The following is a 115,343-nucleotide window of genomic DNA, read 5'->3' on the forward strand; positions in this document are numbered from 1 at the left end:
ATTATTTTTTAAGAGTAACTCCTGCGTTGGTTTTTGCAGGGATCTTTTGGTTTGTTATCAAACCGGAACCTAAACTTAGGATTTTGATCTATATTCTTCTGTTTGTTTTGTTCAGAGATGCTATGACCGGAGCAGGGCTTTGGTCTATAGGCTCAGAAGGAGGATTTTGGATCAGATTGTCCAAATCTTCTTTGATCCTTGTAACTTTGGGTGCTACTTCCATAGTTTTAGTTTTTATATTATGGAAATTTGATATAGAAAACCGAAGATGGGTTCTTTGGTTTCGAGGAAATCAAGTTTTCGGGGTCTTATTAGGTTTATTGAGCTCAGTTGCCATTGCTCTGCCGGTCTGGATCTTGAATCGGAGTCTTTCTGGTGGTGGCATCCCAGGCGGAGAAGTGGATGTGAGCCTTCTTCTTCCTATGCTTTGGTTTTCCTTGGCCGGGAATTTGTATGAGGAATTCTTATTTAGAGGATATATAAGAGGGATTGCAGAAGAGAAATTCGGTTGGTTGAGAGCCTCTTTTATATCGGGGATCAGTTTTGCATTCTTCCATATATTTTTAGCGAGCACAGTCACCTCTATCGGATTTCCTTTGCTCGTATTCACTCTTTGGGAAGGTTGCATCTGCGGATTTTTGGCTTCTCGTTATGGACTTTTATCTTCTGCCATAGCTCACGGATTCGGGATCTGGATCTTGGCCTCCGGAGTTATATAATAAAATAATAATAATATTATATTTTGAGAATGATCGATCTTCCTAAAATTTTATCCGTTTTTAAATTTGCATCCAAATCCGCCGGAACAGAGATCTTAAAACTATTCGGTAAAGAATCCACATTTGATCTGAAAGATCCTATGCAGATTTTAACCCAAGCCGATTTGGATTCGCATCGTGTTTTGGAGGAGATTTTAAAAAAAGAATTTCCTGGTATCCCTCTTATAATGGAAGAGCAGAATAATCGTGAACCACTTCCCGACACTTTTATCGTATGTGATGAATTAGATGGGACCACTTTGTTTTCAAGGGGTATCAAAGAATTCAGCGTAATTTTAGCTTATATAGAGGACGGATCCCCTAAGGTAGGATGTATTTATTTTCCAGCTATGGATACTTATCTCGTTTCTCAAAGAGGAGAAGGAACTTTTATCAATGATAGAAAAATCTTTCTGAAAAGGGGAGGTAGCCTGGATCGTTCCGTTCTTTCTCTTGAGATCAATAACACTTTCCAAGAGGAAGACTATCGTTGGATCGCGAGTGCTAGCAAAAATACTCTGGCGACTCGCGCATTGGCTGCAACCGGAGCAGGATTTTTAGAATTATTAGAAGGGAAGACGGATCTGTTCATGAACTTAAGCGGAGCCAAGATTTGGGATTTTGCCGCTGGGGTTCTTGCATTGGAAGAAGCGGGCGGGACTGCATTGGATAAAACAGGCAATCCTTTGAAATGGGATAAGATTCGTATGTCGGCATTGTTAAGTAGAGATTCAGATTTTTTAAAAGAAGTTTACCGACTTAAACCTTAGATCATTCCTTGGATTATGCAGGAATTTCTAAGCATTTTGGATTCTAAGACGATCGATACCTTCACCGTAAGTATTCGGGTGGCTTTGATCATTCTTTTTGCCGGCGCGGTAGGCTGGAACAGAGAAGGCAAAAATCATGGAGCAGGTTTCAGGACTCATATATTGATCGGCCTTGCTTCTACCGTTTTGATGTTATTATCAATTTTTATTCCTGAATTTTATTCTGTAGTGGGAGGAGATCCTTCCAGGATTGCGGCTCAAGTGGTTTCGGGAGTCGGATTTTTATGCGCCGGTGCGATCATGAAGTTCGGATTGACCGTGAAAGGATTAAATACCGCAGCTTCTATCTGGATTGTTTCTGCGATCGGTTTGCTTGTGGGTGCAGGTTTATATTATGCAGGATTTTTAACCACGGTTGCTACTCTGATCATTCTAGTCTTATTCGATCTGGTGGAAGAAAGGTATTTTGGAAAATATGAATATAAGGTTTTGGTCCTAGACCTGAAGCAGAAAAAATTCCACCGAAAAGGGTTTAAAGAATTATTATTAAGAAATAAGTTAAGATTGGTTTCTGAATCCTTTATGCAGGATTACCAGAGTAAAAGTGCTCAGATCAAGCTTACTATTGCCATGCCTAGGGATTTCGATATTCTTAAGATTGTGGATGAATTCAGAAATCTGGCGGATGTAATAAAGATCAGTATCGAATCGACTTAAGTATTATTTGTTACAATTCCGAAATCTATTAATAGTATAACTCGGATTTTAAAAGCCTGGCCCGTTGGGGACAAACTCTTATGTCCGATTACTTCCCTCCGGAATCTATTCAAATTTCGGAATTTGCTATGCTTTTTTATGACCTTATAAAATGATTCTGACCTGGGAATATGGCCGAAAAAAGAACATCGATCCCTTCGGATCTCGCACAGGAACTCGTAAAAATTATCCGACTTCTTGCCATGTCCGGCAAAAAGAATTTTAAAAAATATCTATACGATCCGTTTATCTATGCGGGTTGGGAAAAGGAAAAATCACATTCTGCACTTGCTGCGAGCAAGATGATCGATAAGATCCAAGAGGATTCTAATAATCCTTCTTATCTACATACACTTCCTCATCAATGCAAACGATTGATCTCTCGGGCAATTATAGAAAGTCTTTCCGCATTAGGAGACTCTTGTATTTTCTTTTTAGAGAAGATCCAAGAATCCGGAAGTATTGCAGCTTCGCCGGAAGCTTTGGAGTTCATAGCCGTATTAGAAAAACCTTTAAAAGAATTCGAGAAAGTAACCAGTAGTAATAACGAAAAATTATTCGAAGATTCCATTAAGAATTTTTCTAAGGAAGAATTAAAATCCGCATTTGAACCTGTAAAACTGGATGGAACCAGGCAAAAGGTATATCTGGATACTGAAGTTCATACTTTGTACCAACAAATCCTTTCTGCGGCAAAGGTCAATAATCTGGTTCGTTGCAAAAAACTACTTTCCAGATATATAATTAACTACAGTGATTCTGAAACTTATAGCGAGCAAGAGGTCGATAATCTTTTGGACGCATTAGGAAAACGTGAAGTTGGATTTAAGGAAACCTTGAGAGATTCTCTTGCGATCGAACTTTACTTTTCTATAACAAAAGGTATATTAGAGGGGAATGCTAAGAAAGCGATCCAAGGTATTCGGAAATACGCTCATATTTTTGAAGGAGATCCGAATACAAAATATTATTATGAAATAGACTCCTTAGAAAGAAAATTATACGGAATCATCCAAGCGAAGGATTTAATGAAAGAATTAAGGAAGGGTGTGTAAATGGCAAACCTCACATTCAACGAGAAAGTAGACGGAAGCAAATTGATCCTCACAGTTGCAGGAGAGATTGATGCTAAGACTGCTCCGGATCTGAAAATCAAATTAGAAGCTGCAGTAGGGAACGGGATCAAAACGATTATCTGCGATTGTTCTGCTCTTACTTATATCGCTTCTGCAGGGATCGGCGTTTTGAACTCCATCCAAAAATTCCTGAAAGAAAAATCTGGAGAGATCGTTTTCTGCAGCCTTAAAAAGGAAGTAAAGGATACGATGGAGCTAATGTATTTCACCAAAAAGGTGAGAGTATTCCCTTCTTTAAATGACGCGTTAGGCGGAGTTTAAATCCTCTCATGGATTTCTCTCCGGAAAAAATCCTATATTACTCCGTCGACCTAGACGAGCTTTCCAGAATTCGAGGAGAGGTCCGCGAATTTTTAGGAGAAGATTGTTCGGATATTGTCAAGGGAAGGATCGTATTCTGCCTAGACGAAGCTATGACTAACGTAATAGAGCATGGATTTACGGAGCCTGACTCTTCTAAAATTGAATTAAGAATGAAAAAGAATAAAGGAAGCTGGAAGTTCTCCATCCTGGACCAAGGCGTTCCTTTTGATCCTACGAAAGAAAAAAGCGAAACCTGGAAGGAATTATACGAAAGCGGGGCCGATGGAGGTTTCGGGTTACGTTCCATTAAAAAAATAATGGTCGTACGTTACCAACGTCTCAAAAATCCCCCGCGCAATAAACTTACTCTGATCCATACGAGATAATAAGATGATTAAAAACAAATTCCTAAGAGCGGTTCTGCCGGGCATTCGGGCAAAACTTTCCTTTTTTACGGCCGCATTGGTCATCTCAATATTAGGTTTTACTTCTATAATCCATTATTCCCAACAGACAAAAGCTTTAGAAGAGAAGCTTGAGTCCGAGTTAAAGGCTCCTTTGGAATATGTGAACTCCGTAGTTTTGGATCTGGAGAACCTAAGTCGTAGTATGATCTTGATCGAGGAATTTAAGGTCAGGGTAAAAGAGAAGAAGAAACAACTCAGCAAGTTCAAAAGAACAGTCGTCCAGAAAGAAGGCGGACTTTTTGGAGCATTAAAAGCATTCGGTCAATCCATCGGTTTAAATGTTAAAAGAGGGAATGTTTATAAATCTGTAGATACTTATTTTACAAGATACCTTTCCGAAAAAGAGATCCAGGAATTCGAATCTAAAGTCCGTAATGAGTTAAGAAAAGAGAATGGCGCTCCGATTGACGCTCCTGTTTACGAAAAGATCAGATCTATCGCAGAAAAAACTGCCTTAGCGAGGATCAATGCTGAAACTTCTAAGACCAGAATAGAGGAAATTGCAGAAGAGCTTAAGTTTATAGATACGGAGTTAGCTAAGGCAGATCTGGATCCAAAGAAGAAAAAAACTTATCTGACAGATAAGGACAAATTGGAGAAAGAGAGAAAGGTTGCTGAAAAAGCGATCCCGGATGGAGAAAAGAAGGCCGCATCAGGTGAGACTGCATTAACAAAAGCTCTTCAGAATTTTTTCAGAGGATCTTATAAAGATCGAATTTCTTCCTTAGGGCTTCTTCCGGATAAGATTAGAATTTTAGCATATGATAGAGTTGGAAAAGAGACCTTGGATACCGGCTTGCTTTTTTCCCAAAGCTCCGAGACGGCAAAAAAATTGCTCACACAAGCCGACTTTACTGAAAGCCGCAAAGGCCTTTTTGGGGACACCGACGTTTTAGAAGTTATTCAAAACAAATCCGAGGCTGAAAGTTATGAAGTTGGTGGAAGACAGTACGAAGTAGTATATCGTCCTGTTTTTAGGAATCCAAGCACAGCAGAAAGATCTAGATCCATGGCCGAAGAAATTGCGGAGAATCCGAAAGACTGGGCAAAATATCTGGAAGAAGATCAAAAAATTTCCGCAGAGATCGCGGAGATTTCCCAAAGATTAAAAACCAGAATGTCGGAGCTTCGCAAGGACGGAAAGGCTAAACCTTCTTCTGATAAAGAATTCAAAAATCTTGCTCTTGCTTATAGGCAAATGCTTAAAAAGAGAGACACTAAGTTAGAACAGTTGCAACCTTATCAGTCGGTATTCGAAAAGAATGAAAAAAAATGGAATGATGATCATAAATCTCTAAAAGACAAGATTGCAAGTGCTTCCAAAGAAATTTTAGAATGGGAGAAGATGCTGAAATTCCCTCCAAAGGAAGGAGAGAATAAAACTTCTCCGGAAGAGATCCAAGATAAGATCCGGATATTAGAATCTCAAGAAGAAGAATATAAAGATTCTTTAATTCGATTGGAATCTACTAAGGGCGACTGGGGGAATTCATACGAACGTAAGGCAGAAGATGCATTTCTGGGTCTAAGAGAAGCAGCCTTAGAAGACTTCACTTTTATTCCTTTCAAAACCGGACCGGCAGGCATCAGAAGATATTATAAGGATGAAAATGAAAGAAAGTCTGTTCGGATCAAATGGAAACTTTTGAGAGAATGGATACTTTCCGGAAATTCTGAGACTGAACTTCCTAAAACTCCTAGAGGGATTGCTTGGGATTCGGGAATCCTTGTCCGAAGCAGAAGTGAGGCCGAGGAAGTAATGTGGGCACTGGATTCTACTCCTCTTGTTGCTCCAGGAGAAGAGGAAGGCAAAGGTCTGGTTTATGACCTTCTTCGCAAAGATTTATTAGGATATAATATTATTCTAATAGATAGAACTGAAGGTGTTCGCCAGATGAAGTCAAACCGAGAGGAGATGATCCGATATACTGGGATTATCGGTACTATCGCAATTCTTTTAGCATACGGCTTAGCTTGGTTTGTGGTTCGTAGGATCAGAGTTATTAGTAAAAATGCTGAATCTATTGGAGAAGGTAATCTGAATGTGGAATTCCCTCCTGCAGGTTACGACGAAATCGGTATTTTAAGTGAGTCATTAAACGATATGGTTCACGGGCTTAAGGAAAGAGAAGAAATGAAAGGAGAACTTCTTGCAGCAGAAGAGATCCAAAAACGTCTTCTTCCTGAAAAACTTCCTTCTAGCTTGAATGATTATGTAGAATTCGGCGCGTTTTATAAGGCGATGACAGGAGTTGGCGGAGACTATTACGATTTTATTGAATTAGGTGGAGGAAAGATCGCAATCTGCATCGGTGATGTTTCTAACCACGGTGTGGGTCCTGCAATCGTGATGGCTCTTTTTAGGGCGCAAATCCAAGCAATTCTCCGAAAAGGGGAAAGAGATCTGAAAAAGATCTTACTCGAAGCGAATGCGTATCAGTATGAAGATACTCCCGATCATATTTTTATCACATTCTTCCTGGCGATCTTCGATTCGAATACTTCCAGACTAGAATATATTTCCGCGGGTCATGTTAAGCCGTTGTTCTTTGACGCTTCTGATGGAAAGATCAAAGAACTTCCTGCGGGTGGTTTGCCGATAGGTATGGATGACAATTCCTTCTTCGAAACTACGATAGAGAGAAGGGTATTAACCTTGGATTCGGGAGATATTTTCTTCGAATATACGGATGGTTTGGACGAAGCGAGAAGTCCTAACTCTGAAATGTATACTAGGGAAAGACTTGCTAAACTGTTACATGCAAACGGGGAAAAACGTCCGGAAGAATTGATTAAGACAATCGTTGCGGATGTGGAATCCCATACTCAGCAAGATCTAAGTGCAACAGGATTTTCTAATCTTTCCGATGATATCGCGATGATCGCGATCCGGAAAAGATAGAATGTCCTGAATTTCCGTTGTAGAAATATGCTCGGAAGTGCGGTGCGATGTTAAGACAACTCGCTGCTGGAACTTCCGCATCGTCTTATCTACAACGGAAAGATCTATGGAAGGATCAAATCCTTCCAGTCTTCCTCTGGATTTTGAGGGCAGATATAAACTTCGCCTTCGGAGTATTTGTTTTTATTTTTTCTCCAAAAAGAAAGTTTGAGATCTGCTTCTTCCAAACCTGTTTTTAGGACTTCTCGTAATTCGGAAACAGATCCGAAGGTTCCGTCTAATACTCCAGTATTCTTTGCATCAAAGTCGGCTCTGGATTTTTTAGTGAAAGATTCGAAAAATTCTTTTTGAATAGATTCAATTTCTTGAATATTTCCATCTTTTCTGAGTGCGGAAACTTTTGCTCCTTGGAACAGATCGAATGCGGAATTTCCTCCCATTACTGCAAGAGTTGCTTCTGCTAAAGAATAGTATGCGATCCCTGGTCTTAAAAATCCGCTGAATGCATGGATTTGTCTTCCTCCGTAATTTTGCCTTAATACGATAGAAACGACTGGAATTTCAGAGAGAACGTTTACATCCAGAGATTCTCCACCGATTTGTTGTATCCTTGCCCTTTCTTGTTTTGTTCCAGGGACGAAACCAGGAGCATCAGAAATCATGAATAAAGGTAAGGAATGTTTGTTTGCAAACTCTGTGAATACTCTGAATTTTTCGGTACCCGGTGCGTCAGGAGAGCCTCCTCCTTTTGGTTGGTCTGCAATGATCGCGACTGTTCTTCCCTGTATCCTTCCAAGTCCTGTGATCAAACTGGAACCTGGGTCCCATTCCCCGAATTCTAAGAAAGTATTCTCGTCCAAAATTTTCTGAACGATCTCTTCTTTCATATCATAAGAAACCGTAATTTCTTTTGGAAGTTTGATCTCACTTTTGCTTGGAGAAAAATTTTCGATCTTTCTATGATTTAATAAATAGAAGAATTTCTTAATGATCTCGTAGGCTTCCGATTCGTTTTTAGAAGTGAATGTGGCCCACCTTTTTTTATTAGAAAATTCTTTATGAGCAGATGTTTTACTTTTTTCATTTGGTTCTAAGAGCAGCCAAACATCCGCACTAGAAGTAAGTTCAGAAACCCTAAGTCCTTCTGGATTTTTTACAAAATGTAAACAGGCTCCCTTAAAGTTTTGTAATGATTTTTGAAAATCTCTTCTTGGTCTAAGAGAATCATAATCATCCAAATGAGAACTTCTGAACCATTTATTTCCGTAGACTAAAAGTAAACTTGCTCCAGTTTTTTCCGCTATCCGAATGGATTCTTTTGCTTTTATAATACATGGAAGAGAATGAAATCCATCGCTGGTTCTCGGTCCCATAGAAAGCACGGAAGCCTCTCCCAATCGTATGAATCCGGAAACTAAGGACCCTGAACCCGAATAGTTTTCTTTAACAGGCAGGAAAAACCCACTCTCAGAATGATGGATGAGTTCGTTCTCATCTAAAACATTCCAATTTTCTGATATGACTCTTTGATTTTTTTCCTTTGGAAGAAGTTTACATCCTAACAAAGAGTCTTGGATCCTTCTGATGATCCAAATGAGTTGGATCTTATCATTGGCAACAAAGTCGACGGTACCTGTGGCCTGCCCCATAATTTTAGCGCCGCCGATCTCGTAATTGGTAAACTTTTCTCCCGTTACTGATTCAATTACGGAAGATCCTGTTAAGACTCGATAAGACTCATCTTCATTTAAGAGAACTTGTAAAGATGCTTGAGAAGAACCATAAACATCCAATCCAGTAGATGAGCCAGTTCCGACTGCTACAGTAAAACAAAAATTAGGTTTGTCTCCGGAGTTGTATTTTCTAAATTCTGATCCGTATCTTTTTTCGGTTTCGGAACATACTTCTTTTAAGATAGGATCTGAATGTGATTCGATTGCTGCTCTAAAATCGGAAGCTTTGGTTCCTGCACTTATAAGCGAATTCATAAAGAATCCTTCCGCAGCTCTGTTCAAAGAAACCATTCCTTCTTTGATATTTGCTCCTGCTCCGTCATTCCAAATGTATAAAGGAAGATCTTTGCGATAAGCGTAGTACGCGGCTGCTATATATTTTCTTCCTTCTAAATCTCCTGTGGCTCCACCTGCTACTCTGGAATCTTTAAAAAAACATAATGCAGGTTTTCCGCCGATCTTTCCTTCGAATATTTTTGCTCCAGGATTATAGATCTCTTCCTTTCCTGTTTTAGGATTTTTCCTGTAAAGTCCATCTGTTCCAGGAATCGTGATTTCTTTTGCGGAATCGATATCGAATACTTCGGAAACCCAACATTCTAAAGGCCATTTTCCTTTTTGGAAAACTGTTAGATCTTTTGGATCTGTTCCTGTGCAATATGGGAATCTTGGATCGTTAGGATGAGCGATATCCATTCTTAGCTTTCCATCTTTAAAGAAGAAGGAAAGTGTTACGGTTTTCTCCGTATTTTCCGGAAGAAAATCCATCGTGAATTGGCTATACAATCCATGTAAGAAAAATCGAAGAACGGAACCGGCAGATTCCATTATATTATTATAATTGAATACATCTTCTTCGTTGGATCCGGGATCGAATTTGACTTTAAATCCGGACACAAGCACTTCTAATCTGAAAATATCTAGTTTTTTGAATATTTGGGATCCCTGTAAAATACATGCTCCAATTTTAGCAGTAGTTTCCAAATCGAATCTGGAAGTTTTCGCTTCTGGATTAGCGTTTAAAGTGGAGAAGAGTATATATTGTTTTTCTTTTGGGGTCTCCAGGAAATATAGAAAATGTCCAGGAGTAGGGGAGAATAATCTTTTAATACTTCCTTGGGTTTGCCAATATTCCAATTTTTTTCTTATTTGAGATGTTAAGGATTCATCAAAATTTTCAGGTACTAAAGGTAGGTTTTCCGAAAAAGATTTTTTGAATTTTTCTTCTAAAACTTCGGGCTTTTCTTCAGAGACAGAAGACCAAGGTGATTTTAGAAAACGTACATAATCGAATACATGTTTTCTGGAAATGGTTGCATCTCCCCCTTTGAATTTTTGGGGACGATTTCCTCTCGAGTTTAATATTCTTCTGACTGTTTTTTCGAGCGAACTTTCCTTCTCTCTTTCTTCTAAGTATAAGATACCATTTAATGCAAGGTCAATGGAAGGAGTAGGAGGAGCGTAAATAGAAAGTATTTCCAATAGTTTTGCGATGAGCTCTTTTCCTTCTCTCAGATTCGCATATGCTTTTACTAAAAATATAAATGCATCTTTTTGGCTCTTCGTTCTTCTAAGAGGGTTCCAAGGTTTTATTCCATAATAATGAAATGCATTCGATAAAAGTTTTTTCGTGGTCTTAGGAGGATTGTATCCTTCCGTATCCCATTCGGAAAGTGCTCTTTGTATTTCTCCGTAATGAGAAAATTTTGTGCCTGGATCGGAGGAAAATATTCTACGCACTAATACATGGAATTTCAAAAGTTCTATGTAGAAGTTCCCCCAAAGACGGTTTTCGGGATCGGAAAGTTTTGCGAATTCAAAATTTGAAATTATTAAATCTATTTTTTCCGCCGCATCTTGTTCTCTGAAGGTTCCTAATATCCAAGACTTCAATAAGATTCTGAGATCTGAACCTGAAGTTTTTAGGATATGTGGGAGTTCCAATTTTGTATCTGTTTCTATAGAAGGCCAAATTTCCCAGACAGATTCTCCAAGAGCATTATGATTTTCTAATTCTTTTTTGGTTTCGGATTTTTGTACGGTTTCTATTTTTGCAAGTATTTCTCCCTCACTAAGACCTTTTCCGAGAACCATTCCGGAAGCTGTCATTCCTCGGACTAATTTGTTTCTATCTCCATGTTCCAATAGATAATCCAATTTTCCGCCGACAGATGCAGTTAGCACTGTTTCCATCTTCATTGCGGAAATGACTAGGATTGGATCTCCTTCTTGGACGATTTCTCCTTCTTTCCATGTCTCATTCGTTTGAGGGTTATTGCAGATCTTTACGAATGTTCCTTGAAAAGGAGAACGTAATATTCCTTCGTTGGATATGTTGTTTTTTTTGTCTTTGGATAGAATGGAGAATCGTAAATATCTGAGTTTTCCTTGTTTGTCTGGAAATCTTACTAAATGAAAGGAAGGTCTACGATCTACTCTGACGGGAATCGTCCTGCCTTCAAATTCTACTAAAAATTCTTCTCCTAATTCGCCACTTAAAGAAACTCCTATGTTTCCGAAGTCTTTTCCATTTAGTAAAATTCTATAGCTCGAAATAGAAGTTCGGAATAAACGTGTCTTGTATATTTTCGTTTCAGATCTCAATTCGAATTCATAAAGAGAATATTCGGATTCTTGGGAATGAAGTAATTTTGGGAGATCTCTGTCTCTAAAAGATCTTTTTAGATCGGTTTCTGAAATAAAAACGGATTCGGCAAGGGAGCAGATAATTGCACCTTCTTCTTCCGATTCCTTCTCCGCTTTTGTAAGTTCTTCATTATTAGATAAAATTAAATTATCATATTCTCCTGAACGAAAAAGATCATGTCTTACTAATTTGATCAATTGTTCAATGTTTGTGGTGATGCCGCGGATATATAGGTCCGAAAGCGCTCTTTCCATTCTCAGAAGTGCTTCTTCTCTTGTAGTTCCTGTGGTGATCAATTTTCCGATCATAGGATCGTAATCACCTAATACTCTATCGCCCTTTCTGAACCCGAAATCGCAGCGCACTCCGTTGAATGTAGGTAACTCCAGATCTTTTATTTTTCCAGGAGAAGGTGAGTAGTTTTGGAAAGGATCTTCTGCATAGATCCTACATTGGATAGAATGGTTTCTGTCAGAGAATCTTCTTCTGATGACTGAGTCGTAAGGGATCTCTTGTTCTCTTCCGTCGAAAAATAAAATTTGCCATTTAGCTAGATCGATACCGAGAGATTGATCGGTCACAGGGTATTCTACCTGCAATCTCGTATTCATTTCTAAAAATCCGAAATTGCCTGTTTCGCAATCTAGTAGGAATTCCACGGTTCCTGCGGCGCATCCTTCCGAGTAGCCTGAGATATGAGCGATCTTTTCAGCAGAAGATAATAATTGTAATAAGGTTCTATCGTCTAAAAAAGTTTCTCCACTTTCTTCTACTACTTTTTGGTTTCTTCTCTGCACTGCACATTTTCGTATTCCCACTGCAGTGGAGTTGAAAATTTGCACTTCAAAGTGAGCAGGTCTCTCTACATATTTTTCAAAGAAGAAGGTTCCATTTCCGTAAGATTGGAGACCTATCCTAACTGCACTTTCTATTGCGGGAGCTAACTCTTTTGGATTTCGGACGATGACCATTCCTTTTCCACCGCCACCGCTATCCAATTTGATCATGAGTGGATAACCGATCCTTTCTGCTTCCTGGATTGCTATCTCTTCTCCACCCGTGATCGGTCCACTTCCTAATAAAAGTGGGATCCCGTTCTCTAACGCTAATTTCCTTGCATCCAATTTGTTCCCTACTTTCCTCATTACGGAAGCTTTCGGGCCCATGAATATTATATTCTTTTTATATATTAGAGAAGCTTCTTCCAAAGATTCTACAAATTTGAAGTCTTCAGATAAAAATCCGTATCCGGGATAAACTGCATTTGCGTCGGTTAGTAATGCGGCAGCTATGATTGTCTGTGAATTTGTATATTTATCGGAACTTCCTATATAGATAATCTCATCGGCAGACTCATACCAGGATTGTTCTCTATCAGGATCGGTTACTACTGCAACAGAGCGGATCCCTTCTTCTCTCAATGCTAAAAAGAATCTTTTGGCGATTTCGCCCCTATTCGCGATCAGAACTTTTTTAAGAATTCCTTTTCTTTCCGGTAAAATTTCTTTTTTTTCGGAACGCCCAGGGTTTAAAATTTTCAATTCTCTTATAACTGAATCTATTTCAGGAATACTTAATATTCCTTGGGTAAATGAGTCTGGTTCTTGTTTTCTTGTGGGTATCATTCGCTTTCTCCTAAAATATCAGGAGGACTTCGGAAAATGCATAATCCCCTGTATGGCTGATGCTCAACCGGATCGAATTCGGTTTTAAATTGTTGAGATAGATTTCAAAATTCCCGTAAAAACGAAAATAGGGACGACCATAATCGTCATTACGTATCTCTATCTCTGAATAGTTTACGTTTAGATCGGGTTTTTGGAATAAACGATATCCATCCAATGCCTTGATCAACGCTTCTTTCGCAGCGTATCTTCCCGCAAAAAAACTTGCTCTTTGATTTTCAGGTTTTGTTTGTCCCTTCTTTCTTTCCCAATCTGTAAAAGTAATTTTAAAGAAGAAGGTAGCCTTATCCTGTAAACTTTCCTTGAACTCAGGAATATAAGTGAGATCTACTCCTACGGATGCATAAGGATTGGTAACGGATGCAAAATTAGGAAGAGTTTGTGATTCTAGTTTCATCTTTTCTCTTCCTGTTTGGATCTATAGTTTGCATCCAGAAGAATACCGATTTCTTCTTCCTGGAAGTAGGACTTTGTATGTCTCTCATACAAAGGTTTTCCTAAACCCATTCTGATCTCATGGTATCTGTTTCGATTTCTGATCTCTCTTTTTCTTCTCAACTTCAGATAAGTTTCTCTTTGTTCAGGAGTAAGTGCTGCTAAGAAATAATCGGAATGAACGAAAAGGCAAAGCGCTCCCACATGTCCGAATCCCAAGGTAGTTAACATTCCGGCTTTAATATTATGTTTACCGAATGGAATACTTTCGTCCGTAAAGGTAATGAACTGATAATCGTTCATATCCGGATCCACTTCTTCCAGGTTTCGATTTCCAGTTACGATACCTTCTTCTAAAGTTTGTAAGATCCCAATGGTCTGCCAAGCCGCAGCTCCACCTTTGGAATGTCCAGTAAGCGATTTTTGAGAAACTACAGGTAATAGATTTCCAGGAGTTCTTCCTAACTTAGATAATAAATTATACAAAAGTTTATTTTCATTCTTATCGTTTGCTTTTGTAGAAGTATCATGTTTGTAAGCTACACCTATATCGTCTGCAGTAAGTCCGAATGCGGATAACGCGTTTCTTAAAGGGGATTTTTCTTTTTCCGATTCAGCTCCTAAGGATAAAAGTCCTAGTCCAGGTGCTGGAATAGAAGCTTGGATCCCGTCGGTTTTAGAACCTGCATAAGCCAAAATTCCATAAACAGGAAGTCCTGCCTCGAGAGCCAAGTCTGCTCTTGCAAGTAAGACGACTCCTCCTCCTTGTGCTTCAACGAATCCACCTCTTCGGATATCGTTTGGACGGCACATTCCTTTAGGATCGATACCTTGTTCCAACATTTCTACACTGCTTGCGGTTGCTTGCATGTCTCCGAATCCAACCAAACTTTCCATTGCAAAATCATCGAAGGCGCCTGCTAACATAAAGCCTGCTTTACCTTCTTTCATTAAACTCGCCGCCATTTCCAAAGATATTCCCGCAGTGGCGCAAGCTGCGACTGGGGTTTGAACAGGACCATATCCTCCTACATAAGAAGTGAGAGCCCAAGCTGTCGTAACGTTGATCAGAGACTCTTGTAACGCGTCATGTTGCCTTTCCTTTCCGAGTAAGAAATCGTGGAACATTCTTTTAAGTTTGCCCATACCTCCCATACCGGAGCCGACTGTGGAACCTACGAGTCCAGGATGTAGGAACCTATACAATTCCATTGGCTCCATTCCGGAGCGTAAGAATGCTTCGCATGTGCAATAAAGATTATATACTGTGATAGGATCTACTTGAGCGGTGAGATCTTTGGTCAGTCCGTACTTTGCCGGATCCCATCCTTTCGGGATTTGTCCTGCAACTTTTCTATTGAAGTCGGAAGCTTTTCGAGCTTTGATGGTGCTTCCTTTTTTCCTTCTCACGAACCATTTATCTTTTTCGGAATCATGATAGATTTCCGTAGCTTCAGGTTCTGCCTTCTTAAATTCTTCTGCTTCTTTTGAGTTAGAAACTGGAATGAAAAAATCTTCTTCCAATACTACATCAACAAAAGAGAATAACGTGGATGGGTCGAAGCCTACACACTCTTTATCGATGATCCGGATCCCAGTATGAGCCAAGATCTTTTCTTCATATTTGGATTTGATTTCCCATTCGGCGACAGCCTCTCCTGTTTCAGAGTCAGTCCAACTTCTTCCTTTATCCGCAGCTTGGTACTTGATAAATCCCATCATCCAAGCAAGCTCAAGAGCTGCTTCCAGAGAAAGTGTTCCTGATTTTTCCAACTCCCATCTGGTCATGGAACTACCTGCCGGCCCGAGTTCCGCAAAACCTACAACACAAATAGTTTGAGATAGATCTAATTCCTTTAAATGTCCTATCTCATTTAGTTTCGCTTGAGAAGGAACGGAAGGATATTTATACACTTCCTTGGGCAAGTATTCTCTTGTTATAGTTTCATGTTTTTCTAATAGAATTTTACCTTTAAGGGAAAAAGTTTCCTTTTTGATCTTTGCTTCCGAGAGAATATCTGCACGTATCTTTCCTAAAGTTTTTCCTAGATCGGTTTGAGAATCTAAACCTCCTGTGAAATTTGCCTTAGTGATCTGTTCCGAAGAATGGAATACGCAAGTATGGATCAAATTTCCTAAAAGAAATCCCATTTCTCTTCTGGAGAATGTAAGCACTCCTGATTTTTCTTCCAATGCTTGGGCAACAAGATCGTTGGCTTCCATGAGGCCAGTTCCTCTTACCCAACCGATCACACAACCGTGGATCCTTGTATGTTTTCCCCAATCGTCTTCTTCCGAGAATTTTTTGCGGAACAAAGTTTCGAGACCTAATTTGGTCTCCGCATACATTCCATCTCTTCCGAAGATCCCATGATTCGGGGAAAGAGGCAAAATTACATGAAGCGGAGAAGTTTCTGTAGGATTGTTTTTTACTCTTCCTAAAGTTCCGATCAACTTCTCTACGCCGAGTAACATGACTCTCAAGGATGTTAAAGAAGAATCATCTAATTGTGATCCTGTATTTTCTTCTCCGACTGCTCCGAATGGAATTAGAACGTCCGGTTCCCAATCTTTTTGTACCAACCACTCTGATAAAGAACGTATGTCTTCGAATGATCCTTGAGAAAAAGGAACCAAGGAGAGAGAAGCTTCTTTGGCTCCGTATTTTTGGAATATTCTTTTATAGAACTTAACCTTTTCAGAAGAATATGAAGTAGTGGTTAGGATAATATCGGCGCCACCTGCGAGTAACACGAATACTGTCTCTAATGCGATTGAGTTTGGGCCTCCGCCTGTGACTAAAACTTTCAAACCTGAGAAAGAAATCCCTTCGTCAGAAGAACGTAAAATGGAGTTTAGAATAAACTCTGTTTCTTGCCCATTTTCTGCCCAACTTCCTCCCTGGTCTTTACTTGTTCCGATCGAGATTTTTCCTTGGAAGAAATCCTTTAAGCTAGTAGAATATTCAATTTCTTTAAAGTTTAAATTGCCTTCTTCGGAGATCTCTATTTTAGGACGTAATACTGAGTTCTCTACTTGGAAGATTGGCTTTCTATTTTGATCCCACTTTAAAGAAAGTGATGTTAGATACTTTCTTTTAGATTCTATATTCTTCTTTTCTTCCGGGAATTGGATCTCGTCCTTCTCCAGGATTTGATCCCAATATTTCAAAACTTGGGATAATAGAGGGCTTGCTTGATTCGCAAAATATTTTTCTTCTTCCTGGCTAAAACCGCTCGAAGTTCCTATTCTGAGTTTAGTTAGACTTTGTAGTAGTTTTTTCTTTGCCCATTGTTCCGAATTAGAAAAGCGAACAATTTTCTTTTCTTCAAACAGAGAAGAAGGTGCAGATTCAGCCTGGATCTTTTGCCTAGCTTCTTGCAGGGAATTTAGGTCCTTTATTAAAAATTCTGCAAATGGATCTTCTCCTAAAAGTCTGGATTGGAAGTTCTTAATTGCTTTTCCAAAAATTCCTTCTACACCGAAATACTTTCTTTCTAATTCCTCTAAGGCGGCAGCGTCAACTTTCGCTCCTCCACTTGATCCTGAATTATTTGCGGAAAGTTTTCCGATCCTAATTCCCTTGGATTGAGCAAACAGGTCTACCGCTTTATCCAACCATTTAGACGCATCTTTAGGATTTCCGATACGAGAGTTTAATGCAATGGGACTCAATGCACCTCTTCGTAATGAGTCCCCCTCTCTAACATATAAAGGAAGAAAGATACTGACTGCAAAAATTCCAGAGGTGCTTAAGCCTCTTTCTTCTTTTAAGTATTTAAAGATTTCTGTTCTACCAAAATCTGGCGGGAAAAATTTCTTCAAAGTTTCTTCGAAAGAAGTTCTAAGATAAGGTCCTGGTTGTGTGTATCCAGATTGTTCTTCTAAAGATTTTACCAAATCTTTTAAGGATTTTTCATGAGCTCCATCCAAACTTGTTGTTTTGAATTCTGCTCCCAAATCCGCCATGACTTGATTTCTTTTGGAAGAATTTCCTCCGAAAAGAGTATCTATATTCTCATCATCCGAAATTTCTTCAGGTCGAATCCCCGCTTTCAAAGAAAGTAATACGAATAATGCGTCTTTTTTAGTAAGATTTACGGATGCTTCTTCTCCACCGAATTGTTGCGACTCTTGAGCGGTTTCTTGGATTTGTGTTGGCGCGTTCTTAATTTCTACCTTTAGGATCGGAGCTTCTATTACAATTGATTCCGGGGTTTCTCTTAGTTTGGAAAATTCTGCAGATTCGCAATCTTCTAATTCAGAAAAGACTAGATTCCGATTTTCTTCTATATGTAAAATTTCAAAAGAAGAAGGATCCGAAACTTCTCTTAGTGTTTGCCTTGCCATACCTGCAAGATCTCCTCTTGCTCCAAGGTCGATCAACCTTCTGACTTTCAGATCTTGGAAGAATTGATCCTGGGTCTTGATCCATTGCACAGGCATTGCAAATTGGTAGGCGAGTAATTCGATTAGCAGGATCCTTCTGAGTTCTTTGCCGGAAAGTTTCTGATTTTCTTTTAAGATTTTTTCTAAGATTGGACTTCCTGAAACTTCTCCAACATACTTAACAAATTCCTTATCAATGGAGAATGGTTTCGCTACTAAATTCGGTAGATATTTTCCATCTAATTCTTCGAAACTGGACATTAGGGGAATATTCGCTTCTAAAGTTTTTCTGAATTCTGCAACTCCGTTGACTAAGACCCTAGAATGAAAAGGTACATCTATTCCTTCTAATCGAATGGTAGTTTTTTTGCCTCTTACGATCTCTTTAAAACGATTTTCCATTTCTGTAAGAGCTTTAAGATCGCCTGTCACAGAATATTGTTTATCTCGGATATTTAAGTTAACCACTTCCAAAGGAAGGCCGGTCTCTTCTTTGATCTGTGCTACAACTTTTAGAATAGTTTCTTCGTCCAAACCTACATGACGATTTCCTAATACTACGCTCATGCCGAAGGGACTTCTTCCTTCTTTATCCCTTGGAACCAGACTTTGCATTGTAAGTCCTCTTCCATACACAATGCGGATCACGTTCTCTAATCCCAAAAATCCTCTCGCGGATAAAGCTGAGAATTCTCCGAGAGAATGTCCTGCAAATGGCGCTTCCTGATCTAAGAACCCTCTTTCTTTTAAGATCTCCCAATCCGCCATGGACTTAGTGACTAACGCGACTTGAGTAAATTGAGTAAGATGAAGAACTCCCTTTGGGTGATTCCAAACTTTTTTCCCAACTTTCAATGACGTGGGATTGTCCTGTACAATTTTTAAAAGTGAGAAACCTAACTCGTCTCTTGTAGTATTTTCCGCTCTTTGCCAAACATTTCTTGCTTCCGGAAATTCATCTCTGAGTTTCATTCCCATTCCTTGGGACTGAGAACCTTGGCCTGTGAATACATAACCTGTTTTTTTAGGAGAAATAGTTGCCTTCGCGCTTAACTTCCTTTCTCCATTTCTATTTTCCAAGCTAACGGATAAAATTTGAGATCCTTTCTTCTGAGAAACATGGACTGCCTCTAAAAGTAACTCTTCTCCTAAATAAACGGGAGCCTCGAATATCTCTTCGAAGGAAGATAATCTGGACGGGTCTCCCTGACATACATCCATTACGATTTGTTTAATTACTCTGGAAGAAGTCCAGAGCCCGTGAACAATTCTGTCTTTCCAGCCCGCGTATTTTGCAAAATCAATATCCGTATGAATTGGATTCGTATCCCCCGAAGCCGCAGAATATTCGCTCATATCGGAAGGAGCATAAAAAGTTTCGGAGATAATTTTATAAGATTTTGCGAGCGAAATTTCTGAATCTGCTTCTGTAAGGTTTAAGAAGAATCTATCAAAAGTTGTTGGAGTTCCAACAGTGGTTTTTTCTTCTAATTTGAATTTTCCCCACGCTTCATAATGAGAGCCTGAAACTTTTTCAATCCTACCTTCGATTGCATGAAGTTCTTGGTTTGCGCCCAAAGAAAGAATAAGACGGTTAGTAGAACTGAATTTTAATTTAAATCCAACTGAGCTTGTTTCTTGACCTTCTTTTTTATAAATCCAAGGGATAGAATTTATAAGATTGGATTCGGCATCCGATTTGATCAGAATACTTTTTTCGAAAGGTAAAGAATCAAATTCTTCGAATTTAGAATAGGCATCTCGGATCAAAAACCCCGTTTGGAAAGAACAGATCTTCTTTCCTTCTTTTGAGATTTCTCCTAGGATCTGGATCTCTTGGCTCGAGCCTAGTTTACGAACTTTTGCAAGTCTTGCTTTGGATCTTAGTTTATCGCCCGGAACCAAATCATTTGTTTCTTTTTCCCACTGGAAATTTTGAGAGAAGTGTAAAAGTCTAAATAGATTCTTATTTTCTAATGTAAATAAAGGAGAGAGTAATACTTTCCATGCGAAAGCGGTGCTCATTCCGAGAGGAGGGTTAGGATCCGATTTTAGATCCGTTCTTCTTAATTCTCCGATTGCTTTTCTGAAGTTTAATATGGATTCCTTATCTATTACGATCTCGGATTCCAATTCTTGTGAAATATTCTTGGAAGAATTCAGAACTATTTTTTGCTCTAACCCCCATGTTTTCAAATAGAGGTCAAGACCGGATTTTTCTCTAAAGGCAAGATCTTCTTCTATAAATGATCCTAAAGTTTTTCCTGCACTAAACTTCCTTTGGAAAGGGATGGCGGTTCCATCTTTAGGATGGTAAAAAAACAGCTTTAACTCTGCGGAATCTTTTTCTGAAAGTTTTAATTCTACTTTTAGTTTGTTTTCTTCCCATACTTGGATCAGTAGTAATTCTCCTGAGCCGCTTGTTTCCCAAATGAATTTTCTGCCAATTCTTGGTTCAAAGAATAATTTTAGATCGGATGCGTTTTGATCAATTTTAGGGGATTTTAATACAGCAGTAAGGAAACCTTTCCCTAATTCTGCTAAACAGAAGATCCAATCATTTGGATTTATATCAAGGTTTTCGATTATAGTTATCGAGTTATTGCGAATTTGCTCCTCTGGAAACAAATTTAATATATTCTTTCCTTGGGAATCCGAATCGAACAGATCTTCCCAACTAATCTTTTTAGGTTTAGAATTTTCTAAACTTATTTGTAGAAAGTTTATAAAGATAGAAGAGATCGATTCGTTTGCTTTGTGAATCCCTTTGATAGCCTTTGGTCCAGGAATCCAAGCGCAAGTATCAGGTTCTATATCGACACAATGGGAATACCATAGAGAATCGGAGCGGATCCACTTTACTAAGTCTTCATCAATAACTGGGATAAAGTTTACCGGCTTGCCGGGTCTTTTACAAACATCAAAGAAGAAGATTATATCTTCTGGTAAGATTAGAATTGTATCTGCGTTATTATATCTATTCTTCCATTCGTTTAGAAAAACATTCGGATCAAAGTCGGATCCTATTATTTCTAGTATAGAATTTTGATCTGTAGGTTCGGATATCCGAGCTTCAAATCTTTGCACTAATTCTATAAATCTATTTCTAAAACTTTTATCTATAAAAGGATGATCCGGCCAGTCTCCATCCGGGGAAATTAATCTTTGTCCGGGGCAGGTTAGCTCTAAGTATCTAGAAAGAATTTGAGTATAACTCATTTCTCCTAAATCACCGAAATAAGGTTTAGCAGTAGAATTAATCAGAGAAACTAACTCTTTCTTTTTGGATAGAACTGCTTTTTTAGCCTCTTCTGTTTCTTTTCCTTTTGTTAATTCTTCTGCAAGAGAGGAAAGTTTGGTCCAAGTATTTTCAGCATAATAAATATCGGCGCCGAGCCCTGATCTTCCGGAGATCACTCCGCCTGCGTTTTTTCCTTCCTGAGTAGTCTTCCAATTTTCAGATCCTGAGATATCTACCAATGCTTGTTTAATTTTTTCTGATGTAGCACATTCTTTGGCGGCCATAAGTCTGGTTCCTAAGAATACTGCATCCACTGGCATCGGATTTTTTCCTGCCCAGTTTCCAAATAACCAAGACTTGGAATCTTGAGGTTCTGCGATCCCTCCACCGACTGCTAAGATGATATTTTTGCAATCTCTGATCTCGCCGTAAGTAGAGCGAACTAGTTCCTCGAGGTCTTCCCAGCTATGATGTCCTCCTGCGGCGCCACCTTCTATCTGCATTAGGATTTTCGAATCCGGAATTTGTTTTGCGATAGATATAACTTGTCGGATCTGTTTTTGAGTTCCCGGTTTGAAAGAATTCAGCCAGATCCCATGAGCTTCAAAATCATTTAATATTCGAATCGCTTCTTCTGTTTCAGGAATGCCGGCTGAGATTGTAACTCCTTCGATGGGAGCTCCTTCGTTTTTGAGTTTTTTAACTAATGGAACTTGGAGATTCCATAAATATGCATCTAAGTATAGAAGATTGACGACTATACCAACTCCTGGAGGTAATTCTTTTCTAAACACCTCCATTCGTTTTCTGAATAATTCTTCTGTGACTTGTCCGCCGCCTGCCCATTCCACCAAGTATCCTTCTTTTGCGGCAGCGATCACGATTCCAGGTTCGACGGTAGAAGGAGTCATACCTCCTCCAAAGATTGGAGCTCTTCCTGTCCAAACTGAATAATTATTTTTTAAGAAAACTTTTCCGTTCGGGAGTTCCACAGTTTCCGGTTGGAATTCCTTCCATGATTTAGGAAATTCTAAACTAGTTTCTTTGGTGAAAGATCTGTATGATTCCAATTTACTTAAGTTGCGAACTAAATAGGATTTACCTTTTAAAATAGGAGAGCATAATTTTTCCGCATCTACTCCAGGTCCAAAAGATATCAGTAAAATTTTAGTTTCTTCTTTTTCTAAACTTCCTAAACAAATTTCCCAATCTAATATTTCTGCAACTGCCATTCTGGATAATGCGAGCGCAAGATCGGATTCAGTTCTGAGATCTCTTCCGTCTCTTGTATCATATAAAGGGATTTTTAGATCGGATTGTTTCGGATTGAACCCAATTCTTTTGACATCTTCTTCTAAGAGTATGGGAACTCTCCTTAATAGAGGACTATGAAATGGGGCGGAAATTTTGAGAAATGTCCAGGATTCCAGATTAGGAAAGCTAGTATTAACAAGGAAACTTCTGAACTCTAACAGAGACTCTGGAGAGCCACATACTACTCGGGCCTTTGGGCCATTCTTTAAACCTAAATAAACTGTGTCTTCGGAACTCCTATTTACATTAAATTTTTCTAATTCCTCATTTAATAAGGAATCATTTTCCGATTTTAAGGCTGCCATTGGAGAGGCGATCTCATCCTGTTTCAAAAGTCTTTTAACGGAAACATCCAGTTCTAAAATCGGAAATTCCTCTTGGACACGAATTCCTAAGCTGATCAAGTTTCTGAGTATCAGAGACAGATTTTTTAAGAATGTGGGTTTATCAGGAGAAGAAGATAGCAAGAATCCTGCATATACTCCTTGGGAATGCCCGAATATGCCGGAGGTTTCGTTAAACAATGCCTCCCAATTGGATTCGTCTTGGAGAACGCGATACAAAGCGGATGCTTGAGCTAAGAAGATAAGCGGAATACTATAAGAACAATTTTTTAAAATAGAATGATCCGGGGTTAGTTCAGGTTGGTCCAACCATTCCTTTAAATGAAAACCTAAAGGTAATGATCCTATAAGTCTATCTTTATGAATTGTTTTACATTCTTCTTCTATAGAAGAGAAGACAGTCTGCCAAAATTCAGAATTAGAATGACCTTCTTCATAGAAGGAACGTAACTCGGGAATAGGATCTATTCCTTGTCCACCGAAGGTTACAAATGTTTTAGCAGATTGAGCGGAAAGATTTTTAAAGATTGGTGATACTTGTTCAGAAGACAAAGCTCCGCTTGAATAATTCGTTTTCATTTACTGACCCTTCCATTTTTATTTTTTTCATTTATAAAGATTTCATTTGAAATGGAAGAGTTTACGTTTTGATTTCAAGAAAAAAATTTTTTACGCTTAATAAAATCAAAATCGTAATATGTGAACGCTGTTCTATAAGATGTAACAAATGCTATACATATCTATTTTTCTATTTTATAATATGAATGTATAATTATTATGCTGATGAACATTTGTTAGTTAAACAAGTTAGTTAACGATCGTTCGTTAATTATGTTTGATTATTATTCGAGATTGCCTATCTTCGTAATTGGGATATTTAAATAAATGAACGTTTGTTTATTATATATTAGTAAAATATAAAGTAATTGTAGGATATGAGAAGGAGTTATATGAATAGATATTTGTTTTACGGTATTCTGTCGGTAGTTTGTGTCTATTTGATCTGGGCTCATTCTTTTTTGGGAATTTCACCTGAAGAGAAGGGTTTTGAGACAAGTTCTTACTCTTACGGAAAGGATTTGGGTAAAGGAAATCTGATCGGGGTGGAACCTTTTATGGTTCCGGGTGATTATTCGAATCACAAAAAGTTTTTAGATAAGACTGAATCTTACTTTCTACATGCAAAACGATCCGGATGGATCACTGATAAGACCATTTTTGTTTTTCCTGAATATTACGGCACTTGGCTGGTTGTTTCAGGAGAAAAATCATCTTTATATATTTCCCCAGACCTACCTACGGGGATGATGTACTTCATTCTTAGAAATCCTTTTTCCTTTTTATACCATTTCCTTACCTCTAAAGAAAATGATAAGATCCAAGCGGCGATATTTAGGATCAAAGCAGAAGAGATGAAGGAAATCTATGAGAGCAGCTTCTCATCTCTTGCACAAAAATACAAAGTGACGATCTTAGCCGGTTCTATCGTTTTACCTTCACCTTCTGTTCAGAATGGAAGGATTGTTTTAGGTCCTTCTTCTTTATTCAATACGAGTTTTGTGTTCGGAAAAGATGGCTCTGTTTTAGGAGAATCTATTCGCAAAAAGTTTTTAACGGAGGAAGAAAAACCGTTCTTAGATTCGAATCTGAAACCGGGAACAGTCATAGATACTCCTGCAGGTAAAATGGGAGTTTTGGTTTGTGCCGACTCTTGGTATCCTGAGTCTTATTCAAATTTAAAAGAATCGGGCGCAGATTTTATTGCAGTACCTTCTTATATCAATCGAGGAGAGACTTCTGTTTGGGACCAGTCTTGGGCAGGTTATAATGGAGAGAAAAATCCGTCCGATGTAGATCCAAAAGATATTGGGAAGATCACGGAAGGGGAGGCCTGGAAAAAATACGCATTGGAAACGAGAGCCGCCAGATCCGGGTTTAAAAACGGAATCAATGTTTTCCTACAAGGAAAACTTTGGGATCTGGAATCAGATGGCCACGCGTTTATCTTGAGGAATGGAAAGCCGGAAGCCATTACGGCTTCTGAACATAATAAAAATAGAATATATAATCTTTGGTTTTAAGCTTTCAGTTTGCTCAAGAAATCTGGAGAGACCCCACTCGTAGGCAAAAGTATTACTTCTCCTCTTTTTAATGGGACCTTAGGCACCATATATTCCACTCCTGCAAACCAAGGCAGGAAATATTTACTTATCGCCATTACTCCGGAAACATCGAATCCAGTAGTGGCAATTACCTTTATCCCTTCGAATCCATCTTGGTAGATCCTGCGGATCATCCAAAGTCCGGAAGTTTGGGTTTCCATTGTTATATCGGTGATGATGGCTTTAAGCTTATGTTTATTCGCAAGATAAAGATCCCAGCCTTGAGATGCATCTATGGCACGAAGTACTTCGCATCCGTTCTCTTGGAGATAAGTTTTGAGATTATTCGCGTAACGATCATTGTCGTCTACTACAAGAACTAATGGTTTCAAGGCAGCATCCCCGCTCCGGCGTATTGGTTGTCTGTAAGTTTTCGATAAAGACCGTTTTGTTCCATTAGAGAAGTATGATTTCCTTCTTCTACAATCCTTCCGTTATCCATAACGAGGATGCGAGGAATGTCTTTGATAGTGGAAAGTCTATGTGCGATCACAAATGTAGTTCTGTTTGCGAATAATCTTCGGAATGCATCGCTTACTAATCTTTCCGACTCAGCATCTAATGCAGAAGTCGCTTCGTCTAAGATCATAATTTCAGGATCTCTTAATAAAGCCCTTGCGATCACTAGTCTTTGCCTTTGCCCGCCTGAAAGATTTAAACCTCTCACTCCTAGGATACTATCATACCCATTGTCCATTTGTTTAATGAAGTCATGAGCGTGAGCAAGTCTTGCGGCTCTGATCACATCTTTTCTGCTCGCTCCTGGTTTTCCGTAAGCGATATTATCGGCAACTTTTCCGTGGAATAAAAAAATGTCCTGAGTTACGATCCCAATTTTATTACGTAGATCTGCAAGAGAAAGGTCTTTGATATTTTCTCCATCGAACTCTATAGACCCAACACTTGGGTCAAAGAATCTAGGAATTAAATCCATTAGAGTTGACTTTCCACAGCCGCTCGCTCCAACGATTGCGATTGTTTCTCCTACTTTCACATTCAAGTTTATATCTTTTAGGACTTCCGCATTTGTTCCAGGATACGCGAAGTTAATTCCTTTGAATTGGATGGAGTTTGTGACTCTTTCTACTTTTACTTTTTCATCTTCGCTATGATCTTCCGTTTCCAGATCTATGATCTCGAAGATCCTTCTGCCGGCGATAATGGACTGCGAAATTTTTCCCACCATCTGAGATAATTGTGTTAATGGGCGTAGAAGGAAAAGAAGTGTGAGTAGGAACACCATGAATTGCCCTACTGTGAATGGAGATCCAACATTTCCTGCGAGAATGTATCTTGCGCCTAATGCAAAAAATCCAAGAGCCACCAAAGAAGAAGTTAATTCAACTAAGCTCGGTGCGATTTGCAGATAATATTGCCCTTTAAAATTCCTTCGATAAACGTTCTGATTGATCTTTTGGAATTTTTCCTTCTCGTATTTCTCCGTGTTAAAAACGCGGATCACTTTAATTCCTGAGATCATCTCTTGGAGATTCGCGTTTAGATCCGCTAATTTTTCTTGGAATCTTTCCGTAGACCTTGTGATCTTTTTTGTGAATAAAGTCACAGGCAGAATGATCAAAGGTACAGTTCCGCAAGCGATAAGAAGAAGTTCCGTATTCAAATAAAGTAATACTAAAAGGTGAGTGATCACATAGAAAAAATTGATCGTAGCATCTCTGAAATTAGAAGAGATCACTGCCGCAACAACTTCTACATCGTTAATGATCCTACTCATCAAAAGCCCCGTTTTTTCTTTAAAGAAAAAAGTAAGAGGGAGCATTTGGTTTTTCTCGAATAATTCCTGTCGGATATCCCTCACAGCCCAATATCCTGCTGTCGCAAGGCAATACACCGAAGCAAGATAGGTTATCAGCTTAAGTCCATATAAAGGAAGGATCAAAAGACAAACAGCCCAAACCACTTCCTTGGGTTCCATGTATTTAGTGCGTCCGTTAGACCATCTTTTAACGTCGATGAGTACTTTTTTAGCTCTCTCTACAGGATTTAATCGGATCTCTAAATTGGATTCTTCTTTAGCTATTATCTCTTGTTCTGCTTCTGTGAATTCGAATTGGAAGCGAGTGTTTGGATCCGCAGCCATAGTATCGAAAAGAGGAATGATAGAAGTTAAGGAGACTGCGTTCAAAACAGCAGTTAGAAGAGCAAAAGCAATACCTAATGAAAATCTGTACTTATAACGTACGGAATAACTCATTAGGCGGAAGAATATTTTCATTTGGTTTACGCTTCTGAAACGATTCGAGAAAAGTTTCTCACCAATTCCAATCCGTTTTGAGTCATGATAGATTCAGGATGGAATTGAACTCCATATAAATGAGGTTTTGTTTTGTGACGCACTCCCATGATAATTCCATCTTCGGTCTTAGAAGAAACCTCTAAAACATCAGGAAGACTTTCTGGCTGGATCACAAGAGAATGATATCTAGTTGCTAAAAAAGGAGAAGGCAAGGACTTATAAATATCCTTACCATCATGTTCTATCAAGCTAACTTTTCCGTGCATAATATTCGGGGCGTTTACGATCTTTCCGCCATGGACAAGACCAATGGCTTGGTGACCTAAACATACACCTAAGATCGGTAGTTGTCCCGCCAGTTCTTTTAAAATATCAATACAAACTCCTGAATCTTCAGGACGTCCAGGGCCTGGACTTAAGATAATCCCTTTCGGATTTAATCTTTTGATCTCGTTCAGATCGATTTTATCGTTTCGATAAACTTCTACCTTATTACCGATTTGAGAAAAATACTGATACAGATTGTATGTAAAAGAATCGTAATTGTCTACGAGAAGGATCATCTATTCCATTCTCCTTTCAATCCGTTTCTTGCAAAGTCAACTGCTCGAAGTAATGCAGCCATTTTGTTTTTGGTCTCTTCTAATTCGCCTTCTGGGGAAGAATCATAAACCACTCCACCACCTGCTTGGACGAATGCCTTCTCTCCATAAAAAGAGATAGTGCGGATCACGATTGCCATGTCTGTATCTCCTTGGTAGGAAATATAACCTAAGGCTCCAGAATAAATTCCTCTTCTGGTTCTTTCCAGCTCGTCTATGATTTCCATAGCTCTGATCTTAGGTGCGCCCGAAACTGTTCCTGCAGGTAGAGTGGCGCGGAGAAGATCGTAAACCGATTTTCCTTCTTCCAAAATTCCGGAACATTGGCTCACGATATGCATGACGTGGGAATACTTTTCTATAATTTTAAAATCTTCTACTCGAACGCTTCCTGCTTCACAAACTCTGCCTAAGTCATTTCTTCCCAGATCAACGAGCATGATATGTTCTGCGATCTCTTTCGGATCCGCTAAAAGATTCTCTTCTAAAAGTCTGTCCGCTTCCGGATTAGCTCCTCTTGGTCTTGTACCTGCGATCGGTCTTAAGTAAGTTTTTCTATCCTTACATTTTACCATAATCTCAGGAGAAGATCCTACCAAGGAAATATCATCCAACTTGAGGAAATACATATAAGGGCTTGGATTTACCGTTCTTAATCCACGATATACTTGGAAAGGAGGAACACCTGGTCGGAATTCCAACTTTCTAGAAGGAACTACTTGGAAGATATCTCCCGCGTAAATATATTCCTTCGCTTTCTGGACCGCTTTTTTATAATCTTCGTCCGGAATATTAGGAGTGTATTCTAATTTTTCTTTAGACTCAAGCGGATGTTTAACCCAACCAGGAAGTTCTCCTTCTCTGATCTCCTTTTCGATCGCATCAATTCTTTCTAATGTAGCTTCGTAACAAGCTTTAGGATCTTCGTATTCCGAAAGACGTGCATTTACAACAATCCTTAAAAGACGATCCACATGATCTACTACAAGAACCTCGTCGTATAATGCAAAGTATGCATCAGGAGCCGGTTCATCTTCCGGTTTTGTATCCGGAATATTTTCATAATAACGTACTGCACCGAAGGAAAGAAAACCTACAGCTCCTCCTTGGAAAGAAGGAAGTCTATGATCCGGAACGTATTTGTCGTCCCCCATGGAGTATTCCAATAGGAATAAAGGATCATACGTAATGATCTCTGTTTCAGGTTCTTTTCTCTTGGAAACATAGAATAGACCGTTCTTACCATAGAGAAGTCTATAAGGATCTTTTCCTAAGAAGGAATTCCTACCAACATTCTCTCCACCTTCTACTGATTCTAAAAGAAAAGAATGTTTGGCCTCGGTACCTCCCCATTTTGCAAAAAGGGACACCGGGGTTTCCAAATCCAAGAAGACTTGTTTGAAAACCGGGATCAGATTCCCGGATTTTGTTTTCTCCAGGAATTCTTCGTATGTTAAGGAAAATTCCTTCAGAGGTTCGGTCCTTCTATCCCTTTACCTTCTGTCAGGTAACGGGAGATGATCAATCTTTGGATTTGAGAAGTACCTTCGTAAATTTGGAAAATTTTAGCGTCTCTCATCAGTTTTTCAACTGGGTATTCAGAGTTAAAACCGTAACCACCTAATACTTGTACTGCGTCAGTCGTAATTCTCATACAAGCATCTGCGCAGAATACTTTAGCGATAGAAGCTTGGTAAGTATTTCTGAAACCATTATCGATCAACCAAGCAGCTTGGTGGCAAAGAAGTCTTCCTGCTTCTATATCTCTCGCCATCTCTGCGATCATAAAGGAAATAGCTTGGTTCTCCATGATAGGTTTACCGAATGCAGTTCTAGTTTTAGCATATTCTAATGCATGTTCCATGGCTGCTCTTGCAACACCAACTGCTCCGATTGCGACACCAGGACGAGTATGATCAAACGCTCCCATTGCGATCTTAAATCCATCGCCTTCTTTACCGATCATTTGGCTTTTGTGAACTTTCACTTCTTCGAAAGTGATTCCTCTGGTGTCGGAACATTTTTGTCCCATGTTCAATTCTTTTTTGCCAACGACTACACCTGGGGTTTTGGAACTAACTATAAATCCTGTAATACCTTTATGACCCGCAGCAGGATCGGTTTTAGTAAGAACGAAGAACCAGTCCGCATAACCTGCGTTAGTAATCCACATCTTGGAACCGTTGATAATATATTCATCTCCAACTTTTCTTGCAGTAGTGCGGATACCCGCGACGTCGGAACCTGCACCAGGTTCAGTAACTGCATAAGCGCAGAGTTGGAATTGTTCTGTCATAGGCTGAATCCATTTTTTAAGGACTTCGTCGCTTGCTCCGATAAGAACCGGTGCTAATGCAAGGTTGTTTGCAAGGATCGCAGTCGCCATTGCGGAACAACCCCAGAATAATTCCTCTCCGATGATAGTATCATCTAACTCGGTCATTCCGGCTCCGTTATATTTTTCCGGAATATGGATATTCATTAAGCCTATTTCCCAGGCCTTTTTCAAGATCTGAAGAGGGTATTCTCCAGTTTTATCGTGATGCTCCGCTTTTGGGCGGATCTCATTTTTTGCAAAATCTCTGGCAAGACCTCTAAGCGCTTTTTGATCGTCTGAAAGAGCGAAATCCATTATAACTAAACCTTGATTGGAATGAGGTAGACCGGTACGGATAAAAATTCCCGGTGAAAAACCCTAAGGAACAGGTTCTAAGCGGAAGGGTACCGAGTCAAGAACGTACGATTGGATTAGAAGAGATGGGAAGAATCCGGAAATCGTTTAAATGCCGAATATGCGGCATCGGGTTTGGGTCTCATGATTGGAAATAAATTTCCAATCATGAGACAAAGAGCGAAAAACTCTCTTCCTCTAAGACCCGAATGTGTTTTGAATTAGTTCCATGTTGGAGGTTTCAAGATCTTCTTTTAAATATGTTTTATAAAAAAAGAAGAAGGCTAGATTAGCGAAATTTTATATAAACTTTTGAATTTTGATTGTGAGCGGTCTGTACTTTTTCGGATTATCTTTGACCTCGGCCCCGGGATTTTACCGAGGTCAAAATAATTAAAAGGATAAGTTCAATGAAAAAACTAGTATTAGCGCTTACGACTCTTTCTCTTGTTGCTGCTTTCGCACTAAGCGCAGAAGAGAAAAAAGAAGCTCCTAAAAAAGAGGAAGCAAAGAAAGAAGCACCAAAGGCCGACGCTAAGAAAGAAGCAAAAAAATAATCCCGAAAGGGTTTATTGACGTCGGCACTGGATATAAGAGTGCAGCGACAAAGGGCCTCCCGCAAAGGAGGCCCTTTTTATTTTCAATACAGCTATGAAGAACTATGTGTTAGTCGGTCTCCAAAAAAGAATCCGGTTGGTTAGACCGCACCGGATATAAGAGTGAAGCGACGATAGGAGTCCAAAGACTCCCGTTTCTTATTCATAAGATCCAGCCCTCATTGTCAGCTATTTTTTCCCCATTAGGCCTTTCTGCCCTTTCTAATGAAATATGCGTAATTGCAGAAGTTTTATCCGTTATAGCCCTCTATTTTACATTTAGGTTCCTAATATTTGAGATTTCATAAAATGAGCGGACCTTCTTCCTAACTCTAAAGCTAATCTTCCGTTTTCCATTTTGTTCGGATGAAGATAGGGAGTATTCGTCACTACTCTGATAATTTTTTTACCATATTTCTTAGCTAATAGTTCTTTAAGATCTCTGGTCTCACTTGCGATTACATTCACGCAAGAATCGAAAGCTCGCATTAATACTTTATCCGAAACAGGTTTGCGGTTCTCAATATCGTGAATAACGATCCTCTTGATGCTTGGATCCAATATAAATTCTTTGATCGGTTCCGCATCCGCAACACCACCATCTAAAAATTCCTCTCCATTCAAGTTTGGAACTTCGAATAGAATGGGGAATGTCATGGATGCCATGATCATATCTACGATATTCCCTTCGGTCTTTAATTCTCTGATACCCTTGGTAAGATTGGAAACTGCGATCCCCATCTTGATAGGCATCTCAGAAATATCCTTACCTCCCAAATAAGGTTCTAATAAGGTCCTGATCTTTTTTCCGGAAAGGATACCTGAATAATTTTTGAGTCCTTTTTTAAACGGTTTCAGGAACTGGCTGAAGAAGTTTCCGTCCCAGAAATCGCTTTTTTGCAAAGTAAGAATGAATCTTGTGATCTCTTCGGGCGGAATTCCTGCTGAAACTAAAGAACCTATCAAAGCTCCAGAACTAGAACCTGCGATTGCCGCCGGTTTGAAACCGATTTCTTTTAGTCCGAGAGAGAAACCGGAGTGTGCGTAAAAGCCGAAAAATGCTGAGTTCAAAGCCAATGCGTCATACGATTTTTTAAAGATAAGATTCGGCGATTTTTTGGAAGCCATTGCGAATTTCTTAATCCAGAGGGGGACTTTGTCCAGAATTTTACCTTAACTTTTAGGACTTTCGTTTTGTGAATTTGGAGAATCATTCTTGAAACAATTCAATTCCGGGAGTATCACTATGGGATGAGCTATCGAACTTTTTACGTCACCACTAAGAATGAGACAGAGGCTTTAAAAATCGCTGAAACTTTAGTGAACGAAAGACTGGTTGCCTGCGCCAATTTGATCCCTGGTATGAAATCTATTTATAGATGGCATGGGAGATTGGAGCATAATCAGGAAACGATTCTTTTATTAAAAACCAAAGATTCCGAGGCGGAGAAAGTCGTAGCAAGAATTTCGGAGCTACATAGTTACACGGTCCCTTGTATTGTTTCCTGGGAAATCAAAGAGGCGAACCAAAAGTATTTGCGTTGGATAGATTCGGAAATCGGAAAATAATTCTTTCCCTTTAAACATTCTTTTCATACATTCGGATATTTTTATCGAGTCTCTTGGTTGGAAATTCCGATAGATTCGTGACTGAGGCGGATGAATGGAAGAAAAAGCGGAAAAGTTTTGGACCTGGTTTTCCCAGAACAGCCGGTATTATACTAAACTAGATGACCTGGATGATAAAGAAAGAGATCGCCTTTTGGACGATCTGATGGATCGACTCCAGGAAGTGAATTCCGAGTTTTTTTTCGAGATCGGTGGTGGGGATGAGAGTCCTCACGAATTCACAGTTGTCACAGCAGGAGACGAAGATCTGTACGCAGAGGCGGAAAGATTTGTAGACCTCGCACCTGAAATTTCAGGCTGGGACGTGTTTTCCGTAGACCAATACCAAGAAAAAGGCACAGTCATATTTCACGAAGGTCTGGAATTGGATTCGGAAGAGATCTGGTTCCTTCCTTTAGAGAACACAAGTCTTCCTAAAAGTTTCGGAGTTCGGATCTGTTTCCCTGATTTTCCGAATGTAGAATCCAATCCTAATCTCAAAAAAGCAGTGGGGCTATTATTAGAAGCTCTTCTCGGCGAAGATACATACACCAAAGAGATCGGGTATTACGACATCGGAATGCTTCCGGACGATCCTGAAGAAGAAGGGTTTATAGAATTAGTAGAATTGCCCGACTATATCCAGTGGAGAAAGGAAAGAGAGGCATAAAAAAAGGCGGGCAAGCCCGCCGTTAAGAAGGGGAATGGAAATCCGAAATTAATTCTCCGATTGGATCACTAAAGTGGATTGTGGGCTCTTGGAATGTTTCACATCCAGACCATAAATCAGCACAGTAGGCACCGCATATTGAGAATCGAAAGTATCGATTGCAATCGCGATCTTATTTCCAGCAGGAACATCATACGCTACCGCATTTAGATCGATAGACATATCTTTTGTTTCATACCATCCCGCGTCGAAAATAGTTCCGGTACCATGAGTGATCAAAGTAGCGGTGCCATATTTGTCTACATCGTAGAAGTAAACGTTCACGTTAGCCTTTCCTAGGCTGGAAGAGATCCTTCCGTTCCAGAACATTTTACCTCTAATCTTCAGTGTAGAACTTAAGTTAGAAGATTGGTAAACGATACCATTCACTCTGCTTACTAAACCTAAATTGGTTGTTACTGGAATTTCAGCATGAGCAGCAAGAATATCCGCAAGCAAAGGAAATCCGGTGCTTGCAGCAGTATCCGCTCCGGAAAGAATTCCAGTATTAGTAACAGTAGTGTTTTGACTAGTACCAATTTCTCCATTAGAGAATAGACCTCTTGGTTTCAGATAAAAAGTTTTATCGGAAACAGTAGGAGAAGGCCAAGAAGGGAGAGTTACTCTAGGTCCCGCAAAACGTTTTTGGAAAGTAACCTGAGGTTTGTCCATGATCCCGTTATTGATACCTTTCAACCAATAATCGAACCAATCGTATGCGTTATCCCAAACTGTACCGGAAAAACCGAGGATGCCACCGATTTCCGCGGAAGCATGGATCCCTTCGTTCATTAAAAGTTTTTTAGGAACAGTGATCTTAGCATAATAATCTAAAACCGCATTCGGGTTAAATAAGAAGTCCTCGAAGTTATTCGAGATCATTACCGACTTACCTGCAGAAGCATTTAATTGTCCTACAAAAGTTTCAGGAGAACGATCTGCGGCCCATGTGGTCACAGAGTCGATATCCGTATGTTGTAGAAGTTTTCCGAAATTCTGTGCGATGATCGGATCAGGTCTTCCTGTGATATAGCTGGAAGCAACCAGCAATAATCCCCAGATCAATCTAGGAGTATCATTGCCATAAAGAGAACGTTTTAGATTTCCCCAACCGCTCATTGCAACAGCAGTTTTAATTCTAGGCTCAGTGCTTACACCCGCTAAAGAAATTCCGGCACCATAAGAGATACCAGAAATACCGATATTTGCTGAATCGGTTTGAGTGTTGGCAAGTAACCAATCGATAATTTTGCTTAAGTCGGCTCTATCTTTTGGACCAGCAGTATCGATTAATCCTCCGGAAGCTCCGAAACCTCTTGTGCTATAAGAGAGAACTATATACCCCTTTTTAGCGAGTTTCGCAGCGGGAACCAGATACTCGTATTTGTTTAATGCCCAGCTATTAACGAAAATTACTGTTGGGTATTTTCCGGTAGGGGAAGGGGTAGAAGGTGTAAAAAGGCTAGCCTCTAATACAACTCCATCATTCGCAGTTACCTTAATAGTATTGTCGAAAGTGAAACTTCCGTCGCTCTCTTGTGCAAATGCATTTTGGATCTGGCCGCTTGAATCTTCTAACTCGGAAACACCTTTGTTTCCTGAAGCTTGAGCCAAGCTTGGATCTAAGGAAGCTAAGAGGGCTGCAGCTTCCGCATTTTGAGAAGAATCACTTTTACATGAGTAAAATGATCCTCCTACGATCATCATTAGTATGCAAAATCGCATAACTAACGTTCGGTATATTTTTCTCATCACTATTCTCCATACGCTTTTTCAGTCTTTGACTTTTTAGCTAATTTATGGAGAGGGAGTATAAGACAGTTATCAGTGAGGGTCGTCTTGGATTCGAATCTTGGACAAATTAAAAGGTCTTAATTTTTTATTTAAACAAATTTAGAAGAAAACGTTCGTTCAATTAAGAGACTTTAGACTTTCGAAGATACTCTCTAGGAGAAACACCTTGTATAGATTTGAATGCAAGATTGAAAGTTGCCTTTGAATTGAAGCCGGATCTGTAAGCAACTGAGAGAATATTGGCTCCTTCTTCTTTTTGTAATATACGAACCGCTTCTGCTACTCTGAAACCGTTTACAAACTTTGAAAAGTTAGTGCCTTTTCTCTGATTTAGAAATTCCGAAAGTTGATATGGTTTGATATCTAACTGATTGGATAGTATGGAAAGAGAAAGATCTTCTTGTAGATAGATCTTTCCTTTTGACATCAAACTTTCTAAACGATTTTCCAGATCTGTCGTGTCCACACCTTCCAATCTGGAATTACGATATGCATCTCTCATAGAAGGTCCCATCTCACTAAAAACTTCCGGAGCGTAAATTTGTGCTAAATAACCTGCTACTGCGTAGATCACAGTGCTTAAAACAGAAATGAATAATAAATTAATATCTCTGATTAAATAAGAAATAACAAGGATAGAAGTTACACTTCCACTTCCGATCACGACGAACAGAAGTATCCTTGCGCCTGCATCTTTTTGTAGCCTCTCCAATCGGAAAGCCGCCCTTGTCTGCCAAACTATAGAAGAATAAAATACCAAATTTGCAGAATAAGCACCTAACAATAGGATATCCGACCAACTTGTGGAATTTTTTTCGAAATAATCTACAGGTCGGCTTCCAAAGATTTGAGGTAAAACTAAATACAAGATTGGGAATAATATAAGAAGAAGTATTCCTGGAAGATAAAAACTCCTTTCGAAGGCTGTGAACTTCTCCTCTCGAACCGTAACGGAATACAAACTATACATTCCAGGTCCTAAAAACCAGGCGAATGGAATATGAAGATGATTTAAAAACGAAGGTTCGAAATAAATCCCCTTCAAAAGAAAATAAACGTATAAGAATTGGATAGAAACACAAAAAGATAATAAAGATAAGATCTTTAAACCGGCGCTTCTTTCCGGACGGAGTAAGCATGCCACAGAAAGAAGCATACAAAACAACACTCCGAAGAATACAATCTCATGGAAATGAGGAACCACGAACTAATTGGATGAATTTTTATCGCATACTTGTCAAGTTCTTACGTTTAGATTAGAAGCCGATAAATCCCTTTTCAGAGCAGAAACTTGGGTCGTTTTAGTCTAAAATATCCTAGAAAGAGCCCCGTTTTTCGAGATTCCTTTCTAAGTTTTTTGGGAAATTTTTCGAAACTATTAGTATGGCATTTAGAGGGTTCCTCATATTATTCTTCTTAATTCCCTCTTATATATTTTCCGAAACCCAGGTATTGTTCAGATGGAAAATGAAATCCGGAGACGATCTGGAATTGAATGAATACCACCGAGTAAGGGCAAGACAAGGCCATAGAGTTATCAATAGGGAAGATAAAAATCGAATTTTGTTAAAGGCAACCAGCTGTAAAAAGGAAGGCTGTGATTTTTCAGCAATATTCGATACATATATTAAATTTCCTGAATTAGATCCTGCATTTTATAAGGACAAAACTTTCAAGAGTAAATTTAATATTTCAGAAACGGGACAGTATACCGTTCCTCCCGAATACAGTATGCCTAATCTAAGATCTTTGCCTAGCTTCTCCGCAAAAGAGGTGGGTGTGGGCGAAGAATGGACCAAACCTGCTTCTGAAAGTTTTCAGTTTCCTAGTGCCAGAATAGAGATCCCAGTACAAGCAAAGTATGTTTACCAAGGTAAGGGAGACTGGGAATATGCTGGCAAAAAAGGAAATGCGGACCTGATAGAATATAATTATAATTTAATGAAAGAATCAGATCCGATCGCTCAGAATATTCCTTACAAAATTTACGGTTTTGCAAAAGGAAAAGTATTTTTTGATTCTGAACAAGGTGTCCCTCAATACAAGTATGTCCAACTTGCTTATACCTTCGTATTTCCAAATGGGATCGCGCAAGAAATGTCTTTTGAGATCCACGGAGTGTATTCTAAACAAAACTCAGTTACAGAAAACGATAAGGACAAAATTGCAGAAGAAGTCAAAAGGATCTTAGGCCCTTTCCCGGAAGGAAGTACTTACCCTAAAAAGAAACCTACTGGTAAAAAAGGAAACGGATTAGAATGGCCTGAATGGGAAGGAAATCCGGAAGAGGAAGTTCCGGACCGTGCACCTGTAGAGATCAGAAAATCGAATGAAGGTGTTGTACTTTCTTTAGATAATCTTCTTTTTGATTATAATAAATCTGAACTAAAACCGGAAGCAAAAAAGGTTTTGGAAAGAATTGCGGACGTTCTTAAAAAATACCCGGACAGAGAAATTCGGATCGGCGGGCATACGGACGATAAAGGAAGCCAAGAGTATAATCTCAAACTTTCCCAAGACAGAGCATTATCAGTTCTGCAAGAATTAAGAGATTCTCATGGAGTTGAAGAAACAAGAATGTCTTATAGAGGTTACGGAAAGTCTCAACCGGTATCTGAAAATTCAACAGAAGCAGGTAGAGCGAAAAACCGAAGAGTGGATATCACTATCGTTTTGGAATAATCTTCGGCTTTTTGCCCTTAGTGAGAAGTTTCTAATTAGAAATAACCTTCACTTTCGCATTCGTTAAAATGATTATTTTCCACTAAGCAGGCAAGAAGGATGTTATTATAAGATTCTGTTCCAGGGTCGTGAGCGGCCACTGCTTGGCAAACTGCATCTCTCATTATTTTTCTTCTGTCTTGGCAACGTTCAACCGGGTTACTTCCGCAGGAAATAAAACCGAATATTAGAATAAGACAAAATACTATAGTTCTAACTTTCATTCTTTTCACCTATTTCTGTTTGGATTGGCAGCGGATAACATAACGAAAGATATAAAAAAAGCAAGGAGTTTTGGCAAAAAGGAGAAGAGAAACTTTTATAGTCCGTTCCAAAAATTTGTTTGTCGATGCCGGTTGATCGCGGGCTTCAAGAGCCGAAGGCTCTTATATAAAACGGATTCTATTCGTGGATGTACCCCCAACTTTCTAATACTTTTCGAACTTCTTTTCCTAAAGCAGCCTGCTCCGAAGATTCTGAATTTCCAGAAAGCCCCGCATCATTATAGAAATAAGGTATTTTTGAAGTTTTGAATTCGTACGGAAGTTTTGCGGAAGCCACTGATTCAGGAGAATCTCTGTATATTTTAGAACTTGCATCCGATAAAATTCCCCATTTTCCGGATTTATAATCTTCCGGTTTTCCATCCTTAGAAATGGACAAACGAAATCCAAAAACCGGCTCTACTGTGTAGAAGGATAGGATACTTTCTTTACCTGCTTCTTGTTTTACAGTGATAGATGCGGACTTTGTTTCTAATCTATTTTCAGTAAACGAAGTGTCCGATTGTATTTTATAAATTCCAGCTTGTATACCGATCTCGATCTTGCGTGTACATTCTTTTTCGCAAGCAGGCAATCTGAGTTTGAAAACATTCTTCTTCAAACTATGGGAATCCAATTCCTGTCTTGCTTTTGTTAAAAGTGATGAATTACTCGTAAAAAGGTTTTGTAATTCCCCGGGATCAGAAACCAAAGAGTAGAATTCCTCAGTCATTTTATGAGGTTCTCCTTCTTTGGTCCTTCTTACAAAATCGTAACCAGGATATCTACGAATAAGTTTGTATTCTTTAGTTCGAATGGATTCCGAAAATCTTCCTTCGGTATATACAAAATTCTCGGATTCTGGACCTTCTTCTCCGTAGATAACTTTTGAGTAATCATTTCCATCACAAGAATTCGGATCGCAAGGGAATCCTAAGGCCCCCGCTAAAGTAGGAAAAAGAGAAAGTAGGGAAACCTGTTCGGAGAAAATTCTTTGTTTGATATTCGATTTTGTTGATATAGGAGGATGAATGATCCAAGGAACTTTGATCTCTTCATCATAATGTGTTTCCCCGTGAGCATGCAAATTTTCTGCCACGAAATGATGATGATAATAATGTTCCATGGATTGTAATTCTCCATGATCTGCAACCACTGCGATCCAGGATTTATCGAAGGCGCCTGTCTTTTTTGCTTCTTCTAAAATTTTGCCTATAACCTCGTCCGTATATAAAATCTCAGCCATATACTTTCTTACATAAGGATCGTAGCTATTCCAGATCTTTGGATCCGTCTTCTTTGCCAGAATATCCATATACTTTCTTTCAGGTAGATAAGGATAATGAGGAGTATTGATATTTATATGGAGAAAAAATCTTCTGTTTTTGTTTTCTTTTAGGAACTTTATAGATTCTGCAAGTATGAGTTCCGTATCGTCTTTGTCTTTTCCAGGCTGAAATAGTTTGTGAAATCCTAGATCAACTCCCACTCCCGTATAATCCAGAAGAAATACATTATTCATAAGACTTGCAGTTAAGTAGCCTTTGGATCTAAGATGATTCGGAAGTGTTTCCGGTTTTTTAGAATAGAATATTTTTCTATGAAGATTGCTCGAATAGAACCAAGCGTTCCCAAGACCTAATTCGGATGTGATCTTAGAAGTAAAAAAAGAAATCATACTCGGTTTAGTCCAATTCCCGTTAGAAAAAGCATTTTCAAAAACAATAGAATCAGAAGCTAACTCATCCAAATAAGGACTGGTAGGGACAGGGGAGCCACCGAACCCCAAACGATCCGGCCTAAGCGCATCTACTACGATCAATATTACGTTTTCTTTAGGTCCCCAAAGTTTTGGGTCAGCCACAGAAGCATATAATGTTGGTTGTCCTACAAATAAAAGATCGTTTTGATTTTTAGGGATCCATTCAAAATTCCAAGTAATAGTAGGGTCTTCTTCTAAAGATTTGGAGATGGATTCTGGGACCTTGACCTTATGATCGACCCATTCTCTTCCTTGGCTTTGTATGTCTTCGGAGAATACGATAGAATCTCCTAATTTCACGATCAATTTTCCCGAACTTGGAACATTCTCTCCTAAGGAAGAAAGTGCTGTAGTAGAGAAATCCAAAACAACGTTTTGTAGATCGTAAAGTTTTGCCTGAGGAATAATAAACTCCGAGGAAATATTACAGCCACCATCTTGGAATAGAAGTAAACTATCTCTGGATTCGTTTAGAAGAGTTTGTTTATCTTTTAAGATAGTAAGTTGGGTATTTCTCCATTTTTCGCTAAGAGGAAGTTCCGAATAACGGGATGGATTCTTTTTATAATGATAAGAGATCTTTTTAATGGCTTCTTCTGAATTTCCTTTGCATACACTTCCTGTTTTTTTTAAGGAACGAAGTCCATCCCAAACAGGGATTATGGTCTCTTCTTCTTTTGAAAACGATCCGGGAAAAATTTGCCTGCACTCCTGTAAGAGTATGCAGAGCAGGATCGGGATCAATATCTTAGAAAGTTTGGAACCAAAAGAAATCATAAGAACAAGGACAGAATTTTACTTGAGGGGTCCGTTTACAACACTTATAGTCCGCCATGCGGGCTTCAAGAGCCTGGAACTTTTGGGACAGGCTCTTATCATCCGGATGAACACCATTCAGTGAACGGTTGTTTGAGCGAACAGAACGTTCGTTACTAAAAATTCAATGGACCTGTGGGATCGGTGTCTAAAAAATAGGGCCATAGAAACTACCTTCGATCCTTCGAAGGTTTTAAACCAATCCAAAGGAAAAGGATTATGGCAGAAAAAGGCATTTCAAAAGACCTGATCGGCACAAAACTCGACTCCTACGAATTCGACGTAGAAAGAGGAAAGATAAAAGAGTTTTGTCTAGCGATCGGCGAAAGCAATCCGATATACTTCGATTTAGAAGCGGCAAAAAAAGCGGGATACGAGGACATTCCAGCTCCTCCTACATTTCCTACTGTAATCCAATTTTGGGGATATCCTAAAATTTGGAAAGATATGGAAAATATGGGAGTTGATACTTCCAGGATCCTACATCTTAAAGAAAAATATAATTATGTGAAAACTCTTTATCCTGGTAAGGTTTCTTCTCAGGGTGAATGTGTTAACGTAACTGTCGGTAAAATGGACACTATGACTTTCCGCACCACCATTCGTAATGCGAAAGGTGAAACTGTGATTGAAGCAGAGATGTCTATTTTCATCCGTAAACCGGAACAGTGATAGGAGGATTAAGATGAGTAAAATTGAATTCGACAAGTACGAAGTAGGACAAGAGCTCCCTCCTTTAAAAGTGGATACTATTACACATGCGCATTTAGTGCGTTATGCGGGAGCGAGTGGTGACTTTAACCCGATCCATAATGATCCGGATTTCGCTCGTAAGACCGGATTGGATGGAACTATTGCTCATGGTATGTTCGTAATGGCTCAGATCGGAAGACTTTGCACTTCTTGGGCGGACCAAAAGCAAATTAAAGAATTCGGAGTCACTTTCAAAGCGATGACCAAGCCTGGACAAAAGTTAACTTGTTCCGGTAAAGTTAAACGTAAGAAAGAAGAAAACGGAGAGAAACTTCTTACAGTGGCTGTAGAGGCTGCTGACGAATCTGGAGAAGTGAAAGCTTCCGGAGAATTAGTAGTTATCTGCTAATCTTTCCGTTTATCTGAATGATGAAAAAGCCTCCGATCTCGGGGGCTTTTTTTATGTCCGAGAATAATTCTAACCTAAAAATAGATTGTTCTTCCTTTAAATTTAGATATGCCTTTGCCCATGATAAACGCAGGCAAAAGTGTACAATATTTCGGGATCTTCTTATTGATCGAAGGATTTCTTTTGATCACTGTCCCTAATTTTTTCTTAGGTCTTTTCTTATTAAGTGCAAGTGATGTTTGGGTGAGAGTGGTTGGCCTTACTCTAATTATATTAGGATATTTTTATTTTAGAATGGGACAGGAAAATATTCGCCCTTTCTTAAAATTAACCACTCATTCCAGAACGTTTCAGTTTATAGTCTTGGTTATATTTGTATTACTTGGATGGATTCATCCTATGATATTATTACCAAGCGGATTTGAATTTTTATGCGGGGTATGGACCTTCTCCCTCTTAAAAAAGGAAAAGGTGTAGGTCCTTTTAGGCGGGATATTCGGGAGTTTCTCGGGATTCGATTGCGATGATAGTGATATCATCGTATCTCTGCTCATCTCCTCTAGATCTTTCTTCCATTACTACTAATTCTTCCAATAGTTTTTGAAGACTCACGTTGGAAAGTGTGGATGCTCTGGCTGCAATTGTCTCCACAGTGCTCCATCTATTCTCCTTTCTTCTATTCTCTATAAGTCCATCAGAGAAAAGTAATAAACGGCTACCGGTAGGGAACTTATAGGTAGAGAATTCAATCTCTAGATCATCAAATAGTCCTAATATAGGACCTGTTTTATGAAGTAATTCATATTTACTATCAGGGGAAAGTAAAACCTGATCCGGATGTCCGGCAGAAGCATATAGAACTTCTTTTTTCTCTAGATAAATATCTGCAACGAAGCAAGGGAAGATACTTTCGAGGGTGTCAAACTTTCTTAAAAATCTTCCATTCAGTTCTTTTAATACATGAGTGGGACAAGGAAGCTTTTTTAACTCTTCGTATTCAGTCTTTAACGCCATGGTCATAAGACTTGCTTGTACCCCATGTCCTACTGCATCTGCTAAAAGTACTCTTACTTGGCCTGGGTTAATCTCTGAAATATCTAAGAAATCCCCACCCACTTTTTCCAAAGGTTTGTATACGTAATCGAAACGAATTCCTTTGATCTCTCTTTCCGGAGGAGTAAGGATTTTTCTCTGTACGTTTTGAGCGATCTCTAATTCTCGATTGATCTGTTGTAGAGTATCGTTCAGAGTTCTGGTCCTATCTTCTACTTTTTGAACCAACTTTTCTTTCATTTCGAAAAGTTCTAAGTTCATGGTTTGCAGATCTTCTGTAAGAAGTTTTGCTTCTTTATACTTAGAAGAACGATCCGAAGCGATCACCAAAGATTGTAAGAACACGAAAAGTACGAGTGCAATATGTGAAACTTGATGAGAGGAAACTTTTAGAATATAAGTATAGAATAGATCGATCGCTACTCCTAAGAATAATATCCCTGAGCCGTATAAAATATAAGAAGAGTTGTTTTCTTTATCAAAGTCTATTCCAAAGATCACGTAGATAACGTAACCGATCGTGATCCCAATAAATAAATGGAAATACGCGACCTTACTACTATTGAATTCCAAAGAGCCGAACAGAGTCATTAGAATGAATAGAGAGATAATCGCTAAGGAAATTCTTACGTATAACTTTGATGCATATACTGTGAATGTTTCATAGAAGAATAGAAGATACAATCCAGTAGCACACATCATGGAGATCTGTTCTATCATCTGTATACCGTTCTGGTTGATAGAAGGGAAAAACTCCATGAGAAGTCTTGTATTTGTGACAAGAGTTCTCATCCCGATCGCCATACTCATAAATCCAAAATATAAGGGAGCCTTACTGGATCTTAAATATAAATACAGGGAAATATGATATAGCCCCATAATCACTAGACTGGAGAATGCAAAAATATCAGTGAAGATGGTTCTGGTCCTTGTGGACAACATCACTTCGGAAGGACCTAATTTAATTGGAGAACTGATCCCTCCTTGTCTTGCGAAATTATTCGTAACAAAAAGTGAAACTTCTATCTGACTGGAACTAGGAACAAATGAAAAAGACCTGGGCTGGACCCTTGCGACGCTTGTCTGAGGAGAAGTAGATGGGCCTCCGGATTCTCCTTGGAATTCTCCGTCCAAGTATAATCGGTAGGAACTCCAAACGGTACCTAAACCTAGAGTGAGGACCTTCCCCACCCAAACATCTGGTAAAAGAACTTTGAGCCTATAGGTTGCGTAACCTAATCTTTCATAAGATGGATGTAGTTCAGTTTCTCTATTCCAAGAACCTGGGACAGTCATGTTCCCATGGAAGGATTCTAGGATTTTTCCGGGCTCTTGGCTCCAGAAAAATTCCCATTCGCCGGATAGATCTACCGGACCGGAACTTGCACTTTGAATACCCCTAAGATCTATTATTCCTTTGTAAGCACGTAAGTTTTCTTCCTTATGCCAGGGGGTGAGAGACAAAAGGAAAATAAGGAAGCCGATGGGTCCTAATAAAAAGAATAAGTATTTTGCCGTGTGCATTGAGCAGGAAGGTTGAACCATCCTCCATCGGATTATATTTTCTCGTCAATCTTTCTCCGACTAACAAGAGTATTCGAGACAATTTTGGAAAATAATAATTTCCAAACTTGACTCTAGAATATTGGACCTTCTACTTTTTGCTTGGATTCCGTAAATACGGAAGAAGCGGCCCTAGAATCAAATTCAGGGAACTTCAAAGATCATTAGAGGAAAAAAATCGAAGAATTATACGTCCAATCCGACGTTTTTTGTAAAAAAGAAGTATTTTGGCAAATCCGCTTAAAAACTGAAATTCATGTTGCCATGTTGATCCTCCGGAAGAGCATGAAAAAGACCGATACGAACCATAGATATGAACCGTTTTCATTTTTCTAGAAAGTATTCTATTTTAGCTAGCGTTACACTCGTATTGGCTTCCTATTCCGCATGTTCTGGGGAGAAGGATGAACCATCTATTCTGGAAATCAGGGATTTATTAGACTCCGGTCATTTAACGGAATCTGTTCAGAAGGCGAAAGATAAGGCACTTATCACTGGAAAAATGGACCAGGTCCATTATCTAAGAGGTTGGATCCATTATTTACGCAAAGAAGATCCTTCTGCAGAGAAAGAATATAAACTTTGTTTAAAGGAGAATAAAAACTCCATCGATTGTTTGAGAGGTCTCGCTCAAATAGAAAAGCATAAACAGAATTACGAAAAAGCAGAAACAAGGTACAAACAAGCCTTAGTAATTGCACAAGCCACCAAAGACCAAGAATACAGTTCTATGTTACTTACAGATCTGGGAAATCTGTCACTTTCTCAAGACGAAAGAGAAGAGGCTCTAGATTGGTATACTAAATCGATCCAAGTAAAACCGGAAGGTTCTGCTTATTATGGACTTGGCTTTGTACATCTATTGAATCGAGACAAGTTTGCTTCCATCCAATCCTTAAAAAAAGGATTAGGAACTGAATACAGAGACCTAATTATCAAAGCGGAAACCTATTATCTTCTGGCAAAGTTACAAAATGATTTCGAAAAAAATCCGCAGGCAGCAAGTGAGTCGGCAAAAAAAGCCTTCGAATTATTTCCGGCAATGGAGAAATACTCAAAATCTTGGGAACAATATTCCAAACTTTCCAGTTCTAAATAAAACGGGACCCAATGAATTTTCTCAGAACAATCTGGCGTATCATCCATAAACAAATTATTTTACCTTTCCAAGAATCTTATGCTCCTATTCACGAAGTTTGTTTAGGTACTACTGTAGGTTTGATCTGGTCCATGACTCCTTTGGTAGGAGTGCAAATGTATTTAGGATTGGGAACCTGGCTGATACTTCGTTTATTCAGGATCCGGTTTTATCTTCCTATCGCAATCGCAATGATCTGGATCACAAATCCGGTAACTCTTCCGTTTTTTTATTCTCTATTCTATTGGATAGGTAAACAGGTTTTACTTTTATTCGGAATTCCTTTCCAGCAGATCAGTTTTGACACGTTATTGGCCATCTCCAAAGAATCCGAATCTATGGATCTGATCAGTGGATTATATCATTGGACAATTTTTTTATTCGATAAGATGGGTCTTCCAATGTTCATAGGCGGTTTTGCTTTCGGAATTCCTTTAGCCTTACTTGGATATCCGATTACTTATCGTTTATTAAATTCATATAGATCCAGAAGGGCGCAAGAAGAAGGCATCAGCCTCCAGGAATGGGAACTAAAACACGTTAGAAAAGATGTGGGACTGTTCACCGCCAAAACACCTTAGGCTCGTCGTATAACACCGTTCTTTTCAATATATTTTTTCCAATATAATCATTATTAGTTGTCCGAATTTCGTTCGGAACAGCATAGTATTTGTTACTCGAATTCAAACCCGGAGAGAATATATGATTCGTCGATTCTTGGCCTTTTTCTTTTTTACGGCCATCTTATGGAGTCTTCCTGTTTCTGCACAAACATTTGAAACAGATGAGGACTTATTGAAATGGGTTAAATCATTAAAGTATGAGACTAACCTAGTTCCTCTTTCAAATAAAGACGGAAAATTGATCGCAAATATCCAAGTCCCAAAAGGTTACAAATATCTGAATCCAAAAGATAGTAAAATCGTATTGGAAAATGTTTGGGGAAATCCTCCGAGCGATCCGGGACTCGGAATTTTATTTATCGCAAGCGAAACTCCTTTGGATTTGGGATCTTATGCGATCACTATTGATTATGTAGATGAGGGGCACGTAGATGATGAAGATTCCAAAGAAATCAAATACGACGAACTATTATCCGAACTAAAAGAAGCTTCAAAAGAAGAAAGTGAGCAAAGGAAAAAAGACGGATATTCCGGATTGGAACTAGTCGGTTGGGCTTCTGCTCCTTATTATGATTCTGCCGCTAAAAAATTACATTGGGCAAAAGAATATAAATTCGAAGGAACTGAAACAAATACTCTCAATTATAATATTCGAATTTTAGGAAGAAGCGGTTATCTTTTATTGAATGTACTCGGAGACATTACGGTTTTGAAAAGAGTAGAGGGAGATGTCGGCCGGATACTAAAGAGCGTTGAATTCTCCGAAGGAAATCGTTACGCAGATTACGATTCTAAAATAGACAGTTTAGCAGCGTATGGGATCGGAGGTCTGATCGCTGGAGGACTTCTGAAAAAAGCGGGATTGTTCGCAGTCATCGGTGGATTTCTATTAAAAGGAGCAAAATTACTGATCCCGGCTGCGATCGGTTTGTTCTATGCAGTCAGAAGATTTGTTTTCGGAAAAGGAAAACCGGAAGATACTGCTTCCGGACCGGGTGATAAAGAAACCTAAACAATTCCTAAAAGTTTAGAAAGCGTTTCGGCATCATATTGAGATTTGCCGGAACCGCTTTCTGCTTCTGAAATCAAAGAAGCGATCTTACGATTGATCGGTGCTTTATGACCGACCTCATCTGCTAAACTTATAATCTCTCCATTCAGATAAGAAATTTCAGTCGTTCTTCCATGATGTAGGTCTTCCCACATTGAGGATCTTGCTTCTGGATCAATTTTGACCATGGAAGAAGCCACTCTAAAAAATAGAAAATCCGGCAGACCTAAAATAATAGGTGCAAGCCAAGGGATCATTTTGCCTGCGCTTGCGGGTTGGATCCCGGAGATTTTGAGTATTTCCAAACCTTCCAAGATCATAGAAGCCAAAATTTTTCTGTAAGTCCTTTGGGATAATTCTTCTCTAAGAGGAACACCGGCGAGTGCGTTTAAACTATTATTCAAATTGAAAAGTAATTTTCCCCAAAGAACTCCCTCCATGTTTTTATGTACGATAGAAGGTAATCCTGCTTTTCTTAGGCATGCATGGATTTTATTCCCGAATTCGTTTGATTTAACTACGAGTTCTCCGCTTGTCCCTTGATGAAATTGTCCTTTCCCTTTTGCTACCACATTGAATGGAACCATACCTGGTAAGTTTCTGTCGTTTAACTCAGGTAATACGGAAGCTAGCTCTTTTGAGTTTCGGACCCCATTTTGAAAACTTACTACGATAATTTTAGATAATTCTTCCGGTGAAAAAAGAGAACGAATGGATTTTCCTGCTTCTATCGTATCTTTACTTTTGACTGTGATCAGAAATACGTTCGAATCTTTCGCTTCTTTTATATCAGTTACATAACGAACTTGGCTTGGGGCGAGGGTGAAAGAATTTCCCTTATAGTCGCTGATCCCTAAACCGAATAATTGGATCTCTTGTTTTAATCGTTCTCTGCCTACAAATACTACAGGATACCCTGCTTTTACCAAATATGATCCGACGTACGTTCCAATACTTCCGGAACCTATGATCGCAAATTTAGGGGAAAAACTCATAAGCGGAAAGAATGAAGAATATTAGAAAAATACCAACTAGAAAATCGATATTCTGCACTTAGATTTGGACATAAAAAAAGCCGGGAGATTAACCCCGGCTTTTTTCAGACTCAACGTTCGAAATTATTGGTTAGATTTCGCGTTGGAAGCCATTTTCAGGAAGTAACCTTCCACATCATACCAAGGTTTTCCGGAATTCAGAGTATTGGAGCACTGGATATGGTCTACACCAGTAACAAAAAGTCCGTAATCAGGTCCACCTTTGAATGTTCCCCATTTCAAAGAAGTGTAAGGAACGAGTCCGTCGCAAGTTCCACCTTGTCCGTTCAATAATCCACCAGCGATACATGCAGGTTGGATCAATCCCATTAGAGGGTGTTGGATTAGGTCAGGAATGGTGATGTAAGATCCGTAAGAGAAATACTTAACGGAAGAAGCATCAGGAGTGCGGCTATTGAAAGCTGCAGTTCCGCTTGTAGAAAGAGATCCTAAAGCAGCAAGAGCATCTTGTTGGCCTTGGCTCCAAATCAATTGAACGAAAACTCCAAGAACGGTGCTTACAAAAGGTTTAATCCAATCAGGCAATACAGTGTTAACGATATCAGCGATTGGGGATCCTCTGTGAGGAGTGTTCAAAGTGGTTAAAGTGGAAACTTTAGAAGAAAGTCCTAGGTTGGTAATAGCATAACGGCTATCCAATCCACCTTGAGAGTGGCCAAGAATATGCACTTTACTAAAGCCATTTGCAGCCATATAGACAAGGACCTTGTCCTTTAACTGAACACCACGGGTCTCATTAGATTGAGCCGCAGTTTTTGCAGGTGCATATACGGTAGCTCCTTGGGATTGAAGGTAAGTGTCCATTCCTCCCCAGTAGCTTAAAATACTAATAACGCCGGAAGAATCATTTCCCCAACCGAAAAGTCCGTGGGAAAGAACGATTGGATACGATCCAGCTAACGGTTTGGAGGAAGATCCTCCCCCTGAAGCGAACAACGTGCCGCTACACAGAAATAGGAGCAATAACGCTAGTCCTAATTTACGCATTTGAGTTTACCTCTTCACTATTCTCTTGCTGTCTATATGGTCTCAGATTGAGTTTCGCTTGGTTTTAACTTGTTCGCTTTTTTATCTGTATCACTCGGTACAAAACCGAGCTTTTGAAGATTAATTCCAGACTCAAAGCTGTCAAGATAAAACGTTCGAAAAAAGTGATGATAAAATAACGTTTGATATAGAACTAATTTCTTTATATAACGGTCGGTTTTTTATAAATATTCCTTTAGGGATGAGCTGAGGGTAGAAGCTCTTAAGGTGAAAAATTCCTATTTTCAAGCCCAACTAACGTGTTTTTGGGAGAAGCTGTATTGTTTTGGAAATTTTTTTCTGAAAGAGAGTTAAGTCGATAGGAATATTGTTGAGCATGTTCTAATTTAGGATGAGGAATTTTGCAGGGAACCTAAGAGAATATTCGGAGCTCTGCGATAATTCAGTAGATCGATACTTTTAGCGGTTGCATGGGCGAAGGTTCGTATATGCCCAACAATACCGAAGTAAGACAATAAATGATCGCATACATTGAACTTATCATTTTATTTTTTGTGAACATTAGTTCATCTATATTCTAAAAATTTGAAAAAGATTGACTGCGGATTATTATACACTTTCGTAGCGAAGCACTTCGAGATAGAATAAAGAAGAGGAATCATATGAAGTACGATGTTCTTATTAAAAATGGAAGAATATTCGATGGTGAAGGAAACGAATCCTTTGTTGGAGATGTAGCAGTTCTTGATGGTAAGATTGTAGAAATTTCTAAATCAATTCCAGGTGATGCAAAGAAGATATATGATGCGAAGGGACTTTGGGTTACTCCAGGATTTATAGATTTTCATACACATTATGATGCAGAGGTAGAAGCTTCTCCCGGGCTCAAAGAATCCGTGATGCATGGAGTAACTACCATCACAATGGGAAGTTGTTCTCTCAGTCTTTGTATCGGATCACCGGAAGATCTTGCCGACATGTTCAGTAGGGTAGAAGCGATCCCAAGAGAGCAGGTACTTCCTCTATTACAAAAAAAGAAAACTTGGAATTCAATGAAAGAATATGCGGATCATTTGAATTCTCTTCCATTGGGTCCGAATGTCTCTACGTTCTTAGGACATTCTGCTATCAGATCTTATTCTATGGGGTTAGAAAGATCTCTTTCTTATGGAGTGAAACCTACAGAACAAGAAATGCTTCAAATGGAAAAACTTTTGCAAGAAGCAATCGATTGTGGATACTTAGGGCTTTCTATCAATACTCTTACCTGGGATAAGATGGATGGAAGTCGTTTTAGAAGTAAACCCCTTCCTTCCACATTTGCAAAATGGTCCGAGATAAGCAGATTGAATCGAATCGTTCGAAGAGAAGGTCGGATTTTCCAGGGAGTGCCGAACGTTTCTACAAAGTACAATGTGTTGCTCTTCTTTAAGGAAAGTCTGGGGATTTTCAGAAAAAAACTAAAGACCACAATCATTTCTCTCATGGACCCAAGATCTAATCGTTCTATTTATAAGTTGGTCGCGTTTCTAACTCGAATTGTGAATACGATCTTGAAAGGAGATGTTCGTTTGCAGGCTGTCCCTGCCGTATTCGATCTTTACGCGGATGGAGTGGATGTAGTAGTCTTCGAGGAATTCGGTGCAGGGACCGCTGCTATACATTTAGCAGATCTTGCGGAACGCAGAAAACTCCTTCTTGATAAAGGATATAGAAAATGGTTCCGAAGACAATGGACGAATTGGTTCCTGCCTAGAGTGTTTCATCGAGACTTTAATGAATCCAAAATTGTAGAATGTCCAGACCAAAAACTGGTTGGTAGATCTTTCTCCGAATTAGCTAAAGAAAGAAAACAACATGTGGTCGAAACATTTTTGGATCTATGCGCGGAATATGGAAATGATATCCGTTGGTATACTGTTATCGGAAATGATCGTAAGGGTCCTTTAAAATATATAGTTAGTCATCCGGATGTGTTGATCGGGTTCTCTGATGCAGGTGCTCACTTAAGAGGAATGGCACATTATAATTTTCCATTACGTTTTTTGAAATTAGTAAGAGACGCGGAATTAGAGGAAAAACCTTTCCTTTCTGCGGAAAAAGCAGTCTGGAGAGTTACTGGAGAGATTGCAGATTGGTTTGGTCTGGATACAGGCAAATTGAAAGTCGGAGCCCAAGCTGACATCGTTCTTTTAAATCCAAACGGCTTGAACGAAAAGGTGGAAACCATCCAAGAAACTCCAATGCCTGAATTCGGTGGAATGGTCCGCTTGGTTCGCCGAAACGAAGAAGCGATCCGTGCAGTCTTGATTAACGGAAAGGTTGCCGTTGAGAACGGGACTGTTCTTCCTGAGATCGGAAAAGAAAACGGTTTCGGAAGATTTATGGCTTATAAAGAAAAAGATTATCTTTATAATTCTAAAAAGGAATCTAAACGATTGCCTGCTTCTGTAGCTTAGTCAGATTATAAAGGCGGAAGATATTAAGGAATTCGAACTACGATCTTTCCGAAATGTTTTCCGTCTTTAAGATACTCTAATGCATCTTTGAATTCGGAAAGTTCATAGACCTTATCTACTACAGGTTTCAGTTTCCATTCTTCAATTTTTTTGTTCATAGCAAGGAAACCTTCTCTATGACCAACTACGATCCCTTGGACTTTGATCTGGTTCATGACTAAAGGTAGAAGGTTCAAATCTTTAATTGCTCCGGCTAAAATCCCGATCAAATGGATTGTGCCGAACAGTTTTACTGCTTTAATGGATTGTTCTAAGGTTCCGGCTCCTCCTACTTCTACGATATGATCCACGCCTTCTCCGCCTGTAAGCTCTCTGATCTTTTCACCCCAAGAAGTAATATTTCTATAATTGATCAGATGGTCTGCGCCTAAGGATTTCCCTCTTTCCAGTTTTTCATCGGAAGAAGAAGTGAGATAGACTGTCGCTCCAATAGCTTTAGCAAATTGTAATGCGAATAAGGAGACTCCACCGGTTCCTTGTATAACTACTGATTCCCCTTTTTTGAGTTGGTTCTCTACAAAAAAAGAAGACCAAGCGGTAAGTCCTGCACAAGGGAGCGTGGCAGCTTCTTCGAAGCTAAGATGAGAAGGCATCGGAACCACGCCAGTAGCAGGAAGAATTGCATATTGTCTGAGTGTTCCGTCCAAAGGGCCGCCTAATGTGGTCCTGAGTTCTTTTTTGTTTGCGTGTCCAGATAACCAATAAGGTGCGAAGGTTGCGTTGATCTTGTCTCCTGCTTTGAATCCGGTGACATTCTCCCCGATATCTACAATTTCTCCTGAGCCGTCGCTACATGGAACCATTGGTACTGGAAAATTCGGATTATACTTTCCTTGGACAACAAGATAATCCCTGAAATTCAAAGAAGCCGCTCTGAAACGAACTAAAACTTCTCCAGGGCCTGGCTTACCTGGATCAGGTAAATCGACTAGGGAAAGATTTTCTTTTCCGAAGGAGGAGAGTTGTACGGCTTTCATGATCGTATTTTATGATTTTTAAATGGAGTAAAATAAGAAGGGCTCGGGTTTTAATCCCAAGCCCTTTTGTTTCAGGTTACTTTTTACCTAATCCGAGCTTGTCCGCTCCGACTAAGATACTCATGTTTCCTGCAGGGTGTTTGTTTTCTTTCATTAATTGGTGAGCTTGCGCTGTCTCTTCAAACTTGTAAGTATGAGAGAGTGCAGGGTCCACCTTCTTATCGATTACTAACTGGTTTAGACCGATAGCATTTTCGTCGTTTGCGAAGTGAGAACCTTGGAGACGTTTTTGGCGCATCCATAGATATCTTAAGTCAACAGTTGCGTTGTAACCGGTTGTTCCTGCACAGATAACTACCATTCCTCCAGTTTCACAAACGAATACTGAAGTAGGGATGGTGGTTTCACCTGGATGTTCGAATACGATCTTAGGATTGTTTCCTTTTCCAGCGATGTCCCAGATAGCCTTTCCGAATTCTCTGGCTTGTTTGGTCCATTCTACAAATACTTCAGGCTTATTGATATCAGAAGTGAGAGCGCCCCAATGTTTGAAGTTATTTCTATTAATCACTCCGGCAGCGCCTAAGTTTTTACAGAACTCGATCTTATCATCGGAAGATACTACTGCGATTGGAATTCCACCAGCAGCTTTAACGATCTGGATAGCCATGGCTCCAAGTCCACCAGCTCCTCCCCAGATCAATACCACGTCTCCCGGTTTTACATCGTTCGGTTTCCAGTGGTGAAGCATTCTGTATGCGGTTGCTCCAACGAGCATGTAAGCAGCTGCTTCTTCCCAAGAAAGATGTTTTGGTTTAGGAAGACATTGGTGGTCTTGGACTTTACAGAACTGTGCAAAGGAACCCCAGTTAGTTTCGTATGCCCAAATTAATTGGGAAGGCGCAAACATAGGATCTTTCCCTTCTTTGACCCAAGGATCGTTCTTATCCCAGATCCCGCAGTGTAGGACAACTTCGTCTCCCACTTTTACATTCTTAACTTCGGAACCTACTTTGTATACGATCCCGGATGCGTCTGAACCACCGATATGGAACTTTTCAGGTTCGCCTTTTTTGTTTCTCGCTCCGATCACATCGACCGGGAATCCGAGACCAGCCCATACGTTATTATAATTGATTCCGGCCGCCATAACTGCAACCAGCACTTCGTCAGGTTTAATTTCAGGAACGTCGATCTCTTCGTGTTGGATAGACTTGATTGGGTCTCCAAAACGCTCTGGTCGGATGACCTGTGCATGCATTTTCTTAGGGACCACTCCTAATGGAGGGAGTTGGCCGATTGGTACGATTTCAGGTGCGCTCATGGGGACCAGAAAACCTAACCGACCGAGGCTTACGAGAAAAAAAACAGTCTTAAACTTGGCTTTCGGGCCTAAGTAAGAAGGATATGATCGACCCTTTCTTCCAAACCTCTGACCCGATCCTCAAAAAATCGCTCTGAGGAAATCGAAAGTATCAAACTATGTAATAGATCCACGAGCAGAGAAAGTTTGAGTTCTGCATTTTTGGCTGGGGGATTACGATCTACGGCCGCATCTAGTAACTTTCTATACTGGGCCCCATAATGATTCGTATATTCTTGGACCAGATTTTCAGGCGCAGAATATACCAAACTAAACGGAAGCTTGGCTCTATCAGGAAACTGTCTCGCTATATCGCAAATTGCTTGGAAGACTGAGACAACTTCTTCTCTTAAACCTTTGTCTTTCACCACTCTGCTTCGGATATCGTTCAATATCATCAAATGAGTGGCGACCAACGCTTTTCTAAATAGGTTTTCTTTGGAATGGAAGTGATGGTAAATGCTAGGCTGCTCCAACCCGCATTCTCTGCTGATCTCTCTCAGAGAAGTTCCGTGGAAACCCTTGCGAGCGAAAGCTATCGCAGCGCCTTCTAAAATTCTCTCACGAGAATTTCTGAAAACTCCGTTTGTGGGGTAGACAGGGCTACCGTCCTTCTTTTTCACCGATCCGACCTCTTTTAGGAGGATTAATCCGGCGAATTTATTTTTTTGTCTGAAGATCGAAGAGATCTCGAAATCGCCGGAAGATCTATCCTTTAGGATAGAAATTTCACTATATTAGCGAAGATATAACAAACGCCAGAATTCCGCAATTCATTAACTTAATGGCATTAGTTATTTAAGTCAATCTTGCTTGAAAGTTAGTCTTATCCGATTGTAATGCAGTTTAGAGATTCAGAACTCTTTTTTAAAAACTTCGAAGTAGTTGTTCAACTCACTTGTACCCGGAAGCCTTCCTTCTGCCCCTGGTTGTTTTTTGCCAGGTGAACCTGGTTGGTTCAGGTTCTGATCTTTCTCTTCTCGCCCGAATGCTGCTGCAGGTGTGTATAATTGACTGCCGAATATCAATTCAAAGTTTGCAACGTTAGACTCTGATTCATCTAATCTGATCTCTACTAAGAAATGATTCTCTCCGAACCTGGCTTCCCATTCATATACGAAAGAAGGTTCTACAAATCCTGTAAACAAAGGAGATAATTTTCTATCTTCACTATCTGATTGGAAGATATGGACCATAACGGATTGGTCCGGATTTTCGTGAGCAAGGCCGACTCCTAACTTACGGACGATCTTTCTGTCCTTACCTTCCGGGAATTGGAGTTTGAAAGATACAGTGTTCCCTTTGAACACTGAACCTGTGAAATGGGATTTTCTATCTACTACGTATCCTCTGTCTTTTAGAGAAACCTTAACTTCTTCTACCAACTTCTTAAATGTAGGAGGTCCTCCTGCTATGGACTCTTTTGAGTTGGCTGGCGGATTTGCCGGAGAAGTTTGAGCGTATAGGCCGGACTGGATCATTAAGAATAAAAACAAAATTAAGGGAAAGAATCCTAGTCGGGGAAGTTCTAATAAAAAAGATCGCATGATTACTAACAGACTAACTCGGATCGTACATTCTCGCCAGATTTTTTCGAAAATAATTCAGAAAATCGAAGAGAATCCCTCGTGAAAAGTGGGAAAAAAACGATAAATTAATTATGCGCCCTGTTCTAAGTAAAAAACTCGGAGGAATCATGAAAAGGAATCTGGGTATTCTTACCTTAGTCTTTGTTTCTATTTCCATTCTGTCCAATTGTGTTTCTCAATCTAAGTACGACGCCTTACAGGCAATGTACGACGAGAAAGCTAGAGATCTTTCCAATTTGGAAAAGGATAAGTCTTCTCTCCAAAGATCCGTAGAAGATATGAAAAGGATCCAAGAAGAAACGGAAAGAAGGATCGCCGATTACAGAAGCTTATTAGAAAGTTTTAAAGGAATGATCGATTCCGGAAAACTTAAGATCCGGATCGTAGATGGAAGAATGGTGGTTATACTTTCTTCCGATATATTATTCCCTCCAGGTTCTGCGAGTTTATCATCCAAAGGAATCGATGCAATTAAGGAAGTCACTGGAATTCTATCTTCTCTTCATGGAAGAAGATTCCAAGTAGAAGGTCATACGGACGACGTGCCCACCGGTATCAAAGGATATTCTAACTGGGAACTTGCATCTGCAAGAGCTTTGACTGTATTGCATACTATGGTGAAATCCGGAATGCCTGAAGAAAGGATCAGTGCAGCTTCCATGGGATCTTCTCGCCCTTCTGTCCCGAATACAAGCGTTGAGAATAGAACCGCGAATCGAAGGATAGAAATTGTTATCGTTCCGGACTTATCTAATCTACCAGGTATTGAAGAATTGCGTAAATTGAGCGAATAGACCAGGGCTAGGATTCGCTTGGCGAATTACAGCACCCTATAAACTATGGTCCTATCCCCTCTTTTTATAAAATTCCCTCGGTCTTTAGGTAGGTTGTATGATCAGCGTTTCGGGTTTATCTCTGAATTTCGGAAAGAAAATTCTTTTTGAAAACGTTACTGTTAAGTTTAAGGAAAACTGCAGATACGGTCTGATCGGAGCCAACGGTTCCGGTAAATCCACTTTTATGAAAATCCTTGCAGGAATGGAACAAGCTGCCGCAGGTTCCGTTGCCATCGACGTAGGAGTCAAAGTAGGTTACTTAAAACAGGACCATTACGAATACGAAAACGAAACAGTATTGAATACTGTGATGATGGGGAATAAGGAACTTTGGACAATCGCCAAAGAAAGAGACGAAATTTATTCCAAACCTGAAATGTCCGATGAGGACGGGATCCGAGTTTCCGAACTAGAGGAAGCTTTCGGAGAGATGGGTGGTTACGAAGCGGAAAGTGTTGCCGGAGAATTATTGGAAGGTTTAGGAATCCCCACAAACATCCATAGTCAGACACTTTCTTTTTTAACAGGCGGATTTAAACTTAGGGTATTACTCGCTCAGGTTCTATTCCAAAAACCTGATGTTTTACTTTTGGACGAGCCTACTAACCACTTGGATATCAAGACGATTCATTGGTTGGAATCTTTCTTATTGAACTATAAGGGAGTTGTTATTGTTATCTCCCACGACCGTCACTTTATCAACTCTGTTGCTTCTCATATTTGCGACTTAGATTATCAAACGATGACTGTTTATCCTGGAAACTACGACGAGTATATGGAAGCTTCTCAAGCTGCCAGAGAAAGAGCTCAATCTGATAATAAAAGATCAAAAGAAAAAATTGCAGAATTACAAGAGTTCGTAAGCAGATTCAGCGCTAACGCTGCAAAATCCAAACAGGCAACTTCACGTCAGAAGATGATCGAGAAGATCAAAGACAATATGACGGAGATCAGGCCTTCTTCCAGATTATTCCCTTATATCGTTTTCAAAATGAAACGAGTTCTCGGAAAGGATGTGATCCTTGCGGACAATATCACAAAAGCCTACGAAGATCGAGTGATCTATAAGGATTTTACGATCAATATCACTAAAGGTGAGAAGATCGCGATCATCGGAACCAACGGTGTCGGAAAAACGACTCTCTTAAAAACTCTGATGAAACAAATCGAGCCGGATTCAGGTAGTGTAGCATTTGGGGATTCTGTTGAGGCGTCTATTTTCCCTCAAGATCATAGAGAAGGGATCGGAGAAGATGCAGATTCCATTATAGAATGGTTATATAGATATGCTCCTCCGGGAACTGAGATGGAAGAGATCCGAGCTGTTTTGGGAAGAATGCTTTTTAGCGGGGACATGGCTAAAAAACCTACTCAAGTTCTTTCCGGAGGAGAAAAGTCTAGGATTATTTTAGGAAAGATGATCATGGCCCAGGATAATCTCCTGGCTTTGGATGAACCTACAAACCACTTGGATTTGGAATCTATCGAATCCTTGAACTACGCACTCACTAAATTTGAAGGAACGATCCTATTCGTTTCTCATGACAGGGAATTCATAAGTTCGATTGCAACCAGAGTTCTGGAAGTTACCACAGAAGGTATCCGAGACTTCAAAGGAACTTACGAAGATTTCTTAGAAAGAGAAGGCCAGGAATTTTACAAACGCCTGGCAGGTGGACCTGTTCTTACAGAAGCGGAATAAGATCGCTTATATTTATACAAAAGTTTCATTCGAAACATATTCAGTTTTGTGAATATGTTTTCAGATATTTTACTAACTCCTCCAATGCATGTTTTCGATGAGAAACTGAATTCTTTTTTTCATCCGAGACTTGGGAAAAATGAGCGGAGAAGGGCGGGTAATAAAAAATAGGATCGTATCCGAATCCATTTCCGCTGGTATCATAAATATCAGAGATGAGTCCAGGGCATTCTCCTTCGAAAGTAAATTCTCCTTCCGAAGAGACTAACGCAATCACGCATACGTATTTTGCGTTGCGATTCTTTTCCCCTTTCATTTTTTCCAAGAGAAGTCTTGCTCTTCCTTCGTCGTCTAAACCTTCTCCGCCGAAACGAGCTGAATAGACTCCAGGTTCTCCCCCTAAAGCTTCTACACAGATTCCTGAATCGTCTGCTAAGGAAGGAAGTTTAGAAAGAGAGTATAATTCCCTGGCTTTGAGAAGTGCGTTCTCAGTAAAAGTTTTACCAGTTTCTTCCGGACCGAAATCGATCCCTAACTCCTTCGGGGTGGATAATGTGAACCCTAAAGGAGAAAGGATGGCTCGAATTTCGCGAACTTTATGAGAATTGTTGGAAGCTAAAGAAAGGGATTTCAATTTCCCAATTTGAACTCGTCAAAAGCATCTTCAATTGTAGGAAGAACTTTGAACACTTTGTCCAACATTGTGATCTCGAATAGTTGGAGAAGATCGTCGTCGTTCACTACGATGATGATGTCTCCTTCTGCGGAGTTGAACTTTTTTTTGTAGGAGACTAGGATCCCTAATGCAGTTGAGCAAATATGACTCACCTCTGTAAGATCGATTATGATCTTAGGAGAAGGTTCGAAATTATGGTCGCTCAGATTGCGGTCCAGTTCCTCGCTGTCGGATTGCAGAATGGATCCGGAAATTTTGATGATGTGGATGTCGCCTTGAACCGTTATTTCCATGTGGGTAACGAACCTTGTGTGCATATTCGATTTTTTTATAGCAAGCAAAAAACGCCCTTTCACGAACTTCTTTGCTCTCTTCTTCCCCAATAATTTTGGAAAAAGAAAGGAATGGGCGCTTTTTCGGGACATTCTCCCGAAAAAGCTTCGTTTATGTCCCTATTAGTTGAGCTGTATCAAGTCCGTGTTTTGATTTTAGGACTGTGAGACCTTCTGCAATTGCTCGCTGAAAACTTGAGAAGTCATCTTGACTTTGTACTTTGCGATCAATTTATCTTTGAGGATCGCAAACGGTTTTTCAGTGACCAAATGATAGAAATACGCAAAGAAGAAAACTGCAAGCCCGACTGGAATGGTATAGAGCAAGAATTCGTGCTGCTCTAATTTTTTATCCGCAAAAAGTAATCTTCTGGAAAGAGGTGTCATCACAACGATATGGATGATATAAGCACAGTAAGATAATTTTGCAAAAGGAGAGAAACCTTTCCAAGAAAGGAATTTTCCGATCGGGTCTCCTTTTCGCATGGAGAGAATAAAAATCCCGATCCACAATAATGCAAAACTTGGGAACCGAATAATCTGATGAAATCCCATTTTGAATTCATCCACTAATGCAGTATATGTAAAGAGTCCGATCCAAAGTCCCGCATGTAAATAATTCGCCCAAGGTCCTAATTGAAGTGCCTTCTCGACCCATGATTTATGGAAATTGAATATATATGCGAATATGATCCCGTATAAAACCGAATCTATATGTCCGTGGAACGGGTAATAGATATTAGCATTGTATAGATCTACACTTTGAGAACCGGTCGTCTTTAGGACTATGGTATACATAAAGATTGCACGATAGATCAAAGGGATAGAGGTAAGAATAATTAAAAATCCTAATCTAAAACGTTTCGGAACATATCTAAAAATAACTAAAAGAAAGATTGGGAAAGCGATATAGAATTGTTCTTCTAAAGAGAGAGACCAACCGTGAAACATGGTTCCCTTAAAATAATCGGAAAGATAGAGAAAGTCGAACCAGATCTTACTTTTGGCTGCTTCGATTTGGATAGCAAATTCAGGAGGAGTGCTTTTTAGAATAATCGGGATAAATATGAAATATTGCAATATTAGAAAAATATAAAACGGAGGAAATATCCTTAAGGAACGTTTTAAATAGAAAAACTTCCAGTTAATTGTGCCCTTAGATTCCAATTCTGCAAACAGAGGGCTTGCGATCAGAAATCCGCTCAATGGGAAGAATAGATCTAAACAAACAGATCCATTATTTAAGAAGTTTCTTAAGTATGGGTCTATATCCGGAATAAAGGTATAAACAGTCCGGTACATATGCCCGTAGATCAGCATAAAAAAACCCAAGGTTCTTGCCCCGTTAAAAGGTGCGATTTCCCTTTCGTCAGGTCTAAAAATTCCCAGGAAATATTCTTTCATTCAATGATCCTTACTATAGTGGATTTATAATGAAAAGAGTTCTTATTTAGAATTTGAAACTCTTCACTTTCTTTTTCTGGCGTTTCTAATGTGATTGTAATTGCCGGTTCCGAGTCGAGACATCGGAAAGATTTCGGAACTAAAAAATGCCATTCTTCATTTAAGCAGGAATTATATCCTTCTCTGGTTAATTTTAGGAGAATTCCTAAACTAAGATCCCCTTGTCCGAAATCTTTAGGATCAGATTTCCAACGAATTCTGTATTTATTCTCTTTTTGAGGAGATATCGAGGTTACGAATTTTTCAGGCCTATCATCATATTCAAACTCCGTATTTTTCCCATATATGGCAATGCAGAGAAATATTATAGAAATGAAATATATTTGGAAGTTTCTGGCATCCGGAAATTCTAATTTGGATAAAATGATCTTTAGATTTAAATAATAGAGAAGTCCTGCCAAAATATAGGTGAACCAATAGATATGGGAGATCTGCCCACCCTTCATCTTGAACGCACCAAATAACGTAATGAAGAACGCCCAGATCAGGATTTTGAGCAAAGATCTATCGAATTCTTGTAATTTATTCTTCCAGAAACTTGGAATTCCGAACAATATACCTACAATTAAAAGTGCGGGGACCTGTTTAGGAATACTAAGTGGAAAAATGTAATAAGACAAAACATATTGTAATGTAGGACCTAATTTATGAAAGGTAGAATTTTTAAGCGCTAGCCCTATTATCTTACTTAAGTTTCCCGGAGAGTTGGTGAATTGTTCTATAAGCGGAGGGATCCAGCAGATGATCGTGAATGTTGCCGCAAGAAGAATGTTTAATCCAAACTCTTTTGTTTTGTACTGAGAGAGTCCTTTGTTCTTATAAAAATAAAAACATCCGACTGCAAACATCGGAACGATAAAGGAAATCCCTACAATCTGATTTTGAACAATGATATTCGCACAAACTACAACCCAGAAAAAATTTCGGATAGAACCTTGCGAGAAATCGGTTAAAGAGAGGATCAACACTAAGGTAGGTAAAAGAACTACACCGGGGCCCCAGATATTTGAAAAAGCATTCGGTAGAAGTGGAGTTAAGCCTAAGACCAACGAAGTAAATAATAGAACTAGAGATCTGTTTTCCTCTAATTTTGTATGAAGAATTCTTAATCCTATCAGAAGGAAAAAAAGATTATAAAGAATGATCCCAATTGAGTGGGCTCCGTGAGGAGATTTCACGAAGAAAAATATTTTTTCTGCAAGAGCCAGATAATAGAATACTATAGGCCCTGGATGATTTACTAAAAAGCGGGAGTATGCTCCTAAACTTTCCTCCAATTTTCCCGCTTTCCAGATCTGGAGAGCGTTTGCGGCATAATCTCCGGTTTCTTGGTATGGTTGGCTAAAGAATCCAGGATTTGCTAATAGATATGCTAGGCAGAATACGATCGGGAAAAGTAGATATAGTGGAAGTTTTTTTATAGAAGATGTTTGCATGAATCGGAGAAGAGTAGGTTGGCCGATATTTCCAGTAAGCTTCTCTTTTTCGCTTCCTAGGTCAAGTAGATTCCTTTTTAGAACGTGCTTTATGCAAAGAAGGAGAGCTTATAAAGAACCTTAAATAATTTATGTTGGAATTCCGACAAATCTAAGAAGTCCTATAAAATTTTGGAAATAAATTACGCTTGATCCGAGTCGGATCGTTACTCTAAGCTTCCGGGACGCTTTTCTGCACTAATCAATGGATCCGTTATTTTTTAACTTTTACTCTTTCGGTTCGATCTTAATCGTTCTGTACTTTCTGTATGCCGGTTTCTTCTTTCTTACGATTAAAGAGAGAAGTATGGCCGCCTTTCATTTGGGAATCTGTGCTTTAACCACAGTTTTCCATAATATAGGATATTTCTGGGGATTTATCTCATTCGAAGAAAGTACAATCCATCATAGGATCATTGCTGTTGCAGGACCATTAATGAGTTTTACTCAATTAGTCGGGTTCTTTATCTATTTCCCTGAGCCAAGAAAGAAAGGTATCTTGCCTGGTTTGATCTTCTATTGGCTTCTTTATTTAGGAGTATTATTAGTCACAGGATATTATGTTTATATTAGCTGGGATGCCCCTCGATCTTTCGTGCCAGGTAGTCACTATTGGGATTATGAGGTCCATGTATTTTACAGTTATTTTATATATGTAATTTTATTCTACGAAGTAAGTTATCTAGTGATCGGTATTTGGAAGGCGATCATAGAAACAGGAAAAGAGAGAAGGTCCGTAATTTATATTCTTCTTAGCTACGCTGTGATCACGGTAGTTCCGGGAATTTTAAACGCACTCAGTCGGAACGGAACCGTTGCACGAGCAACGTATCAACAATCCTTTAACCTGGGAATGGTAACTGGAATGTTCCTGATCATGATCGTGTATGTCAACGCTACTAAAGAAAGAACTACGATCTTAAATCGTATTATTGGAATTTCTTTAGCTACATTCTTCGTATGTTATCAATTAGTAGGTTATTCAATCCTGAACGGATATGAAAGGACCTACGATGATATGAAAAGAAGAGATAGTTCCATTGCTGTTCAGGAGCAAAAAGATCCGCAAGGCCTCGCATATATAGTTTCCTTTGATCCGGAAAAAAATGAGTTTCGACCGGAAAGAGGGAATAAAGACCCTAGATTCAAAAAGGAAGATGAGTTAGAAGTTCGCTTTTTTAGAGAAAAACAAAAAATCTCCAATTTAGGGAGTTTGCCTGCAGGGGAAAGATTGGAAAGAACGGAGAATATCCTGGAAACTTCTCCGAATGATTTTAAAGCTTACGCCGCCGGAATCCGTGCATTTCTGAAATCGAAGAATAATGAAACGGTAAAAGATTCAGATATAGAAGATTATTTCCGAGGTATATACGGAAAACTGAATATTATAAGAAATAAATACTCGAGGCTTCCTGATCGTAAAAAACAAAAATCGATCGAAGGGTTGCTTGTTTCGGCTGATATTGGATTGTCCGAAACCTTGGCCTATGTGAAACAATCCGCAATTACAGCGGTAAATTCAGATAAATCTTCAGAGCAGGTCTCAAAGATCGTGCTTAATTCTCTGGCCCCAATTCATTTCGCAGGAGAGAGGATTTATAGAGGCACCAGAGTTTATTCTACTTCCGACCCTAAACCTGTAATGTATTTATCTTATTATTTTGTTCCGAATACGAACGGAAAAATTTATGAGGTAGGATTCGAATATAAGGATTATAGAACATTCCATCATGATCCAAGTTTTATTTTAGTAGCCTCCATGGTTTTGACATTCTTCGTGATCGTAATTGGATTTAGATTCTTCTTCCAAAATGCGATCGTAGTTCCTATGGATGAAGTAGTCGTTGGACTAACCGAAGTAAATTCAGGAAATTTAGATTATAGACTTACTCCACGTGTTGAGGACGAGATCGGATTTATCGCCAGGTCTTTCAATAAAATGGCGAGAAGTATCCAAGCAGCCAGAAAAAGACTCGAGCAATATGCTGATGAACTAGAAGAAAAGGTAAAAGATAGAACCAAAGAATTAGAAAAAACTTTGGAGGAAGTAAATGAGCTCAAGCAGCAACAGGATGGAGATTACTTCCTTACTTCACTTTTGATCAAACCTTTAGGTGCAAATAAAGCAGCATCAGAAAATGTTAAAGTAGACTTTCTAATAGAGCAAAAGAAAAAATTCAGCTTCAGAAGATTTAATGATGAGATTGGTGGGGATATGAATATCTCAAACCAGATCACACTCAGAGGACAACGTTATATAGTATTCTTAAATGCTGATGCAATGGGAAAATCCATGCAAGGAGCAGGGGGTGCTTTAGTTTTAGGGGCGGTATGCGAATCCATCATTGAGAGGACTCGGATCGTAGAATCCATGAAGGAACAGTCTCCCGAACGATGGCTGAAAAACGCATTTATAGAATTACATAAGGTATTCGAAAGTTTCGAAGGTTCTATGCTTGTTTCCTCGGTGATCGGGCTGATAGATGAAAATTCAGGAACATTATATTATATTAATGCAGAACATCCTTGGACTGTTCTGTATCGAGACGGAAAAGCAGGCTTTATAGAACAAGATCTTATGTTCAGAAAATTGGGAACTACTGGAATGGATGGAAAAATTTCAGTAAAAACATTCCAATTATTGCCTGGCGATGTGATTATTGCGGGCTCAGACGGAAGGGATGATATTCTCATCGGAAATGATGAAGAAGGCGCAAGGATCATAAACGACGATGAAAAACTTTTTCTGAGACTAATTGAAGAAGGAAAAGGAGAACTTTCTAATATATACGGCTCGATACAACAAGTTGGTTCATTGACCGATGACTTATCTTTAGTCCGGATTTCCTTCAAAGAAGAAGGTGGAATTGAAAGGATTAGAGAGAAGGAGAAGATCCGGCAACTTCTTCGGAAAGCAAAAGAGAAATCGCAAGATAAGAATATTAAGGAAGCATTATCTTTATTAGAAGAGGCGGACTCACTAGACAATCGTCTACCTGAGGTAAAAAAAGGATTACTTAAGTATCATATTCGATTAAAGAATTATTCCAAGGCCGCACAATTTGCAGAAGAATATTTGAATATTCGTCCAGTGGACAAAGAAATACTATTTATTGCTTCTTATGTAGCGAGAAGAGCAAGGCAATTCCAAAAAGCTCAAGATTTCGGCGAAAGGTTACTCTTGAGAGAACCTGATCATGTTAGAAATTTAATCAATTTGACTAGGATCTCAATCGCTTTAAGAAATTATGAAAGAGCAAAATACCTTTTGAGAGAAGCTCAAAGAATAGAGCCGGAAAATTCTCAGGTTCTGAAGATCAGACAAGCCTTAGATAAAATTTAAATCTTTCGATCTAATGTGACTTAATCAAGAGGTTAGAGGTCGTAATCGGTTTAGGAAATTAATTTTGTCCAAACTGTGTAAATATCTTGCAAAATGAGGTCAAAAAATTTAAAATACGCGGATCAAACATGAAACAAAATTAAAAGATTAGAAACTTTTAATCTATGTTTTTCCTTATCATGCTTTCATATGATTCTAAACTAAGATTCGGAGTTGTTGGGATAGGTTTTTTAGGCCTATTGATCGGCGTTTCTTCTTGGATCAGCAATAGGAATCTAACTCAATCCAAAGATTGGGAATCTCATACTTTCAGTGTTCTTTCTCGATTGGAAAGTTTAGCTTCTTCCGTAAAAGAAAGTAAGATCCGTTTTTTACTCTTTTTAGCCTCCGGAAAAAAAGAGGACCTGGAATATTATAAAACTGAAAAACAGAATCTTTTCTTCAAAATGGGTGAACTGAAATATATCACCAGGGATAATACTCTCCAACAGGCGAGCCTTTTAGAATTAGAAAAATTACTTACTAAAAAGGAAGAATTGGTCCAGAAGATAGGCCATTTTACTTTCAAGAACAAAGAAACTAATACTGAAAACGCAATATTAGAGAATGAGATTGATCGCCTAATTGAGAAACTCAAAGAAAAAGAGGTCTCACTTCTTTCCGAAAGAGTTCACGATTCTAAAATCAAAGAGAAGATTACCGATTGGATCCTGTTCCTATCTATCTCCTTTAATATATTGATCTTAGCGGTACTTTATAGATTCTTAAAGAAAGAATCAGATCGTAGAATAGAAGCAGAAAACGTTCTTTTTGAGAAAAATAACCTTCTGGAACATACACTTTCCGAAAAGGAAGAGTCTTATAAGGAAATATTAATGATCAAGTCCGCCTTGGACTGCGCTTCTAGCAATATTATGATTGCGGATAACGATCTGAATGTGGTCTACACAAACCGTTCCGTCGTGAATATGTTCCAAGCTGCAAAGGAGAATATTCGTAACGAGTATCCGGATTTTTCTCCTGAGGCATTGCTTGGATCTTGTATAGATTCCTTTCATTCTCATCCGGAAAAACAAAGATATATACTTTCTACATTTACCAATACTTATAAAAGTTCCATTTCAATCGGCGGGAGACAATTCAATTTGAGTGCGGATCCTGTGATCGGTTCTTCCGGAGAAAGACTCGGGAGTGTAGTGGAATGGCTGGATGTAACCGAAAGAAATCTAAGAGAATTCCAGATCAACCAACTGAACCAAGATCTCGAAGAGAATATTCGAAAATTAGAATATGCAAATCGGGAGTTGGAAGCATTTAGTTATTCCGTTTCTCATGATTTACGAGCTCCTATCCGAGGAATAGACGGATTTACCAAGATCATGTTGGAAGATTATTCCGCAGTTTTGGAGCCGGAACCTCTTAGGCTTTTGAATGTGATCGCTACCAATTCCAAATTTATGGGGCAATTGATAGATGACCTGTTGGCATTCTACCGTGTGTCTAAACTGGAGCCGAAATCGGATTCTATAAATATGAAACATATGGTTTCCGATTCGATAGAGATCATCAATCAGGAATACGGGTCCAGAAGCCCGATCGTGGAAATTTCAGAACTCCCTCCCGTAAAGGGGGATGCTTCTATGCTAAAGCAGGTTTGGTTGAATCTGATCTCAAACGCATACAAGTATTCATCCAAATCGCAAAATCCTTTTGTTGAGATAGGTTTTTTAAATGGAGAAGGAAACCGAACATTCTTCGTAAAAGATAATGGAGTCGGTTTTGATGATCAATATTCTCATAAACTTTTCAAGGTATTCCAAAGATTACATTCCAACGAGGAATTCACAGGGACAGGAATCGGACTTGCGATCGTAGATAGGATCGTTCAAAGACATGGCGGAAAAGTTTGGGCAGAGGGAAAGATGGGACAAGGTGCCACATTTTATTTTACAATACCGAGCAAGGACTAGAGAAAAATGAATCAATCGGGAAACTATGATATACTTTATGCGGAGGATAATCCGAACGATGCAGAACTTACTTTGAGGGGTTTCAGAAAAAATAATTTAGTAAATCAAGTCTTTCATGTCAAAGATGGAGAGGAAGCTCTAGAATTCTTGTTTTGCAGAGGGAGATACGAAGGCAGAGAGTCGGGCGGAAAACCTTTATTCATATTATTAGATCTAAAAATGCCAAAAGTGGACGGTCTCGAGGTGCTAAGAGAGATTAAGTCCGACGAAAAATTAAGAACGGTCCCTGTAGTAATGTTAACCTCTTCCGCAGAAGAGAAAGATATAGTAGAAAGTTATAAACTAGGCGTAAACAGTTATATAATTAAACCTGTTGAATTTGAAAAGTTAATCATAACAGTATCTGAAATTGGACAATATTGGTGTATATTAAATAAATCGGTGCATTAACATGAAGACGCTAAAGTTCCTTTTTTTAGAAGATTCTTCTACCGATCTAGAGCTTATCCAAAGGGAATTGAAAAGGGGAGGAGTAGAGTATATTCCTGTCCATGTTCAAGATAGAGATGAATACCTAAAGGCAATCGAAGACGAGAAGCCTGATTTTATTTTTTCGGACTACTCACTTCCTAATTTTGATGGATTATCGGCATTAACCATCGCCAAAGAACAATGTCCTAGTACTCCTTTTATATTCGTTTCAGGAACATATGGAGAAGACGCAGCTATCCAAACTCTGACTAGAGGAGCAACTGATTACGTTCTAAAAGACAGATTAGTTAAACTTGTTCCCGCTTTAAGAAGAGCGATTCGAGAAATAGAAGAACATAAGGCTTTAAGAAGAGCAGAACAAGAGAAGTTCGAAATAGAAGAACAACTCAGACAAAGTCAGAAAGTAGAAGCGATGGGATTTTTGGCGGGAGCAATGGCCCATGAGATCAATAATCCTATCATGGCGATCATTGACTATGCACAGTTAATCTCTAAAGGAGAAATGGATATAGATAAGGCCCAAAAGATCGCTTCTAAGATCAAACAAGAAGGGGAAAGAATTTCCGTAATGGTAAAAGATTTATTAAGATTTGCCAGACAGGAAAAAGGAACCTTCGAGCCCGTAAGCGTTTTTGCTTTAATATCCAAGACACGTTCTATTGCAGAGCAGAGATTAAAGATGAGCCGTATCCAATTGGATTTGGACGTGCACACTAATCTTCCTTCCGTAATGTGTAAGGAGGGACAAATACTCCAGGTCCTTTTAAATCTAATTAATAACGGAATAGATGCATTAAACCAACGTTATCCGGAATACGATGAGAACAAAAGAATGACCATCTCCGCAAAACCGGAAGAAATTGGTGGTAAACCTTGGGTAAGGATCACTGTAGAAGATTTGGGTTCAGGGATTCCTCAGGAAATCGGTAAATCCATCTTTAATACATTCTTTACTACTAAAGGAGTAGATAAGGGAACTGGGCTCGGACTTTCTGTTAGCCTTGGTATAGTGAAAGAGCATGGAGGTTTTCTTTCCTTCGAAAGTTCTGCCAATGAATACACCAGATTTTTCCTAGATTTGCCCGCAGTCTAACAGTGATTTTTGGACCTTCTTTGTAATTTTTTTGTCAAATAATTATCTACGAATGGTTATACTAGATGATGGAATCGACTGAATATACAAACTTAGTTTCGGAAAAACCTTTTGCCGATCTAGACTTAAGAGTCGGTAAAGTAATTGGTTTTGAATTACTTCTCGATCATGGGGAAAAAGCTTACAGATTGATCTTGGATTTCGGTGAGAATATAGGAGTCCGTAAATCAAGTGAGCCTATACTTTCTCTTGGAGAAGAAAAAGATTTCTTGGGCAAACAAACACTTTGTGTGATGGACTATCCCTCTGCTCATATTGCAAGAATGAGAGCCCAAGCTTTATTCTTAGGCTTTGTAGAAGAAGAGGAAGAGTTCAGTAAAACTGACGCGATCAGCTTCGTCCAGCTAGCCTGTTAATCAAATCTTAAATATTCAGGAGCCGTTCTGGCTTCTGAATATATGATTTCGCCTATCTTTCCCCTTGACGGCCCGCAGTTTTTACGTATAGTGAGGCGGCGCTTTACAGTTAAGAATCTAAAATATGCCATACAAACCAACAGAACCCAGCATGAAGTTGGGAAAATTCGCAGTTTCATTCGCAAGAGATACTTCTCTCGGTGTATTATCGGGAGTTAAATCTGCACTCACAGGTTCATTCGAATGGTGTGCGAAAAGTTTATCCCAAATTTCGGAAACACCTACAGTAAACGGAACCAGACTTGGAGAATTTCTGAAGGATGCAGGAAGATCTTTGGGGGAAGCAGGAAGTAAAACGGAAGAAGGTTTATCTAAAGCGTTCGAATCTACTGCACAAGCAATGCATACCGCATTAGAAGCATTGAGTGATACGGAATCTTTAATACAAAGAAAGGTATTCGAGAATATTTCCGTTTCTAGCGTAGTGGGAGAATCTTTTGCAGGAATGATCACTACTTCCGAGATCCAAGCATCTTTTCGTTTAGATGGAAAAGATGTAAGTCCAGAAGATGTATTGGCAGATTGGAAAAAATCCGGATCTAAAAAACCGATCCTCTGTGTCCCTGGCCTATTTTGTGACGAAGGGCTTTGGATTAAAAATGGAGAACCATCTTTCTCCGAAATTCTGATTAAAGAAAATTATTATCCTTTTTATCTTAGATTCAATCCTGGAGCTCATATTTCGGAGAACGGATCCAAACTTCTGGAATTAGTAAGAAAGGTTCTGGAAGATCCTGAACTAAAGAATAAAAAATTAGATGTGGTCTCATATAGTCAAGGTGGTCTTGTTTTTAGAAGCGCTCTTTATTCTTCTAAAAAAGAAGGAAATCCGCTTTCTTCTAATATTCAAAAAGTATTATTTATAAGTTCTCCGGACGGAGGATCCTATATTGAAAAAGTAGGATTCTGGTTGGGTCTTGGAGCTGAGGCTTTACCTGTGTTTCCTGTACAGTTAGTCGGTTATATAGGAAACCAAAGAAGTGAAGCAATGAAGGATCTTTCTCACGGAATTATTCGAGAAGAAGATTGGAAAGAAGGAACACATCTAGGTAGATACGGAAAAGATAAATATTTCGGAGAGCTGGACGATGTGGATGCTTACCAAATCTACAGTTTTGTTTCGGAAGAAGAGGGTGATTGGTCTTCTTGGATCGGAGACGGCATTGTAGAAAAACCAAGTCTTACTTTGTTTAGCGATTCTGTCTTTCGTAAGAAGCCCAATCCTGAAACTAGAGTTAAGATCTTAAAAGGTTTATCTCATTATCAGATCATGCCTTCTCCTGAGTTGAGAGAATATTTCTTAAAGATCTTCCTAGGAAAGTAAGGCTTTTATTTTACCCAACCCTTCTTTTTATAATCTTCGTATCCTAATTTTAAGGCGTCTTTGATTTGAGAGAGAAGGAGCGGGTCGTTCTTCTTTATATAAAAACAACTTTTACCTTTTAAACATTTCAGAAGTTCTTGTGGTAAGATTTTTTTTAATCCGGGCTCAGAATACACAGGCATAAAATAAAATCCCACATATCCTTTTTGAACGAGTGCGCCTGCGAAATAAACTTCGGGCTTTTTTTTGCCGTTTACTTCGATTTCCATCTCGCTAACCAAACCGTATTGGCCTTTAGAATCTCCCCATTCTTTAAGAGTTCCCTTTATATACGGTTTCATCAGCTTCTTAATCTCATTAAAAATCGGAACTAGTTCAGGTTGTCCCGGAGATTTGTCTTCATATTTGATCCCTCGTTTAGGGGAAGAGTTTGTCCTTGTGGACTTCTTCTTGGCTGGCATGTTTCGCATTTTGGGGACTTTCTTCCAATGAAACAAGTTGTTTTCATGCGATAAATTTAAAGAAAAACGAACCATTGCGATTATATATGAGTTATGGACTTATATTCTTTTGAATTTATATTAAATAAATTTAATATATGAGCGGCTGCTCACTTAACTCTGTTTGTTTGTGGTCCCACTAATTCATTATTAAGCTTTAAATAACGATCGTTCTTCATAAAAAGAAACATATATAAGCCGCTTATAAGAAGAAGCTTGTTACAAGTTAAGCCTTCGAAATATTATGCATCCACAGAAGTAAAAAAGGTGAATGGAAATATGAAGAGAAAATTAATCATGCTTACCGTTTTGCTGATAAGCTTGTCTTCGACTAGTTTGTTTGCGAGTAGGGGAGCAGTAACTGAAAGTCCGATCGATATATTCGAAAAGTCTGCGGAAGCAAAATCACTTGCTGTGCAAAGACAAGTGCAAGTAGCGGCAAACCTGCCGGTGCACAAGGCTTTGTTTTATGGCACACATAACTCCTATAATAGCAAAGCGTATGCAGGACCTTTCTTTTCTTACGCTTTCCCGAACCAACAGGTTTCTATTACTGACCAGTTGAGATTGGGAGCTAGGTTTATAGAATTAGATATTCATTATTATTTGAGCACGAATTTCAAAAATGATTTCTTACTTTGCCACGCTAAATCCGACGATATTGGGTGTAACGTATTCGATCGTCCTGCGAGCAAAGGATTAGAGGAGATTCGCAACTGGATTTCTTCTCCTCAAAACAGAAACGAAGTTCTGGTACTTTATTTTGAGGATTATCTGGATGGAAGACAAGATGAGTTCTTGGGAATCGTTAGAAGTTACCTAGATCCATATCTATACAGATATAGCGGTTCTTGCGAAGACATTCCGAGCGCTGCAAATATGCCTAAACTCAAAGACATCGTTTCTTCTAATAGAAGGATCTTGATGATGAGCAACGGTTGCTATGGCGGAGTTTGGAATCAATACTCAAAAAGGATTTTCTTCGGAAGTAATACAATTAGCCCTAAAGCTTTCCAAGGTTATCCTAGCTGTAACTGGTCTAGAAGTGTATATGATAACACTATGACTCGTGTTTTCAATGATAGCACCAACTACTTTGGTATCTATGATGGTGTGAAAGAAAGTGGAGTATTCACAAATGATAATATTGCTCAGATGTTATCTTGTGGCATCAGCGTATTCGGGATAGATCAATTCAGCCCCGACTTTGCAAAACAAGGACTTTGGTCTTGGGATAACGCAGAACCAAACGATTATGGTGGAGCAGAAGACTGTTTACAGATCGTAGGAAGTGGACGTTGGAACGATAACAAATGTTCCAATAGCTATCGTTATGCTTGTAAAGATGGAAGCGGAAACTGGGCAATCACGGATGCTTCTGGAAATTGGGCAAATGGAAAGAGTGCATGTTCTGCTAGAGGCTGGAACTTCTCTTCTCCTGTAACTCCATATGAAAACAAGAAACTCCAAGAGGCAAAAAATGCTAAGGGAGTTTCAGAAGTATGGGCAAATCTTACCGACCAATACTCGGAAGGATACTGGGAAGCCGGAAGATAATCTAATATACTTTCTGCTTTAAGGTAAAAACGGGATCTTCGAGGAATCGGGGTCCCGTTTTTTTATTTTTAGGCCAAATTCACCGGAATTTTATCGTCGACTTAAACATTATAAAAACGGATGATTTACGAAGAATAAAAGTTTTAGCCGGCCTTTTTGGGGGCTCTCCGGCGCTTGGTTAAGGAAACGTTTCAGATTTATGATCCAATCTTTCTTTAAAATTTTATTTGCGGAAGATAACGAAACTTCTGCCGAATTGCTCATTCATTTTTTGGAAAGGTTCAATTTCGAAGTGGACCATGTCGTAGATGGAATGGCAGCTGAACTTAAATTAAGAAAAACCAAATATGATTTTATCCTCTTGGATAATATGATGCCCGTACTTTCGGGGGTCCGCCTAGCAAGTAAGGTCCCTGATCTGAATAAAAATACCCCCATTGTCTTCTTAACTGCTAGCAACGAAAAAGAAGAGGTCATGGCTGCAGCACATAGTAAACAACTTGTAGGTTATATTCTCAAACCTTTTGATCCAGAAAAACTTTTACAAAAGATCGTTTCGGTACTGAAAATCCCGGAAGATATGCTTGTGGACAAAAAGAAATATCCATTCTCGATTGAAAGGACCCAAAACGTATCTTACGGAAATGGAGTGAAACTCATCGGTTGTCCTTTCCAAAAAAATGCGGAGAAGATCGCCCAAGAGATCGCATTTGTTCTGAAGGAACTCCCCGGAGTTCGTAAGTTCTTCATCGAAGTGGGAGAAGAATTCTATTATCACAAAAGAGCCCAGGAAATCCTGGCCTCCCTAGTGACCCGTCTGGCTTCTAAATACGAGATAAGGGAAGAAGATATTCTCATACTTTCTCCTTAATTTTTTTGGAACCGACTTTTTAGGCTCCGGTCCCAGGAGCATAAAGAGGAGAAATGAATGTTTCGCAAAATTACGAAAATAACCGCGATTTTGTTGGTGCTGGGGACTACCGCCCTACTGACTCAAGGCTGCCATCATAAATGGATGTCTCATGAGAAAAGAGCCAATTATATCGTCAAAAAACTTAAATCAGAATTGGATCTAACTGATACACAAGCAGCTGCCCTTGATAAAATAAAAGAGGACGTGCTTGCAAAACGTAAAGAGCTAAAGATGGGCGGACACTTCCTTCCTAAGGAAGCAGTAGAAGAACTTCGTGCTGACAAATTGAATCCTGAAAAATGGAACAAACTGGGCGAAGAAAGAGAAAAAAAGATCGCAGCTCTTAGAGTATTTTTCACCAAAAAGGCAGTGGATTTCCACGCGATATTAACTCCCGAACAAAGAGGGAAACTGGCGGATCTAATCCTTAAGTTCCAGAGTAAATTCGATAAGGAAGACGAGGATTAATTTCCAAAGTCTTTCGGAGGTAAAATGGGAGAGGCAGAATTTTCCCGCTTCGTAGAAGAAACCAGGGAGATCGTCTTAGCGGCGATCTCCCGTTACTTGTATGAACGCTTTGCATATGCGATAGATGATGTCGCACAGGAAACATATCTTCGCGCTTATAAGGCATTACAAAAAGGTCAATTTAGGGGAGACTCTAAGCTGACCACTTGGTTATACACAATCGCTAGGAACGAATCCATTCGTATGAATGAAAATCTAGTTAGGGAAGAAACCAAGGCGGAGAAAGCCGGAAAAAGATCGGAAGAAGATTCCAGAAGTTTCGCTTTTGATAAAGAACTCCCGGAGGATAGAGAAGATCTTCCTACTTGGGAAAAAGCAAAACTTTGGATTGGCAATCTTCCCGAAGCGTATAGAAGTGTGATCCAATATTATCTTTCCGGATATTCCGAAAAAGAGATCGCAGAAGTTCTGGGAGTTCCTGCGGGAACGGTAAAATCCAGAGCGGCTAGAGGAAAGGAAATGTTGCGAAGAATGCAGAACTCCGAAAAAAGAGAAGGAGGAGAAGTATGGGGAAAATATTAAAAGATTGTCTACCAATGAAGGAAGAGATCGAAAAAAGAAAATCAGATCCGAACTGGTCTAAAAATTTAGCTTCTTGTGTGATCGATAGATACACAAAAGAAGAAAGTTCTAAAAAGTTGGTCCAGTTCCCGATCAGAAATGTATTAGCGGCCGCGGCTGCACTCCTCTTAGGCATTTCTATCGGTTGGTATTCTTTTGCCGGGCAATTCAACTCAGAAGATGAATACTATCTTGGTGTTTCTTCTATTTTAGAAGGCGAATCTTACCTTACCACTCTGGAAGAATAAATAGATCGGGCCTGAATTCTCTGGCCCGTCATTCTCTTTAATCTAAGCCGAATCTCCTGGAATCAAAATTCCGGGAGATGTTCCGCTAAATCCAAAAAAATCACAAGCACAGTAAACATTCTACTACACGTAACTCCCATATTCCCCAGGAGGAGAATGTTTATGAAAAATTTATCACTCACAGTTCTGGACGGTTTTTTAACCGGCGATCCGGAACTAAAGAGAACCCAAGCTGGAAAGTCTGTCACAAATTTTACAGTGGCGGTGAACCATAACTACAAAAGAGCAGAAGGAGAAGAGTCCGAGGTTTCCTACGTAGACGTAGAGGTTTGGGAAAGGCTTGCTGAAAATTGTTCTGAATATCTTAAAAAAGGAAAAAAGGTAACAGTAATCGGACATTTAAAACAGGATAGATGGAAAAATCAGGAAGGCCAATCCCGTTCCAAGGTCAAAGTAATAGCGGACGAGGTCCGATTCGACAGCTTCGGAGATAGAAAAGAAAAAGAAGCGGCGTAACATCCTCACGAGGGCGAGGCCTTGGGAGGATTTTCAAGGTCTCACCTTTCTTGACGGTTTGGGTCGGTCCTTGGTTTATGTAGGAAAAGAATGCTTACTATTATTTGGGCCGGTGGACAGCCGGGAAAAATTTCCGAATTGAGAAGAATGACCCAAGCGGAATGGGAACATCTTCGCAATGATCTTCCGACTAACGTGAAAACTTTTATAGACTGTGACGAAGATACCGTCTTAATTTCTCATCCCAACTTTTCGGAAAAGGAATTGGTAGAAATCTCCAATTTCGATGGCCTCAAATTCTCCGACGGTTTGATCCCAGTGATCACCAAAGATGAGAAGGGCCTTGTTTTAATGCAGGCATTCTCCAATTTAGAAAGTTTGGAACTCAGCAAAAAAGAATCCCTTGGAATTTATTTCAGCAGGTCCAGGAACCAGCTATGGAGAAAGGGAGACACTTCCGGACATATCCAAAAACTGAAAAGGATCTTAGCACCCGATGATGGAAGTTTTGTTGTGTACGAAGTGGAACAGGAAGGTGCAGCCTGTCACGAAGGGTATTATTCCTGTTTTTTCAGAGAGCAGGATAGAGCTGGGATAAAAAACTTAGTTCCAGAGATCCCTTTTTTAGGGAAGTAGAGGTTCCGTAAAAAGGAAATTTCGCCGATAGAAATACGAGGCAGATGCGGTTATGATTTTTAAAAATACATTCGTGAGAAGATCCGTTGTTTTATTAGGCATACTTGCACTTTCGGGTGTGGTCGCCTTCTTTGTTACAGATGAGATCAAAGGTGGAGCCGTAGGTGCCGGCCAGGTAAAAGTGGACATCATAGTAGAGCCTGGCGATTCTCCTTCAGAAGTTACTGAAAATCTTTCCAAGAACGGATTATTAAAATCTTCTAAATATTTCCTTTTTCTAATTAAAGCAACCAGATCTGCAGGAAAGATCAAGGCCGGTCTATATGAGATCAATGACGGGATGGATGCGCGTAAGATCCTACAAGTGATCACGGAAGGAAAAGTTAAACTTGTCACATTTACCGTTCCGGAAGGTTATAATAACCGCCAGATAGGCGATTTATTAGTTAAGAAAAACTTAATTAAGACCAGAGCCGATTTTTTGAATGCCGCTTCCAGAACGGAGCTATTAAGAGAGTTTAAGATCCCTGCAAATAATGCGGAAGGTTATCTATTCCCGGAAACTTACAGTGTTCCGGTGAATTTCCCTGCGGATAAGATCGCAAGGATGATGATCAAAAGATTTTATGTTAGATTGGAGAAGGTTCCTGGAGCAAAGGAATTAGATCCTAAAAAACTGCATGAGATCGTGGTCCTTGCTTCAGTGGTAGAAAGAGAAGCCAAAAAAAATGAAGAAAGACCTTTGATGGCCGGCGTATTCTTAAATCGTTTGAAACAAGATATTCCTTTGGAGTCTTGCGCTACTATCCAGTATCTTTTTGATAAACCTCATCCTCGTATTTTTGAAAAAGATCTGAAGATCGTTTCTCCTTATAATACTTATATGAATAAAGGATATCCGCCTGGTCCTATTTCTAATCCGGGACAACCTTCTTTAGAAGCGGCACTCATGCCAACTAAGACAGAGTATCTATTCTTCTTATTAAAACCGGATGGATTTCATTACTTCTCTAAAAGTTTTAAAGAACATGCCGAAGCTAAGAAAAAGTATATCGACGTTCTTTACGAATAGAGGATTACGATCATGAGTTCCCCTGTAGAAGAAATCGTTTCGGTCTCAGAACAATTAAAAGAGGTCCAAAGGGCTTTGGATCTTTTTAAAGAAAAGCAGCTTAAAAGAGAATCGGCGAGCGACGCGGCTATTGAATTCGTAGAAAAGGCAAGTTTGGTTTTGGATCGGGCAGAAAGAAAAGAGATCCTTCTCACTGATGACCAAAAAAGAAGGATCCGAAATAATCTATTAAAGATTAGATCTTCTCTGGTCCGCAATATGGAAGGTTGATCTAGGAACTCCTACAGGCTTCTATTGGACAGAGGAAGGCACCTTCTTTCGGACATTCTGTCTCATTTCTTCCCGAGACTTTGGTTCAAAAACTTAAATGACAGGCCGAAACGGCCCCAGGTTATAGTATTTTGAGTAATATTTCCCAATATCGGTAGGAACAAATGATGGCAACGAAAGCTCCGACGGACTCTTCGGCGGCAAAACAGGCTTTAAGCAAGTCTTCAGCAATAATCGAACAAGTAACCAAGGCCTTAGCGGCTAAATGTAGCTCCAATGGAAAAGTTTCCGTTTCCAAAATGGACCAAAACCAATTCGTACAATACCAAATCGCTTGGTTGACCTCCGAACAAAAGATCGCAGAAAATTTTATTGATTACGCTTGGAACGATTCTCTCGGAACAGGTGAGCTTGAAAAATTAATGGCTCAGGTTTTTGCAGCAGAAGTTGTTTCTCATATCCGCAGTGAGTTTAGTTCTAGAACTTCCGAATATGGTATTTCTACTCAGGACCTAATCTCTAAATTATTCGATGAGTCTACGAACAAATTCTTAGAAGAAGCCAGCGCGATCGAGAACTACAATCATATCGCTGATCTTATCGTTTCATTAGGACATTTCGGTGCTTATGGACTTAGCGAAGATCACGAAATGTTCCGCCAAACTTTCAAACAATTCGCGGAAGAAGTTGTAGCTCCTAAAGCAGAGCATGTTCACCGCCATGACGATATCGTTCCTGAAGAGATCATCCAAGGTTTAAGAGACATGGGATGTTTCGGTCTTTGTATTCCTGAAACTTACGGTGGACTACAACCAAACGATAAAGCGGATAATATTTCCATGCTTGTTGTAACCGAAGAACTTTCCAGAGGATCTTTAGGGATCGCAGGATCTCTAATCACTCGTCCTGAAATTCTTTCCAAAGCATTATTAAAAGGTGGAACGGACGCTCAGAAAGAGAAGTGGCTTCCACTTATCGCTTCCGGCGAGAAGATGGGTGGTATCATGGTAACCGAACCTAATTACGGTTCAGATGTTGCCGGAGTTTCCGTTACCGCTAAAAAAGTGGACGGAGGCTGGTCCATCAATGGTGTTAAAACCTGGTGTACTTTTGCAGGATATGCAAACCTTCTTCTAATCCTTGTAAGAACTGAATCCGATCCTGAGTTGAAACACAAAGGTCTTTCTATTGTTCTTGCAGAGAAGCCAAGTTTCACTGGTCATGAATTTGATTATAAACAAGACGGTGGCGGAAGAATTTCCGGTAAAGCAATCGGAACTATCGGCTATCGTGGTATGCACTCTTTCGAAGTTTCTTTCGAGGACTATTTTGTTCCTGAAGAAAATCTGATCGGTGGAGAACCTGCAAGAGGAAAAGGATTCTATTTCCAAATGGAAGGTTTCTCTGGTGGAAGGATCCAAACTGCAGCTCGTGCAAACGGTGTGATGCAAGCGGCTTTAGAGGCCGGTCTTCGTTACGCTCAAGAGAGACAAGTATTCCAAAAACCAATCTTCGATTATAACCTGACTAAGTATAAGATCGCTCGTATGGCGATGATCGTTCAGGCTTCTCGCCAGTTCACCAATACTGTAGCAAAACTTTTGGACAACCACCAAGGACAAATGGAAGCGACTTTGATCAAGTTCTACGCTTCTAAAGTTGCGGAATGGGTGACAAGAGAAGCAATGCAGATCCACGGTGGAATGGGATATGCGGAAGAATACGCAGTTTCTCGTTACTTCGTAGATGCTCGTGTGTTCTCCATCTTTGAAGGTGCGGAAGAAGTAATGGCTCTTAGGGTAATTGCAAAATCTCTAATGGACCAATACTCTGCTTAAATTTCTTCTCAAACTCTGAAGAATAAAAAAGGAAGTCGAAAGACTTCCTTTTTTTATGAGTGAAACAACCCGTCGAGAAGCAAATCAAACTAATAGTATTTGAGTAACTTAACTAGCGAGTTGTTCTACGAAGGCAAGAATGTCTGAATTGTCTCTTTCTAAAAACTCAAGAGTTCTTTCTACTAGATGATCCAAATAATAACTCGGATTATGGTAATCTCTTAAGAAAGATTTTACTTGTTCTATCTTTTCCTCAGGGATTCTATCTTCCAGAACGATCTGAGCTAATGCATAAATTCCGAATGCGGATTTGAACGGATCGTTTAGAGAAGAGATGGAAATGATCTCATCTATATCAATTTCTTTGAATGTAGGAATTAGATCTCCGATGAGTTCCAGAGCGCCTGTCGGAATGGTCCTGTCCAAGGACTTAACATAATTGATGAATAATCTATAAGACTGAGAATCCCCAATACGAGAAAGCATATGAAAGATCCCGGAAAGAAGTCTTTTATGAAATCCCCAGGATAATCTGCCCGAATCCGCCTCTCTAATTGCTTGGTATAAAAAACTCCATACCAGTTTGTCTCCGGATCTTGCTCTTTCGGACAATTGGTCCAACCAAAGATCGAAGTTCGGATTGTCCGATTCCTTTTTAAGGAAATCCATCAGCTCAGAGGGAGTTTGTACAGAAGGGAGAGTAAGGGCAATTTTCGACATAAGTAGAAGATACTCTCTTTTAAGATCGGTTTCCAGTCTTTTTATCGGGCATCGATTTTTTATTCTTTTAGAATTCCCTTACTCGAGGAATAGTTTTGTCTCATTAAATTATTGATGTTCTACCTGGCTCACATCTCTGACTGCTCCGGTATGTGCGGAAGTAGTCAGAGCTGCATAGGCTCTTAATGCTGCGGAAACTGTCCTTTTTCTGGACTTAGGTTTCCAAGCTTCTTTTCCTTTATCGTTCATTCTATCTCTTCGATCAGAAAGATCTGCGTCACTCACTCTTAAGTGAATGGATCTGTCTGGGATATCTATCTCAATGATATCACCTTCTTCCACAAGACCGATAATTCCGCCGGCTGCTGCCTCTGGGGAAACATGTCCTATAGATAGTCCGGAAGTCCCTCCGGAGAATCTTCCATCAGTCAGAAGTGCGCAAGCTTTTCCTAAACCTTTGGATTTGAGATAAGAAGTAGGATATAACATTTCCTGCATACCAGGTCCACCTTTTGGACCTTCGTAACGGATCACGACTACGTCACCTTCTACCACTTCGTTGCCTAGGATTTTGGCTACGGCTTCTTCTTGGCTTTCCATCACTCTGGCTCTTCCCTTGAATTTCCAGATGGACTCATCTACGCCTGCCGTTTTTACAATACAACCTTCAGGTGCGATATTTCCATAAAGAACTGCGAGCCCTCCGTCTTGAGAGTATGCATGTTCTACATCTCGGATACATCCGTTTGCTCTATCTAAATCTAGTTCAGGCCAACGTTTATCTTGGGAGAACGCTTCCGTTGTAGGAATTCCACCAGGTGCCGCGGAGAATAATGCATATGCTTTGGAGTTTGCATTCTGACGAACGATATCCCATTCTTCTAAAGCTTTGCCTAATGTAGGAGAATGAACTGTAGGTACGTCTCTATGAATCAGTCCTGCTCTATCTAACTCCGAAAGAATTCCAATAACTCCGCCAGCTCTGTGAACATCTTCCATATGATATTTTTGAGTAGCAGGAGCAACTTTACAAACACAAGGAACTCTTCTGGAGATCAGATCTATATCATGCATTTTGAAATTGATCCCGGCCTCGTGTGCTGCTGCGAGAATATGAAGTACAGTATTTGTTGACCCTCCCATCGCAACATCCAATGCCATCGCGTTTTGAAACGCTTCATAAGTGGCGATATTTCTAGGAAGAACAGACTCATCGTCTTGTTCATAATATCTTTTTGCGAGATCTACGATCAATCTTCCTGCGGTTAAGAAGAGTTGTTTTCTGTCTGCATGAGTTGCTAACGTGGAGCCGTTACCAGGAAGAGAAAGTCCTAATGCTTCCGTAAGACAGTTCATTGAATTTGCAGTGAACATCCCGGAACAAGATCCGCAGGTAGGACAAGCGGAACGTTCAATTTGCTCCACGAGTTCGTCGGAAACATTTTGATTGGCGGCTTCTACCATCGCGTCTACCAAATCCAATTTTCTGATGTCCCCATTCCAATTTACTTTTCCAGCTTCCATCGGTCCACCGGATACGAAAACAGTCGGTATATTCAAACGTAAAGCTGCCATGAGCATACCAGGTGTGATCTTATCACAGTTGGAAATACAGATAAGTGCATCCGCAGTATGAGCGTTGACCATATACTCAACTGAGTCAGCGATCAGGTCACGGCTTGGCAAAGAGTATAACATTCCGCCATGCCCCATGGCGATACCGTCATCTACTGCGATCGTATTGAATTCTTTTGCGACGGCTCCTGCCTTCTCCACTTCTCTTGCGACCATTTGCCCTAGGTCTTTTAAATGAACATGTCCTGGAACGAATTGAGTGAATGAGTTTGCGATGGCGACGATCGGTTTTCCGAAATCACCTTCTTTCATACCGGTGGCTCTCCAGAGTGCTCTGGCTCCGGCCATATTGCGTCCGTGGGTGGAAGTACGAGATCTTAACTGAGGCATATTGAATGCTCCCTGGTATAAGTTTAGACGTCGAGTTTTTTCCTAAAGAAGAAACGAACTTGGAATAGGTACACTTTTTGCTATTTAAGTCCAAAGATGGAATCAAAAGAAGAATTTAGTCGAACTCTTGGTCCTTGGCTACTCTGGGGCTTAGGAGTCGGATACGTAATTTCGGGCATGTATTTTGGTTGGAACCTGGGTCTACCAGTAGGCGGGACTTTGGGGTTAGGAATTGCCACCTTACTGATCATTCTGCTATATGTTTGTTTTTCTTTCAGCTACACAGAACTCGCATGTATGATCCCCAAAGCAGGAGGAGCATTCGACTACGGTAGAGAAGCTCTCGGAAATGCCTGGGCCTATATCGTTGGCACCGCTCAGTTGATTGAATTTTTATTTGCACCTCCTGCGATTGCCGCTGCTATCGGGGCCTACTTTTCTTTATTTTTGCCAGGTATAGATCCGATCTGGATTGCAATTGTTGCATACTTGCTCTTTACGAGTTTGAATATACTTGGAGTGAAATTTGCAGCATCATTCGAGTTTGGAATTACTATATTAGCAGTTTTTGAATTACTTTTATTTTCGGGACTTACACTTCCAAGTTTTTCTTGGCAAAAGTTTTCCTCGAATCCATTGCCTAATGGTTGGACCGGAGCCTTATCTTCTTTACCGTTTGCAGTTTGGTTTTTTCTGGCGATTGAAGGAGTGGCAAATGTCGCAGAAGAAACAAAGGATCCTCAAAAAAATATCCTGATCGGATTCGGATCTGCGTTAGCGACATTAGTTGTACTTTGTGGATTGGTGTTTTTTTCTTCCATAGGAGTGGGAGGATGGGAGATGATCGTGTATCCGGAGCCTGATGCCGCTGCTTCCGATTATCCTTTGCCTCTTGCATTACGAAAATTATATGGAGAATCCGGTTGGGCTTTTCATCTTTTGATTACGATCGGGTTATTCGGTCTGATTGCTTCTTTTCACGGGATCATTTTGGCGGGGGGAAGAGCCAGTTTCGAGTTTGGAAGAGCGAACTTTCTTCCTAATTTTTTCGGTAAGATACATCCTAAATTTAAAACTCCAGTGAATGCTTTGCTTGCGAATACTGCATTCGGGATCGCAGCATTATGTACAGGCAAAACATCCGAGTTGATTACATTGTCTGCATTCGGAGCTTTGCTTTTATACTTTTGCTCCATGATCAGCTTCTTTGTGCTTCGAAAAAAACAACCCGACAGGGAAAGACCATTTATGGTCCCTGGAGGGAAACTTCTGCCTTCTATTGCGCTTATTCTCTCTGCAATCGTCTTAGCAGTATCTGCATGGCAACATCCGATCTTATTTGGGATCTTTGTTTTGATCTTAGGAAGCGGATTGGTATGGGCCAGGAATTCCATTTTTGCAAAATGAAACTTGCACTTTTCTCAGATATGGTATGAGATCGATAGGGAATTAATATGGCTTATAAAACCGTTCTTGGTAGGAAGTCCTACGTATTTCCTGATCTAAAAACTTTGCTGGCTAAGGCAAGTCCGCTTCGTTCAGGAGACCAATTGGCCGGTATTGCTGCTTCTACTCAGGAAGAAAGAATCGCAGCCCAAATGGCTTTGGCGGATCTTCATTTATCAGAATTTTTGAATATAGAATTGATCCCTGGAGAAAAAGACGAGGTTACTCGTCTAATTTTTGATTCTCATGATCGATCTGCATTTTCTAAAATTTCTTCCCTAACAGTGGGAGAATTTCGTGACTTTCTTTTAAAGGAAAATACGGACTCCGAACGGATCTCAGAGATCCGAGATGGTATCACTCCCGAGATGGCTGCCGCCGTTTCTAAATTGATGTCTAACCAGGATTTGATCTTGGTTTCTAAAAAATCTCCAGTAGTTACCAAGTTCCGAAATACAATAGGACTTCCCGGAAGATTGTCCGCACGTTTACAACCGAATCATCCTACAGACGATCCAAAGGGAATTGCTGCGAGTATTTTGGACGGACTTTTATTAGGAAGTGGAGATGCGGTGATCGGCATCAACCCGGCCACGGATAACGTTCCTACGGTAATTGCACTTCTTAAGATGTTGGATTCTATTATCCAAAAATATTCTATCCCGACTCAGTCCTGCATACTCTGTCATGTAACAACTTCTATGAAAGCAATGGAAGAAGGTGCTCCTCTTGATTTAGTGTTTCAATCCATCGGTGGAAGCGAGGCTTTAAATAAAAGTTTCGGAGTAAACTTAAACATTTTAGAAGAATCCAGACAGATGGCTTTGGAATTAAACAGGGGAACCGTCGGAAACAATGTGATGTATTTCGAAACAGGACAAGGGAGTGGATTGTCTGCAGGTGCGCATTTTGGTGTCGACCAACAAACTCTAGAAGCAAGGGCTTATGCAGTAGCAAAAAAATTCGATCCGCTACTCGTGAACACTGTGGTTGGTTTTATAGGACCTGAATATCTATATAATGGAAAACAAATATTAAGAGCAGGACTGGAAGATCATTTTTGCGGAAAACTTTTAGGTCTCCCTATGGGTGTGGATGTATGTTATACAAATCATGCGGATGCGGACCAAGACGATATGGATACATTACTTACCTTGCTTGGGGCTGCAGGATGTAATTATATAATGGGAGTTCCTGGTGCGGATGATGTGATGTTGTCCTACCAAAGTACTTCCTTTCATGACGCTTTGTATCTGCGCCAAATTTTTGGACTAAGGCCCGCTCCTGAATTTGAAAGCTGGCTTTTAGAAAAAGGTTTATTCGAAACTACGAAACAATTTCTGCCGAAAGAAAATCAGAATAGAGTTCTGCTCGAAGGAATTTTAGAGGATAAGGCCGGATGAATCCTAAAGAATTTTGGAAAAGTTCAACTTCTGCAAGAATTGGTATTGGAAGATCCGGAGGTTCTATCCCTACCTCCGAGTTATTAAAATTTAGATTGGATCATGCAAGAGCAAGAGACGCGGTGTTAGTGGAACCTGATTTCGATACAATTAACTTAGGTCTCGAAAAAATTTTCCAACCGTTAGGAAGCGAAATCGTTAGAGTAGAAAGTTTAGCAAAAAGCAGAGAAGAATATTTACTTAGACCGGATTTGGGTCGTAGGATCTCTGAACCTTCTCGAGCAAGATTAGAATCTAAAAAGGGAATATATGACCTCGTATTGATAGGTGTAGATGGACTTTCTGCAAAGGCGGTCGATTCAAATTTGATACCATTCTTACAAGTGTTGGTTCCTATCTTATCCGAGCAAAAATATAAGATCGCACCGTTCGTTTTAGGAAAATTAGGAAGAGTCGCAATCGGAGATGAGATAGGAGAAATTCTGGGGGCCAGGGCGGCGGTATTGCTCATTGGAGAACGACCAGGGCTTACATCTGCGGATAGTTTAGGAATGTATCTTACATTTGATCCTAAGTTAGGCAAAACAGATGAAAGTCGGAATTGTATTTCGAACATACGCCCGGATGGCTTAGATTTCCATAAGGCAACCTTAAAAACCGCTTATTTACTTTCCGAGTCTCTCAAACGAGGTATATCTGGAGTGGATCTAAAAGATGAAATGACTCCGGACTTTTTAGAAAATTCGATAAATCGTTCGAATATTACAAATTCGACTTGAATCCTTATCCTCAAAGGAATACATTTTATACAATGAACTAAGTAGAGAAGGACTGAGATCCTTATCTATAGGCGAAAAGGGAAAAAAGATGTATAAGAATAATATTGAATTCATCATTAACTCGACTAACAAAGATGAGCCGATGTATGGTATCATTGCTTTGGTAAGTGACACTCTGGAATCCATGAAAGCGGATATAGCATCTCAAAGGGTGGATGAAGAACAAAAGAAAGCATTTCGTTCTGCTATGAAAGATATGATCTCCGGTTTGATTAAACTGAATGGGATCGTAGAAGGGATGGGGCAGAAAGTTAGATAAACAGCCGATATTTCCTCTCACAAATGTATTACGAGCCTGGTCCAGGCTTGTAAAGTTAATGATAAATAATATTCTCACTTTTCAATTTCTAGAATAGATGATTGTTCAATCGTACTAGATTGATTAATTTGCAAATTACGCTATTTTAGGAGAAATAAATGGGAAAGTTAGTCACCATGTTGACAGTATTGTCGATTGGTCTCATAACAAATTGCCTGATTTGGGACGCTGTCGGACTAACCGAAACTTATAGAGGAGACGAGGCTAAAAAGAAACTGATTGGTGCGGCCAGGGTAGGTGATTATCTTATGGCTGATATTGCATATCAAGAGGACGGATATACTGGTGAAGAGCTGATCTCTCGAACACTTCTGGATGTGATTATGGCATCTCTTATCAACGAAACAGTGATGAGTCTTAATGAATCTAGATATTATCGAAAGCGAGAGGTAAATGAGTGTGCAAAAGTACTAAGCTATTCAGGTCCGATATTTGATTTTGATTCTTTCGTGATATATTCATTTAATTCTACATGCAGCTTGCGTCCTGATAACGAAATTATAGATTCTCGTCCAAAAAAAGATTCGAATGGCGAATCTAAAAATGATAAATAATATTAATCCTTCCCTAAAAATAACCGGATTCCTTTTGCAATCGTCTGCAGGGTTCTCGCCATCAAACCTTCTAATTTGGTCTGAAGAAATAGTTCCATAATAAGTTTTCTAAGAGCCAGATCGAAAGGAAGGTTGAAATCATTCCAGTCCACTCCGAAGCGGAAAGGATAGGATTCAGATTCCTCTTCTTCTCCTAAACCTGTATGCAATAAGGTTCCTTCAAAATCTGTATGATGTTCATCTATATGTCTAAATTCTAAAGTAAGATGAACTTGCTTTTTGAATAAAGGCAGAGGAATAATTTCGAGTCCTGCAAGTTCTCCCCAAGTTATCCCACTTAATGTGAGATAACCTCTATCCCCGCCTTTGAGTGTTCCTGTTCTGAGTAAACCTTCTCTGCCCAGTCTACAAGAACCTATCCTGCTTCTAAAAAGAATTTCTAATGGAGAACCTGCATCTAAAACTCCGTTCTCGATTTTGATGTCCCGTATCTGGATATTAAATACCGGAGTTAAGGTTTTGTCTTCTATGTCAATACTGGAGTGGGAAACCTTCTCCAATTTGAATTGGATCCTTCCTCTTTTAGGAAGATATTCTATCTTTTTCCTGGATTCTACTCTGTTTGTATAATCCATATGGAAAGAGCGGACATTCACACCTCTGAATATTAATTTTCCTTTAAATAGATTGGAGAATGAGATCCTGAAATGTACGAAACTTCCTTTTGCATGTACTATATCTGTTCCGAGTTCCCCCGGAAAGAATATTACAAAATGTCTGGCCCAAACCCAAAGTCCTGGAAGTAAGATACCTGGAGTTAGCCAACGGAATTTGAATAGCCTAAAGGATATTATATTTACTAGAAGTTGTAAGAATGGTCCGCTTAGTATGAGCTGAAGGCCCAAGTAGCCGGATAATAGTAATAGAATTGGAAAAGGCATGAGAAGGAGGCGACTAGAAGTTCAGTCTTCGTCGCCGTCCGTATATTTATTATCTATGTTCTTCTTATCCATGGAAGAAATTTCTAGCTCCCTTGCTAGATCTTCCAAAAATTCTTTCTCTCGATCGGTGAATTTGCCGTCAGTAGTTACGATACATACTGCGTCTTCGTAGAAGTTTACGGCTAAAACAGGATTCCCTTCTGCAAAGTCAGTGATCATTTTTACTGGAAGAGGAGATTCGAATACTTCGGATAACTCTTCAATGATCTCCGCTTTTTGATCTTGGTGATGATCGAAGATACAATCTTTATCGAACATCGCTTTTACCATTTGTCCGACAAGATTTCCTTCTTTTCTATGAAAGACTCCGTCTGCATGACAAGAATAAGACCAAAGGCTCACTAGAACCTTGGCGTAATTCATCTTGAGTTGAAAAATCTCCGTTTCTCTATCCAGACTTTTCTGAAACTTTTCGTAAAACTCATGACCTGGTAGAACTTTGCTAGCCAAGGATGAAACCCTTTCCATTTTCAATGCCTTCCCTTTAAGGGTGTTCCCGTTTTTCCGATGTATTTTAACCCAACCTGCGGTTTTGCAATGAAAATCCATGTTGATTTTGGGGGAATTTTTCTCAACCTGACTATGTGAGTTCCGAATCAAAACGAAAGATCCTCGTTACTTCTGCTTTGCCTTATGCGAATGGTCCTATTCATTTAGGCCATGTTTTGGAAGCGATCCAGACTGATGTTTATGTTCGTTATCAAAAATCATTAGGCAATGAGTGTTATTTTTTCTGTGCGGACGATACACATGGCACGCCCATCATGCTTGCTGCAAGAAAAGAAGGGATCAGCCCGGAAGAATTGATCGACCGTGTTAGAGCGGAACATTACCGGGATCTTTCCGGCTTTTTAGTAGAATACGATAATTATTATACCACTAACTCCGAAGAAAATCGAATCCTTTCCGAAGAAATTTATCTTTCTCTAAAGGGAAAAGGACATATCGCGGAAAGAGAAATTGAACAGGCTTATTGTGATACCGATAAGATGTTCCTTCCGGATCGTTTTATTAAAGGGACTTGTCCTAACTGCGGGACCCAAGACCAGTATGGAGATAGTTGCGAGAATTGTGGAGCTACCTATTCTCCTAAAGATCTAAAAGATTCTCATTGTTCCTTATGCGGAACTCCGCCCGTTAGTCGAAATTCTAAACATATCTTTTTCAAATTGGGAGATTTTGAAAGTTATCTTTCCAATTGGGTGGAGAAGGGTTCCCATGTTGCGGAAGGTGTTCGCAAAAAACTGAAAGAATGGTTCGAAGCCGGGCTCCAAGATTGGGATATTTCTCGTGACGGTCCTTATTTCGGATTTAAGATCCCCGGCGAGACTGAAAAATATTTTTATGTTTGGCTGGATGCTCCTATCGGTTATATGGCTTCCTGCTTAAATTATTTCAAAGGGGATCGTAAAAAATTCGATTCTTTCTGGAAAGATGAGAAGACTGAGATCTCCCATTTTATCGGAAAAGATATATTATATTTTCATACTTTATTCTGGCCTGCTACCTTGGAAGGAGGAGGCTATCGTTCTCCTACTCAAGTCCATGTTCACGGTTTTATTACCGTCAATGGAGAGAAGATGTCTAAGTCTAGAGGAACCTTCATCAAGGCGGATGGTTATCTGAAACATTTGGATCCGGAACATCTTCGTTTTTATCTGGCCGGAAAACTCGGACCCGGAATGGACGATCTGGATCTTTCCTTCGATGATTACACTGCAAAAGTGAATTCGGACTTCGTAGGGAATTTTGTAAACCTGGTTTCCAGGGTTGCCACTTCTATATTAGATAAACTTGATAGGACTTTGGGAAGTCTGGACTCGGAAGGGAAAAAAATCCTGGATGAGCTCAGAAGTTCCGAATCTAAGATCAGAGAATGGTATGAAACCCGAAATTATACTAGGGTAATGAAAGAATGTTCCCGCTTGGGCGATATCGCGAATAAGTATGTGAACGATCTTGCTCCTTGGATCCAAATCAAATCGGATGCAGAGGCAGCTCGTAAAACTGTTACGGTTGCTTTAAACGCGGCCAGAATTCTTTCCATTTATTTATATCCTGTTCTTCCCAAATCAGGGGAGAAGGTGTATAAAATTTTAGGTTTAAACAAAAAGCCTGAGTTTAGCGATCTTGCTTCCGATCTGGAAAAAACAAAAGTATCCGCATATGAAATGATCACCAAACGTGTAGAGGAAAAATCGATTCAAACCATGTTAGAAGAAAACACTTTGGAAACTAAATCCGCTCAACCTGCAACTACCTCCGCTGCTCCTAAAACGGAAGGAGTTTTGGAAATTTCAATCGAGGATCTAAGCAAAGTAGATCTTAGAGTCGGTAAAATTATAGAAGCCGGTCCCGTAGAAGGAGCCGATAAATTGGTCCAAGTAAAATTGGATCTGGGTCCTCTTGGAACTAAGAATGTTTTTGCAGGTATCAAGGCTTCCTATCAACCTCAGGATCTTCTTGGATTGACGATTGTTGCGGTTGCCAATTTGAAACCAAGAAAGATGAAGTTTGGTGTTTCAGAAGCAATGCTTCTGGCTTCCGGAGAAGGCGAGAGCCTCAGCCTTTTTGTGCCTCATAGAGGCGCTAACCCTGGCGATAAATTGAAATAAACTCAGTCTAACAGCTAGTAGGAACCGACCTTGCCTTTAGAATTAGATATCTCCTATAGTTTTCAAAGGCTTTTGGAAAAGAGTAGGGCGGTTTCTGGCCGCTTAATTTCTCGCCAGCTCACATTTATCATAGATTCCTTTTTGAGGGCCAGGTTTGAAAAGTCATCCGGCATCTTAAAAAAAGGGGAAGAAGTAGCAGTAATCGCTTTAGGTGGTTATGGACGAATGGAGATGGCTCCTCATTCCGACGTAGATATATTATATTTACATAATGGAGTTCCGGATTCTAAACTTTCGGAGATCATTTCTTCCATTAATACTTATCTTTACGATTCCGGAAAGGAAGTCGGACATACCTGCAGAACTATCAAAGAATCATTTCGTTATTTGGATGATATGTCCAGCTTTCATGCCGTCTTGGATAGTAGGTTCCTAACAGGCTCCAAAGAATTATTCAAAAAATACCAAGAAGAATTTTTAGCAAAACTTCCCCCAAAGTTCGCGATCAGATACAACCAAGCTAAAGAAGACCAACTTTCGGAAAGATTCTTAAGAGAGGGGAGGCCCATCCTTCTTTCAGAACCGAATTTAAAAACGGATCTTTGCGGTTTAAGGGATATTCAATATTTATATTGGACTGAAAAATCCAGAAGCCCTATCCGTTCTTTAGGCGGACTTGCGGTACTTCCTGTTTTTCAAAGTGGAGAAGTCCAAGCATTGGAAGAAGCTTATGATTTTCTGATCCGAGTCAGGACAGCACTTCATATTCTTACAGGAAGAAAACATGATCGTTTAGATCTGAATCTTCAGCCTGAGGTTGCCGAGTATCTAGGCTTTGGTAAAAAAGAGGATATGCAAACCATAGAGAAGTTTATGAACACTCTCTATAGTCATCAGAAGAATATATTTTTTATCGTTCGTGTATATTTGGATTCTTTATTGGCAGCTCAGAAAAAAGGAGAAGCCCAAAACTTCGACTACGAAGGTATTCGATTCTTAAAGATTGGAAATACGATCTTTCCTCCAAGCGAAGGAAATCTTTTTGCAGATCCTCATACATTATACAAAGATATTTTACTTACTTTTAGAATGATCCAAGAAACAGGTTTTGAAGTTTCTGGTGGATTGCTCAGTGAGATCCGATTTGCTTCTCACTTTTTGGATGATGACTTTAGATATTCTGCAGAGGTTAACGGCGGATTTATCAGCATTCTTCAGAATAAAAAAGATAGAGGAAGAATATTGAAATTAATGCATGAATGCCAGGTTCTAGGTGAACTTCTGCCTGAGTTCGGTGCATGTACAAATTTTCCTTTGTTTAGTTATCATCATGAGTTCACAGTAGATGAACACACACTTCTTATTCTTCATGAATTGGATCGTTTGGATAAAGGAGAGTTTGAAGACAGAGAGATCTTGGAAGTTTATAAAGAATGTGATAAGACTGAAATTTTGGCTTTAGCAATTCTTCTGCATGATGCCGGAAAAGTAAAAGAGGGAGACCATTCCGAATACGGCGCAGAACTTGCTGTTTCTGTCGGATCTCGTTTGGGATTATCGGAAGAAGATACGGATCTATTCCGTTTCTTGGTCGAAAAACATATTCTGATGTCGGAACTTTCTTCCAAAAGGGATATTTCCGATAAGTTGTTAATCCGCAATTTTGCGAGGACTGTTTCTAATCCGGATAGACTTAAACTTTTATACATTCTAACGATTATTGATACCAAATCAGTAGGCACAAACGTTCTTACGAATTGGAAAAAAGCCATCTTAAATGTACTTTATAAAAACTCAATAGACTTCTTCAAAAACAAAAGAACTGATTCGGAAGATCCTCATGGAGAAGAGGAAAGGATAGCTCTTGCTAAAGACTTGGTTGCGTATCTAACGGAAAAAGAAGGGCAGGATCCTAAAATTTCCAAAACGATCGCATCTTTTGCATATTCAGTGATCCCTGAAAGTTTTCTAAAAACCGTTTCGAACCGAAAGATATTAAAATATTTTAAATCGATTACTTCTCTTAGCCAGGATGAGAACTCGACTCTACTCTTGGATTCAGAGCAAGATCCTGCCTTCGTAACCGTAGAGGTGGTAAGTCGTAATATTCCCGAAATCTTATTGGATTTATGTTGTTCCGTTTCATCCGAGGGCCTAAGTTTAGTCGGGATGCAAAGTTATACTTTCGAAGAATTTCAGATCCATATTCTTCAAGTAACGGACTCTCAAGGAAGTGGGAATATTTCTTCCGAAAAACTTTCCAGAATGGAAGGCAAACTAAGATTGATGGCTTCGGGAGAATTGCAAAGAGATAGTATCGCTTTCGAAAGAACAGAATGGAATCCACGTAAGACGATACCTGAAAGTATCATCAATCGCTCCGTTCGTTTTTCTAACGAAGATATTACGGATACTACCATCATGGAAGTCCGGATGCCGGATATGGTTGGTTTAGTCTATAGGATCTTAAGGAAAGTATTCGATTTTGGTTTAAAAGTTTCTCATTTAAGGGTTTCCACTTCTGCAGACTATGCTTATGACTCATTCTATCTCCAGACAAAGGACGGGGAACAGGTCAAAGATGCAGAATTGTTAAAATCCCTGGAAGATAAGATCTTGATAATCCAGCCAGTGGAAAGGATGACAGGGGAACTTGTTTTTTAAAAATGGTCCCCAGTATGGATTCGGGCAGTCGTTCCACAGTCACTTCTAAAAGAAAAAAAGAAATCGCGAAATCTGTTAGGCCGATCAAAAAGTCTAATCCTTCTCGCCGAGCTAAAAAGATAGACGCGGACTGGTGGAAGAACGCGGTAGTTTACCAAATCTATCCTAGAAGTTTTAAAGATACCAATGGGGATGGGATCGGCGACCTAGAAGGTATCATTCAAAAACTAGATTATCTGAACGACGGGACTCCCAACTCTCTCGGTATTGATGCAATCTGGCTTTCTCCAATTTATCCTTCTCCTATGTATGATTTCGGATACGATATTTCGGATTACGAAAGTATCGATCCTGTATTCGGAAACTTAGAAACGTTCAAACGTTTATTAAAAGAAGCTCATAAACGTAAGATCAGGATCATCATGGACCTGGTTGCAAATCATACTTCTCACCAACATCCTTGGTTTTTAGAATCCAAATCTTCCAAAGACAATCCTAAGAGGGATTGGTATATTTGGAGAGATCCAGTAAATGGCAAACCTCCAAACAATTGGATGGGAACTTTCGGTGGAAGAGCCTGGACCTTAGATAAAACCACAGATCAGTATTATTATCATTCTTTCTTAGCGGAACAACCGGACTTAAATTGGAGAAATCCAGAAGTTAAAAAAGCAATCTTCTCCATGGTCAAGAATTGGCTGGATCTAGGAGTGGATGGTTTCCGTCTGGATGTTGTGAATCTATTTGTTAAAGATTCAGAGTTAAGAAGTAATCCTCGCAAAAGGTGGATCGCTAGACCTTTCGATCAGCAAAATCATATTTATGATCGTGATCGCCCCGAGATGCACGATATTCTAAAAGATCTCAGAAAACTTTTGGATTCTTATGGAGATAGAATGTCGGTGGGCGAAGTGATGATGGAGCCTCCCGGCACAAGTGCACTTCCTGCTTCTTATTATGGTGCGAAAGGTGATGAACTTCATTTAGCATTCAACTTCGCTTTCTTTTATACTCCTTGGAAGGCTGAAAAATTCAGGGATGTGATCAAAGAATGGGAGAAGTATCTCCGGGACAAGGGCTGGCCGAATTATACATTAAGTAATCATGATTTTCGCAGACATATCTCCAGATATTCCAAAGGAAGAGAGACCACTGCTAGAGCTAAGATCGCAGCTCTAATGCTTTTGACCCTAAGAGGAACTCCGTTCTTATATTACGGGGAAGAACTTGGGATGATGGACGAAAGAGTTCCTAAAAATCGCATCCAAGATCCAGTTGGTATCAGATACTGGCCGGTATATCCAAGCCGCGATAATTGTAGACTTCCTATGTGTTGGTCCGGAGATGTGAACGGTGGGTTCAGTAATGGAGAACCTTGGCTTCCTGTTTTTTCAAAATACGAATCCGTAAACGTGGAAACTCAGTCCAGATCCATCGAAAGTTTATTAAATTTTTATAAAAAGTTAATATGGCTTAGAAAAGGGAATGATATCCTGAAAAAAGGAACTCTTGCCCTGGATTATGATTCTCCTCCTGGAGTTCTTCAATATACAAGAGAGTTCGAAAAGAAAAAATGTCTGATCATTTTGAACTTTGAGAATGAATCCAAAAAGATCGTAGCAAATGCAAATCGTACTGCTCAGATACTTATCTCTACTCATAGAAAACCTGAGAAGATGGAGATCCCAGTAGTATTCGAGATCGCACCTTACGAAGGTCTAGTTTTAGAATATTAAGAAAAACCTGCTTTTCTAGTTCTATAACCAAAGCTATACTTTTTCTTCCAAACAAACGATGTTCGATGCATAGTATTCCGAACTAAAAAGTTCTGGCAGTCGAGTTGTATTCACTTATGATAGTGGTATTCAGGTCGCCGTTCTTTAAAAGGAAATATTATGAATCATCCATTACGTTTAGCAGAGAACCCAGGTTTATCTTCTTACGACTTAACCGGTTATAAAGGAAATAGAGGTAAAAACTTTTATGATGAGGACAAGATCCTTCAAAGAGTAATAGAAAGATACTCTTCCGACTACAAAGCGGATCATAAAAAAGCGATGGTCGACCATCTCAAAGGTTATGGAGAATTGGTCGGCGGTATCTTAGACGAACTCACAGAAGCAAGTCATAAAGAAGGTAAATACGGAGAAGTAGTTAAATACGATAGAACCGGAAATCGTATAGATCATATCGCGTATTCCCACGAACAAAAACTTTCCAGAAAGATTTCCTATGATTATGGAATTGTTAATTTAGATTTTCATGATGAATGGAAATTTCCTTTTACTGATCTTCATAGACAGGCATTGACCTATCTTGCCAACCAGAATGGAGAAGGAGGAGTAACTTGTCCTTTGGCAATGACTGAAGGAATGATCCGAGTTCTTCAAGGAATAGGAACGGAAGAACAGAAAAAGAAATATCTTCCTTTGGTGGCAGGTAAGGGTTCCTTCTCTCATTTTATGGCAGGACAATATGTGACGGAAAGAGTAGGTGGAAGTAATGTAGGTGCCAACCGTACGATCGCCCGCAAAGGTGAGAACGGAAAATGGATCTTAAACGGAGAAAAATGGTTCTGCTCCAATCCGGGAGATCTTTGGGTTACCACAGCTAAGATAGAAGATACGGAAACAGTTGGTTTGTTCTTGGTCCCAAGGATTAAGGATAATGGAGAACTGAACGGGCATCATATATTAAGAAAAAAAGATATTATAGGTTCTAAAGGAAAACTCACAGTAGAGATCGTATACGAAGATCTGGAAGCCGAGGCTTTAGGAAGACCGGCTCACGGAATTGCAAACCTCATCCGTTATGTGATCCGAACTTCTAGAGTCCATGTAGGTCTTGCCGCTTCCGGAATGTCCAGAAGGGCATTTATGGAAGCCAGAGAATATTCCAGATACAGAACAGCTTATGGAAAAAAGATCCAGGATTTTCCTGCATATTCGAGGGAGCTTGCGGAGATGAGAATTCTATATGCTGCTTTGGTTATGCCGATTTTCCGTGGGATTGATTGGACACAAAAAGGAATTTTAGCGGAACAGATCTCTACTCCATTGATGAAATATAGATCTTCTTCACTTTCTTCTCAGATCACTCATAGAGCAATTATGGCATTGGGTGGTTCAGGAATTATCGGTGATTACACTTGTTTGCCAAGACTTCATAACGATTGTATCATCAACGAGACCTGGGAAGGAACTCATTTGATCATAACGGATCATGCGCTTGGTGCGATGAACAGAGCGAAAATCAGAGATTCTTTCGTTTCAGAATTGAAGAAAAATTTTGACTCTGCTAAAAAATACCCTGAGCTAAAAGCTGCTGCTGAACTGGGAGAAAATCTTCTATTAGATTGGAATAAGAGTATTGAAGAAAAACCTAGAGAATGGAAGGAAACTTATAGAGTGGATCTTTCCGACCAAGCTTATGGTGCTCTCGTTCTTTCAGAATTTTTGGAGCAGGCAGTTTTTGATAGAACATCCGGTTCTAAAAAATCCAAATTCGATTCTTTCGCGAAAGGTTTTGCAGCTTTCTTGTTCAGAACTCTTCCTAAAACTTTTGGGGATTATGAATCTTTCCGTTTAGACCAGGAAGAAGTAGACGAGATCGTAAACTGGTAATTTTGTCCTAGATTCGTTACTACAGAATATATTTCATATGCAGAAGTTTTTGCCGTTCTTCGGAACGGTTTTGTTCTTTTTTGTTCCGGTCTTTGGGCAAAAAGCAGAGTCGAAATCGATTCGTGATATCGCGACTCCTAAAGGTTGTGTACGGGAGGAATATCCCAAAGGCTCCTACCAGGAATGGCTGAGAGATTTGGATCTAAAGCCTGATCCTAGAATTTTCTCGTATAGCGGCACGGAGATTAAAAGAGAATTATATAATGTACATTCTGTAATCGCGAAGCCCTTACTTTTCGAAAACGATCTGGAACAGTGTGCGGATTGGGGTATGAGATTTTGGGCGGATTATCATAGAGATTCCAAAAATTTAAGTCGATTGTATCTTTATAATTATTCGGGGAAGAAAAGATATTATTCCTCTTCCGGGAAAGATTATTTAAGTTTTTTGAAAGTAAGTTTTGATGAGACCAATTCCTGGTCTGTTAAGAAGGGAGCTAAAACAATTTCGGAAGATAAACTTGTTCCGGGAGATATGATCTTACAAAATGAGAACGGGGGAGTCGGGCATCTTTCTGTTCTTATGGATTCCTGCAGTTTTGCAGACGGTAAAAGATTATTTTTGATCGGTTACAGCTTTATGCCCGCGCAAGAATTTCATATTGAAAGAAATCCGAATCGAAAGGACGGATGGTACGATATATCTAGTTTCGTTTCTTATCTAAAGGAATATTTCCCTTATGGAGAGCCTGTATTTAGGAGATTCTAACCGCGACAGCGATATGTAGGATGCGAAGCAGTCACGGCCGATAAGGATTATATTCAGGATATTGAATACGATTCGCCGGGACCGGAGCGTAAGCGTAGTCCGGAATAGCGCGACTCGAGCGAAGCGAGAAGGTCGCCCAAATCGCTTGTCGGATCGCGCGTAAGAAGTTAAGCCAGTTTAGGGGCAAAAACTTTCTCCATTTGTGCCTGTGGAATTGCTCCCACCACCTTTTCAGCGATTTCTCCACCTTTGAATAACATCAGAGTTGGAATGGACTGAACTCCGTATTGCTGAGCCAATTCAGGTTTTTCGTCTATATTGACTTTTACCACGGTGACTTGCCCTGGGTGAGCTTGTGCAAATTTTTCCAGCTCAGGGGCTACCATTTTACAAGGACCGCACCATTCGGCCCAGAAATCTACTAGGATGGGTTTATCATGTGTTTTGAGAAGTTCGTTGAATGAACCAGGCATTGTGTTTTCCATACGAAGATTAGACTCATTCTAAATCTGATGGGAAGTCGTTTTTAGAGGTTTGTGAAATTTTTCGAAAAACTTTCAGCCCAGTAAATTTCGAAGTGCTGCTTCCAGATTTGGGTATCTGAATTTATAACCCAGCTCTTGGAGTCTTTTTGGCACCACTCTTTGGCCATGCGTTGCCACGATGGCACCTTCGCCGAATGCAAGTGAGAGTGCAAAAGAAGGAACTCTTGCGAATGAAGGGCGGCCCAGAGTTTTTGCAAGTGCCTTGCTGAACTGCTCATTGGAAAGAGGTTCGGGAGATACAAGATTGAATGCTCCTTTTGCTTCTTCTTTTCTGATCAGGAACATGATTGCGGAGAGTTGGTCTTCGATATGGATCCAAGAAAGGATTTGGTTTCCACTCCCGATCGGCCCACCTGCAAATAATTTGAATGCTGGAAGCATAGTTGCGAGTGCGCCACCTTCAGTGGTTAGCACAACTCCCGTTCTTAGAAGAATGGTTCGGATCCCTGCCTTCTCCGCTTCTAAAGCTTCTTCTTCCCAGTCTTTGCATAAGCTGCCTAACTCATCGTCTGCTGCAGGACTATCCTCGTCGAATGGTGGAGTTCCTGCGTCATAAGAGCCGTATATCCCAATTGCAGAAGAGTTGAAAAATGTTTTGGGTGCGAACTCTCCCATGGATACCAGTCTTGCGACTAGATCCCTGGTAAAATCTACACGAGAAGAGCGGATCCTTTGTTTGTATTCAGGAGTCCAGCGAACTCCGGCGATTGGTTCACCTGCGAGGTTGATTAGAACATTTACTCCTTCTAAATCTGCTCTGGTTGGGAGTGAGCCGATTCGAACATCCCATTCTGAAATTCTTTGGAGTCTGGGCGGCAATTTTCCACTTCGGCTAAAAATTCGGACTCTATGTCCTTCTGCCTTCAAGCGGATCGCCAACATGGATCCTATGAGTCCCGTGCCGCCGGTAATTCCAATAAGCATCTCGCGAACCGCCTTTTAAGAAATTTCTTTCCGGGATCATGATTCGAAATCGGTTTTCTTTCGACAAGAAGAAAGGAAATCCTTCTTGATTCCGGGTTAGGAAATCGCCACACTTGAATGAGTGGATTTTTTAAAATTGAACGCCGTTTCAAAAATTTGGGCAGCAGTTTTCGTTGCCGGGCTGGTTTTTTCCAATTATTATCTGTATTCTACCACGAATTCCAAATTGGAATCCTATAAATCCGAACCTCCTTTTTTACGTTTCGATTTCACTGATTCTTATTTAGTGGATCGTTCTTCTCAGGCGCCTTATCTGGCTGACGGAAATTTGGATACGGAATGGAAAAAGTTAAGACCTTCTTCCATGAAGATGGATTTTGATTTGGAGTTAAGACTTTCTCATCGCCTGAAGTCCGGGATTTATGTTCCGACTAACTGGAAAGGTCTGAAAGTAATCGCTTGTTCTAAAAATACTCCTCCTCTTTCTCTCAAAGTTTTAGAAAGAGAAGCGATCAATGTGGATAAGGAATCCAGGCTTCCTGATGATACTGAATATAGTTCTATCGTTTTGGATTTTTCAGGATCGGAAACTGCTACAGTTTATTTGAAGAAGGACTCGGGTTCCGTTCCTCAAAAAGAATATCCGCATGGAATTTGGATCTGGGCTGTGCAGGGGATATTCGAAAATATTGGTCCTGATTCTTGTATTAAAGATATTCAACTCTTCGAATAAGATTTTCAGTTATTCGGATGAATTTTACAGAAACCGGCGGAATCGATTTACCTGAATACAATGCCGATGGTCGAGAAAGATTCTTTATCTTTTTATCTATTGCTGTCTTCAGCATTGCTGTTTTTGAAGAAGTTCGAACCTTATTTGTAGTTCCGGTCCTTCTTCTTTTGTTTTTGCTGATCGGATTTTACTTTAAGTGGAAATCCTTATTCTATTTGAATATCCCGTTATTCGTATTAACTTTTGTTAATATATTCCCTTATGCCAAAAATTTTTGGCCTGGTACATTAGTTTTTGCGTTACTTTTTTACTTCTTTGCATTTTCAAAAATTCGCGATGCTCGGTTATTGCGTTGGTTAGCAAAAGGAGAAGTTTCCAAACAAGTTCTTGGACTTTCTATTCTATTTGTTCTATCTGCAAGTATTGCTTTGTTTCTTTGGTTTTACCTTTTGGATCCAGATATCAATGATATCAAAGAGAATTTTCCCAAAGGAGATATCCCTCTGTTGATTGCAGCAGGTCTAGGCTTTGCGATCTTTAATGCAATTGCAGAAGAGTTTTTGTTTAGAGGGATTTTATTCGAGGCATTGCTTACGACGAGGATTTCAATTGTTTGGGCTCTTCTTATCCAGGCTTTGAGTTTTGGAATTTTGCATTTGTATGGATTTCCGCGAGGTTGGGTGGGTGTGGGACTTGCCGGTATCTACGGTTTGATGACCGGACTTATTCGGATTCTGAGTAAGGGAATCTATTATCCGGTGTTAGTGCATATCTTTGCGGATATTACGATAGCTGGGATTGTATTGTTTTTTGCGAAGTGATGGAGAAAAATCACGCCTAACTTTTGCGCATTCGAATGATTTTTAGTTGCTTTTGGCAACTATTTTGGATATCTTTTTTTTGTGAAAGATTATGTAGATTCCATTCGAGAATTCAATAGGTATTATACGAATGCCTTAGGACTTTTAAATAATCATTTTCTAAATAGTGAATATTCTCTCACAGAAGCAAGGATCTTATACGAGATTGGGCATTCTAAAGATATCACGGCCGGGCAATTAGTTCGTTTGCTTAATCTAGACAAAGGCTATTTGAGTAGAACAATCCAACAATTTGAGAAGAAGGGTATCCTAAAAAGAACTCCGAACAAAGAAGATTCGCGTGTTCTTCATTTGAGTCTGGCGAAAAAAGGAAGGGATGTCTTATCTAAATTGATCCTCGCTTCTAATTCTCAAATTTCAGGTCTGATAGAAAATTGCTCAGATTCAGATAAAAAAGAATTAGTTTCCTCCATGAATTACGTAAAGAAGGTACTTTCTAAAGAAGTATCCCCAATAATTTATAGGGAAGCGGGGGGTGGAGATCTAGGATATATAATTCATAGACAAGCCGTATTATACCGAGATCAATACAAGTTCAATGATTCGTTTGAAGAATATTTAATACTCGGAATGTCGGAATATCTAAAGCATAGAACCGAATTCGATAAGATTTGGATCGCAGAATCAAATGGAATTATTGCTGGGGCTATCGCTATCATTCATTCTGAAAAAAAAATATCTCAAATTCGTTGGTTCTATACGGAGCCTAAGTTTCGAAATTTGGGGATCGGGAAAAAATTGCTAACTTTAGCGGTAAATTACGCGAAATCAGAAAAGGTCCCGATCTTTTTATGGACCTTAAACAATCTGGACGCGGCAAGAAATTTATATAAACAGTTTGGATTTACTCTTTCCGAATCTAAGTCGAATCAAATCTGGAAAAAAGGATTAGTAGAAGAAAAATGGGAAAAATTGGGGTGAACGACGGGGCTTGCCGTTACGCAGTCTCCCGTCCTGCTCGACTTGGCTCCACGGCGTCTTTTGCACTCGCTTCGCCATCCTGGCTCGCGGCGCGTTTACGACGCTCTCTACGGATCGCTGCAAACGCTTCCGTGCAAAAGCTTCAAGCCCCATTTACAATTAAGCTGATTTGATTTTAAGGATTGGAAGAAAATTGGGGTGAACGACGGGGCTTGCCGTTACGCAGTCTCCCGTCCTGCTCGACTTGGCTCCACGGCGTCTTTTGCACTCGCTTCGCCATCCTGGCTCGCGGCGCGTTTACGACGCTCTCTACGGATCGCTGCAAACGCTTCCGTGCAAAAGCTTCAAGCCCCATTTACAATTAAGCTGATTTGATTTTAAGGATTGGAAGAAAATTGGGGTGAACGACGGGGCTTGAACCCGCGACAGCCAGAACCACAATCTGGAGCTCTACCAACTGAGCTACGTCCACCATATTTGGTGACCCGAGAGGGATTCGAACCCCCGACCCACTGCTTAGAAGGCAGTTGCTCTATCCAACTGAGCTACCGAGTCTCTTTGAGAAAGAGGAATTCGGGATGACAGGATTTGAACCTGCGACCCTCTGTACCCAAAACAGATGCGCTACCACTGCGCTACATCCCGGATCGAAGTCCATGATTTCGCGGAAAGGCGAGGTGTCAAGTCGCTTGTCTATTTGTTTGTGATAGTTTTTTCAAGTGCTCTAAAATGATGTCTTCGGTAGGAGCTTTGGTTATTGCTTTTTCGAAGGCTTTTCTGGCTTCTTCCTGTTTTCCCAATTTGGAAAGTAGAACTCCGAAAGAATCCAAATAGGCCGGATTTTCCGGATCCAATTGCAGCGCACGTTTGATGTTTTCCATCGCCAGTTTTAGCTCTTCCGGATTCGGCTCTTTTCCCTCTAAAAGCAGGTACGCTACCGAATTTAGGCTGTTTTTTTGCTCCGGTCTCAATCTTAAAATTCTAAGGTGGGTCTCGATTGCGGCTTTCGTGTCTCCGGATTTTTCCAATGCAGACGCTTTTAAGGAAAGAAGAATGATATCATCCAGTGAAAGTTTAAGACGTTCTTCCGTTTTTGCCAGAGCAGTTTTATAATCTCCAGTTCGGATTAGAGAGTAGATCATCATTCTGAATGCGTTGTCTCTTTCGGAGAATTTTGGGAATTCTTCCAATAATTCTTCGATAACTGAAACACATTTTTTGTGATTTCCGGTTCTGGAACAACATATTGCAAAATTATAAAGTAGTTCCGGATCTTTTCCGGTCTCGGAAATTTCTCTGTCGATGAGAGTGATTGCGACTGTATAATTTTCTTTTAGAATTTCAGTGAAAATCCTTCTTTTGGCTGGGATCTTTCTCGGAGTTTTCTTTTCCATTTACTTCGATTTAACCCGGATCCTTTTTTTAAATTCCTCTAATTCAAGTGTAGAAGTTTGATCTAAACTTAAAGGAGTGATTGGTATTTTTCCATGGAAGAATATATCAAAATCAGTACCTTCTTCCGGAACATGTCCTAGGTCAGAGCCTCCTAAGAAGAAGTCGGAGATCCCGCCTATGATCGGCTTGGATTCGTAGGTGTCTACATAAGTCCTTCTGCCCAACTTCGCAACTTCTATTGAAGAAAGTGAGTTCTCGAATTTTTCCGGAATATTTATATTATATACAATACCAGGAATAAATTCATCTATCCATGAACTCAGAACTTCTCGGACTAATTCAGCTTCCTTAATATAATCGTAATTTTTGTCCCAGTTTCCGGAGCTAACGGCTATACTTTTTCTATTGTGGATGGCACCATGTCTTGCTGCTCCGACCGTTCCTGAATAGTGAACGTCATGTCCCATATTCACTCCTCGATTGATACCGGAGAGCACTAAGTCTATTTTAGGGAAGATGTTTCCATGCAGTCCGATATTCACACAATCCACCGGAAACCCATCTACAATATAATGATTCTCGTTTACTCTTTCCACTCTCAAAGAATCGTGAATGCTTAGCGCCATAGAAGTTGCAGAACGTTCTTTTAAGGGAGCGATTAAATAAGTATTATGCTCTTTCCCTAAAACTTTTTCCAAAGCAAGGATCCCGTTCGAAGAGATCCCATCATCGTTGGTGATTAGAATATTCATATTATATAAATTATGGAAGAGAAGGATTAAACGATGTGATCATCGCGGAATACATCGCTAACGGTAGGAAGAAGGTCACAATAAACGTGATAATATTAATACGAAAGGAATCCTTAAACTTCATATCGTAAATGTAAGAAGTCCCACGAATTAATACCGCCATAAACAATCCGTAATGGATCGAATATAGAGTAATCACGCCGAATCCGCTCTTTACTCCTAATTGAGCCAGAAGAATTGCCCATGCAGCAGTGGAGATAAAAAGAGAAAGAGAAAGATTTACAAACCTGTAAGTGACATTTGCGTTTGCCTTCTTTCCATTAGATTGAGCAAGCCCGTCCACAATGAATGCGATCGCATAAGGCAAAAGCATGAAGAATAATAAATGTGTTAATGCTGCAATTAGGAATTGTCCGAAACTTCTGCCAGTAAATGGGGGAGAAATAAAAACATAACCTGCCCCTGCACTAATCGCAGCAAGTATCAGAACCAAACCCCCGACTAGCTTAAGAGGATAAATTCCCCAGGAAGAAATTACATTCTCTACTCGAAACGGCTCGAATAAGACTGCGTCTAAAAGATCTATAAATCTGCTGAATAATTCTTTCAACACAGGATTACCATGCCATTGAATTAGGATATAAGACTAAAACAGGAGAACGTTTGAGTTCTTGAAGAAATGCTTTTTCTCCTCCAAAAAATCCTCCTGATTTTGCCTGCATTAGTTGGAAGAATCTATCCCATGGATTTACTTCTTCTTCGAATAATGGAAGAGTTCCATCGTAGTTGCAAAGTTTGGAAAGTTCTGCCAATGCTTCTCTTCTTCCGCCTATATCATCTACCAATTTGTTTCTGAATGCATCTTGTCCGGAATAGATCCTTCCTTCTGCTAGTGCTTCTACAAATTTTACGGTTTGGTTTCTGCCTTTGGCTACATCTTCTATGAATTCTTCGTATGTATCTGAAAGCATTTTTTGGATCATTGCATCTTCTTCCGGAGTATTATCACGGAATAGGGAAAGTGAGTCCTTGTACTTTCCTTCTTTGAAAGTGCGGACCTTGACTCCGTATCTTTCTAAAAGTCCTTTGATATTCGGGGCGATCGCGATCACTCCTATAGAACCGGTTAAAGTCCCGCCTAACGCGTAAATTTTATCTGCAGCAGATGCTATATAATATCCACCGGAAGCGGCGATATCCTTCATGGACACTACTACTTTTTTGTTTTTATCTTTTCGCAGATACATTAGCTCTTTATAGATCTCTTGAGAAGCGCCTACCGATCCGCCTGGTGAGTTTATCTCAACTAAGATACCTACGATATTAGAATCATCTTCGATTGCCCTCAGTTGTTCCAATATGGTTTGGGCTCCGGCAGAGTCATAGCTGGATCGTCCGGAGTGGATCTCTCCTTCTATCTTGATCAGAGCTGCTCCTAATCTGTCGGTCCCGAATCCGGAACCTGCATCTACTTTCGTTAGTTTAGAAGAAGATACGTTGGATACTAAATTAATAAGCCCTACGAATAAGGAGAGGATGGTGACTACAAAGGTGACTGCTAATGCGATACGATTTCGGTCCACAATTAGAGTGGATCTCGGTACCGATCCCCTGTCAATGAAATAGCGGAACTAGGTTTTGTTTGAGGGAGCTGGCTGGTTTCTCTTGACGATGGGATAAGTTCAGTATGTGTATCAATATAGGTATAGGGGTGCGGATTTGTACAGAATTTTGACTTTAGTTCGAGTGCTTGTTTTGATATTTCTTCTCGGAGCTTGCAGTCCTTACGGAAAAGTGATCATTATAAAGGACGATTTTAAAAAATCTCATATCATCACGATGAAAATGAGACAAATATCTAGAGAAGAAGTCGGAGATACTTGGGCAAGATACGAAACTATTTTCGATTTTTCTAGAGAGATTGGTGAGGCAAAAGCGAATTCTACTGTAGCAAGGTTTACGGTCATTGCTGCTGCAAATAGTTATCCGTTGGAAAGAAGTGGTTTCCTCCGAATTGGAACTAAAGATTCAACGTTGGTATTAGGAAACTTGGACGCGCGTGCTGTGACAACGTATAACACTGATGTAACCACTACTACAACCACGAAAAATAATTCGTCAGGTCTTTCCAGTTCTACTAGTTCGTTCGGAAAAAATCAATCTACAGAAACCAAAACTTCTATGAATACTACTAGTCGTACTCATAAGGAGCTTACCGGAATATTTCTACTAACAAAAGAGCAAGAGATCGAGATATTAAATTCAAAATATTTTGCTATTAGATTTTATTCGGGAGCCCTACCCATTACCATTTCATTTGAAGAAGATGATTTGGAGGATTTGAAAAGATTTATAAAGGCAAAACCTGGAATGGAACAGGGATAACGTCTCTATATTATCTGTCGGTTCCCGGATTCCGCCAATATTTTAAACCACTTCGCTTATTAATTTCTTGCCTTAGTTCATTTTAGTTCGTCTCCTAAGATATCTTTTAGGATGAAAGAGGCTTTTATGGAATTTACGATTCGGCCGATCGCAAAGGTCTCCAACTCAAGATCAGAAATCCAGGATGATTACTGGGCGGAAATTGTTTCCGAGATCGAGTTAGAAGATAATGTTCCAACTGAATCCTTGGATGGGATTGAAACATTCTCCCATTTGGAGATTATATATATTTTCCATAAAGCTATTGGATCGGAACCCGTATTGGGCAGCGAGCATCCAAGAGAAAACAAAAGATGGCCCAAGGTTGGGATCTTTGCCCAAAGAAAGAAAAATCGCCCAAATCATATAGGGTCTACGATGGTAGAACTTTTGAGAAGGGATGGCAAAAAACTTTTGGTGAAATATTTAGATGCGATTGATGGAACTCCTGTTGTGGATATTAAACCTGTAATGAGGGAATTCCTACCAATGTCGGGGATTTCTCAACCAGATTGGTCCAAAGAATTGATGATAAATTATTGGGAGTGATTCTCTCGAATTAGATTGACTGTGATTTAATTTCGCTTAGGTTTTTCGGCCATGGTTTCAATCAGTCGAAAAACATTTCTGAAATATGGCCTTAGCTTTGGTGTAATTCTTTCAACTTCTCAAATTTTACAATATTGTAAAAGTTCTTCAAATGAAAGATATGAGTATGAAAGAAAGAACCCCTTCGACCCTGAATTTCTTTCAGAAAATATATCCCCAATTCTAAAGGCAATTCGTATCGGGATCACTGCTCCGAACCCGCATAATGTCCAGCCTTGGAAATTTAAAATTATAAATGATCATTCTGCTCTTTTGTATGTGGATGAAAAACGTTTATTAAAAGATACGGATCCCACATTTCGACAAATTCATATCGGGCAAGGCACCTTCCTAGAAAACTTAAGTTTAGGGATCCAAGTGTTAGGATATTCTTCCGAAGTTTCTCTTTTTCCTGATGGAAAATATACAATTGCAGAAATAGGTAAAAAACCGATCGCTAAAATTGTCTTAAACAAACAGGAAGATCTGATCCGAAATCCTTTATCCGAATTCATTTCAGAACGAGTAACGCGGAGAAGTGTATTTGAAGGAGAAGATCTAACTCAGGAAGATTTTGAGAAGATCCGTAAGGACTCTGCTGTTTTGTATTCAGAGTTGAAATTTGTTCCTAAAGCCGGGTCGGAAGTATTAAGTAAACAATTGATTGCCGCCATGCAAATGGAAACGGACACATATAGAACATATGAAGAATCTAGGATTTGGTTCCGCTATAATGACGAAGAGATCGGAAAATTTAAGGATGGCATTTCTTTAAGAGCAAACGGAACCTCTGGATTGAAATATTATTTTGCTCGAAATTTTTTCTTAAAACATGGACCAGAAAGTTGGCATTCTTCTGAAAATAAAAAAGCAGGCATGGATATGTTTGCCTCTATGGTGGAAAGCTCTAAGGGATTTATTTTTTTGAAAACGGACCATAACGATATTATCGATTGGGTCCAATCAGGAAGAGATTATCTTCGTTTACATTTGGCGGCGACTAAAAATGGATTTTCTCTTCATCCAATGAGTCAGATATTACAAGAATATCCGGAAATGGATCCGATCAGAAATGAATTTGAATCTTCTTTAAAGCCTGGAGAAAAGATCCAAATGTTAGTTCGTTTGGGTAGAAGTGATTATCATTTTTATAGCCCTAGAAGAGATCCAAAAGATTTTATCTTGTAACGCGATCGCTCTAAAGGAATTTTTGTCGAAATAAATGAATATACTCAAGAAAATCCTATTCTGGCTCGGGGACCTTCTATTTTTACTCATTCCGTTATGTATTATTCTGGCAGAATCCGGAACATGCACACAGGGAGATGATGGTATTTTTCTTTTATTTACTCAGGCCGCTTTTGCGGTTTCCGTATTATCCCTTTTTCTAATATGGTTCGGGATCCCTTCCGGAGGTTTGGTCGGACAAGGGCTGGTTACATTTCCATTCTTGATGTGCTTGTATTTTTATGTAGCTTATATCCCTGTTTACTTTGTATATTCTACATTACAAAATCACGATTTATGTGTAGTGATTGTTTCAGATCTGACTTTGTACGATTCTACGAGTGTGGTTCAGAGTGAGGATGCAAGTTTGTTTTCTCGAACCTATGCTATATTGATGCTATTGCCTGTTTTAGGCAGTTTTTTGCCGGTTTATAAATTTTGGATATCTGGGTCCTTCTCCAAAAAAAGAAAAGAAATCGTAGATTCTATCTCTCGGAAGGTCGACGAAATTTAGCCCGAATTTTTCGAATTTCTTACATAGATCGGGAAGATTCCGTAGATTTTTTGTCGTCAAACAGTGATAACACTAATTTTCCATTGGAGAAAAGAATGAATCGCAATCCCTTATGGGTCCTTCTAGCAAGTATGCTAGTCTCCAGCGCTATTTTCGCTCAAAGTTCACCAGGCACAACGGCTCCTCCAAAGTCTACCACACCTAAGGCGGAAACTAGCAAGCCGGCCGGAACAGAAAGAGAATCATCTTCCGGAGAAAAGCCGGATCTATATATCAATTCTCAATCATCTTTTGAGTTCAATTCCAAGGACGAAGGCTCCACTGTAGATTATATCGAATACAAGATCGGATCAGGTGATTATACCAAATACGTTTCTTCTATCACATTGGTAAGAGAAGGTCTGACTAAGATCACTTACAGAGCAGTGGATAAAGCGGGAAATAAAGAGCCGGAAAAACATTTTAACGTTCTTGTGGATAATACTCCTCCTTCTACTAAGATCACTCCGAGTGCAGCACTTGTAGTTCATGAAAATACGAACTATGCGACTAAAACTTTAACTTATTCTATTACTGCTCAGGATAATTTGGCAGGTGTTCAGGACATCAAAATTTCCATTAATGGTTCAGAGCCTAAAGTGTATGACGGTAGGCCAATTCAATTGGAGAAAGCCGGAGTAAACACTATTAAGTTTTCTGCAACTGATAAGTCCGGCAATACTTCCACTGATTCTGTTTTGGCGGTTACTGTGGACCAAGAAAAACCGCTGGTTGAACTTTTCGGTTCCGCACTTGTAACAGTAAAAGATAAAATTTTCGTTAAGAGCGGAAATGCATTCACAATTAAGGCTTCGGATACATTATCCGGAATTAAGCAGATCTTTTATAAATTGGATTCCGGTGAATGGAAATCGTATGCTGATCCTGTTTCCGTAGAAGCACAAGGAAACCACACGATTGAAGCTAAATCAGTGGATTCGGTAGGTAATGAAAGTGAAGTAAAGAAGATCGCTTTTATCGTAGATACCACTCCTCCTGAAACTAAGATCCAGAAAGTGGATAATAAACCAAGCTCTCCTGCTCCAGCAGCTAAGCCTGCAAGTTCTTCTACTACACCAAGCACAGAAAATTAGAAACCACCAAAAGGGATCCGTTGAAAATACGGGTCCCTATTTTTCTTGGAATTCGGATCCGGTCTTTTGCCAATCCGGTTTTATTGCGTTTACTTTGATCTTGAACTCCGCTTGGTTCCCAACTCTGTCCGAAGTATAAACCGTTACGGTATGAATTCCAGTATTGAATCCAATCGGGTTTTGGTAAGATTGAATAGAGCCGTTGCCAATCTTATATTCTAATTTAGAAAGCCCCGATCCTGTGCCCGGATCTTCACATCGGATCGCAATGAGCCCATTTTCTTTTAGATAGTAGATGCCATCTTCTCTGAGTTTACCTTCAGTTGGAGCGAAAACGCATGTAGGATGTTTTGCATCTATCAATAATGGGATCTCTGATTGGATATAATTCCCTGCTTTATCATTTGCTTCCCAACGAAGAATAGAAAGTCCATCTATACCTAAGGAAGAAATTTTTATAGGTTTCTTTGCCTCTTCGCCTGAAAGAGTTAGATTTACTTCTGCTCCGCTTCCGTCTCTTGCAGCGAGATTGATCGTGATCTCTTCCATTCCGGAACCTTCTTCAGTAACTTGTAATGTAAGTTCTGCTCCGGATTTGATCTCTATTAGTCCTGATTGCCCCTTTTTCTCTCCAATCAAACGGACCTGGGGTGCGGTTGTGTCTTTAAGATACTTTGTCTTTTTAGGTATTTCTTTATTTCCTAATATATCTTCGGAATAAAATTCCACCTCATTCCAGCCTTCTTGGGAAAGAGAAATGGAACCGTCATATCTCTGCCAGTCTCCTCCATTCACTCTGTAGTATGTGGAAACAGGAACTTGTTTTTGGGAATTTGGAGATCCGGGAGAATTGGTAGAAGTTCCGTTAGATTTAGGATCACCCAATGAGATCCGCAATTCCTCTGAAGAAGCGACAACAGTGGAAGGTCTTTCGACTTTTACTTTAGGTGCTGCAGCAAATTTATCCGCTAAAGAAATTATCGGAGAAGAAACTCCTCTTCCTCCATCCACATTGATCCCGACTACGCGAACATAGAATTTAGAATCTTGTGAATTGAATTCGTAACGGAAGTTTTTGGTCTTATAGAAATGATGTACTCTTAAAAATTCTCTATCATCTGAAAGTTCGATGAGATAACTTTCAGCGCCTTGGCTGGGCTTCCAGCGAAGGCTTACTCTTTGTTGTTCGGAAAATGCCTCTCCCGAAAGTAGAAGCAGTAAAGATAATAAAAATGAAAATTTATATTTTATAATATTCCGATCCAGAATTCTCACTCTAACTCAACCTTTTCGGGAAGTTTTTCCGGTTTAGAAGGGGCCTGTCCTTTTACCACAGTAGTTCCGAATCCAGCAGGGACCGCCACTGTTTTTCCTTCTGCGGAGACTTCTAATTCTCCTTTGTAACATCCTACTGTAGTATTTTCAGGATCCGGGGCACTTACGTATAATTCGGTTCCTCTCACTCCTACCACTGCTGTAGGAGTTACTACCATAAATTTACGAGTATCATCTCCGGGTTTTTTAGGAGGAACTTTTGCCTCCAGATATCCGGACTTAAGTTCTAGGATTCCTCCATCCTTATTCAGTTTGTATTCTGAAATGGATTCCGAAGTTGTTTTTACGATTTTAGTTAAGGTTTTTTCCCTTAATTCTACAACTGTTCCATTCTTAGTGAATATAATTTTAGAAGAAGAACCTTGTCCTGTTTGGACCCAATCATCCATGTTCAATAATTGATCTTTAGAAAGTTTGGACCAACTTGCAGGAAGTCCTGTCGGTGTAAAATCTCTGGAGAATTGAACTTGCCCTTTCTGGAAATCAGCAACTGCTACAGGACCTGCATTCGGTTTTATAATTTCTCCTGTAGCTGAGATTGTATCCTTTCTTAAGAAGCCTGGGATAAAAAGTGTAGTGCCTTCTCTAATCAAAGAAGGGTTTGGAATTTCATTATATTTTAGTAATTCTTTCCAGTTCCGCGGATCTTGTAGGAATTCCTTTGCGATTTTGGATAAGGTATCGTTCTTCTTTACTTTATATTCGAAAACGTCTTCATGAACACCTTTTTTAGGTTCTGCAAGTAGACCGATCAAAGAAACGGAGATGAGTAAGATTGCAAAAAATTGAAACAGTTTAGATCTTAAGATCGAAAAAGGGAAATTCTTGGAAGCCATGGTTAATCCTGGGAACTAGTTCTATCCAATTATTAGAAGGGAATCTTGTAGGAATTCCAACAAAATACGGTGCTTAGGTGAAAAAGGATGATGAAGAATTGGGCGAAATCCTGAGGAAAATGATTGCCTTATTTTTTTAAATTCCAATGATTTGGGCCTCATTTTAGAGATTGTAATGTCGGCTCATCTCCCACCACTCGTTCCAATAGTTTTCGGCTCTACGGTATTCGCTATTTTAGGATATTTTTTCTCACTTGTCCTAGGCTCTCGAAAAAATTGGATCGGTTCTTCCTTGATCCTTTTGGCTTTAGCGGCATGGCTTGTGTTACAAGGGATTTTAAGCGGAACTGGATTTTATCTAATTACCGATTCCTTTCCTCCTAGATTTTTGTGTATGGTGGTTCCACCGATCTTGTTCTTGGTTTTACTTTTTATTTTTCCTTCGAGTAGAGCTTGGATGGATCAAATCCCCGGTGAAAATTTAACATACTTACATCTCGCAAGAATTCCGGTTGAACTTGTTTTATACTGGTTAGCAATGTATGGTTGGATGCCGATCAGCATGACATTTGCAGGTTGGAATTTTGATATTCTAATAGGTCTAACTGCTCCGATCGCTGCTTATTTTATTTTGAATAAACCGACATCTTCAAAAAATTGGATTTTGTTTTGGAATATAATAGGACTTTTATTTTTATTGAATATAGTGATCTTAGGGATCTTATCTGCACCTGGGCCTTTTCAAAAATTATCTTTTGAAAGACCGAACACTGCTGTGCTCCAATTTCCATACGTATGGTTACCTTCTTTTATAGTTCCTTCCGTTTTATTTGCTCATCTCGTTTCTATTCGAAGAAGGTTTGTCGCAGGCTGAGTTTGAAATTTTCTTTTCAAAAATTTTATTCTAAATTAGTAATTTTATTTTTTTGCATATTCCTATTCTCTTTCTGTTTTCCGGATATGGTCCGAAAAAAGAAAACCGAAAATAATTGGTTTAAGATAGAGAAAATCTTTTATAAAACGGAACAACGAAAGATCGAGATTTCCCTAAAAGGAACAGTAAAAAATCCTGCTATAGTAGGTTTAGAAGGATTTGAATTGAATGAAAATTCTTCTGATATTTTGTTATTTCAGCAGGAAAAGCCGCTTCCAATCGGATCCGTTCTTCTTAAATTTAAGGTAGAAGTTACCGAAAACAAAGAATGGATACGAAAGGTCGGAACCACTCGCAAGTGGATCCAGATTGTATTAAAAAACGATAACGGGCAGACTACTCACTTACAAACAGAGGTCTCTATCCATGAGTCCGATAAAAAGCAGTTTAGAAAAGATCTTTCCTTGGATGCGGAAGGGGAGTCCATTCGTTTAGATGGAAGAGATTGGAGACTTGTCTCTGATATAGATAGGATAGATCAGGCATTATTACAATATGTTCCCAAGTCAGAATCATTACTATTTTGGAATGAAATGCTTTCTATCCATGTTTATAAAGTGAGAGCTTCTTCTCCTTCCGAAATTTATTCCCTCCTGGAGTCCGGTAAGAAAAAAGAATGTCCGAATATTCTTTGGAATCTTGAATCAGAGAAGTCGGGAAAAATTTCTTATTCTTGGGAACATTCCGGTTGTGGTAATTTGTCTCCTTCTTCTCAGATTGCAAAATTATATAAAGGAGAATTCGGAATTTATAATATTCGATACGATAGAAGGAATAAGATAAATGCCGAAGATAGAAAACGCTGGTCTGAACTGTTGGATCTTCTTCCGTTGAAGTTGGATTGAATTTTTTATTTTACTGTAGGAGTTCCTACATGGGTTAAGGGCGGCCCCCGCCCCTTCGCAGCGACAATAGGAGCGAGAAGACGACCATGTAAGAGTCGGTGATCGCAGATCAAACGAGCGGGCCACTTTGGATACTAGCTCAGTTTAATCGAACGCATTTTTTAAAAAACGGCCCCCGCCCTGCGTTGGGATTGGGGGGAGAGGCTCGTGGGAGAGCTCGCACTCCTATATCATAAATTCCAATTTTCTGCAACCGAATTTTATAATATCTATTGTAGGAGCTCCAACAACGGAATTCCTATTTACAACCCGCGAGAGATCGAACCGGGGTCACAAAAATCGTGAATACGATTTTTTGACCGAAGGTGAGAGCTCGGTCCGAGCCCTTGATGAAAGGCCTCCGGACTATTTTGGGCTCGTTTATTTCCTATTGATCGTTCGCGAGGACGCGGCCAACCCCAAAAACTTTGTAATACTTGTTGGAATTCCAACATGAGAAGGATCATTTTTTGCCTTGACCCAGATTTGAGGAAGTCTAATTCCTGTAATTACACATGTGTAATTACATATATGTAGATGCACATTAATTCTCTTGGGAGATTCGATATGGAATTGACGATTGATAAACCGGTGCTTTCCCCTCATAGTTTTGCTAGGATTCGTTTCCAGGATTGTGATCCTTTTGGGCATTTGAATAATGCAAGGTATATGGATTATTTTTTGGAGGCTCGTTCCGAGCAGTTGAGAGAGACTGCCAATTTTGATTTTTATGAATATGGTTCCAGTTCAGGTAAATCTTGGGTGGTAAGTAAGGTAGAGACTCAATATTTGGAACCGGTCAAACAGAATGATGTGGTGAAAATTGTAACTCGTTTGATCAAGCTGACTCCGGCAACGATCCATAATGAATACTTACTTTTGGATAAGGAAGGTAATCGTTTGAAGGCAGTTTTGAGGGCGCAATTTTCTTTTATTGATCTCCAAAAGGGGCGCCCTGTTCGTCATGACCAAGAGATGATGTCTTTTTTAGGTAGTTTCATATTCGATGAACCTGGTTTGGATGATGCTTCCTTCGAGGAGAGGGTAAAACAGTTGCGGAAACAAGTATCAGAGGGAAAATATTCCCAAGACTAATAGTCTTTTGATCCTATGTCCAAGAAGTCTCAAAATATTACGGCTCGGAAATCTGAAAAATTCCCGAGCAAAGCGGATATGCTTAGCGCAGGTTTAAGTTGTGTGAACTTTAATCTGCGCAGAGCTTCTAGGGCGGTCACACAATTTTATGATAGAGAATTGGAGAAGGCGGGTCTTACTTCTCAAAGATTCAGTTTATTGCATACTTTAGGCGCGACAGAAGGTCTTGGTCTTGCCGAGTTAGCCGACCTTCTCGTTTTAGATAGAACTACTTTGATCCGTAACTTGACTCCTTTGGAAGAGTTGGGCTATGTTGCGGATGTCCCTTCCGAAAATAAAAGAGCTCGAAAAGTTATTTTGACTCAAAAAGGTTTGGAAGCCTTGAGGGTTGCGTATCCTATTTGGGAAGAGGCCCAGGCTACCGTCACGGAAGCTATGGGAGAGGACGATCTAAAAAGATTATTGAAAAGATTGAATTCGATCGTCCGTAAAAGGAATTTTAAAGAATTTTCCAAATCGGAAGATTGAACCAGAATTTTCATTAGTTTATTTTTTCATAATATTGAATTTTAGAGTTTGAGCCGGTTTCTGAAAACCATGAATAAAAATCTTTATCCTATC

Annotated in this window: 97 protein-coding genes and 3 tRNA genes (2 of these 100 running past the window's edge); 60 read left to right on the top strand and 40 right to left on the bottom strand. The window is 39.6% G+C overall.

All coding sequences use genetic code 11. The annotated features are described in order from the left end of the window. From EHO65_RS11090 to EHO65_RS11120, 7 genes are all read left to right on the top strand, one after another. A protein-coding gene (locus tag EHO65_RS11090) for a CPBP family intramembrane glutamic endopeptidase (protein ID WP_135774288.1) crosses the window boundary here: on the top strand, window positions 1-719 show its 3' portion. 31 nt of this gene lie to the left of the window's left edge; the window shows 719 of its 750 coding nt (coding positions 32-750); the start codon falls outside the window, past its left edge; its stop codon occupies window positions 717-719. Window positions 720-748: 29 nt separating this feature from the next. Beyond that, window positions 749-1,528, top strand: coding sequence for an inositol monophosphatase family protein (locus EHO65_RS11095; RefSeq protein ID WP_135774290.1), 780 nt, complete (start codon window positions 749-751; stop codon window positions 1,526-1,528). Between the two features lie 15 nt (window positions 1,529-1,543). After that, window positions 1,544-2,245 carry an MgtC/SapB family protein gene (locus EHO65_RS11100; RefSeq protein WP_135774292.1) on the top strand — a complete coding sequence of 234 codons (702 nt, stop codon included), beginning with the start codon at window positions 1,544-1,546 and terminating at the stop codon, window positions 2,243-2,245. 170 nt (window positions 2,246-2,415) lie between these two features. Next, window positions 2,416-3,339, top strand: coding sequence for a hypothetical protein (locus EHO65_RS11105; RefSeq protein WP_135774294.1), 924 nt, complete (start codon window positions 2,416-2,418; stop codon window positions 3,337-3,339). Next, a complete protein-coding gene (locus EHO65_RS11110; RefSeq protein ID WP_086447289.1) occupies window positions 3,340-3,681 on the top strand; it encodes an STAS domain-containing protein in 342 nt (113 codons plus the stop codon). It begins immediately after the preceding gene. Window positions 3,682-3,689: 8 nt separating this feature from the next. Next, complete coding sequence (locus EHO65_RS11115) at window positions 3,690-4,109, top strand: ATP-binding protein (RefSeq protein ID WP_135774296.1); 420 nt, start codon at window positions 3,690-3,692, stop codon at window positions 4,107-4,109. Between the two features lie 4 nt (window positions 4,110-4,113). After that, entirely contained in the window at window positions 4,114-7,092 is a 2,979-nt protein-coding gene (locus tag EHO65_RS11120) for a PP2C family protein-serine/threonine phosphatase (RefSeq protein ID WP_135774298.1), read from the top strand. Window positions 7,093-7,196: 104 nt separating this feature from the next. On the opposite strand, the gene EHO65_RS11125 is transcribed toward EHO65_RS11120, so the two are convergent. Genes EHO65_RS11125 through EHO65_RS11135 form a run of 3 tightly spaced genes read right to left on the bottom strand, consistent with a single transcriptional unit; the run spans window position 7,197 to window position 23,459 of the window. Next, complete coding sequence (locus tag EHO65_RS11125; RefSeq protein ID WP_135774300.1) at window positions 7,197-13,097, bottom strand: carboxyl transferase domain-containing protein; 5,901 nt, start codon at window positions 13,095-13,097, stop codon at window positions 7,197-7,199. Window positions 13,098-13,107: 10 nt separating this feature from the next. Then, window positions 13,108-13,554 carry a holo-ACP synthase gene (locus tag EHO65_RS11130; RefSeq protein ID WP_135774302.1) on the bottom strand — a complete coding sequence of 149 codons (447 nt, stop codon included), beginning with the start codon at window positions 13,552-13,554 and terminating at the stop codon, window positions 13,108-13,110. After that, window positions 13,551-23,459 (bottom strand): type I polyketide synthase, encoded by a 9,909-nt coding sequence (locus tag EHO65_RS11135; RefSeq protein WP_135774304.1) that lies wholly within the window; start codon window positions 23,457-23,459, stop codon window positions 13,551-13,553. Before EHO65_RS11135 ends, EHO65_RS11130 begins: the two co-directional genes overlap by 4 nt. 371 nt (window positions 23,460-23,830) lie before the next feature. Here EHO65_RS11135 and EHO65_RS11140 point away from each other — a divergent pair, with 371 nt between their 5' ends. After that, entirely contained in the window at window positions 23,831-24,961 is a 1,131-nt protein-coding gene (locus EHO65_RS11140) for a carbon-nitrogen hydrolase family protein (protein ID WP_135774306.1), read from the top strand. Here EHO65_RS11140 and EHO65_RS11145 read toward each other — a convergent pair. From EHO65_RS11145 to EHO65_RS11165, 5 genes are all read right to left on the bottom strand, one after another. Continuing rightward, window positions 24,958-25,374 (bottom strand): response regulator, encoded by a 417-nt coding sequence (locus tag EHO65_RS11145; protein WP_135774308.1) that lies wholly within the window; start codon window positions 25,372-25,374, stop codon window positions 24,958-24,960. The two genes, EHO65_RS11140 and EHO65_RS11145, sit on opposite strands and share 4 nt — an antisense overlap. After that, window positions 25,371-27,278 (bottom strand): ABC transporter ATP-binding protein, encoded by a 1,908-nt coding sequence (locus tag EHO65_RS11150; protein WP_135774309.1) that lies wholly within the window; start codon window positions 27,276-27,278, stop codon window positions 25,371-25,373. The genes EHO65_RS11145 and EHO65_RS11150 overlap by 4 nt, the downstream gene beginning before the upstream one ends. A gap of 5 nt (window positions 27,279-27,283) precedes the next feature. Continuing rightward, the gene (locus EHO65_RS11155; protein ID WP_135774311.1) at window positions 27,284-27,862 is read right to left on the bottom strand and encodes an anthranilate synthase component II; all 579 of its coding nucleotides are present in this window, start codon (window positions 27,860-27,862) and stop codon (window positions 27,284-27,286) included. Then, window positions 27,859-29,283, bottom strand: a complete 1,425-nt coding sequence (trpE, locus tag EHO65_RS11160) for an anthranilate synthase component I (protein WP_208744067.1) — start codon at window positions 29,281-29,283, stop codon at window positions 27,859-27,861. The genes EHO65_RS11155 and trpE overlap by 4 nt, the downstream gene beginning before the upstream one ends. Before the next feature lie 86 nt (window positions 29,284-29,369). Continuing rightward, a complete protein-coding gene (locus tag EHO65_RS11165) occupies window positions 29,370-30,533 on the bottom strand; it encodes an acyl-CoA dehydrogenase family protein (RefSeq protein WP_135614301.1) in 1,164 nt (387 codons plus the stop codon). A 449-nt stretch (window positions 30,534-30,982) separates the two neighbouring features. On the opposite strand from EHO65_RS11165, the gene EHO65_RS19925 reads away from it, so the two are divergent. Beyond that, entirely contained in the window at window positions 30,983-31,129 is a 147-nt protein-coding gene (locus EHO65_RS19925; RefSeq protein WP_165780212.1) for a hypothetical protein, read from the top strand. Between the two features lie 318 nt (window positions 31,130-31,447). On the opposite strand, the gene EHO65_RS11170 is transcribed toward EHO65_RS19925, so the two are convergent. Next, window positions 31,448-32,296, bottom strand: coding sequence for a patatin-like phospholipase family protein (locus EHO65_RS11170; protein WP_135774313.1), 849 nt, complete (start codon window positions 32,294-32,296; stop codon window positions 31,448-31,450). 123 nt (window positions 32,297-32,419) lie between these two features. Here EHO65_RS11170 and cutA point away from each other — a divergent pair, with 123 nt between their 5' ends. Together cutA and EHO65_RS11180 are read left to right on the top strand one after the other, a co-directional pair. Continuing rightward, window positions 32,420-32,737, top strand: a complete 318-nt coding sequence (gene cutA, locus EHO65_RS11175) for a divalent-cation tolerance protein CutA (protein WP_135774315.1) — start codon at window positions 32,420-32,422, stop codon at window positions 32,735-32,737. A 94-nt stretch (window positions 32,738-32,831) separates the two neighbouring features. Beyond that, the gene (locus tag EHO65_RS11180; RefSeq protein WP_135774316.1) at window positions 32,832-33,446 is read left to right on the top strand and encodes a hypothetical protein; all 615 of its coding nucleotides are present in this window, start codon (window positions 32,832-32,834) and stop codon (window positions 33,444-33,446) included. Window positions 33,447-33,494: 48 nt separating this feature from the next. Here EHO65_RS11180 and EHO65_RS11185 read toward each other — a convergent pair whose 3' ends face one another. After that, the gene (locus tag EHO65_RS11185) at window positions 33,495-35,192 is read right to left on the bottom strand and encodes an alpha/beta fold hydrolase (protein ID WP_135774510.1); all 1,698 of its coding nucleotides are present in this window, start codon (window positions 35,190-35,192) and stop codon (window positions 33,495-33,497) included. A gap of 208 nt (window positions 35,193-35,400) precedes the next feature. Next, window positions 35,401-36,435 carry a helix-turn-helix domain-containing protein gene (locus tag EHO65_RS11190; protein ID WP_135774318.1) on the bottom strand — a complete coding sequence of 345 codons (1,035 nt, stop codon included), beginning with the start codon at window positions 36,433-36,435 and terminating at the stop codon, window positions 35,401-35,403. A 227-nt stretch (window positions 36,436-36,662) separates the two neighbouring features. Here EHO65_RS11190 and EHO65_RS11195 point away from each other — a divergent pair, with 227 nt between their 5' ends. Beyond that, window positions 36,663-37,961, top strand: coding sequence for an OmpA family protein (locus tag EHO65_RS11195; RefSeq protein ID WP_135774320.1), 1,299 nt, complete (start codon window positions 36,663-36,665; stop codon window positions 37,959-37,961). A gap of 35 nt (window positions 37,962-37,996) precedes the next feature. Here the strand turns inward: EHO65_RS11195 and EHO65_RS11200 are convergent, their stop codons facing one another. Beyond that, window positions 37,997-38,224: a hypothetical protein gene (locus tag EHO65_RS11200; RefSeq protein ID WP_135774322.1), complete on the bottom strand. Its 228-nt coding sequence runs from the start codon at window positions 38,222-38,224 to the stop codon at window positions 37,997-37,999. A 178-nt stretch (window positions 38,225-38,402) separates the two neighbouring features. Continuing rightward, window positions 38,403-40,802, bottom strand: coding sequence for a sulfatase family protein (locus EHO65_RS11205; protein WP_135774324.1), 2,400 nt, complete (start codon window positions 40,800-40,802; stop codon window positions 38,403-38,405). Window positions 40,803-41,060: 258 nt separating this feature from the next. Between EHO65_RS11205 and EHO65_RS11210 the strand changes: the two genes are divergently transcribed. From EHO65_RS11210 to EHO65_RS11220, 3 genes are all read left to right on the top strand, one after another. Further along, entirely contained in the window at window positions 41,061-41,513 is a 453-nt protein-coding gene (locus EHO65_RS11210) for an FAS1-like dehydratase domain-containing protein (RefSeq protein WP_100708333.1), read from the top strand. A gap of 13 nt (window positions 41,514-41,526) precedes the next feature. Next, window positions 41,527-41,943 (top strand): MaoC family dehydratase, encoded by a 417-nt coding sequence (locus tag EHO65_RS11215; protein ID WP_135774326.1) that lies wholly within the window; start codon window positions 41,527-41,529, stop codon window positions 41,941-41,943. Between the two features lie 120 nt (window positions 41,944-42,063). Next, window positions 42,064-42,420, top strand: coding sequence for a hypothetical protein (locus EHO65_RS11220; RefSeq protein ID WP_135774328.1), 357 nt, complete (start codon window positions 42,064-42,066; stop codon window positions 42,418-42,420). A 6-nt stretch (window positions 42,421-42,426) separates the two neighbouring features. Here the strand turns inward: EHO65_RS11220 and EHO65_RS11225 are convergent, their stop codons facing one another. Then, window positions 42,427-44,520: a PP2C family protein-serine/threonine phosphatase gene (locus EHO65_RS11225; protein WP_135774511.1), complete on the bottom strand. Its 2,094-nt coding sequence runs from the start codon at window positions 44,518-44,520 to the stop codon at window positions 42,427-42,429. Between the two features lie 352 nt (window positions 44,521-44,872). Here EHO65_RS11225 and EHO65_RS11230 point away from each other — a divergent pair, with 352 nt between their 5' ends. From EHO65_RS11230 to EHO65_RS11240, 3 genes are all read left to right on the top strand, one after another. Beyond that, window positions 44,873-45,658, top strand: coding sequence for a tetratricopeptide repeat protein (locus EHO65_RS11230; RefSeq protein ID WP_135774330.1), 786 nt, complete (start codon window positions 44,873-44,875; stop codon window positions 45,656-45,658). Window positions 45,659-45,669: 11 nt separating this feature from the next. After that, complete coding sequence (locus EHO65_RS11235) at window positions 45,670-46,278, top strand: DUF2062 domain-containing protein (RefSeq protein ID WP_135774332.1); 609 nt, start codon at window positions 45,670-45,672, stop codon at window positions 46,276-46,278. A 121-nt stretch (window positions 46,279-46,399) separates the two neighbouring features. Continuing rightward, on the top strand, window positions 46,400-47,332 hold the full coding sequence (locus EHO65_RS11240; RefSeq protein ID WP_135774333.1) for a DUF2167 domain-containing protein: 933 nt from the start codon (window positions 46,400-46,402) through the stop codon (window positions 47,330-47,332). Here EHO65_RS11240 and EHO65_RS11245 read toward each other — a convergent pair. After that, window positions 47,329-48,366, bottom strand: coding sequence for a 2-dehydropantoate 2-reductase (locus tag EHO65_RS11245; RefSeq protein WP_135774335.1), 1,038 nt, complete (start codon window positions 48,364-48,366; stop codon window positions 47,329-47,331). The genes EHO65_RS11240 and EHO65_RS11245 overlap by 4 nt on opposite strands. Before the next feature lie 123 nt (window positions 48,367-48,489). Then, on the bottom strand, window positions 48,490-49,413 hold the full coding sequence (locus EHO65_RS11250) for a lipase family alpha/beta hydrolase (protein ID WP_135774337.1): 924 nt from the start codon (window positions 49,411-49,413) through the stop codon (window positions 48,490-48,492). A 662-nt stretch (window positions 49,414-50,075) separates the two neighbouring features. Between EHO65_RS11250 and EHO65_RS11255 the strand changes: the two genes are divergently transcribed. Then, window positions 50,076-51,872 (top strand): N-acyl-D-amino-acid deacylase family protein, encoded by a 1,797-nt coding sequence (locus tag EHO65_RS11255; RefSeq protein ID WP_135774339.1) that lies wholly within the window; start codon window positions 50,076-50,078, stop codon window positions 51,870-51,872. Between the two features lie 23 nt (window positions 51,873-51,895). On the opposite strand, the gene EHO65_RS11260 is transcribed toward EHO65_RS11255, so the two are convergent. The 4 genes from EHO65_RS11260 to EHO65_RS11275 all read right to left on the bottom strand — a co-directional run bounded on the left by EHO65_RS11260 (window position 51,896) and on the right by EHO65_RS11275 (window position 55,768). Further along, window positions 51,896-52,909, bottom strand: a complete 1,014-nt coding sequence (locus tag EHO65_RS11260; protein WP_135774340.1) for a zinc-dependent alcohol dehydrogenase family protein — start codon at window positions 52,907-52,909, stop codon at window positions 51,896-51,898. Window positions 52,910-52,985: 76 nt separating this feature from the next. Further along, window positions 52,986-54,233, bottom strand: coding sequence for a crotonyl-CoA carboxylase/reductase (ccrA, locus tag EHO65_RS11265; RefSeq protein WP_135774342.1), 1,248 nt, complete (start codon window positions 54,231-54,233; stop codon window positions 52,986-52,988). 68 nt (window positions 54,234-54,301) lie between these two features. Continuing rightward, window positions 54,302-54,895, bottom strand: coding sequence for a TetR/AcrR family transcriptional regulator (locus tag EHO65_RS11270; RefSeq protein ID WP_135774344.1), 594 nt, complete (start codon window positions 54,893-54,895; stop codon window positions 54,302-54,304). 231 nt (window positions 54,896-55,126) lie between these two features. Then, on the bottom strand, window positions 55,127-55,768 hold the full coding sequence (locus EHO65_RS11275; protein WP_244243510.1) for a hypothetical protein: 642 nt from the start codon (window positions 55,766-55,768) through the stop codon (window positions 55,127-55,129). A 200-nt stretch (window positions 55,769-55,968) separates the two neighbouring features. Here EHO65_RS11275 and EHO65_RS11280 point away from each other — a divergent pair, with 200 nt between their 5' ends. Together EHO65_RS11280 and EHO65_RS11285 are read left to right on the top strand one after the other, a co-directional pair. After that, window positions 55,969-56,655: an OmpA/MotB family protein gene (locus EHO65_RS11280; RefSeq protein ID WP_167482025.1), complete on the top strand. Its 687-nt coding sequence runs from the start codon at window positions 55,969-55,971 to the stop codon at window positions 56,653-56,655. 97 nt (window positions 56,656-56,752) lie between these two features. Continuing rightward, the gene (locus EHO65_RS11285) at window positions 56,753-58,399 is read left to right on the top strand and encodes an ATP-binding cassette domain-containing protein (RefSeq protein WP_135774350.1); all 1,647 of its coding nucleotides are present in this window, start codon (window positions 56,753-56,755) and stop codon (window positions 58,397-58,399) included. Window positions 58,400-58,439: 40 nt separating this feature from the next. On the opposite strand, the gene rdgB is transcribed toward EHO65_RS11285, so the two are convergent. From rdgB to EHO65_RS11305, 4 genes are all read right to left on the bottom strand, one after another. Beyond that, on the bottom strand, window positions 58,440-59,033 hold the full coding sequence (gene rdgB / locus EHO65_RS11290; protein WP_135774352.1) for an RdgB/HAM1 family non-canonical purine NTP pyrophosphatase: 594 nt from the start codon (window positions 59,031-59,033) through the stop codon (window positions 58,440-58,442). Then, window positions 59,030-59,368 carry an STAS domain-containing protein gene (locus EHO65_RS11295; protein ID WP_010514772.1) on the bottom strand — a complete coding sequence of 113 codons (339 nt, stop codon included), beginning with the start codon at window positions 59,366-59,368 and terminating at the stop codon, window positions 59,030-59,032. Before EHO65_RS11295 ends, rdgB begins: the two co-directional genes overlap by 4 nt. A 195-nt stretch (window positions 59,369-59,563) precedes the next feature. After that, a complete protein-coding gene (locus tag EHO65_RS11300; protein WP_135774354.1) occupies window positions 59,564-60,811 on the bottom strand; it encodes an acyltransferase family protein in 1,248 nt (415 codons plus the stop codon). Then, complete coding sequence (locus EHO65_RS11305; RefSeq protein WP_135774356.1) at window positions 60,808-62,307, bottom strand: hypothetical protein; 1,500 nt, start codon at window positions 62,305-62,307, stop codon at window positions 60,808-60,810. Before EHO65_RS11305 ends, EHO65_RS11300 begins: the two co-directional genes overlap by 4 nt. Before the next feature lie 244 nt (window positions 62,308-62,551). Here EHO65_RS11305 and EHO65_RS11310 point away from each other — a divergent pair, with 244 nt between their 5' ends. The 6 genes from EHO65_RS11310 (at window position 62,552) to EHO65_RS11335 (ending at window position 71,044) form a co-directional block, all read left to right on the top strand. Continuing rightward, window positions 62,552-65,689, top strand: a complete 3,138-nt coding sequence (locus EHO65_RS11310; protein ID WP_135774358.1) for a SpoIIE family protein phosphatase — start codon at window positions 62,552-62,554, stop codon at window positions 65,687-65,689. Between the two features lie 164 nt (window positions 65,690-65,853). Continuing rightward, the gene (locus EHO65_RS11315) at window positions 65,854-67,659 is read left to right on the top strand and encodes an ATP-binding protein (protein WP_244243511.1); all 1,806 of its coding nucleotides are present in this window, start codon (window positions 65,854-65,856) and stop codon (window positions 67,657-67,659) included. Window positions 67,660-67,665: 6 nt separating this feature from the next. Further along, a complete protein-coding gene (locus EHO65_RS11320; RefSeq protein ID WP_135774360.1) occupies window positions 67,666-68,109 on the top strand; it encodes a response regulator in 444 nt (147 codons plus the stop codon). 1 nt (window position 68,110) lies between these two features. Beyond that, the gene (gene lvrB / locus EHO65_RS11325) at window positions 68,111-69,244 is read left to right on the top strand and encodes a hybrid histidine kinase/response regulator LvrB (RefSeq protein WP_135774362.1); all 1,134 of its coding nucleotides are present in this window, start codon (window positions 68,111-68,113) and stop codon (window positions 69,242-69,244) included. A gap of 65 nt (window positions 69,245-69,309) precedes the next feature. Further along, complete coding sequence (locus tag EHO65_RS11330; RefSeq protein WP_135774364.1) at window positions 69,310-69,660, top strand: CsaA family protein; 351 nt, start codon at window positions 69,310-69,312, stop codon at window positions 69,658-69,660. Window positions 69,661-69,811: 151 nt separating this feature from the next. Continuing rightward, entirely contained in the window at window positions 69,812-71,044 is a 1,233-nt protein-coding gene (locus EHO65_RS11335) for an esterase/lipase family protein (protein WP_135774366.1), read from the top strand. Between the two features lie 5 nt (window positions 71,045-71,049). Here EHO65_RS11335 and EHO65_RS11340 read toward each other — a convergent pair whose 3' ends face one another. Beyond that, window positions 71,050-71,505, bottom strand: coding sequence for a DUF1801 domain-containing protein (locus EHO65_RS11340; protein WP_208744054.1), 456 nt, complete (start codon window positions 71,503-71,505; stop codon window positions 71,050-71,052). 318 nt (window positions 71,506-71,823) lie between these two features. On the opposite strand from EHO65_RS11340, the gene EHO65_RS11345 reads away from it, so the two are divergent. From EHO65_RS11345 to EHO65_RS11390, 10 genes are all read left to right on the top strand, one after another. Beyond that, the gene (locus EHO65_RS11345) at window positions 71,824-73,101 is read left to right on the top strand and encodes a phosphoinositide-specific phospholipase C-related protein (protein ID WP_208744056.1); all 1,278 of its coding nucleotides are present in this window, start codon (window positions 71,824-71,826) and stop codon (window positions 73,099-73,101) included. Window positions 73,102-73,300: 199 nt separating this feature from the next. Next, on the top strand, window positions 73,301-73,972 hold the full coding sequence (locus tag EHO65_RS11350; protein WP_135774370.1) for a response regulator: 672 nt from the start codon (window positions 73,301-73,303) through the stop codon (window positions 73,970-73,972). A 57-nt stretch (window positions 73,973-74,029) separates the two neighbouring features. Continuing rightward, window positions 74,030-74,482 carry a Spy/CpxP family protein refolding chaperone gene (locus EHO65_RS11355; protein ID WP_208744058.1) on the top strand — a complete coding sequence of 151 codons (453 nt, stop codon included), beginning with the start codon at window positions 74,030-74,032 and terminating at the stop codon, window positions 74,480-74,482. Window positions 74,483-74,506: 24 nt separating this feature from the next. Continuing rightward, window positions 74,507-75,064: an RNA polymerase sigma factor gene (locus EHO65_RS11360; protein ID WP_100722696.1), complete on the top strand. Its 558-nt coding sequence runs from the start codon at window positions 74,507-74,509 to the stop codon at window positions 75,062-75,064. After that, window positions 75,049-75,351 (top strand): hypothetical protein, encoded by a 303-nt coding sequence (locus EHO65_RS11365; protein WP_135774372.1) that lies wholly within the window; start codon window positions 75,049-75,051, stop codon window positions 75,349-75,351. Before EHO65_RS11360 ends, EHO65_RS11365 begins: the two co-directional genes overlap by 16 nt. Before the next feature lie 162 nt (window positions 75,352-75,513). Further along, complete coding sequence (locus tag EHO65_RS11370) at window positions 75,514-75,867, top strand: single-stranded DNA-binding protein (RefSeq protein WP_135774374.1); 354 nt, start codon at window positions 75,514-75,516, stop codon at window positions 75,865-75,867. A 90-nt stretch (window positions 75,868-75,957) separates the two neighbouring features. Next, complete coding sequence (locus EHO65_RS11375) at window positions 75,958-76,503, top strand: phosphoribosyl-AMP cyclohydrolase (protein ID WP_135774376.1); 546 nt, start codon at window positions 75,958-75,960, stop codon at window positions 76,501-76,503. 52 nt (window positions 76,504-76,555) lie between these two features. Beyond that, window positions 76,556-77,575 (top strand): endolytic transglycosylase MltG, encoded by a 1,020-nt coding sequence (mltG, locus tag EHO65_RS11380; protein WP_135774378.1) that lies wholly within the window; start codon window positions 76,556-76,558, stop codon window positions 77,573-77,575. A 12-nt stretch (window positions 77,576-77,587) separates the two neighbouring features. After that, complete coding sequence (locus EHO65_RS11385) at window positions 77,588-77,845, top strand: hypothetical protein (RefSeq protein WP_135774380.1); 258 nt, start codon at window positions 77,588-77,590, stop codon at window positions 77,843-77,845. Window positions 77,846-78,012: 167 nt separating this feature from the next. Continuing rightward, on the top strand, window positions 78,013-79,683 hold the full coding sequence (locus EHO65_RS11390) for an acyl-CoA dehydrogenase family protein (protein WP_135774517.1): 1,671 nt from the start codon (window positions 78,013-78,015) through the stop codon (window positions 79,681-79,683). A gap of 108 nt (window positions 79,684-79,791) precedes the next feature. Here the strand turns inward: EHO65_RS11390 and EHO65_RS11395 are convergent, their stop codons facing one another. Then, window positions 79,792-80,403, bottom strand: coding sequence for a hypothetical protein (locus EHO65_RS11395; RefSeq protein ID WP_024863946.1), 612 nt, complete (start codon window positions 80,401-80,403; stop codon window positions 79,792-79,794). Window positions 80,404-80,511: 108 nt separating this feature from the next. After that, window positions 80,512-82,368 carry a dihydroxy-acid dehydratase gene (gene ilvD / locus EHO65_RS11400; protein ID WP_135774382.1) on the bottom strand — a complete coding sequence of 619 codons (1,857 nt, stop codon included), beginning with the start codon at window positions 82,366-82,368 and terminating at the stop codon, window positions 80,512-80,514. A 96-nt stretch (window positions 82,369-82,464) separates the two neighbouring features. Between ilvD and eat the strand changes: the two genes are divergently transcribed. The 5 genes from eat to EHO65_RS11425 all read left to right on the top strand — a co-directional run bounded on the left by eat (window position 82,465) and on the right by EHO65_RS11425 (window position 86,929). Continuing rightward, entirely contained in the window at window positions 82,465-83,775 is a 1,311-nt protein-coding gene (eat, locus tag EHO65_RS11405) for an ethanolamine permease (RefSeq protein ID WP_135774384.1), read from the top strand. Between the two features lie 47 nt (window positions 83,776-83,822). Beyond that, window positions 83,823-85,217, top strand: coding sequence for an ethanolamine ammonia-lyase subunit EutB (locus tag EHO65_RS11410; RefSeq protein WP_135774386.1), 1,395 nt, complete (start codon window positions 83,823-83,825; stop codon window positions 85,215-85,217). Beyond that, on the top strand, window positions 85,214-85,996 hold the full coding sequence (gene eutC, locus EHO65_RS11415) for an ethanolamine ammonia-lyase subunit EutC (protein WP_135774388.1): 783 nt from the start codon (window positions 85,214-85,216) through the stop codon (window positions 85,994-85,996). The genes EHO65_RS11410 and eutC overlap by 4 nt, the downstream gene beginning before the upstream one ends. An 88-nt stretch (window positions 85,997-86,084) precedes the next feature. Next, entirely contained in the window at window positions 86,085-86,315 is a 231-nt protein-coding gene (locus EHO65_RS11420) for a hypothetical protein (RefSeq protein WP_135774390.1), read from the top strand. Window positions 86,316-86,473: 158 nt separating this feature from the next. Next, window positions 86,474-86,929, top strand: a complete 456-nt coding sequence (locus EHO65_RS11425; protein WP_135774392.1) for a TIGR04452 family lipoprotein — start codon at window positions 86,474-86,476, stop codon at window positions 86,927-86,929. Between the two features lie 2 nt (window positions 86,930-86,931). Here EHO65_RS11425 and EHO65_RS11430 read toward each other — a convergent pair whose 3' ends face one another. Both EHO65_RS11430 and EHO65_RS11435 read right to left on the bottom strand, forming a co-directional pair. Next, complete coding sequence (locus tag EHO65_RS11430; protein ID WP_135774394.1) at window positions 86,932-87,870, bottom strand: hypothetical protein; 939 nt, start codon at window positions 87,868-87,870, stop codon at window positions 86,932-86,934. A 21-nt stretch (window positions 87,871-87,891) separates the two neighbouring features. Then, window positions 87,892-88,398: a tellurite resistance TerB family protein gene (locus tag EHO65_RS11435; RefSeq protein ID WP_135774396.1), complete on the bottom strand. Its 507-nt coding sequence runs from the start codon at window positions 88,396-88,398 to the stop codon at window positions 87,892-87,894. Window positions 88,399-88,514: 116 nt separating this feature from the next. Here EHO65_RS11435 and metG point away from each other — a divergent pair, with 116 nt between their 5' ends. The 5 genes from metG (at window position 88,515) to EHO65_RS11460 (ending at window position 97,601) form a co-directional block, all read left to right on the top strand. Next, a complete protein-coding gene (gene metG, locus EHO65_RS11440; RefSeq protein WP_135774398.1) occupies window positions 88,515-90,545 on the top strand; it encodes a methionine--tRNA ligase in 2,031 nt (676 codons plus the stop codon). A 30-nt stretch (window positions 90,546-90,575) separates the two neighbouring features. Continuing rightward, window positions 90,576-93,209: a [protein-PII] uridylyltransferase family protein gene (locus tag EHO65_RS11445; RefSeq protein ID WP_135774399.1), complete on the top strand. Its 2,634-nt coding sequence runs from the start codon at window positions 90,576-90,578 to the stop codon at window positions 93,207-93,209. Window positions 93,210-93,223: 14 nt separating this feature from the next. Further along, window positions 93,224-94,945, top strand: coding sequence for an alpha-glucosidase (locus EHO65_RS11450; RefSeq protein ID WP_135774402.1), 1,722 nt, complete (start codon window positions 93,224-93,226; stop codon window positions 94,943-94,945). 159 nt (window positions 94,946-95,104) lie between these two features. Next, window positions 95,105-96,832, top strand: coding sequence for an acyl-CoA dehydrogenase family protein (locus EHO65_RS11455; protein ID WP_135774404.1), 1,728 nt, complete (start codon window positions 95,105-95,107; stop codon window positions 96,830-96,832). A 37-nt stretch (window positions 96,833-96,869) separates the two neighbouring features. Then, the gene (locus EHO65_RS11460) at window positions 96,870-97,601 is read left to right on the top strand and encodes a DUF4846 domain-containing protein (protein WP_135774406.1); all 732 of its coding nucleotides are present in this window, start codon (window positions 96,870-96,872) and stop codon (window positions 97,599-97,601) included. A gap of 167 nt (window positions 97,602-97,768) precedes the next feature. Here EHO65_RS11460 and trxA read toward each other — a convergent pair whose 3' ends face one another. Next, window positions 97,769-98,074, bottom strand: a complete 306-nt coding sequence (gene trxA / locus EHO65_RS11465) for a thioredoxin (RefSeq protein ID WP_086447225.1) — start codon at window positions 98,072-98,074, stop codon at window positions 97,769-97,771. Between the two features lie 84 nt (window positions 98,075-98,158). Continuing rightward, window positions 98,159-99,070, bottom strand: a complete 912-nt coding sequence (locus EHO65_RS11470; RefSeq protein WP_135774408.1) for a TIGR01777 family oxidoreductase — start codon at window positions 99,068-99,070, stop codon at window positions 98,159-98,161. Window positions 99,071-99,206: 136 nt separating this feature from the next. On the opposite strand from EHO65_RS11470, the gene EHO65_RS11475 reads away from it, so the two are divergent. The 3 genes from EHO65_RS11475 (at window position 99,207) to EHO65_RS11485 (ending at window position 101,605) form a co-directional block, all read left to right on the top strand. Continuing rightward, the gene (locus EHO65_RS11475) at window positions 99,207-99,803 is read left to right on the top strand and encodes a hypothetical protein (RefSeq protein ID WP_244243512.1); all 597 of its coding nucleotides are present in this window, start codon (window positions 99,207-99,209) and stop codon (window positions 99,801-99,803) included. A gap of 17 nt (window positions 99,804-99,820) precedes the next feature. Continuing rightward, the gene (locus EHO65_RS11480; protein WP_135774412.1) at window positions 99,821-100,624 is read left to right on the top strand and encodes a CPBP family intramembrane glutamic endopeptidase; all 804 of its coding nucleotides are present in this window, start codon (window positions 99,821-99,823) and stop codon (window positions 100,622-100,624) included. 81 nt (window positions 100,625-100,705) lie between these two features. After that, the gene (locus EHO65_RS11485; protein WP_135774415.1) at window positions 100,706-101,605 is read left to right on the top strand and encodes a GNAT family N-acetyltransferase; all 900 of its coding nucleotides are present in this window, start codon (window positions 100,706-100,708) and stop codon (window positions 101,603-101,605) included. A gap of 396 nt (window positions 101,606-102,001) precedes the next feature. Here EHO65_RS11485 and EHO65_RS11490 read toward each other — a convergent pair. The 7 genes from EHO65_RS11490 to sppA form a co-directional block, all read right to left on the bottom strand. Then, window positions 102,002-102,077, bottom strand: a tRNA-His gene (locus EHO65_RS11490). Window positions 102,078-102,083: 6 nt separating this feature from the next. Further along, a tRNA-Arg gene (locus tag EHO65_RS11495) sits at window positions 102,084-102,160 on the bottom strand. A gap of 18 nt (window positions 102,161-102,178) precedes the next feature. Then, window positions 102,179-102,250 (bottom strand) — tRNA-Pro (locus EHO65_RS11500). Window positions 102,251-102,285: 35 nt separating this feature from the next. Next, window positions 102,286-102,999: a tetratricopeptide repeat protein gene (locus EHO65_RS11505; protein WP_135774417.1), complete on the bottom strand. Its 714-nt coding sequence runs from the start codon at window positions 102,997-102,999 to the stop codon at window positions 102,286-102,288. Next, window positions 103,000-103,752: a 5'/3'-nucleotidase SurE gene (gene surE / locus EHO65_RS11510; protein WP_135774419.1), complete on the bottom strand. Its 753-nt coding sequence runs from the start codon at window positions 103,750-103,752 to the stop codon at window positions 103,000-103,002. A 10-nt stretch (window positions 103,753-103,762) separates the two neighbouring features. Next, window positions 103,763-104,365, bottom strand: a complete 603-nt coding sequence (locus EHO65_RS11515) for a hypothetical protein (RefSeq protein WP_135774421.1) — start codon at window positions 104,363-104,365, stop codon at window positions 103,763-103,765. 4 nt (window positions 104,366-104,369) lie between these two features. Further along, window positions 104,370-105,335, bottom strand: a complete 966-nt coding sequence (gene sppA / locus EHO65_RS11520) for a signal peptide peptidase SppA (RefSeq protein WP_135774423.1) — start codon at window positions 105,333-105,335, stop codon at window positions 104,370-104,372. Window positions 105,336-105,483: 148 nt separating this feature from the next. Between sppA and EHO65_RS11525 the strand changes: the two genes are divergently transcribed. The 5 genes from EHO65_RS11525 (at window position 105,484) to ompL47 (ending at window position 109,638) form a co-directional block, all read left to right on the top strand. Further along, window positions 105,484-106,137 carry a hypothetical protein gene (locus EHO65_RS11525; protein ID WP_135774425.1) on the top strand — a complete coding sequence of 218 codons (654 nt, stop codon included), beginning with the start codon at window positions 105,484-105,486 and terminating at the stop codon, window positions 106,135-106,137. A gap of 126 nt (window positions 106,138-106,263) precedes the next feature. Continuing rightward, a complete protein-coding gene (locus tag EHO65_RS11530) occupies window positions 106,264-106,725 on the top strand; it encodes an SAM-dependent methyltransferase (protein ID WP_135774427.1) in 462 nt (153 codons plus the stop codon). Between the two features lie 51 nt (window positions 106,726-106,776). Continuing rightward, window positions 106,777-107,952, top strand: coding sequence for an Acg family FMN-binding oxidoreductase (locus EHO65_RS11535; RefSeq protein WP_135774428.1), 1,176 nt, complete (start codon window positions 106,777-106,779; stop codon window positions 107,950-107,952). 34 nt (window positions 107,953-107,986) lie between these two features. Further along, window positions 107,987-108,505, top strand: coding sequence for a hypothetical protein (locus EHO65_RS11540; RefSeq protein ID WP_135774430.1), 519 nt, complete (start codon window positions 107,987-107,989; stop codon window positions 108,503-108,505). A gap of 95 nt (window positions 108,506-108,600) precedes the next feature. Beyond that, entirely contained in the window at window positions 108,601-109,638 is a 1,038-nt protein-coding gene (ompL47, locus tag EHO65_RS11545; RefSeq protein ID WP_135774432.1) for a multi-beta-barrel domain surface protein OmpL47, read from the top strand. Between the two features lie 36 nt (window positions 109,639-109,674). On the opposite strand, the gene EHO65_RS11550 is transcribed toward ompL47, so the two are convergent. Both EHO65_RS11550 and EHO65_RS11555 read right to left on the bottom strand, forming a co-directional pair. Beyond that, window positions 109,675-110,913 (bottom strand): hypothetical protein, encoded by a 1,239-nt coding sequence (locus tag EHO65_RS11550; RefSeq protein WP_135774434.1) that lies wholly within the window; start codon window positions 110,911-110,913, stop codon window positions 109,675-109,677. Then, window positions 110,910-111,809 (bottom strand): FecR family protein, encoded by a 900-nt coding sequence (locus EHO65_RS11555; protein WP_135774436.1) that lies wholly within the window; start codon window positions 111,807-111,809, stop codon window positions 110,910-110,912. The genes EHO65_RS11550 and EHO65_RS11555 overlap by 4 nt, the downstream gene beginning before the upstream one ends. A 175-nt stretch (window positions 111,810-111,984) precedes the next feature. Here EHO65_RS11555 and EHO65_RS11560 point away from each other — a divergent pair, with 175 nt between their 5' ends. The 5 genes from EHO65_RS11560 to EHO65_RS11580 form a co-directional block, all read left to right on the top strand. After that, the gene (locus EHO65_RS11560) at window positions 111,985-112,683 is read left to right on the top strand and encodes a hypothetical protein (RefSeq protein WP_135774438.1); all 699 of its coding nucleotides are present in this window, start codon (window positions 111,985-111,987) and stop codon (window positions 112,681-112,683) included. A gap of 86 nt (window positions 112,684-112,769) precedes the next feature. After that, window positions 112,770-113,588, top strand: a complete 819-nt coding sequence (locus EHO65_RS11565; RefSeq protein WP_244243513.1) for a hypothetical protein — start codon at window positions 112,770-112,772, stop codon at window positions 113,586-113,588. 606 nt (window positions 113,589-114,194) lie between these two features. Then, the gene (locus tag EHO65_RS11570; RefSeq protein WP_135774442.1) at window positions 114,195-114,722 is read left to right on the top strand and encodes an acyl-CoA thioesterase; all 528 of its coding nucleotides are present in this window, start codon (window positions 114,195-114,197) and stop codon (window positions 114,720-114,722) included. A gap of 15 nt (window positions 114,723-114,737) precedes the next feature. After that, entirely contained in the window at window positions 114,738-115,250 is a 513-nt protein-coding gene (locus EHO65_RS11575; RefSeq protein WP_135774444.1) for a MarR family winged helix-turn-helix transcriptional regulator, read from the top strand. 69 nt (window positions 115,251-115,319) lie between these two features. Continuing rightward, a protein-coding gene (locus EHO65_RS11580) for an MORN repeat-containing protein (protein WP_135774446.1) crosses the window boundary here: on the top strand, window positions 115,320-115,343 show its start. 375 nt of this gene lie beyond the right edge of the window; only the first 24 of its 399 coding nucleotides appear in the window; the start codon lies at window positions 115,320-115,322; its stop codon lies off the right edge, out of view.

The organism is Leptospira andrefontaineae (assembly GCF_004770105.1).
Lineage (GTDB): Bacteria > Spirochaetota > Leptospiria > Leptospirales > Leptospiraceae > Leptospira_B > Leptospira_B andrefontaineae.

Coding starts and splice junctions, on each gene's coding strand:
- EHO65_RS11135 (WP_135774304.1), bottom strand. CDS start 23,459: ATGAAAACGAATTATTCAAGCGGAGCTTTGTCTTCTGAACAAGTATCA.
- EHO65_RS11365 (WP_135774372.1), top strand. CDS start 75,049: ATGGGGAAAATATTAAAAGATTGTCTACCAATGAAGGAAGAGATCGAA.
- EHO65_RS11455 (WP_135774404.1), top strand. CDS start 95,105: ATGAATCATCCATTACGTTTAGCAGAGAACCCAGGTTTATCTTCTTAC.
- EHO65_RS11420 (WP_135774390.1), top strand. CDS start 86,085: ATGTATAAGAATAATATTGAATTCATCATTAACTCGACTAACAAAGAT.
- EHO65_RS11205 (WP_135774324.1), bottom strand. CDS start 40,802: ATGATTTCTTTTGGTTCCAAACTTTCTAAGATATTGATCCCGATCCTG.
- EHO65_RS11505 (WP_135774417.1), bottom strand. CDS start 102,999: ATGGAAAAGAAAACTCCGAGAAAGATCCCAGCCAAAAGAAGGATTTTC.
- EHO65_RS19925 (WP_165780212.1), top strand. CDS start 30,983: ATGAAAAAACTAGTATTAGCGCTTACGACTCTTTCTCTTGTTGCTGCT.
- cutA (WP_135774315.1), top strand. CDS start 32,420: ATGAGCTATCGAACTTTTTACGTCACCACTAAGAATGAGACAGAGGCT.
- EHO65_RS11320 (WP_135774360.1), top strand. CDS start 67,666: ATGAATCAATCGGGAAACTATGATATACTTTATGCGGAGGATAATCCG.
- EHO65_RS11330 (WP_135774364.1), top strand. CDS start 69,310: ATGATGGAATCGACTGAATATACAAACTTAGTTTCGGAAAAACCTTTT.
- EHO65_RS11180 (WP_135774316.1), top strand. CDS start 32,832: ATGGAAGAAAAAGCGGAAAAGTTTTGGACCTGGTTTTCCCAGAACAGC.
- EHO65_RS11395 (WP_024863946.1), bottom strand. CDS start 80,403: ATGTCGAAAATTGCCCTTACTCTCCCTTCTGTACAAACTCCCTCTGAG.
- EHO65_RS11100 (WP_135774292.1), top strand. CDS start 1,544: ATGCAGGAATTTCTAAGCATTTTGGATTCTAAGACGATCGATACCTTC.
- EHO65_RS11575 (WP_135774444.1), top strand. CDS start 114,738: ATGTCCAAGAAGTCTCAAAATATTACGGCTCGGAAATCTGAAAAATTC.
- surE (WP_135774419.1), bottom strand. CDS start 103,752: ATGAATATTCTAATCACCAACGATGATGGGATCTCTTCGAACGGGATC.
- EHO65_RS11535 (WP_135774428.1), top strand. CDS start 106,777: ATGGTTTCAATCAGTCGAAAAACATTTCTGAAATATGGCCTTAGCTTT.
- EHO65_RS11185 (WP_135774510.1), bottom strand. CDS start 35,192: ATGATGATCGTAGGAGGATCATTTTACTCATGTAAAAGTGATTCTTCT.
- EHO65_RS11230 (WP_135774330.1), top strand. CDS start 44,873: ATGAACCGTTTTCATTTTTCTAGAAAGTATTCTATTTTAGCTAGCGTT.
- EHO65_RS11120 (WP_135774298.1), top strand. CDS start 4,114: ATGATTAAAAACAAATTCCTAAGAGCGGTTCTGCCGGGCATTCGGGCA.
- EHO65_RS11105 (WP_135774294.1), top strand. CDS start 2,416: ATGGCCGAAAAAAGAACATCGATCCCTTCGGATCTCGCACAGGAACTC.
- trxA (WP_086447225.1), bottom strand. CDS start 98,074: ATGCCTGGTTCATTCAACGAACTTCTCAAAACACATGATAAACCCATC.
- EHO65_RS11360 (WP_100722696.1), top strand. CDS start 74,507: ATGGGAGAGGCAGAATTTTCCCGCTTCGTAGAAGAAACCAGGGAGATC.
- EHO65_RS11195 (WP_135774320.1), top strand. CDS start 36,663: ATGGCATTTAGAGGGTTCCTCATATTATTCTTCTTAATTCCCTCTTAT.
- EHO65_RS11220 (WP_135774328.1), top strand. CDS start 42,064: ATGATAAACGCAGGCAAAAGTGTACAATATTTCGGGATCTTCTTATTG.
- EHO65_RS11235 (WP_135774332.1), top strand. CDS start 45,670: ATGAATTTTCTCAGAACAATCTGGCGTATCATCCATAAACAAATTATT.
- EHO65_RS11410 (WP_135774386.1), top strand. CDS start 83,823: ATGGCTTATAAAACCGTTCTTGGTAGGAAGTCCTACGTATTTCCTGAT.
- EHO65_RS11125 (WP_135774300.1), bottom strand. CDS start 13,097: ATGATACCCACAAGAAAACAAGAACCAGACTCATTTACCCAAGGAATA.
- EHO65_RS11450 (WP_135774402.1), top strand. CDS start 93,224: ATGGATTCGGGCAGTCGTTCCACAGTCACTTCTAAAAGAAAAAAAGAA.
- EHO65_RS11530 (WP_135774427.1), top strand. CDS start 106,264: ATGGAATTTACGATTCGGCCGATCGCAAAGGTCTCCAACTCAAGATCA.
- EHO65_RS11150 (WP_135774309.1), bottom strand. CDS start 27,278: ATGAAAATATTCTTCCGCCTAATGAGTTATTCCGTACGTTATAAGTAC.
- EHO65_RS11250 (WP_135774337.1), bottom strand. CDS start 49,413: ATGCGTAAATTAGGACTAGCGTTATTGCTCCTATTTCTGTGTAGCGGC.
- EHO65_RS11280 (WP_167482025.1), top strand. CDS start 55,969: ATGAAAAGGAATCTGGGTATTCTTACCTTAGTCTTTGTTTCTATTTCC.
- EHO65_RS11115 (WP_135774296.1), top strand. CDS start 3,690: ATGGATTTCTCTCCGGAAAAAATCCTATATTACTCCGTCGACCTAGAC.
- eat (WP_135774384.1), top strand. CDS start 82,465: ATGGAATCAAAAGAAGAATTTAGTCGAACTCTTGGTCCTTGGCTACTC.
- EHO65_RS11255 (WP_135774339.1), top strand. CDS start 50,076: ATGAAGTACGATGTTCTTATTAAAAATGGAAGAATATTCGATGGTGAA.
- EHO65_RS11285 (WP_135774350.1), top strand. CDS start 56,753: ATGATCAGCGTTTCGGGTTTATCTCTGAATTTCGGAAAGAAAATTCTT.
- EHO65_RS11570 (WP_135774442.1), top strand. CDS start 114,195: ATGGAATTGACGATTGATAAACCGGTGCTTTCCCCTCATAGTTTTGCT.
- EHO65_RS11260 (WP_135774340.1), bottom strand. CDS start 52,909: ATGAAAGCCGTACAACTCTCCTCCTTCGGAAAAGAAAATCTTTCCCTA.
- ompL47 (WP_135774432.1), top strand. CDS start 108,601: ATGAATCGCAATCCCTTATGGGTCCTTCTAGCAAGTATGCTAGTCTCC.
- EHO65_RS11200 (WP_135774322.1), bottom strand. CDS start 38,224: ATGAAAGTTAGAACTATAGTATTTTGTCTTATTCTAATATTCGGTTTT.
- EHO65_RS11460 (WP_135774406.1), top strand. CDS start 96,870: ATGCAGAAGTTTTTGCCGTTCTTCGGAACGGTTTTGTTCTTTTTTGTT.
- EHO65_RS11110 (WP_086447289.1), top strand. CDS start 3,340: ATGGCAAACCTCACATTCAACGAGAAAGTAGACGGAAGCAAATTGATC.
- EHO65_RS11190 (WP_135774318.1), bottom strand. CDS start 36,435: ATGCTTCTTTCTGTGGCATGCTTACTCCGTCCGGAAAGAAGCGCCGGT.
- EHO65_RS11225 (WP_135774511.1), bottom strand. CDS start 44,520: ATGCACACGGCAAAATACTTATTCTTTTTATTAGGACCCATCGGCTTC.
- EHO65_RS11130 (WP_135774302.1), bottom strand. CDS start 13,554: ATGAAACTAGAATCACAAACTCTTCCTAATTTTGCATCCGTTACCAAT.
- EHO65_RS11425 (WP_135774392.1), top strand. CDS start 86,474: ATGGGAAAGTTAGTCACCATGTTGACAGTATTGTCGATTGGTCTCATA.
- EHO65_RS11555 (WP_135774436.1), bottom strand. CDS start 111,809: ATGGCTTCCAAGAATTTCCCTTTTTCGATCTTAAGATCTAAACTGTTT.
- EHO65_RS11240 (WP_135774333.1), top strand. CDS start 46,400: ATGATTCGTCGATTCTTGGCCTTTTTCTTTTTTACGGCCATCTTATGG.
- EHO65_RS11215 (WP_135774326.1), top strand. CDS start 41,527: ATGAGTAAAATTGAATTCGACAAGTACGAAGTAGGACAAGAGCTCCCT.
- EHO65_RS11340 (WP_208744054.1), bottom strand. CDS start 71,505: ATGCCAGCCAAGAAGAAGTCCACAAGGACAAACTCTTCCCCTAAACGA.
- EHO65_RS11430 (WP_135774394.1), bottom strand. CDS start 87,870: ATGCCTTTTCCAATTCTATTACTATTATCCGGCTACTTGGGCCTTCAG.
- EHO65_RS11375 (WP_135774376.1), top strand. CDS start 75,958: ATGCTTACTATTATTTGGGCCGGTGGACAGCCGGGAAAAATTTCCGAA.
- EHO65_RS11210 (WP_100708333.1), top strand. CDS start 41,061: ATGGCAGAAAAAGGCATTTCAAAAGACCTGATCGGCACAAAACTCGAC.
- ccrA (WP_135774342.1), bottom strand. CDS start 54,233: ATGAGCGCACCTGAAATCGTACCAATCGGCCAACTCCCTCCATTAGGA.
- EHO65_RS11095 (WP_135774290.1), top strand. CDS start 749: ATGATCGATCTTCCTAAAATTTTATCCGTTTTTAAATTTGCATCCAAA.
- EHO65_RS11140 (WP_135774306.1), top strand. CDS start 23,831: ATGAATAGATATTTGTTTTACGGTATTCTGTCGGTAGTTTGTGTCTAT.
- EHO65_RS11390 (WP_135774517.1), top strand. CDS start 78,013: ATGGCAACGAAAGCTCCGACGGACTCTTCGGCGGCAAAACAGGCTTTA.
- EHO65_RS11310 (WP_135774358.1), top strand. CDS start 62,552: ATGGATCCGTTATTTTTTAACTTTTACTCTTTCGGTTCGATCTTAATC.
- EHO65_RS11295 (WP_010514772.1), bottom strand. CDS start 59,368: ATGGAAATAACGGTTCAAGGCGACATCCACATCATCAAAATTTCCGGA.
- mltG (WP_135774378.1), top strand. CDS start 76,556: ATGATTTTTAAAAATACATTCGTGAGAAGATCCGTTGTTTTATTAGGC.
- EHO65_RS11370 (WP_135774374.1), top strand. CDS start 75,514: ATGAAAAATTTATCACTCACAGTTCTGGACGGTTTTTTAACCGGCGAT.
- EHO65_RS11315 (WP_244243511.1), top strand. CDS start 65,854: ATGTTTTTCCTTATCATGCTTTCATATGATTCTAAACTAAGATTCGGA.
- EHO65_RS11470 (WP_135774408.1), bottom strand. CDS start 99,070: ATGCTTATTGGAATTACCGGCGGCACGGGACTCATAGGATCCATGTTG.
- EHO65_RS11540 (WP_135774430.1), top strand. CDS start 107,987: ATGAATATACTCAAGAAAATCCTATTCTGGCTCGGGGACCTTCTATTT.
- EHO65_RS11480 (WP_135774412.1), top strand. CDS start 99,821: ATGAATTTTACAGAAACCGGCGGAATCGATTTACCTGAATACAATGCC.
- EHO65_RS11385 (WP_135774380.1), top strand. CDS start 77,588: ATGAGTTCCCCTGTAGAAGAAATCGTTTCGGTCTCAGAACAATTAAAA.
- EHO65_RS11345 (WP_208744056.1), top strand. CDS start 71,824: ATGAAGAGAAAATTAATCATGCTTACCGTTTTGCTGATAAGCTTGTCT.
- eutC (WP_135774388.1), top strand. CDS start 85,214: ATGAATCCTAAAGAATTTTGGAAAAGTTCAACTTCTGCAAGAATTGGT.
- EHO65_RS11355 (WP_208744058.1), top strand. CDS start 74,030: ATGTTTCGCAAAATTACGAAAATAACCGCGATTTTGTTGGTGCTGGGG.
- EHO65_RS11350 (WP_135774370.1), top strand. CDS start 73,301: ATGATCCAATCTTTCTTTAAAATTTTATTTGCGGAAGATAACGAAACT.
- EHO65_RS11435 (WP_135774396.1), bottom strand. CDS start 88,398: ATGGAAAGGGTTTCATCCTTGGCTAGCAAAGTTCTACCAGGTCATGAG.
- EHO65_RS11300 (WP_135774354.1), bottom strand. CDS start 60,811: ATGAAAGAATATTTCCTGGGAATTTTTAGACCTGACGAAAGGGAAATC.
- EHO65_RS11170 (WP_135774313.1), bottom strand. CDS start 32,296: ATGGCTTCCAAAAAATCGCCGAATCTTATCTTTAAAAAATCGTATGAC.
- EHO65_RS11165 (WP_135614301.1), bottom strand. CDS start 30,533: ATGGATTTCGCTCTTTCAGACGATCAAAAAGCGCTTAGAGGTCTTGCC.
- EHO65_RS11335 (WP_135774366.1), top strand. CDS start 69,812: ATGAAGTTGGGAAAATTCGCAGTTTCATTCGCAAGAGATACTTCTCTC.
- EHO65_RS11245 (WP_135774335.1), bottom strand. CDS start 48,366: ATGAGTTTTTCCCCTAAATTTGCGATCATAGGTTCCGGAAGTATTGGA.
- lvrB (WP_135774362.1), top strand. CDS start 68,111: ATGAAGACGCTAAAGTTCCTTTTTTTAGAAGATTCTTCTACCGATCTA.
- ilvD (WP_135774382.1), bottom strand. CDS start 82,368: ATGCCTCAGTTAAGATCTCGTACTTCCACCCACGGACGCAATATGGCC.
- EHO65_RS11565 (WP_244243513.1), top strand. CDS start 112,770: ATGGTCCGAAAAAAGAAAACCGAAAATAATTGGTTTAAGATAGAGAAA.
- EHO65_RS11560 (WP_135774438.1), top strand. CDS start 111,985: ATGTCGGCTCATCTCCCACCACTCGTTCCAATAGTTTTCGGCTCTACG.
- EHO65_RS11305 (WP_135774356.1), bottom strand. CDS start 62,307: ATGCAAACATCTTCTATAAAAAAACTTCCACTATATCTACTTTTCCCG.
- EHO65_RS11155 (WP_135774311.1), bottom strand. CDS start 27,862: ATGATCCTTCTCGTAGACAATTACGATTCTTTTACATACAATCTGTAT.